Annotated in this window: 112 protein-coding genes, 2 pseudogenes, 3 riboswitches and 1 other annotated feature (1 of these 118 cut by a window edge); of the genes and pseudogenes, 82 read left to right on the top strand and 32 right to left on the bottom strand. The window is 52.1% G+C overall.

Translation table 11 applies throughout. The features are described 5' to 3' along the window. Positions 1-459: 459 nt before the first annotated feature. From KNP77_RS02485 to KNP77_RS02500, 4 genes are all read left to right on the top strand, one after another. Positions 460-3210 carry a bifunctional 2',3'-cyclic-nucleotide 2'-phosphodiesterase/3'-nucleotidase gene (locus KNP77_RS02485; RefSeq protein ID WP_214888203.1) on the top strand — a complete coding sequence of 917 codons (2751 nt, stop codon included), beginning with the start codon at positions 460-462 and terminating at the stop codon, positions 3208-3210. 200 nt (positions 3211-3410) lie between these two features. After that, positions 3411-4853 carry a carbon starvation CstA family protein gene (locus KNP77_RS02490; protein WP_214888206.1) on the top strand — a complete coding sequence of 481 codons (1443 nt, stop codon included), beginning with the start codon at positions 3411-3413 and terminating at the stop codon, positions 4851-4853. Positions 4854-4947: 94 nt separating this feature from the next. Further along, complete coding sequence (gene trhA / locus KNP77_RS02495) at positions 4948-5619, top strand: PAQR family membrane homeostasis protein TrhA (RefSeq protein WP_070328723.1); 672 nt, start codon at positions 4948-4950, stop codon at positions 5617-5619. Between the two features lie 157 nt (positions 5620-5776). Next, positions 5777-6694: a proline dehydrogenase family protein gene (locus KNP77_RS02500; RefSeq protein WP_131463959.1), complete on the top strand. Its 918-nt coding sequence runs from the start codon at positions 5777-5779 to the stop codon at positions 6692-6694. A gap of 59 nt (positions 6695-6753) precedes the next feature. Here KNP77_RS02500 and KNP77_RS02505 read toward each other — a convergent pair whose 3' ends face one another. The 5 genes from KNP77_RS02505 to KNP77_RS02525 form a co-directional block, all read right to left on the bottom strand. Next, complete coding sequence (locus KNP77_RS02505; protein ID WP_214888208.1) at positions 6754-7179, bottom strand: hypothetical protein; 426 nt, start codon at positions 7177-7179, stop codon at positions 6754-6756. 54 nt (positions 7180-7233) lie between these two features. Then, positions 7234-7503 carry a hypothetical protein gene (locus KNP77_RS02510; RefSeq protein WP_214888211.1) on the bottom strand — a complete coding sequence of 90 codons (270 nt, stop codon included), beginning with the start codon at positions 7501-7503 and terminating at the stop codon, positions 7234-7236. Positions 7504-7536: 33 nt separating this feature from the next. After that, a complete protein-coding gene (locus tag KNP77_RS02515; RefSeq protein WP_214888214.1) occupies positions 7537-8100 on the bottom strand; it encodes a YcxB family protein in 564 nt (187 codons plus the stop codon). Positions 8101-8196: 96 nt separating this feature from the next. Beyond that, positions 8197-8754, bottom strand: coding sequence for a YcxB family protein (locus tag KNP77_RS02520; RefSeq protein WP_214888216.1), 558 nt, complete (start codon positions 8752-8754; stop codon positions 8197-8199). Between the two features lie 131 nt (positions 8755-8885). Then, positions 8886-9788 carry an SDR family oxidoreductase gene (locus KNP77_RS02525; RefSeq protein WP_214888219.1) on the bottom strand — a complete coding sequence of 301 codons (903 nt, stop codon included), beginning with the start codon at positions 9786-9788 and terminating at the stop codon, positions 8886-8888. A gap of 213 nt (positions 9789-10001) precedes the next feature. Between KNP77_RS02525 and KNP77_RS02530 the strand changes: the two genes are divergently transcribed. Genes KNP77_RS02530 through KNP77_RS02540 form a run of 3 tightly spaced genes read left to right on the top strand, consistent with a single transcriptional unit; the run spans position 10002 to position 15403 of the window. Continuing rightward, on the top strand, positions 10002-12413 hold the full coding sequence (locus KNP77_RS02530) for a 3-hydroxyacyl-CoA dehydrogenase/enoyl-CoA hydratase family protein (RefSeq protein ID WP_214888221.1): 2412 nt from the start codon (positions 10002-10004) through the stop codon (positions 12411-12413). 19 nt (positions 12414-12432) lie between these two features. Beyond that, on the top strand, positions 12433-13605 hold the full coding sequence (locus KNP77_RS02535; protein ID WP_214888224.1) for an acetyl-CoA C-acetyltransferase: 1173 nt from the start codon (positions 12433-12435) through the stop codon (positions 13603-13605). Positions 13606-13618: 13 nt separating this feature from the next. After that, on the top strand, positions 13619-15403 hold the full coding sequence (locus tag KNP77_RS02540; RefSeq protein WP_214888228.1) for an acyl-CoA dehydrogenase family protein: 1785 nt from the start codon (positions 13619-13621) through the stop codon (positions 15401-15403). A gap of 146 nt (positions 15404-15549) precedes the next feature. Here KNP77_RS02540 and KNP77_RS02545 read toward each other — a convergent pair whose 3' ends face one another. Together KNP77_RS02545 and tnpA are read right to left on the bottom strand one after the other, a co-directional pair. Further along, on the bottom strand, positions 15550-16659 hold the full coding sequence (locus KNP77_RS02545; protein WP_214888231.1) for an RNA-guided endonuclease InsQ/TnpB family protein: 1110 nt from the start codon (positions 16657-16659) through the stop codon (positions 15550-15552). After that, on the bottom strand, positions 16631-17029 hold the full coding sequence (gene tnpA / locus KNP77_RS02550) for an IS200/IS605 family transposase (protein ID WP_083274102.1): 399 nt from the start codon (positions 17027-17029) through the stop codon (positions 16631-16633). Before tnpA ends, KNP77_RS02545 begins: the two co-directional genes overlap by 29 nt. 253 nt (positions 17030-17282) lie before the next feature. Between tnpA and KNP77_RS02555 the strand changes: the two genes are divergently transcribed. Genes KNP77_RS02555 through gcvH form a run of 3 tightly spaced genes read left to right on the top strand, consistent with a single transcriptional unit; the run spans position 17283 to position 18844 of the window. Further along, on the top strand, positions 17283-18011 hold the full coding sequence (locus tag KNP77_RS02555; RefSeq protein WP_251138892.1) for a hypothetical protein: 729 nt from the start codon (positions 17283-17285) through the stop codon (positions 18009-18011). Positions 18012-18058: 47 nt separating this feature from the next. After that, positions 18059-18412: an arsenate reductase family protein gene (locus KNP77_RS02560; RefSeq protein WP_214888237.1), complete on the top strand. Its 354-nt coding sequence runs from the start codon at positions 18059-18061 to the stop codon at positions 18410-18412. A 48-nt stretch (positions 18413-18460) separates the two neighbouring features. After that, a complete protein-coding gene (gene gcvH, locus KNP77_RS02565) occupies positions 18461-18844 on the top strand; it encodes a glycine cleavage system protein GcvH (protein ID WP_070328736.1) in 384 nt (127 codons plus the stop codon). A 44-nt stretch (positions 18845-18888) separates the two neighbouring features. Here the strand turns inward: gcvH and KNP77_RS02570 are convergent, their stop codons facing one another. Next, positions 18889-19944, bottom strand: a complete 1056-nt coding sequence (locus tag KNP77_RS02570) for a PTS sugar transporter subunit IIC (protein ID WP_214888240.1) — start codon at positions 19942-19944, stop codon at positions 18889-18891. 190 nt (positions 19945-20134) lie between these two features. Between KNP77_RS02570 and KNP77_RS02575 the strand changes: the two genes are divergently transcribed. The 11 genes from KNP77_RS02575 to KNP77_RS02625 all read left to right on the top strand — a co-directional run bounded on the left by KNP77_RS02575 (position 20135) and on the right by KNP77_RS02625 (position 31240). After that, a complete protein-coding gene (locus tag KNP77_RS02575; protein WP_131441425.1) occupies positions 20135-20392 on the top strand; it encodes a thioredoxin family protein in 258 nt (85 codons plus the stop codon). A gap of 452 nt (positions 20393-20844) precedes the next feature. Beyond that, a riboswitch (SAM riboswitch) is annotated at positions 20845-20950 on the top strand. Between the two features lie 78 nt (positions 20951-21028). Further along, complete coding sequence (locus tag KNP77_RS02580; RefSeq protein WP_070328738.1) at positions 21029-22057, top strand: methionine ABC transporter ATP-binding protein; 1029 nt, start codon at positions 21029-21031, stop codon at positions 22055-22057. Beyond that, complete coding sequence (locus KNP77_RS02585; protein WP_214888243.1) at positions 22047-22709, top strand: methionine ABC transporter permease; 663 nt, start codon at positions 22047-22049, stop codon at positions 22707-22709. The genes KNP77_RS02580 and KNP77_RS02585 overlap by 11 nt, the downstream gene beginning before the upstream one ends. A gap of 29 nt (positions 22710-22738) precedes the next feature. Then, positions 22739-23569, top strand: coding sequence for a MetQ/NlpA family ABC transporter substrate-binding protein (locus KNP77_RS02590; RefSeq protein ID WP_214888259.1), 831 nt, complete (start codon positions 22739-22741; stop codon positions 23567-23569). Between the two features lie 104 nt (positions 23570-23673). Continuing rightward, entirely contained in the window at positions 23674-24888 is a 1215-nt protein-coding gene (locus KNP77_RS02595) for an MDR family MFS transporter (RefSeq protein ID WP_214888274.1), read from the top strand. 172 nt (positions 24889-25060) lie between these two features. Further along, entirely contained in the window at positions 25061-25822 is a 762-nt protein-coding gene (sufC, locus tag KNP77_RS02600) for a Fe-S cluster assembly ATPase SufC (protein ID WP_131443294.1), read from the top strand. Positions 25823-25834: 12 nt separating this feature from the next. Further along, positions 25835-27103 (top strand): Fe-S cluster assembly protein SufD, encoded by a 1269-nt coding sequence (sufD, locus tag KNP77_RS02605; protein ID WP_070328743.1) that lies wholly within the window; start codon positions 25835-25837, stop codon positions 27101-27103. A gap of 1 nt (position 27104) precedes the next feature. Then, positions 27105-28325: a cysteine desulfurase gene (locus KNP77_RS02610; RefSeq protein ID WP_070328744.1), complete on the top strand. Its 1221-nt coding sequence runs from the start codon at positions 27105-27107 to the stop codon at positions 28323-28325. Continuing rightward, complete coding sequence (sufU, locus tag KNP77_RS02615; protein ID WP_070328745.1) at positions 28315-28749, top strand: Fe-S cluster assembly sulfur transfer protein SufU; 435 nt, start codon at positions 28315-28317, stop codon at positions 28747-28749. Before KNP77_RS02610 ends, sufU begins: the two co-directional genes overlap by 11 nt. A gap of 19 nt (positions 28750-28768) precedes the next feature. Continuing rightward, a complete protein-coding gene (gene sufB / locus KNP77_RS02620) occupies positions 28769-30166 on the top strand; it encodes a Fe-S cluster assembly protein SufB (RefSeq protein WP_070328746.1) in 1398 nt (465 codons plus the stop codon). Positions 30167-30274: 108 nt separating this feature from the next. Continuing rightward, positions 30275-31240 (top strand): L-lactate dehydrogenase, encoded by a 966-nt coding sequence (locus tag KNP77_RS02625; protein ID WP_214888277.1) that lies wholly within the window; start codon positions 30275-30277, stop codon positions 31238-31240. 35 nt (positions 31241-31275) lie between these two features. On the opposite strand, the gene KNP77_RS02630 is transcribed toward KNP77_RS02625, so the two are convergent. After that, positions 31276-32658 carry an alanine/glycine:cation symporter family protein gene (locus KNP77_RS02630; protein ID WP_131504667.1) on the bottom strand — a complete coding sequence of 461 codons (1383 nt, stop codon included), beginning with the start codon at positions 32656-32658 and terminating at the stop codon, positions 31276-31278. A 92-nt stretch (positions 32659-32750) separates the two neighbouring features. On the opposite strand from KNP77_RS02630, the gene KNP77_RS02635 reads away from it, so the two are divergent. From KNP77_RS02635 to KNP77_RS02670, 8 genes are all read left to right on the top strand, one after another. Continuing rightward, the gene (locus tag KNP77_RS02635) at positions 32751-33023 is read left to right on the top strand and encodes an acylphosphatase (RefSeq protein WP_131490438.1); all 273 of its coding nucleotides are present in this window, start codon (positions 32751-32753) and stop codon (positions 33021-33023) included. A 246-nt stretch (positions 33024-33269) separates the two neighbouring features. After that, complete coding sequence (brnQ, locus tag KNP77_RS02640; protein WP_214888291.1) at positions 33270-34589, top strand: branched-chain amino acid transport system II carrier protein; 1320 nt, start codon at positions 33270-33272, stop codon at positions 34587-34589. A 110-nt stretch (positions 34590-34699) separates the two neighbouring features. Next, a complete protein-coding gene (locus KNP77_RS02645; protein ID WP_070328751.1) occupies positions 34700-35881 on the top strand; it encodes an MFS transporter in 1182 nt (393 codons plus the stop codon). A 17-nt stretch (positions 35882-35898) separates the two neighbouring features. Further along, positions 35899-36744, top strand: a complete 846-nt coding sequence (locus KNP77_RS02650) for a DUF72 domain-containing protein (RefSeq protein ID WP_131455923.1) — start codon at positions 35899-35901, stop codon at positions 36742-36744. Between the two features lie 9 nt (positions 36745-36753). Beyond that, positions 36754-38100, top strand: coding sequence for a bifunctional metallophosphatase/5'-nucleotidase (locus tag KNP77_RS02655; protein ID WP_214888293.1), 1347 nt, complete (start codon positions 36754-36756; stop codon positions 38098-38100). A 47-nt stretch (positions 38101-38147) separates the two neighbouring features. Continuing rightward, positions 38148-38528, top strand: coding sequence for a YutD family protein (locus tag KNP77_RS02660; RefSeq protein ID WP_035386184.1), 381 nt, complete (start codon positions 38148-38150; stop codon positions 38526-38528). A gap of 155 nt (positions 38529-38683) precedes the next feature. Further along, complete coding sequence (locus KNP77_RS02665) at positions 38684-38989, top strand: hypothetical protein (protein WP_214888296.1); 306 nt, start codon at positions 38684-38686, stop codon at positions 38987-38989. A gap of 101 nt (positions 38990-39090) precedes the next feature. Further along, entirely contained in the window at positions 39091-39777 is a 687-nt protein-coding gene (locus KNP77_RS02670) for a DUF975 family protein (RefSeq protein WP_214888299.1), read from the top strand. Between the two features lie 37 nt (positions 39778-39814). Here the strand turns inward: KNP77_RS02670 and glpX are convergent, their stop codons facing one another. After that, positions 39815-40795: a class II fructose-bisphosphatase gene (gene glpX, locus KNP77_RS02675; protein WP_070328755.1), complete on the bottom strand. Its 981-nt coding sequence runs from the start codon at positions 40793-40795 to the stop codon at positions 39815-39817. A gap of 158 nt (positions 40796-40953) precedes the next feature. Between glpX and KNP77_RS02680 the strand changes: the two genes are divergently transcribed. Together KNP77_RS02680 and KNP77_RS02685 are read left to right on the top strand one after the other, a co-directional pair. Further along, positions 40954-41397 carry a DUF86 domain-containing protein gene (locus KNP77_RS02680; RefSeq protein ID WP_214888302.1) on the top strand — a complete coding sequence of 148 codons (444 nt, stop codon included), beginning with the start codon at positions 40954-40956 and terminating at the stop codon, positions 41395-41397. A gap of 4 nt (positions 41398-41401) precedes the next feature. Continuing rightward, a complete protein-coding gene (locus KNP77_RS02685; RefSeq protein WP_070328756.1) occupies positions 41402-42172 on the top strand; it encodes a TIGR01457 family HAD-type hydrolase in 771 nt (256 codons plus the stop codon). Between the two features lie 32 nt (positions 42173-42204). On the opposite strand, the gene KNP77_RS02690 is transcribed toward KNP77_RS02685, so the two are convergent. Next, positions 42205-42432, bottom strand: a complete 228-nt coding sequence (locus KNP77_RS02690) for a NifU family protein (protein ID WP_016509169.1) — start codon at positions 42430-42432, stop codon at positions 42205-42207. 126 nt (positions 42433-42558) lie between these two features. Here KNP77_RS02690 and KNP77_RS02695 point away from each other — a divergent pair, with 126 nt between their 5' ends. Then, a complete protein-coding gene (locus tag KNP77_RS02695) occupies positions 42559-42846 on the top strand; it encodes a DUF1462 family protein (RefSeq protein ID WP_071397900.1) in 288 nt (95 codons plus the stop codon). A 56-nt stretch (positions 42847-42902) separates the two neighbouring features. On the opposite strand, the gene KNP77_RS02700 is transcribed toward KNP77_RS02695, so the two are convergent. Continuing rightward, positions 42903-44333, bottom strand: coding sequence for a S8 family peptidase (locus KNP77_RS02700; protein ID WP_214888305.1), 1431 nt, complete (start codon positions 44331-44333; stop codon positions 42903-42905). A 249-nt stretch (positions 44334-44582) separates the two neighbouring features. After that, complete coding sequence (locus tag KNP77_RS02705) at positions 44583-45638, bottom strand: NAD(P)/FAD-dependent oxidoreductase (protein ID WP_214888320.1); 1056 nt, start codon at positions 45636-45638, stop codon at positions 44583-44585. 96 nt (positions 45639-45734) lie between these two features. Here KNP77_RS02705 and KNP77_RS02710 point away from each other — a divergent pair, with 96 nt between their 5' ends. Further along, positions 45735-45971 carry a YuzB family protein gene (locus KNP77_RS02710; RefSeq protein ID WP_035386187.1) on the top strand — a complete coding sequence of 79 codons (237 nt, stop codon included), beginning with the start codon at positions 45735-45737 and terminating at the stop codon, positions 45969-45971. A 199-nt stretch (positions 45972-46170) separates the two neighbouring features. After that, the gene (locus KNP77_RS02715; RefSeq protein WP_214888323.1) at positions 46171-47382 is read left to right on the top strand and encodes a NupC/NupG family nucleoside CNT transporter; all 1212 of its coding nucleotides are present in this window, start codon (positions 46171-46173) and stop codon (positions 47380-47382) included. A gap of 111 nt (positions 47383-47493) precedes the next feature. Here KNP77_RS02715 and KNP77_RS02720 read toward each other — a convergent pair whose 3' ends face one another. Next, positions 47494-48081, bottom strand: coding sequence for an ECF transporter S component (locus KNP77_RS02720; protein WP_131463908.1), 588 nt, complete (start codon positions 48079-48081; stop codon positions 47494-47496). A gap of 158 nt (positions 48082-48239) precedes the next feature. Next, a riboswitch (FMN riboswitch) is annotated at positions 48240-48381 on the bottom strand. A gap of 97 nt (positions 48382-48478) precedes the next feature. Here KNP77_RS02720 and KNP77_RS02725 point away from each other — a divergent pair. Then, positions 48479-48835: a HesB/IscA family protein gene (locus KNP77_RS02725; protein WP_131441440.1), complete on the top strand. Its 357-nt coding sequence runs from the start codon at positions 48479-48481 to the stop codon at positions 48833-48835. A 109-nt stretch (positions 48836-48944) separates the two neighbouring features. After that, complete coding sequence (locus KNP77_RS02730) at positions 48945-49799, top strand: Rossmann-fold NAD(P)-binding domain-containing protein (protein ID WP_070328762.1); 855 nt, start codon at positions 48945-48947, stop codon at positions 49797-49799. A 40-nt stretch (positions 49800-49839) separates the two neighbouring features. Here KNP77_RS02730 and KNP77_RS02735 read toward each other — a convergent pair whose 3' ends face one another. Further along, positions 49840-50817, bottom strand: a complete 978-nt coding sequence (locus tag KNP77_RS02735; RefSeq protein ID WP_131463906.1) for an NAD(P)/FAD-dependent oxidoreductase — start codon at positions 50815-50817, stop codon at positions 49840-49842. Between the two features lie 268 nt (positions 50818-51085). Between KNP77_RS02735 and KNP77_RS02740 the strand changes: the two genes are divergently transcribed. The 5 genes and pseudogenes from KNP77_RS02740 to ptsG (KNP77_RS02760) form a co-directional block, all read left to right on the top strand. Then, positions 51086-52297 (top strand): NAD(P)/FAD-dependent oxidoreductase, encoded by a 1212-nt coding sequence (locus KNP77_RS02740; RefSeq protein WP_214888326.1) that lies wholly within the window; start codon positions 51086-51088, stop codon positions 52295-52297. A 129-nt stretch (positions 52298-52426) separates the two neighbouring features. Then, entirely contained in the window at positions 52427-52744 is a 318-nt protein-coding gene (locus tag KNP77_RS02745) for a YuiB family protein (RefSeq protein WP_070328765.1), read from the top strand. A 118-nt stretch (positions 52745-52862) separates the two neighbouring features. After that, positions 52863-53699 (top strand): glucose PTS transporter transcription antiterminator GlcT, encoded by an 837-nt coding sequence (gene glcT, locus KNP77_RS02750; RefSeq protein WP_236637645.1) that lies wholly within the window; start codon positions 52863-52865, stop codon positions 53697-53699. A gap of 216 nt (positions 53700-53915) precedes the next feature. After that, positions 53916-55415: pseudogene (gene ptsG / locus KNP77_RS02755) on the top strand (glucose-specific PTS transporter subunit IIBC); the annotation flags it as partial. 133 nt (positions 55416-55548) lie between these two features. Further along, positions 55549-57486 (top strand): annotated as a pseudogene (gene ptsG / locus KNP77_RS02760) (glucose-specific PTS transporter subunit IIBC); the annotation flags it as partial. Between the two features lie 138 nt (positions 57487-57624). On the opposite strand, the gene ptsP reads toward ptsG (KNP77_RS02760), so the two are convergent. After that, on the bottom strand, positions 57625-59343 hold the full coding sequence (ptsP, locus tag KNP77_RS02765) for a phosphoenolpyruvate--protein phosphotransferase (protein ID WP_214888332.1): 1719 nt from the start codon (positions 59341-59343) through the stop codon (positions 57625-57627). A gap of 333 nt (positions 59344-59676) precedes the next feature. On the opposite strand from ptsP, the gene KNP77_RS02770 reads away from it, so the two are divergent. Genes KNP77_RS02770 through KNP77_RS02780 form a run of 3 tightly spaced genes read left to right on the top strand, consistent with a single transcriptional unit; the run spans position 59677 to position 61914 of the window. Beyond that, positions 59677-61119 carry a leucyl aminopeptidase gene (locus tag KNP77_RS02770; protein WP_214888335.1) on the top strand — a complete coding sequence of 481 codons (1443 nt, stop codon included), beginning with the start codon at positions 59677-59679 and terminating at the stop codon, positions 61117-61119. Next, positions 61116-61274 (top strand): hypothetical protein, encoded by a 159-nt coding sequence (locus KNP77_RS02775; protein ID WP_161567373.1) that lies wholly within the window; start codon positions 61116-61118, stop codon positions 61272-61274. Before KNP77_RS02770 ends, KNP77_RS02775 begins: the two co-directional genes overlap by 4 nt. Beyond that, the gene (locus KNP77_RS02780; protein ID WP_131441446.1) at positions 61255-61914 is read left to right on the top strand and encodes a DUF429 domain-containing protein; all 660 of its coding nucleotides are present in this window, start codon (positions 61255-61257) and stop codon (positions 61912-61914) included. Before KNP77_RS02775 ends, KNP77_RS02780 begins: the two co-directional genes overlap by 20 nt. Positions 61915-61919: 5 nt before the next feature. Here KNP77_RS02780 and ytvI read toward each other — a convergent pair whose 3' ends face one another. Further along, positions 61920-63050 carry a sporulation integral membrane protein YtvI gene (gene ytvI / locus KNP77_RS02785; protein WP_131490431.1) on the bottom strand — a complete coding sequence of 377 codons (1131 nt, stop codon included), beginning with the start codon at positions 63048-63050 and terminating at the stop codon, positions 61920-61922. Between the two features lie 85 nt (positions 63051-63135). Here ytvI and KNP77_RS02790 point away from each other — a divergent pair, with 85 nt between their 5' ends. Both KNP77_RS02790 and KNP77_RS02795 read left to right on the top strand, forming a co-directional pair. Further along, the gene (locus KNP77_RS02790; protein ID WP_131463896.1) at positions 63136-63924 is read left to right on the top strand and encodes a MazG nucleotide pyrophosphohydrolase domain-containing protein; all 789 of its coding nucleotides are present in this window, start codon (positions 63136-63138) and stop codon (positions 63922-63924) included. Positions 63925-64052: 128 nt separating this feature from the next. Next, complete coding sequence (locus KNP77_RS02795) at positions 64053-65966, top strand: N-acetylmuramoyl-L-alanine amidase family protein (protein WP_214888338.1); 1914 nt, start codon at positions 64053-64055, stop codon at positions 65964-65966. A gap of 108 nt (positions 65967-66074) precedes the next feature. Here KNP77_RS02795 and KNP77_RS02800 read toward each other — a convergent pair whose 3' ends face one another. From KNP77_RS02800 to KNP77_RS02810, 3 genes are read right to left on the bottom strand one after another with little or no spacing between them, the layout of a single operon-like run. Continuing rightward, positions 66075-67115: a ribonucleotide-diphosphate reductase subunit beta gene (locus tag KNP77_RS02800; protein ID WP_070328775.1), complete on the bottom strand. Its 1041-nt coding sequence runs from the start codon at positions 67113-67115 to the stop codon at positions 66075-66077. Beyond that, the gene (locus KNP77_RS02805; protein ID WP_214888341.1) at positions 67072-67578 is read right to left on the bottom strand and encodes a flavodoxin domain-containing protein; all 507 of its coding nucleotides are present in this window, start codon (positions 67576-67578) and stop codon (positions 67072-67074) included. The genes KNP77_RS02800 and KNP77_RS02805 overlap by 44 nt, the downstream gene beginning before the upstream one ends. Before the next feature lie 30 nt (positions 67579-67608). Continuing rightward, positions 67609-69876, bottom strand: a complete 2268-nt coding sequence (locus KNP77_RS02810; protein ID WP_285800998.1) for a ribonucleoside-diphosphate reductase subunit alpha — start codon at positions 69874-69876, stop codon at positions 67609-67611. Between the two features lie 510 nt (positions 69877-70386). On the opposite strand from KNP77_RS02810, the gene KNP77_RS02815 reads away from it, so the two are divergent. The 12 genes from KNP77_RS02815 to KNP77_RS02865 all read left to right on the top strand — a co-directional run bounded on the left by KNP77_RS02815 (position 70387) and on the right by KNP77_RS02865 (position 79373). After that, positions 70387-70620: a DUF1871 family protein gene (locus KNP77_RS02815; RefSeq protein WP_214888377.1), complete on the top strand. Its 234-nt coding sequence runs from the start codon at positions 70387-70389 to the stop codon at positions 70618-70620. Positions 70621-70632: 12 nt separating this feature from the next. Then, on the top strand, positions 70633-70881 hold the full coding sequence (locus KNP77_RS02820; RefSeq protein WP_070328777.1) for a NifU N-terminal domain-containing protein: 249 nt from the start codon (positions 70633-70635) through the stop codon (positions 70879-70881). Then, positions 70878-71681 (top strand): glycosyltransferase family 2 protein, encoded by an 804-nt coding sequence (locus tag KNP77_RS02825; RefSeq protein ID WP_131463887.1) that lies wholly within the window; start codon positions 70878-70880, stop codon positions 71679-71681. The genes KNP77_RS02820 and KNP77_RS02825 overlap by 4 nt, the downstream gene beginning before the upstream one ends. Position 71682: 1 nt before the next feature. Then, the gene (locus tag KNP77_RS02830) at positions 71683-72177 is read left to right on the top strand and encodes an Lrp/AsnC family transcriptional regulator (protein WP_070328779.1); all 495 of its coding nucleotides are present in this window, start codon (positions 71683-71685) and stop codon (positions 72175-72177) included. Beyond that, positions 72174-73361 (top strand): aminotransferase, encoded by a 1188-nt coding sequence (locus KNP77_RS02835; protein WP_070328780.1) that lies wholly within the window; start codon positions 72174-72176, stop codon positions 73359-73361. The genes KNP77_RS02830 and KNP77_RS02835 overlap by 4 nt, the downstream gene beginning before the upstream one ends. A gap of 179 nt (positions 73362-73540) precedes the next feature. Further along, a complete protein-coding gene (locus KNP77_RS16050) occupies positions 73541-73663 on the top strand; it encodes a hypothetical protein (protein ID WP_268887649.1) in 123 nt (40 codons plus the stop codon). A gap of 219 nt (positions 73664-73882) precedes the next feature. Further along, complete coding sequence (yugI, locus tag KNP77_RS02840; RefSeq protein WP_016509788.1) at positions 73883-74275, top strand: S1 domain-containing post-transcriptional regulator GSP13; 393 nt, start codon at positions 73883-73885, stop codon at positions 74273-74275. A 97-nt stretch (positions 74276-74372) separates the two neighbouring features. Then, the gene (locus KNP77_RS02845) at positions 74373-75371 is read left to right on the top strand and encodes a Gfo/Idh/MocA family protein (protein ID WP_214888380.1); all 999 of its coding nucleotides are present in this window, start codon (positions 74373-74375) and stop codon (positions 75369-75371) included. Positions 75372-75439: 68 nt separating this feature from the next. After that, on the top strand, positions 75440-76603 hold the full coding sequence (locus tag KNP77_RS02850) for an iron-containing alcohol dehydrogenase (protein WP_131463884.1): 1164 nt from the start codon (positions 75440-75442) through the stop codon (positions 76601-76603). 106 nt (positions 76604-76709) lie between these two features. Next, positions 76710-78062, top strand: a complete 1353-nt coding sequence (locus tag KNP77_RS02855; protein ID WP_131463882.1) for a glucose-6-phosphate isomerase — start codon at positions 76710-76712, stop codon at positions 78060-78062. 98 nt (positions 78063-78160) lie between these two features. After that, positions 78161-78634 carry an RNA deprotection pyrophosphohydrolase gene (gene ytkD / locus KNP77_RS02860; protein WP_214888384.1) on the top strand — a complete coding sequence of 158 codons (474 nt, stop codon included), beginning with the start codon at positions 78161-78163 and terminating at the stop codon, positions 78632-78634. After that, positions 78615-79373 carry an alpha/beta hydrolase family protein gene (locus KNP77_RS02865; protein WP_214888386.1) on the top strand — a complete coding sequence of 253 codons (759 nt, stop codon included), beginning with the start codon at positions 78615-78617 and terminating at the stop codon, positions 79371-79373. Before ytkD ends, KNP77_RS02865 begins: the two co-directional genes overlap by 20 nt. Before the next feature lie 33 nt (positions 79374-79406). On the opposite strand, the gene pckA is transcribed toward KNP77_RS02865, so the two are convergent. Beyond that, complete coding sequence (pckA, locus tag KNP77_RS02870) at positions 79407-80978, bottom strand: phosphoenolpyruvate carboxykinase (ATP) (RefSeq protein WP_214888389.1); 1572 nt, start codon at positions 80976-80978, stop codon at positions 79407-79409. 318 nt (positions 80979-81296) lie between these two features. Further along, a riboswitch (SAM riboswitch) is annotated at positions 81297-81416 on the top strand. 131 nt (positions 81417-81547) lie between these two features. Here pckA and metK point away from each other — a divergent pair. Then, on the top strand, positions 81548-82756 hold the full coding sequence (gene metK, locus KNP77_RS02875; RefSeq protein WP_070329402.1) for a methionine adenosyltransferase: 1209 nt from the start codon (positions 81548-81550) through the stop codon (positions 82754-82756). A gap of 38 nt (positions 82757-82794) precedes the next feature. On the opposite strand, the gene KNP77_RS02880 is transcribed toward metK, so the two are convergent. Next, positions 82795-83292 carry a YtxH domain-containing protein gene (locus KNP77_RS02880; RefSeq protein ID WP_131507264.1) on the bottom strand — a complete coding sequence of 166 codons (498 nt, stop codon included), beginning with the start codon at positions 83290-83292 and terminating at the stop codon, positions 82795-82797. 164 nt (positions 83293-83456) lie between these two features. Between KNP77_RS02880 and KNP77_RS02885 the strand changes: the two genes are divergently transcribed. Both KNP77_RS02885 and KNP77_RS02890 read left to right on the top strand, forming a co-directional pair. Further along, the gene (locus KNP77_RS02885) at positions 83457-83927 is read left to right on the top strand and encodes a GNAT family N-acetyltransferase (RefSeq protein WP_071397869.1); all 471 of its coding nucleotides are present in this window, start codon (positions 83457-83459) and stop codon (positions 83925-83927) included. 89 nt (positions 83928-84016) lie between these two features. Further along, a complete protein-coding gene (locus tag KNP77_RS02890; RefSeq protein ID WP_070329405.1) occupies positions 84017-84733 on the top strand; it encodes an alpha/beta fold hydrolase in 717 nt (238 codons plus the stop codon). A gap of 31 nt (positions 84734-84764) precedes the next feature. Here KNP77_RS02890 and mnmM read toward each other — a convergent pair whose 3' ends face one another. Both mnmM and mnmL read right to left on the bottom strand, forming a co-directional pair. After that, on the bottom strand, positions 84765-85334 hold the full coding sequence (mnmM, locus tag KNP77_RS02895; protein ID WP_214888392.1) for a tRNA 5-(aminomethyl)-2-thiouridylate-methyltransferase MnmM: 570 nt from the start codon (positions 85332-85334) through the stop codon (positions 84765-84767). Then, positions 85288-86265, bottom strand: coding sequence for a tRNA modification radical SAM protein MnmL/YtqA (gene mnmL, locus KNP77_RS02900; RefSeq protein ID WP_214888395.1), 978 nt, complete (start codon positions 86263-86265; stop codon positions 85288-85290). The genes mnmM and mnmL overlap by 47 nt, the downstream gene beginning before the upstream one ends. A gap of 176 nt (positions 86266-86441) precedes the next feature. On the opposite strand from mnmL, the gene KNP77_RS02905 reads away from it, so the two are divergent. From KNP77_RS02905 to KNP77_RS02925, 5 genes are all read left to right on the top strand, one after another. After that, positions 86442-87623 carry an MDR family MFS transporter gene (locus tag KNP77_RS02905; protein ID WP_214888398.1) on the top strand — a complete coding sequence of 394 codons (1182 nt, stop codon included), beginning with the start codon at positions 86442-86444 and terminating at the stop codon, positions 87621-87623. A 131-nt stretch (positions 87624-87754) separates the two neighbouring features. Then, positions 87755-88501, top strand: a complete 747-nt coding sequence (locus KNP77_RS02910) for a bacteriorhodopsin-like (RefSeq protein ID WP_131441465.1) — start codon at positions 87755-87757, stop codon at positions 88499-88501. A gap of 57 nt (positions 88502-88558) precedes the next feature. Next, positions 88559-88776: a binding site (T-box leader), on the top strand. Between the two features lie 42 nt (positions 88777-88818). Beyond that, positions 88819-91221: a leucine--tRNA ligase gene (leuS, locus tag KNP77_RS02915; RefSeq protein ID WP_131490421.1), complete on the top strand. Its 2403-nt coding sequence runs from the start codon at positions 88819-88821 to the stop codon at positions 91219-91221. Between the two features lie 117 nt (positions 91222-91338). Beyond that, positions 91339-92430 carry a hypothetical protein gene (locus tag KNP77_RS02920; RefSeq protein WP_214888401.1) on the top strand — a complete coding sequence of 364 codons (1092 nt, stop codon included), beginning with the start codon at positions 91339-91341 and terminating at the stop codon, positions 92428-92430. Between the two features lie 14 nt (positions 92431-92444). Then, positions 92445-92954, top strand: a complete 510-nt coding sequence (locus tag KNP77_RS02925; protein WP_131441468.1) for a pyrophosphohydrolase domain-containing protein — start codon at positions 92445-92447, stop codon at positions 92952-92954. A gap of 310 nt (positions 92955-93264) precedes the next feature. Here KNP77_RS02925 and KNP77_RS02930 read toward each other — a convergent pair whose 3' ends face one another. Beyond that, complete coding sequence (locus KNP77_RS02930; RefSeq protein WP_214888404.1) at positions 93265-94542, bottom strand: BaiN/RdsA family NAD(P)/FAD-dependent oxidoreductase; 1278 nt, start codon at positions 94540-94542, stop codon at positions 93265-93267. A gap of 140 nt (positions 94543-94682) precedes the next feature. Here KNP77_RS02930 and KNP77_RS02935 point away from each other — a divergent pair, with 140 nt between their 5' ends. Continuing rightward, positions 94683-96389, top strand: a complete 1707-nt coding sequence (locus KNP77_RS02935; RefSeq protein ID WP_131504684.1) for a putative polysaccharide biosynthesis protein — start codon at positions 94683-94685, stop codon at positions 96387-96389. Continuing rightward, a complete protein-coding gene (locus KNP77_RS02940; protein WP_131463864.1) occupies positions 96379-97089 on the top strand; it encodes a pseudouridine synthase in 711 nt (236 codons plus the stop codon). Before KNP77_RS02935 ends, KNP77_RS02940 begins: the two co-directional genes overlap by 11 nt. 99 nt (positions 97090-97188) lie before the next feature. On the opposite strand, the gene KNP77_RS02945 is transcribed toward KNP77_RS02940, so the two are convergent. After that, on the bottom strand, positions 97189-97410 hold the full coding sequence (locus KNP77_RS02945; RefSeq protein ID WP_083274163.1) for a DeoR family transcriptional regulator: 222 nt from the start codon (positions 97408-97410) through the stop codon (positions 97189-97191). Positions 97411-97716: 306 nt separating this feature from the next. On the opposite strand from KNP77_RS02945, the gene pepV reads away from it, so the two are divergent. The 6 genes from pepV to KNP77_RS02975 are packed head-to-tail and all read left to right on the top strand — an operon-like array spanning position 97717 to position 104732. Further along, complete coding sequence (pepV, locus tag KNP77_RS02950; RefSeq protein WP_131463862.1) at positions 97717-99102, top strand: dipeptidase PepV; 1386 nt, start codon at positions 97717-97719, stop codon at positions 99100-99102. Positions 99103-99161: 59 nt separating this feature from the next. Further along, complete coding sequence (locus tag KNP77_RS02955; RefSeq protein WP_236633356.1) at positions 99162-100313, top strand: MFS transporter; 1152 nt, start codon at positions 99162-99164, stop codon at positions 100311-100313. A 6-nt stretch (positions 100314-100319) separates the two neighbouring features. Next, positions 100320-100895 (top strand): RNA 2',3'-cyclic phosphodiesterase, encoded by a 576-nt coding sequence (gene thpR, locus KNP77_RS02960; protein ID WP_131490414.1) that lies wholly within the window; start codon positions 100320-100322, stop codon positions 100893-100895. Then, positions 100865-101704, top strand: coding sequence for an NERD domain-containing protein (locus KNP77_RS02965; RefSeq protein ID WP_071397856.1), 840 nt, complete (start codon positions 100865-100867; stop codon positions 101702-101704). The genes thpR and KNP77_RS02965 overlap by 31 nt, the downstream gene beginning before the upstream one ends. A gap of 17 nt (positions 101705-101721) precedes the next feature. Further along, positions 101722-103887, top strand: coding sequence for a type I pullulanase (gene pulA / locus KNP77_RS02970; protein WP_070329419.1), 2166 nt, complete (start codon positions 101722-101724; stop codon positions 103885-103887). Between the two features lie 50 nt (positions 103888-103937). After that, the gene (locus KNP77_RS02975) at positions 103938-104732 is read left to right on the top strand and encodes a phosphotransferase family protein (RefSeq protein ID WP_070329440.1); all 795 of its coding nucleotides are present in this window, start codon (positions 103938-103940) and stop codon (positions 104730-104732) included. A 45-nt stretch (positions 104733-104777) separates the two neighbouring features. On the opposite strand, the gene cydS is transcribed toward KNP77_RS02975, so the two are convergent. Further along, positions 104778-104888, bottom strand: a complete 111-nt coding sequence (cydS, locus tag KNP77_RS16195) for a cytochrome bd oxidase small subunit CydS family protein (protein WP_438802343.1) — start codon at positions 104886-104888, stop codon at positions 104778-104780. A gap of 136 nt (positions 104889-105024) precedes the next feature. On the opposite strand from cydS, the gene trmB reads away from it, so the two are divergent. The 3 genes from trmB (at position 105025) to KNP77_RS02990 (ending at position 106671) form a co-directional block, all read left to right on the top strand. Continuing rightward, positions 105025-105672 carry a tRNA (guanosine(46)-N7)-methyltransferase TrmB gene (gene trmB, locus KNP77_RS02980; RefSeq protein ID WP_214888406.1) on the top strand — a complete coding sequence of 216 codons (648 nt, stop codon included), beginning with the start codon at positions 105025-105027 and terminating at the stop codon, positions 105670-105672. 105 nt (positions 105673-105777) lie between these two features. Beyond that, positions 105778-106287, top strand: a complete 510-nt coding sequence (locus tag KNP77_RS02985; protein ID WP_233589570.1) for a hypothetical protein — start codon at positions 105778-105780, stop codon at positions 106285-106287. A 135-nt stretch (positions 106288-106422) separates the two neighbouring features. Then, positions 106423-106671, top strand: a complete 249-nt coding sequence (locus tag KNP77_RS02990) for a hypothetical protein (protein ID WP_158625486.1) — start codon at positions 106423-106425, stop codon at positions 106669-106671. Between the two features lie 143 nt (positions 106672-106814). Here KNP77_RS02990 and dhaM read toward each other — a convergent pair whose 3' ends face one another. The 4 genes from dhaM to KNP77_RS03010 form a co-directional block, all read right to left on the bottom strand. After that, positions 106815-107180, bottom strand: a complete 366-nt coding sequence (gene dhaM, locus KNP77_RS02995) for a dihydroxyacetone kinase phosphoryl donor subunit DhaM (RefSeq protein ID WP_330857356.1) — start codon at positions 107178-107180, stop codon at positions 106815-106817. Continuing rightward, positions 107176-107766, bottom strand: coding sequence for a dihydroxyacetone kinase subunit DhaL (dhaL, locus tag KNP77_RS03000; protein WP_071397851.1), 591 nt, complete (start codon positions 107764-107766; stop codon positions 107176-107178). The genes dhaM and dhaL overlap by 5 nt, the downstream gene beginning before the upstream one ends. Positions 107767-107785: 19 nt before the next feature. After that, positions 107786-108763 carry a dihydroxyacetone kinase subunit DhaK gene (gene dhaK, locus KNP77_RS03005; RefSeq protein WP_071397850.1) on the bottom strand — a complete coding sequence of 326 codons (978 nt, stop codon included), beginning with the start codon at positions 108761-108763 and terminating at the stop codon, positions 107786-107788. A gap of 103 nt (positions 108764-108866) precedes the next feature. Next, a complete protein-coding gene (locus tag KNP77_RS03010) occupies positions 108867-109169 on the bottom strand; it encodes a PepSY domain-containing protein (RefSeq protein WP_016508468.1) in 303 nt (100 codons plus the stop codon). A gap of 136 nt (positions 109170-109305) precedes the next feature. On the opposite strand from KNP77_RS03010, the gene KNP77_RS03015 reads away from it, so the two are divergent. Beyond that, positions 109306-110379: a M42 family metallopeptidase gene (locus KNP77_RS03015; protein ID WP_214888409.1), complete on the top strand. Its 1074-nt coding sequence runs from the start codon at positions 109306-109308 to the stop codon at positions 110377-110379. Between the two features lie 128 nt (positions 110380-110507). After that, on the top strand, positions 110508-111524 hold the full coding sequence (locus tag KNP77_RS03020; protein ID WP_070329427.1) for a PTS sugar transporter subunit IIC: 1017 nt from the start codon (positions 110508-110510) through the stop codon (positions 111522-111524). A 65-nt stretch (positions 111525-111589) separates the two neighbouring features. Here the strand turns inward: KNP77_RS03020 and KNP77_RS03025 are convergent, their stop codons facing one another. Beyond that, complete coding sequence (locus KNP77_RS03025; RefSeq protein WP_214888411.1) at positions 111590-111922, bottom strand: MLKL N-termimal domain-containing protein; 333 nt, start codon at positions 111920-111922, stop codon at positions 111590-111592. A 114-nt stretch (positions 111923-112036) separates the two neighbouring features. Between KNP77_RS03025 and KNP77_RS03030 the strand changes: the two genes are divergently transcribed. The 3 genes in view from KNP77_RS03030 to ytpR are tightly spaced (at most 48 nt apart) and all read left to right on the top strand, a layout consistent with a single transcriptional unit that may run on beyond the window. Next, positions 112037-112348: a thioredoxin family protein gene (locus tag KNP77_RS03030; protein WP_214888415.1), complete on the top strand. Its 312-nt coding sequence runs from the start codon at positions 112037-112039 to the stop codon at positions 112346-112348. Positions 112349-112353: 5 nt separating this feature from the next. Beyond that, positions 112354-113148, top strand: coding sequence for a DUF1444 family protein (locus tag KNP77_RS03035; RefSeq protein WP_214888418.1), 795 nt, complete (start codon positions 112354-112356; stop codon positions 113146-113148). A gap of 48 nt (positions 113149-113196) precedes the next feature. Beyond that, positions 113197-113485, top strand: partial view of a YtpR family tRNA-binding protein gene (ytpR, locus tag KNP77_RS03040; RefSeq protein WP_070329430.1) — the start only. Its footprint extends 332 nt past the window's final position; the window shows 289 of its 621 coding nt (coding positions 1-289); its start codon is at positions 113197-113199; the stop codon falls past the right edge of the window.

The raw sequence follows: 113485 nt of genomic DNA on the forward strand, positions 1-113485 counted from the left end.
TGACCCCGGAACAATATCGGGGCCATCTGATCGCCGCATAGAACACGTGGGCTTTTTATTAAACTGTCCATTTTACGGGGCTCAGTTCAAACACGGAGATTCTGGGCTTTTGTCATGGACATCAAGATCCGGTCGGCCTATTCACCATAGACTAGTAAAAAGATTACAACATCCATCTCAGCCCACCACTTCCTCCGCAAAAGACTCGTTTCCGAAATTGCGCCAAATCTCCTGCGAGACGGTCGAAGGCGTTCACCCGATTCGGCTCGCAATGGACAGGATGGCCATCCTGAATTCAAGATTTTAGGTGTTCTGATATGATAAAACAAGCTTTCATGTTCACTTTCGTGTGCTGTATTTAATTTTATAAGTTATCTTACAAAAAAATATGGTAGCGCTTACAAACGGGTGGTATATTGAAAATGGTGAGACCAATTTGATTCAAAAGGGGAAACAAACATGAAAACTGCTCTGAAATGGACAATCGCGACCGCACTCGTATTGCCTTCGACGTTACCGCTCCAAGCACCGAACGTCTTGGCGTCGGACGAAGACCTCGTCAAACTTCGATTTTTAGAGACGACCGACTTACATACGAACATTACCAACTATGACTACTTCCAAGACAAGGTCGATGAGACGATCGGGCTCACGAAGACAGCGACGCTGATCAAATCGCACCGGATACAGGCGGGGGCGGCGAACACGTTCTTGTTCGATAACGGGGATACGATTCAAGGGACACCGTTCGGAGACTACATCCGCGAATTGTATCAACAAAATCCGGGCACGTTCGAGCACCCGATGTACAAGGCGATGGCTTCGCTCGACTATGACGCGGTCACGCTCGGCAACCACGAGTTCAACTTCGGGCTCGAGTTCTTGTATGACGCGATGGAAGGGTCAAAAGGCAAGCTTCGTTTCGTCAACTCGAACGTCAAGGATTTAGAGGGGAATCCAATCGTATCGAAGTTCAACGTTGACGGACAAGAGGTCCAAATCATCGAGCGGACGGTCACGGACACGGACGGGGAGACGCATACGATCAAAGTCGGCGTGTTCGGTGTCGTCCCGCCGAAGATCATGTCGTGGGACTCGGGGAACCTCCAAGGCCGCGTGACGGTGGATGATATCATCCCGTCGGCGCGTGAAGCGGTCAGCAAGTTGAAAGACCAAGGGGCGGACGTCGTCGTCGCGCTCGCGCACTCAGGTATCGGGGAGAGTGCGGCGCTCGCCGACGCCCAACTCGATAGCGAAGAGAACGTCGGCTACGCGCTCACGAAAATCGACGGGCTCGACATGGTCATGACGGGGCATCAACACGGTCGCTTCCCGGATGCGAAAGGCATGTTCGCCTCGTTCCCGAACGTGGACAATGAAAAAGGGCTTATCAACGGCAAACCGGTCGTCATGGCGAACAACCAAGGGAAAGACCTCGGCGTCATCGACTTCGAGCTCGAGAAAGTCGACGGCAAGTGGCAAATTCTCGACGCGTCGGCAAAACTCGACACGGTCACGGCTAGCACGCCGGTCGATGCCGAAACACATGCACTGATCGACACGGAGCACCGGGCGACGATCGACTACATCAATCGTTCCGTCGGTGAGGTTCAAGACGACATTCAAAGCTACTTCGCGCTCGTCCGCGACGACTCGTCGGTCCAGTTCGTGACGAACGCACAACAATGGTACGTCGAGAAAGAGCTCGAGACGAATCCAGACCTCGCCCCGTACAAAGGGCTACCACTCCTGTCAGCAGGCGCCCCGTTCAAAGCAGGTGGCCGTGAATTGACAGATGCCGGATACTACACGAACATCCCGAAAGGCCAAATCGCCTTGAAGAACGTGGCCGACTTGTACGTTTATCCGAACACGCTCGAAGTCGTCAAAGTGACAGGAGCGGACGTGATGGACTGGCTCGAGATGTCGGCTGGGGTGTATAACGAGATCGATGCGGATGGGGACGAACTATTGAACCTTCAATTCCGCAGCTACAACTTTGATATTTTGGACGGCTTGACGTATGAGATCGACGTGACGGGACCGGCGAAGTATGACGGCAGCGGGAAACTGCTCGACGCGTCAGCGAACCGGGTCAAAAACGTCGAGTATGACGGAAAAGCGATTACGATGGACCAAGAGTTCTTGGTCGCGACGAACAACTACCGGGCCGGGTCGAGCTCGTTCCCAGGCCTTGGCGGCGGAAAGAATATCGTCTACCGCTCGGCATATGAGACACGTAACGTCATCTCGGACTATATTATCGCGAGTAAAGGTGCCGTCGACTATAAAGCTGACGACAACTGGAAGATCGTCGCGGACGCGAAGCGGACCGTGAAGTTTGAGACGGCAGACGCCGGCAAGCAGTACGTCGACTTGTATGAAGGGATTGAAGCGACAGACGCGACACGTGCCGATGCGGCAAACCGCCTCTTCCGGACGTATACGGCCGAACTTGAAGTAGCGGCCGTCGATGTGACGCTCACAATCGATGTCATCAAGCCGGGAGCGAAGCAAGTCACAGGTGTGACGGCACCAGGGGCGAAAGTGACATTAAAAGACGGGAACAAAGTGTTGGCGACGACGACAGCCCAGGCAGACGGAACGTACAAACTTGCTGTCAAACCGCTCAAACTTCGTCAGTCATTGACGGTCGTCAGCGAGTTGAACGGACAAACGATGACTGAAACGAAAGTCGTCGGTGCCGGGTTCGTCCGTACGCCTGCCCTATCATCGAAGTATACGTATACAAACACGAACACGTTTTACGGGAAGTCTTCACCGGGGGCGAGTGTCACTCTCAAGCAGAACGGCAAAACAATCGGGACCGTGACAGCAGATGACTCAGGCTCATTCAAGTTCACGAGCCGTTCAGGTTTCACAGCCGGTAAATATGAAGTGACGAGTAAAGAGATCTCTGGGAAAGTGATGAAGCAGACAGCGTTCACCCTCAAAAAACTAGTCGTTGAGACACCGAATGTATTACGTGGGGCGAAAGCGAACACGAAAGCGCTTGGTGGACGTACGACGAGTGGCGCGACGGTCGTCTTGAAAGACGCGAAAGGCAAGAAAATCGCCCAAACGAAAGCGAACTGGGCCGGTTGGTATACGTTCACATCGAAAAAAGGATTGGCGAAAGGGAACTATACCGTCATCGCGAGTGACTATAATGGATCAGGTGCGAAACAAGCGAAAATCGTACTTAAATAATGGAGCGGAGACGGCGTGTACAGCGCCGTCTTTTCTCGTGTTAAAGAAGTGTCGAAAAAGTGAACAAAACCCCTTACGAAACGTTGGGAATTGCTGTATAATCAATCACGAAAGCGTTTACATTATATACGTAAAACATCAGGATTCATTTTTCGGGGCCGATGGGGATCGGCTACACAGTTTAAAAGGGGACAGCACACATGATTACATTCTTTATCGCCCTCGCAATCTTGCTCGTCGGGTATTTGGTGTACGGCCGTTACGTCGAGAAGACGTTCGGCATCAAGGAAGAGCGGACGACGCCCGCCTATGCGTCGCAGGATGGCATCGACTACGTGCCGATGGGGAAAAAGCGGAACTCGATGATCCAACTGTTGAACATCGCCGGCGTCGGTCCGATCTTCGGGCCGATCATGGGGGCGCTCTACGGTCCGGTCGCATTCCTGTGGATCGTCTTCGGATCAATTTTCGCGGGAGCGGTGCACGACTACTTGACGGGGATGATCTCGCTCCGTAACAACGGGGCGCACTTGCCGCAGCTCGCCGAGAAGTTCCTCGGCCGCTCGCTCCGCCATATCGTCAACGGGTTCGCCCTGTTACTGCTACTCCTTGTCGGGACGGTGTTCGTCACATCACCGAGTAACATGATCAACAACTTGTTCGACGGCAATGCGTCGACGCTCGTGTTCGTCATCTTTGCGATTTTCGCTTATTACATCTTGGCGACGCTCCTCCCGGTCGACAAGATCATCGGCCGCATCTATCCGTTCTTCGGGGCGCTCCTCATGATCAGCGCCATCGGTATCGGGGTCAGCCTGTTCGTCCAAGGCTATCAAATCCCAGAGATGACATTGACGAACATGCACCCGGACGGCTTGCCGATCTGGCCGCTCTTGTTCTTCACAATCTCGTGCGGCGCGCTCTCAGGCTTCCACGCGACGCAGTCGCCGATCATCTCGCGGACGACGATGAAAGAAAGTAATGGCCGCAGCATCTTCTACGGCATGATGATCGTCGAGGCCGTCATCGCCATGATTTGGGCCGGAGCGGCCATGGCCATCTTTGAGCCAGGCGAGTTGCTCGGCATGATTCAAGCGGGGACACCGGCGCTCGTCGTCCAAGAAGTGGCGACGCTCATGCTCGGCAGCATCGGCGGCACGCTCGCCATCCTCGGCGTCATCGTCTTGCCGATCACGTCAGGCGATACGGCGTTCCGGAGTGCCCGGATGATCATTGCCGACTACTTGAAAGTCGCGCAGAAGAACTTCTCGTCACGCCTTTGGATCGCACTCCCGTTGTTCGCGATCTCGTACGTGCTCACAAACATGGACTTCCAAATGCTTTGGCAGTACTTCAACTGGGCCAACCAGACGACAGCGGTCATCGCGTTGTTCGTCGGTGCAATGTACTTGTACATCAAAGGACGCAACCACTGGATCGCACTCGTCCCGGGGACGTTCATGCTGTATGCGGTTTGGTTCTACATCCTCACAGCACCGATCGGCTTCAAGATGGATGGGGTCATTCCCTACGTCATCGCGACGATCGGTACGGTGACGCTACTCGTCTTGTTCCACATACGCGCACGGGCGATGCGGGCACAAAATATGGAATGTGACGTTCCGGTGAAGGAAGTCGCATAATCAAGGACACGGGTTTTTACAGACCCGTGTTTTTATTTGCAACAAAATTGGGGAATATCCATAATAGAGGCAAGGAAAGAAAGGTGGGACCCGAATGGATCAAGAGAAACTAAAAGACATGCTCCATGCCGATACGCTCGGCGAAGAAATCGCGAGCGCCGTCACGCACGGACTAGGGGTCATCTTCAGCATCGTCGCTCTCGTCCTGCTCGTCACGACCGCGACTGAGACCGGGAGCACAGGCAACGTCATCGCGGTGAGCGTGTTCGGGGTATCGATGATCTTGTTGTACTTGTTCTCGACGCTCATGCATGCGATCCCGCATCCACGGGCGAAGCGGGTGCTACAAGTGTTCGACCACGCTGGGATTTACTTATTGATTGCCGGGAGCTACACGCCGTTCGCACTCGTGTCGCTTCAGGGAACGCTCGGATGGGTGTTATTCGGCATCGTTTGGGGCGTCGCCATCTTAGGCATCGTCTGGAAAATGTATTCGACCGGGAAGTACATGTGGGTATCGAACGTGACGTACCTTGGGCTCGGGTGGATTTGTATCATCGTGATTCGTCCGCTCTACGAGTCGCTCGGCCATCAAGGGTTCATGTTGCTGCTTGCTGGTGGGCTCGCTTATTCGGTCGGGATCGTGTTTTACGTCTGGCAGAAACTGCCGTTCAATCATGCGATTTGGCACTTGTTCGTGCTCGCCGGGAGCGTGTTCGTCTTCCTCAGTATTTTGCTCTACGTCGCACCGAATACAGGCCTGTGAACCAGACGTCCGTGAGGGCGTCTGCTTTTTTATAAACTTAGCCAATGAAGTGTTGGAAACGGTTACAAAACTAAAGACGAATTGACGTTTGTATGTCATAATAATTTCAGACATCGTCATAGAGATAGATGAGTGTAAACGCAAGGGGGAAAATCTGATGGAAAAAGTGTTACGTGATGGCTTTATTTACATGTCTCAAAACAAAGCACTCAACAGTTTGGCTAAAAAGTACGGGCTTCGGTTCGGGGCTTCACGATTTGTGGCGGGAGAAGATTTCAAGACGTCGGTGCCGACGATTCGCGAACTGAACGCGAAAGGGCTATCGGTCACGGTCGACCATCTAGGGGAATTCATTAACACGGTCGAAGAAGCGAACCAAAACCGTGACGAGATCATCCGTGCCATCGAAATCATGGCCGAAGAGAAACTCGACGCCTATATGTCGCTCAAGCTCACGTCACTCGGATTCGATATTTCGGACAAGTTGATCGAGGATAATATGCGCCAGATCTTGACGACGGCTAAGTCGGTCGGCGTCTTCGTCGCCATCGATATGGAAGACGAGTCGCGCTGCGAGAAGACACTCGACTTGTTCAAGAAGTTGAAAGCGGACTTTGACGGACTCGGGACGGTCATCCAATCGTACTTGTATCGTTCGGAAGATGACATCAATCATCTCGCGCTGATCAAGCCGAACCTCCGTATCGTCAAAGGGGCTTACAAAGAGCCGGCGACGGTCGCTTTCCCGGAGAAAGAAGACGTCGACCACAACTACTTGAAGCTCGTCAAACTCCATCTTGCGAACGGGAATTACGCCTCTATCGCGACCCATGACGACCACATGATCGATGCCATCATCGAGCATGTGAAATTGAACAACATCCCACTCGACCAGTTCGAGTTCCAAATGCTGTACGGTATCCGGGTCGAGCGTCAACTCGAGCTCGTCCGCCAAGGCTATAAAGTCCGTGTCTACGTGCCATACGGCCGTGACTGGTACGGTTACTTCATGCGCCGCCTCGCCGAACGTCCGGCCAACGTCGCGTTCGTGTTAAAAGGAATGGTCAAAAAATGAGGAAAGCACACAAGTTCATATCGAACTTGTGTGCTTTTTTATGGAGTTCTTATGAGGCGTTATTCCTGCTCGTCATCTTCTCGATTTTCGACCCAGAAATCTGGACCGATTTGATCAGATAGCCAGAAGAAAAGCTCTTTTTCATGTCCTGGATGTGAATCATGCAAGGCACCCGGGTCAAATACATACTGTTTATTTTGAATGAACTTGTCTCGGATGTAATCGGTCATATGATACGGGCCATACCCATAGGAAGTATTTATATCAGGCGAAGGATTTTCTTCCATGCGAATGGACATATGTGTTTCGGCTAAAAACGTAAACATTCTCGCGAGGGCGAGATAGCCTTCTGCGTTGCCGACGAAATTGACCCCAGCTGCATTCAGACTGACTTCCATTTTAGCCTCATGAGAAAAGTAAGGATCGAACTCTAACCTGTCTTCATCGTACGCTTCATACTCATCATCGCTGTGCTGGTTTGTCATCGATTGGCCTCCAGTTTTACCTATTAGTCATTAGTATACTCGTCAGATGACATATTACTTTCCACGTTCGGCCTTGTCTTGTAAGAGTCGTTCAATAACTAGAACATACACTAGAGCAACAAGAATGCCTACTGTACCTGGTAGCACAGCAACTAGGGGGTCAGCGAGAGCTGCTTTTGGGAGTAGATAAGTCAACAATGATTTCACTCCGAAGAGTATCGCAACGGACGAAAGCAAGACGAACGTGATTGTTTTCTTGTGTATGTTTCCAAAGAACTGCCGTCCCGTTTCTTTTTCTTTCGTTATGCCCAACCAAGATAGCATGTTCAGCACCTCCTAAAGTAATATACCACTCTATTAAATCGATTTTTTAGTCAAAAGATGTTTTCCTAACAAGCGGTCGATTTCACTTTGTTCGACTTCCGTAATTCCATCTCTTGCCTTAGGAATGATCAAGGCTTCATCTTCTTCGAAATACAGGAAACGATGTGTCTCATCTTCGTTCACTTTGATAATGGACGTCCAAGGGACTTGCGTCGTTCGATAGACTTTGCCACGAACGACATGTACCTCGATGTGAGTATCATTAAGGTGGAGCGTGACGTCTTTTGGCCAAACGTCATGTTTTTTTAATTGTTGCCGAGCTAACCAGATGGAGAGCGGGGCGTGCAAATCCTTTAGGAGCGGTCTCAGCAAAAGCGCGAACAACATCCCCACACCTATCGCGATTGATAAAAACAAACCAGTCGACTCGGGTCGAGGTGCAAAAAAGATTACTGATACAAATCCGAGAGCAAATGCAATGACTTGCATCCAAATTACCCATAGTTTGCGGCTCCTATTATGTTGATTTGTACGGAGAAGCAAGTCATTTTGGAAGGATAAAAAATCTTCAAGCATCATTTTATATGTGGTGACCATTTAAGCCACTCCTTTCTGAATTAAGTCATAGACGTGTTCGTCCATCGCCTTTCATACAGACGTGAGATCATACCTACCTCTTGATGCGGTAGACGATTAGAGTGAGAGGTTTAAGCGTTTTTGTAACAGGTCGTTAATCTTATTTTGTTCAGCCTCATTTAGCATTTGGTGTTGCTTCGGTACAATAATTGCTTCCCTTACTTCGAAGTATAAATAATAGAATGTCTTGTCTTCACTCACTCGTTCAATCGCTTCCCATGCGACTTGAATCCGTTTATTGACGTCGTTATGAAGGGAGTTGATTTCAATTCCGTTCTCATTGAAATACAGTGTGACGTCACGTGGCCATTTCTTGTCTTGTTTCAGCATGTAGCGAAATTGCCAAAGCGTAATGTTTTGGTACATTTTTTTAGAGAGGCGAAGTTGTAGAAGCACTGACAATATAGCAGCACTGACGGCGATTGCAAGAATGAGCGGGGCAGAAGAAATCGTTCGAGGCAACAAAATGATTACGAGTGCAAACCCGAGATAGGCTGCAAGGATTGAAAGTACGACCGAGTAGAACCTAGAGAATTTTTTATGGTAAGCCGAGGTTCTGATGAAGTTCTTTTGAAAAGCGAAATAATCATCTTGCGTCAATTGATAATGAATCATTAAACGTAGGCTCCTGTCTGTCGTATATTGGTCTAAGCGACCGGGCTAATTCCTGAAGACAACGCTAGCATAGGATGGGTTAATTTTCCATAAAAAAGACCCAGTGACTGAACACTGAGCCTGTTCCAACATTATCCGTTTACGACAGTTCCACCGTTGACGTGGATGACTTGACCGCTGACGTACGTCGAATCGTCGCTTGCGAGATAGACGTAAGCCGGAGCGAGCTCTGCCGGTTGACCTGGACGTTTCATCTCGGCCGAGTCACCGAATGTGGCGACTTTGTCCGCTGGGAACGTTGACGGGATGAGAGGTGTCCAAATCGGGCCTGGAGCGACGCCGTTGACGCGAATTTTTTTCTCGGCGAGGTTGCTCGCGAGGGCACGTGTGAACGATGTGATCGCACCTTTCGTCGATGAATAGTCGATCAATTGGTCATTCCCTTGATACGCTGTGATCGACGTCGTGTTGATGATGCTCGCGCCTTCATTCAAGTACGGGAGCGCCGCTTTCGTCAAATAGAACATACTGAAGATGTTCGTCCGGAACGTCTGCTCGAGCTGATCGTCCGAGATATCGAGGAGCGACTCTTGCGGATGTTGCTCAGCGGCATTGTTGACGAGTACATCGAGGTGTCCGAACGTCTCGAGTGTCTGCTTGACGACGTCTTGGCAGAATGCTGAATCGCCGATGTCGCCTTGTAACAATAGACACGCTTGGCCGAGTTCTTCGATGCGTTCTTTCGTCGCTTCGGCGTCCTCGAGCTCATTTTGGTCTTTATAGACGATGACTGTGTTCGCGCCTTCATGGGCGAAGAAGATTGCGACCGATTTCCCGATGCCTGAGTCACCGCCTGTGATGATCGCGACTTTGTCTTTTAATTTGTCGCTTCCTTTATAATCTTTACGTTCGTAAATTGGGAACGGCTCCATCTTCGAGTCGATGCCCGGTTGATGGGTTTGCTCTTGTCCGTCTTTTTTAAACGATTCAAAATCCTGTCGGTTCCCCACTGTGTTTAAACGATTATCACTCATGAATACATTCCCCTTTCTAAAATTGACTCTTTGTGTCTATACCACACACATCAAAAAATAATCATAAATCAGAAAAATGGAATGAATTTGAAAAATGAACGCTTGCGAATGAATTGTCATTCATTTATGATAGAAGAGTAAACACGATGGTGATTGCGATTTTTTTTACGCATGAAATGAATCACTATTCATTCTCATTGAGGGGGGAACAATATGACGAGTCACATCGAACAATCAGCCGACCTCCGTTTGACGAGCAACATCCGTTTTGCGGTCGTCATCGGCTCAGGAGTAATGGGAGCGGGGATTGCGGCCCATTTGGCGAACGCGGGGGTTCGTTCACTCATGCTCGACATCGTACCACGTGAATTGACGGCACAAGAAGAAGCGAAAGGGCTCACGCTCGAATCACCGGAAGTACGAAATCGCATCGCTTCAGAGAACCGTCAAAAATTGTTGAAACAAAATCCGGCACCGCTCGCAACGGCGGAGCACTTGAACTTCATCGAGGTCGGGAACTTAGAGGATGACCTCGAACGATTGAAAGAAGCCGACTGGGTCATCGAAGTCATCGTCGAACGGCTCGATGTGAAACAACAACTGTTCGATAAAATCGCACCGTTCATCCGTGAAGACGCGATTCTCAGTTCGAACACGTCTGGGATCTCAATCGAAGCGATGGCGAGCGCCTTGCCGGAAGGATTGAAGTCACGTTTCCTCGGGACACACTTCTTCAACCCACCGCGCTACTTGAAGTTACTCGAACTCATCCCGACCGAGAAGACGGCACGCCCGGTCATCGACTTCATGACGCGGTTCGCTGAAGACCGACTCGGTAAAGGTGTCGTCGAGGCGAAAGACACGCCGAACTTCATCGGCAATCGTATCGGGACGTATGGCCTGCTCGTCACATTCGAGGAGATGTTGAAACAGAACGCCACGATTGGCGAGATGGACTCGATCACAGGACCGCTCATCGGCCGTCCGAAATCAGCGACGTTCCGTACGCTCGACGTCGTCGGTATCGACACGTTCGTCCACGTCGCCGGCAACGTCTATGAGGCGCTCGAAGCAGGCGAGGAGAAAGATACGTTCGATGTCCCTGCTGAGATGAAGACGCTCGTCGAAAAAGGCTGGATCGGACAAAAGGCCGGTCAAGGTTTCTATAAGAAAGACGGGAAAGTCATCCAAGAACTCAACTTGAACACGTTTGAATACGAACAATTGAAAGCGATTACAGGTCCTGAACTCGACCAAATCAAGTCGCTTCCAGGTTCGAAAGCGAAACTGAAAGGCGCGATCTTGAACAAGGGACGCATCGGACAGTTGCTCTGGCCGGTCACGGCGAAGACGCTCGTCTACTCAGCGCGCTTGACGGGGGAAATCAGTGACTCGATCGTCGCCATCGATGACGCGATGAAGTGGGGGTTCGGTTGGAAGTTCGGACCGTTTGAGACATGGGATGCGCTCGGTGTCGAGAAGTCGGTCGCACGTATGAAAACGGAAGGATATGCCGTCCCGGCGTGGATCGATGAGATGCTCGCTGCCGGAAACACTTCCTTCTATAATGGGGACCAGTATTACGACCAAGCGTCGCAGACGTACGTTGAGAAGACCGTCAACCCGAAAGAATTGAAACTTGCACCGCTCGCCAAGTCGAACGGAATCATTCTCGAGAACGGTGGGGCCCGCCTGATTGACATCGGTGACGACGTCGTCGCCCTCGAATTCACATCACCGAACAACGCGATCGGGGTCGACATCATGCAGATGATCGAGCAATCGATCGACCTTGTCGAACGCGACTTCAAAGGACTCGTCCTCGCCAACGACGGCAAAAACTTCTGTGTCGGCGCCAACCTGGCGATGATGCTCATGGAAGCGGAAGATGAGAACTGGTATGAGCTCGACTGGATCATCAACAAGTTCCAACAAGTCGTTCAAAAGATTCGTTACGCGGGTCGCCCGGTCGTCGTCGCGCCTTACGGCATGACGCTCGGTGGCGGCACAGAGATCAGCTTGCCGGCAGCACGCATGCAAGCTTCGCTCGAGACGTACATGGGACTCGTCGAAGTCGGTGTCGGACTCATCCCGGGTGGCGGCGGTAACGTCAACACGTATCGTCGACTCCTCGAGCAGACGCCGAAATCGATGCAAAACATCGAGAAGGCGGCGCAGCAGACGTTCGAGAACATCGCCATGGCGAAAGTATCGAAATCGGCTTATGACGCGAAAGCGCTCGGCTACCATCGTCCGGTCGACGGCATCTCGATGAACCGCGACCACTTGACGTTCGACGCGAAACAAACCGTGCTCGGGCTTGCGGACGGATACGTCGCGCCGATGCGCGAGAAGTTGCCGGTCGTCGGTCGAACTGGGAAAGCGACGCTTGAACTCGCGGCGTACGAGATGTTTTACGGTGGTTATATTTCAGAGCACGATTTGATGATCGCCAAAAAACTTGCCCACGTCATCAGCGGCGGTGATTTGGCATACGGCACGATGGTCGACGAGCAATACTTCCTCGATATCGAGCGCGAGGCGTTCTTGAGCCTCATCGGAGAACCAAAATCGCAGCAACGGATGCAACATATGCTCGTCAAAGGCAAACCACTTCGGAACTGACAAAAGGGGGACTTAACAGATGAGAGAAGCAGTCATCGTGGCCGGTGCACGAACACCGGTCGGAAAAGCAAAACGTGGGTCGTTCCGAAACGTTCGTTCGGACGAGCTCGCAGGTCACGCCATCAAGGCGACGCTCGAGCGGTCAGGTTACACGGGACCGATCGACGACGTCATCATGGGATGCGCCATGCCGGAAGCGGAGCAAGGGATGAACATCGCCCGCTATGCGGCGGTGCGCGGTGGATTATCTCACGAAGTACCAGCCATCACGATCAACCGTTACTGCTCGTCAGGCCTTCAGGCGATCGCGGACGCGGCGGCGAAAATCATGATCGGTCAAGCGACGGCGGTCATCGCCGGCGGAATGGAATCGATGAGTCTTGTCCCGATGGGCGGACACGTCATCCGTCCGAACCCGAACATCATGGAGACGGCACCGGAGTATTACATGAGCATGGGACACACGGCTGAGCGCGTAGCGGCCGAGTACAACATCTCGCGCGTTGACCAGGACTTGTTCGCAATCGACAGCCATCAAAAAGCGGCGGCTGCGATCGCGGGCGGCAAGTTCGAAGAAGAGATTGTGCCGGTGACGGTCATCGAGCACGTCCTCGGTGAAGACGGGAAAGTCGCGGAGCGTGAATTCGTCGTCAAGCACGACGAAGGCGTCCGGGCTAACTCGACGGTCGAAGCACTCGGCAAATTGCGTCCAGCTTTCAAAATCAAAGGATCGGTCACAGCCGGTAACGCGTCACAAGTATCAGACGGAGCTGCAGCCGTGCTCGTCATGGAGCGGGAAGAGGCGGAACGCCAAGGCTTGAAGCCAATGGCGAAGTTCCTCTCGTTCGCAGTCGGCGGGGTCCGCCCGGAAGTGATGGGGATCGGACCGGTCGTCGCCATCCCGAAAGCGTTAGAGATGGCTGGCGTGAAGCTTGAAGAAGTCGGATTGTTCGAGTTGAACGAGGCGTTCGCGAGCCAATCACTCGGCGTCATCCGTGAACTCGGCATCGACCCGTCCAAAGTGAACGTCAACGGCGGCGCGATCGCCCTCGGCCATCCACTCGGTTGTACGGGCGCGAAACTAGCGGTATCGATTCTGCATGAAATGAAACGACGCAATGAGAAATATGGGGTTGTCACGATGTGCATCGGTGGCGGAATGGGCGCTGCTGGCGTCTTCGAATTACTATAAGGGGGAAATGACTATGGAACGTACAGAACACGAATTGATTAAAGGCGGTAGCTTTGTCATTGACGCACTCGACGCGGATCGTCTCTTCACACCGGAAGACTTTTCAGACGAGCATAAGATGATCGGGGACACGACGGCGAGTTTCGTTGACGACCGTGTCATGCCGGTACTTGGACGTATCGAGAAACATGAGTTTGATCTCTCAGTCCAGCTGTTGAAAGAAGCAGGTGAGCTTGGTTTGCTCGGTGCTGATGTACCTGAAGAGTACGGCGGCTATCAGCTCGACAAGATCTCGTCATCGATCATCACGGAACGGTTCGCCAAAGCCCGGTCATTTGCTCTCAGCTACGGCGCCCACGTCGGGATCGGGACACTCCCAATCGTCTTCTTCGGAACAGAAGAGCAAAAGCATAAGTACTTGCCGAAGCTCGCGACTGGTGAATGGATCGCTGCGTACGCGCTCACTGAGCCAGGCTCAGGGTCGGACGCGCTCGGTGCGAAATCGACGGCCGTCTTGAATGAGGCGGGGACACACTACGTCTTGAACGGCGAGAAACAATGGATCACGAACGCTGGTTTCGCGAACGTGTTCGTCGTCTACGCGAAAATCGATGGCGACAAGTTCAGTGCCTTCATCGTCGAACGCGACTATAACGGTGTCTCGACAGGTGCCGAAGAACAGAAGATGGGGATCAAAGGCTCATCGACACGGACACTCATTTTAGAAGACGTTGAAGTCCCAGTCGATAACTTGTTAGGGGAAGTCGGCAAAGGGCACGTTATCGCCTTCAACATCTTGAACGTCGGCCGTTACAAACTCGCCGTCGGTGCGGTCGGTTCGTCGAAACGTGCTTTCGATCTCTCGGTCCAGTACGCGAACGAGCGCAAACAATTCAAGACGCCGATCAGTCAGTTCCCGCTCATCCAAGAAAAATTGGCGACGATGGCGGCGAACATTTACGCGATGGAGAGTTCGGTCTACCGGACAGGCGGCTTGTTCCAAGACAGCCTCGACGCGCTTGGTGATGAGAACATGCGTGACGGCTCGAAGGTCGCCCAATCGATTGCAGAGTATGCGATCGAATGCTCACTGAACAAAGTGTTCGCATCGGAGACGTTCGACTACGTCGTCGATGAAGCCGTTCAAATTCACGGTGGCTACGGTTTCATGACCGAGTATGAAGTCGAGAACTTGTACCGTGACTCACGCATCAACCGGATCTTCGAAGGTACGAACGAGATCAACCGCTTGATCGTCCCGAGCACGCTCCTCAAGAAAGCGATGAAAGGTGACTTGCCGCTCCTCGCCGAAGCCCAGAAGCTACAAAAAGAGCTCATGAGCTATATGCCGCAAGAGCTCGACGGTTCACCGCTCGCGCGCGAGAAGATGCTTCTATCGAACATGAAGAAGATCAACTTGATGATCGCGGGGACGGCCGTCCAGAAATATCAGCAAGACCTCCAAAACGAGCAAGAGATCCTCGCCAAAATCGCCGACATCATCAGCGCCATCTATGCGCTTGAAGCGGCGATCGCGCGGACGGATAAAGCGATTGCCCGGACTGGTCTCGATAAGAACCAACAAAAAGTCCGTTACACGGAAGTCTTCGCCGAGCAAGTGTTCAAGCAAGTCGAGCTCATGGCGAAAGAAGTGTTGTATGCGGCAACGTCTGGCGACGAGCAGCGGATGCTACTCTCGGCAATGAAGAAGTTCAGCCGCTATCAGCCGATCAACGTCATCGGCACGAAGCGCGAAGTCGCAGCGAGTCTCATCAAAGCGAACAAGTTCATCGTTTGACACTCCCACGGCTAAAGCCGCAAGCTCACCCCTTCGGTATGAGTGGGATTCTGAAGTGCTTGTGCGAACGCAGTCCATTTCTGTTTTGTTCAAGCCTTCAGATGAGGGTGTGCCATCACCCCTCCTGAGACAGACCGTATAGGTTCTCAGGCTGGTCGACTGTTACCATCGACCACAGGTGCGTATCGGATATTCATCGCACCGACTAGATCTCTGTGTTTTTTGAATCCGCACGGACAGGAATATGTTCGGTCTTTCGCTTTATTTTTTGCTCCACAAGAAGGGCATGTCTGGGAGGTGTAGGCCGGATTGACAGATTCGACCTTGATGCCTTCGAGCTTTGCCTTGTACGTGATGAATAGTGCCAAGCGATAGAACGACCAGGTGTGCAGGTTTTTGTTGTGTTTACGGCTTGTTCTTGCCGTCTGTCGGATGTTCGCCAATCTTTCGAGGCGGATGACAGAAATCTTGTTCTCTTTCGCGAAGTCGACGATCTCACGGCTCACCTTGTGATCTTTGTCTTTCATCCAGCGCTGTTCTTTGTTGTTCAGCTTCTTGATCGCATCCAGTTTCTTCTGTTGACCGAGCTCTTTCCGTTTCGCACGAAACTTGCGCTTCATATACTTGTTCTCACGCCCGTTCCCGAAGAACCGCGCCTTGCCACGATCTGTCGATGCGACGGCGGGGACTTTCAGGCCGAGGTCGACCCCGAGCACGTTGGTGCCCCCCTTCTCCGTCGTGGGGATCGTGACGGCGATCTGGGCGATCCACTTGTTCGACTTCTTGATGATGCGGAGCGTCCCGAGCTTGTTGGCGAGGAGCGTGGCGTTCCGGTTGTCCGGGTCGACCATCTCGGCGCGGATCGCCGTCTTCTTGACCTTTCCGTCGATCATGACCGGGAAGGAGATCGACTCGAAGTCGAACGAGTAGTTTTGGTTGTTCCAGGTGCAGTACGGCTTCTTGAGGACAGGGACGACCTGGAAGCCCTTCTTCTTCGCCTTTTTGAACATGCTCTTCGCATCCTGGATGGCCTGATTCTTGACGGCGCTCGGCAGATCGGAACTCACGTTTTTGCTCGTCAGCTTTAAGTTTTCTCGAGCCTGCACCATGTCCGAGACGAGCTGGTTCGTCGTGCCGATGTAGGTGCGCATCATCCGCTCTAAGATCGATTGTTGCTCTTTTGTCGGATGAAGTTTGATGTTCACCGTCAATGTCTGCGACTCGGTGTCACCTCCTTGTTTTTTGTTCCTCGACATAACGCTTGATGGTCTCGCTGGAAACATTTCCGGCCGTCGAGACGAAGAAGGATCTCGTCCAAAGGCTTGTGAGATGTGTGAGATGGGGAAATTCCTCTCGTAGTCGCTTCGACGAGACGCCTTTGATGCGCGCCATGATGTCAGACGGGCTGAGGGATGGCAACGCCGACAAGAATAGATGTGTGTGGTCCCGATCACACGCGATGGCGATGAGTCGAATGTCGAGCTCTTCGCAGACGTCACGGACGATCTCTTTGAATCGTTGCTCGAACGTATCGTCATCAAATAGTTTTCGGCGATACCTCGGGCAGAACACGAAATGATAATGGATCATCGATACGGTGGTTTTGGTTCTTCTGTAGTTGTTCATACGTCCATTGTATCATTAGATTTATTAGAGTGATACATTTTATCGGGATAAGATTCTGCTTGTTGATTTCTGAAATTCCGACTAACGGGACTCCGAAATCAAGCTCACGTTCATCCCACCACTAAAGGAGTGGGCTTTCTCGTTCGCAAATTCTGTAATAAAAATTTCTCGAACAGGGAGGGGTGGCCGGACGCGGTCAGCCCTTTCTTTTTCGTTTGATCAGAACGTACAATGAGGAAAAGGAGGAATGTTTATGAGACGAGATCAACTGTTGGAACGAATGGAACGAATCGGGCGTTTGGTCGCGAAACAAGAAGGGGCGCTGATGCTGCTCGCCCTCGGTTCGATTGGCCTCGAGACCGAGCGGCTCGACGACTACTCCGACCTCGATTTCTTTTTGATCGTCGAGGACGGACGGAAAAACCGCTTCATCGACAACTTGGACTGGCTCGAGGTTAAACCGATCGCTTACCAATTCCAAAACACGAAAGATGGGCACAAGATCATGTACGCGGACGGCATTTACGGGGAGTTCGCTGTGTTCGAACTGTTCGAGATGCCACACATCGCCTATACCCCGGGACGGATCGTCTGGAAGCGGGATGAGGCGCTCGAATCGTTTGCGACGCCTAAGCTCGTCTCACAAGCCGCTGACGCTACGCACTGCTACGAAGAGGCGCTGACGAACCTTTACGTCGGTCTGCTCCGCGAGCGTCGTGGCGAGAAGCTCGCCGGCTTCGAGCTCATCCAAGTCGCGGCCGTCAACAACATATTGAAAGCACATGGAGAGACGGGCGACCCGTTCAATCCGACGCGCCGGGTCGAGACACGGCATCCAGAGCTCGTCGCCGGACTCAACGAATGGCTACCAGGGTACGGCAAGTCAGCCGAAGCAGCCGCGGCGATGCTGCGCTATATCGAAGCGCGTCATTCAGTCAACGCGACGCTAAAACAAGAGATCAAGCGCTTGCTCGAGGCGTGAATTGAGTGAGGCGATTATGCTAAAGTGAAAAATAAGAGGTGATAAATATGGTGACACTATACGGCTATCCACCGTGCAGTACGTGTAAGAAAGCAGAAAAATGGTTGAAAGAGAATGGCGTCGACTATACATACGTCCATATCGTCGAAGCGACGCCATCAAAAGATGAACTCGCGTCGATTTGGCAACAGTCGGGACTACCACTCAAAAAGTTTTTCAATACGAGCGGGCAAGTGTATCGGAACGAAGGTGTTAAAGACAAGCTTCCGAATTTATCAGAAGACGAACAAATCGAACTTTTAGTCGGTAATGGTATGCTTTTAAAGCGTCCTATCGTCACAGATGGGCAAAAAGCGACGGTCGGTTTTTCAGAAAAGTCATTTACAGAAGTTTGGGGCTAAGTGCTATAATACACGTGTGAGTCTAATTCATTTGAGGGGGAAGTTAGGATGAGCAAAGTACCTGCAAATCTACGTTATTCAAAAGAACACGAATGGGTTGAAGTGAACGGAAGCGTTGCCCGCATCGGGATCACGGATTTCGCACAAAGCGAACTGGGGGACATCGTGTTTGTGGAACTTCCTGAAGTCGGCGGCACGATTTTGCTCGACGAGCCGTTCGGTTCGGTCGAATCGGTCAAGACGGTATCTGAGCTTTACGCACCGATCTCTGGGAAGATTACAGCGGTGAACGAATCACTCGCAGACTCCCCAGAACTCGTCAACGAAGCGCCGTTCGAAGGAGCATGGATGATCGAAGTCGAGTTGAACGATTCAACAGACGTCGACAAACTCATGTCTGCCGAAGAATACGAAGCGATGATTCAAGGCTAACAAACATCCCGGTTTCTCGTTACGAGAAGCCGGGATGTTTTGATTCATTCGAAGTCGAGGCGGTAATGTTCAGGTTGAATGAGTGACGTCCGGTTGAACAAACGATAGAACAGGATTCCGAGCGAGACCGGAATAAACCCGAACAAGACGATGACGAGCAGGACGTTCCAAAGTGCGAACCCGCCCGGCATCAAATGTAGGGCGTTGACCGGCCCAATCAGTCCAGAGACGCCGAATCCGGCGCTGATTGGTGTTCCTTCGATGCGAAGGATGCCGGCGAGCGCCCCGAGGATGGCCGCGTTCGCGAGCACAGGGAGCATCATGATCGGACGCCTGACGAAGTTCGCCATTTGAATTTTCGGTGAGCCGAGGAAGTGAGCGATCGACGTCCCGGTCGCATTCATCTGCCATCCCGCGATAGCGAGACCGAAGCCGGCCGCGACGACGCCGAGATTGGCGGCACCGGCTGCAACACCCGAGAGGCTGATCGCCGTCGCAATCCCGACCGTCGAGATTGGGGAGACGATGATGAGCGAGAACGCCATCGCGATCAACATGCCCATCATGATCGGCTGGAGTTCCGTCATCGTCATGATGATGGTGCCGATGTACGTCGTGATCTGTGAGATATAAGTGAGGAGGAATGTACCAATCCCTCCGGCGACGACGATGACCGTCATCGGTAAGACGAGGACGGTGTACGTCTTTAAGCGTGGCGACAGCTGTATGACCATATATGTCGCAAGGGCGGCGGTCACACCGGCCGTGATGACGTCACCGATTCCAGCCATGAGGAACGCGCCTTCCTCGATGCGAATGGCGCCGCTCCCGACCTGGGTCGCGATGCCGATCGTGCCGGCCTCGAGTGCTGAGCGTCCGAACTGCATGGCGACGGTGACACCGATGATGACCGGAAGCAGGCGCATCGCGATCGTCGTCGCATCTAAGATGAACTGTAGCGACGGAAAATAAGGAAGGATTGCTTTCGTGAGCTCGCCGAGGAGCGCGCTCGGGATGAGAGAGATTAAAATAGCGAGACTGAGTCCGTTCAATACGTTCATCAAAAATTGTTTGCCTGTCAGTTTCGTTTGTTCCGTCATAAGTCGATTCACCTGTCCTTTTCTACGTATACGCTGTTATGTACGAAAGCGTTAAAGTTAATGACCATACTATGCCTCTTTTCGTGAAGCGTCAACAGGAAATGTTGAACGATTCAGAAAATTCGTGGGGTGAGCACAACTTTTGAACAGATCGGCTCACATTCATATACTTATAAAAGAGGTGAGAACAATGATTACAGACGGATTGTTATATATATACGCCCCGATGTGTGGAACATGCGCTGTGGCCGAGCGGATGCTCGCCGTCGTCGAAGCGGTCGACCCGACACTCGCGATTGACAAGCAGGACGCCAACTTTATCCCGCAAGAGTTAGAAGCGTATCAAGTGATGAGCGTACCGGCGCTGTTAAAGCTTAAAGACGGCCAAGTCGAAGACCGATTATATGCGTTTCAAAACGTGCAGCACGTCCTATCTTTCGTTAAATGAGATAGGATGATTAGAATAATCAGAAAATTTTAAATAATCAGTTGACACAGAAAGTTCACGAATGGTATATTCATTACAACATCTTACTTGAACACAATATAGGACGAGATTCTCCAGCCATCAAGACGTTTTAGAACAGCCGGTGCATCACTTTACGCGACTTTTAGGTGGACCTTCCCTTCGATTGTCCCCCAAAAAAATCAAGCGCAGGGACACCTACCGCGTAACCGCATGGTACGTTCTAAGGCCGAGTGATGGATGGCTTGAATCCCCCATATAAGGATGAACACTCTGATCGGGCAAAAGAGTTTCATCTATGGGTTGTCCTTCCGTGACTCAAGGTGCTACGTTCTGTGTCATCCTCGGATGGCACCTTTTTTTGATTTTTCGCACAAAATAGTTTGACATGAAAATAATGTGTCGCTATTATAAAGCTAATCGAATAAACAACACTCTTATCAAGAGAGGCTGAGGGACTGGCCCTATGACGCCCAGCAACCGCGGAGCAATCCGAAATGGTGCTAATTCCAGCAAGGTGAGAACCTTGGAAGATGAGAGCAATCGTTGTCCGTACCGATAAAGTACGCACGTTTGCTCAAACGTGTGTACTTTTTTTGTTGTCAGGAGGGAAAGGTATTGATTCAATTACGTAATGTGGCCAAATGGTTCGACACGAAGAACGGTCGAGTCCAGGCGGTCGATGATGTGTCGCTCACAATCGAGAGCGGCGAAATTTTTGGAATAATCGGATATTCAGGGGCGGGGAAGTCGACGCTCATCCGTCTGCTCAACCGACTCGAGTCACCGTCAAGCGGTGAGATCGTCGTCGCAGGGAGTGAGCTGACGAAGCTCACTCCGAAAGAACTGCGCGGGGTGCGCAAAAACGTCTCGATGGTATTCCAACACTTCAACTTATTATGGTCGCGCACTGTCGCTGAGAACATCAGCTTCCCGCTCGAACTGATCGGAGTACCGGCCAGTGAACGTAAACGCCGCGTCCAAGAGCTCGTCGATCTCGTCGGTCTCGCCGGACGTGAAGACAGCTATCCGTCGCAACTATCGGGCGGTCAAAAGCAGCGAGTCGGGATTGCCCGCGCGCTCGCTACAAATCCAGACGTGCTCCTCTGCGATGAAGCGACGAGCGCACTCGACCCGAAGACGACCGATTCGATTCTCGAACTGCTCGTCAGCATCAATAAGAAACTCGGACTGACGATCGTCCTCATCACCCATGAGATGCACGTCATCCAAAAAATCTGTCATCGCGTCGCCGTCATGGAGGCAGGGAAAGTCGTCGAGACCGGCCAAGTCGCGGACGTGTTCCAACATCCGGAACAGCCGATCACGAAAGAGTTCGTCAAACAGATCGGTGCCGTCGACGACATGTCGCTCACATTCGAGCATTTGAAAGCACGTTATCCGAGTGGCCAAATCGTCAAACTCAAGTTCTTGAACGAGACGGCCGAACAGCCGATTTTATCGGAAGTGTTGAAACAGCACGACATCGGCTTCAACATCATCGGCGGTAACGTGACGCAGTCGCAAGTCGGCGCGCTCGGAACGCTATTCATCCAATTGATCGGAGAGCCGGCTGAAGTCGAGCGGGCCATCGCCTCAATCCGATCGCAGGCAGTGGAAGTGGAGGTGGAAAACGATGTTTCCTAATGTAGATTGGCAAGTCATGCTCGAACAGACGTGGGAAACGCTCTATATGACGCTCGTCGCAGGAGCCGCGACATTCGTCATCGGTCTCGCCCTCGGCATGCTCTTATATGTCACGAACGAACCACTCATGACGAAGAATCGTCCGATTTACACGATCATCAGTGCGTTCGTCAACGTGTTCCGCTCGATCCCGTTCATCATTTTGATCATCTTGCTCATCCCGTTCACGCTCCTTCTCGTCGGAACGATGCTCGGCTCGACGGCGGCGCTCCCGGCGCTCATCATCGGGGCGGCCCCGTTTTATGCACGTATGGTCGAGCTCGCGCTTCGTGAAGTCGACCGCGGCGTCATCGAGGCGGCCGAGTCGATGGGCGCGACGAAATGGCAGATCGTCTATAAAGTGTTGTTCCCAGAAGCACTCCCGGCCATCGTGTCAGGCATCACGGTGACGATCGTCGCCATCGTCGGTTACACGGCCATGGCCGGAGTCGTCGGGGGCGGTGGCCTCGGGAACTTGGCGTTCCTCGAAGGGTTCCAGCGTTCACAAAGCGACGTCACGTTCGTCGCGACCGTATTGATCTTAGTCATCGTCTTCGTCGTTCAGTTCATCGGCGATCGACTCGTCTCAAAAATCGATAAGCGATCAGCTTAATCAAATACAATCATATGGAGGGTTTTATAATGAAATCATGGAAAACAGTACTCGGATTGACAGCAGCATCAGCACTCACAATTCTCGCGGCATGTGGCGGCGGGGATTCAGAATCAGGCTCGGGCGACAACAAGACGCTCATCGTCGGCGCGTCGAACGTACCACACGCTGAGATTTTAGAGCACGTCCAAGACGAATATGAAGAAAAAGGCTACACGCTTGAAATCAAGAAGTTCCAAGACTACGTGCTCCCGAACAAGACGCTCGCAGCTGGTGAACTCGACGCGAACTACTTCCAACACGAGCCGTACCTCGAGTCACAAATGGCTGAGAACAAAGACTATAAATTCGCTTCAGCCGGCGGCGTCCACATCGAGCCGATCGGTGTCTACTCACAAGACTACAAATCACTCGATGAGCTTCCGGACGGCGCTGAAATCATCATGAGCTCGTCGGTCGCTGACCACGGACGAATCTTGACGATGCTTCAAACAGAAGGCTTGCTCACGCTCGCTGACGGCAAGACGACAGACGCGACAGTCGCTGACATCGTCGACAACCCGAAAAACTTGGAGTTCAAGACGGACGTCGAAGCGGCACTTCTCCCGCAAGCGTTCAACAACGGTGAAGGCGATGCCGTCCTCATCAACACGAACTACGCGATCGATGCCGGACTCAACCCGCTCGAAGACGCAATCGCTCTTGAAGGCGAAGATTCACCGTACGTCAACTTGATCGTCACGCGTGAAGGCGACGAAGACGATGAGCGCGTCAAGGCACTCCTTGAAGTATTGACATCAGAAGAGACACAACAGTGGATCTTGGATGAGTACAAAGGTGCGGTCGTACCGGTTAAATAATGATTGATTTTAGGCTCGGGACATCCCGGGCCTTTTTTGTTTGCAGTGGTTTTGCTTCAATAATAGAAGTAAACTATTTATATATAGAAAAAGGGGGGATCCGGGTGAGCATACGACAGATTCATCCGCTGACGCTTGGCGTCTTGTTCGGTACATTTTTTGCACGGCTGTCGACGTTTTTTGTCATGCCGTTTTTTGCGATTTATCTCGCGACGCTCGGTTTCTCGGCGAGCGTGATCGGGACAGTGTTCGCGACGTCTGCATTATCCGGTCTATTTATGAGCTTTTTTGGGGGGACGCTGTCTGACCGCTACGGGCGCAAACAGCTGATGTTGATAGGTATCGGTTTGAACGCCTTGACGTTCACCGGTTTCGCACTCGCAACGGAGCTCGTTTGGTTTTACATATTTTCGGTATTGATGGGCGTTTCACGTTCATTCCTTGAACCGGCGTCTCGGGCCTTGATCAGCGACACGACGCAACCCGACCAGCGTGTCATCGTCTATAACGTGCGCTACTTCATGATCAACATCGCTGCGGCGATCGGACCGCTGCTTGCGGTCGTCTTGTCACTTACGGGAGCGAAGAGCGCGTTCTTCGTCGTGACCGCCGTCTATGTCCTTTACGGCCTCGTCATCTCGACGTTGTTCCGGAAGTATCCGTTTGAAGAAGGGGACGGCGTCAAAGTGCGGCCGCGCCTGACGGAGACGTTCCGTGTGTTAAAAGAAGACAAGACGTTCCGCTTCGTCATCATCGGCATGATCTTTGCCATCATCGGCTACAGTCAATTCAATTCGACGTTGCCGCAGTTCATCGCGTTTCACGACGGATTCAGTGACGGGTCGCGCCTATTCGCTTATCTGTTGACGGTCAACGCGATCACCGTGCTCATCGTCCAGTATCCGATCATGCGGTTCGGTATTCGCGTCTCGCCGATCAAGTCGCTGTTCTTTGGGATCGCGACGCTCTCGATTGGGCTGTTATTAATCGGCTTCGCTGCCGAGGTGTGGGTATTGTTCGTCGCGATGGTCATCTTCACGGTCGGGGAAGTGCTCATGTTCACGATGACGGACGTGTTGACGGACGATTTGGCACCGGAACATTTGCGCGGCACGTATTTCGGGGCGATGGGGTTGACGGCACTCGGTCAATCGATCGGGCCGGTCATCGGGGGACTGCTACTCGACGGCTTCGACAACGCGTCGCTCCCTGTATTTGGGAGCCTAGCCGTTCTGACCGCGTGTGGCGCCTTTTTCTTCACCGGCGCGCTACGGGAAAAACAAGCGAATTCGGCTCAAGTCGAGGAAAATGTTGGATAATATCTTGATTTCCCGATGTTCTCATTCTCAACATTTATGTTCTATTGAGAATGAAATATAAGGTGAGTCGCTTGAAATAAAAAATTGCCTAGATTAAGATTAGAATATATCTAATCTACGCCACAAATGGCGAGAAAACGGAAGGGGTATCCGAATGTCTAACGTACCACACATGAAAATTGATGACCTCCGCGTCTCAATCGAAGGAAAAGAGATCGTCAAAGGTCTTAATCTTGAAATTAAAGGTGGCGAAATTCACGCCATCATGGGTCCTAACGGGACTGGTAAATCAACACTCGCATCTGCCCTCATGGGTCATCCATTGTACGAAGTGACAGGAGGAAGCGTCGACTTGAACGGAGAAGACGTCCTCGAGATGGAAGTGAACGAACGCGCGCAAGCAGGCATGTTCCTCGCGATGCAGTATCCAGCTGAAATCAGCGGAGTCACAAACGCCGACTTCTTGCGTTCAGCGATCAACTCGCGCCGTGAAGAAGGCGAAGAAATCTCACTTATGAAATTCATCCGCGAACTTGATTCGAAGATGGGCGTTCTTGAAATCCCTTCAGAAATGGCACACCGCTATTTGAACGAAGGCTTCTCGGGCGGAGAGAAAAAACGTAACGAGATCCTTCAAATGATGATGATCAAACCGAACATCGCGATTCTTGATGAGATCGATTCAGGTCTTGATATCGATGCGCTCAAAGTCGTCGCTAAAGGCGTCAACGAAATGCGCACTGAAGAGTTCGGCTGCTTGATCATCACGCACTATCAGCGTCTCCTCAACTACATCGAGCCAGACTTCGTCCACATCATGATCGACGGGAAAATCGTCATGTCGGGCGGCAAAGAGCTCGCACAACGACTCGAAGCAGAAGGTTACGACTGGGTGAAGCAAGATCTTGGGATGACAGTAGACACAGAAGCGTAAGGGGGCTGTACGATGACCGTACAATTTGAATTAGATGCACAAGCAGTAGCGGCACGTGCAGAGGCGCTCGGTGGACCAGCATGGATGGTCAACCGACGTAAAGAAGCAGCAGAACTTGCGCCGACTCTCGCCTTGCCTAAAGTTGAAAAGATCAAGATTGATAAATGGGATTTCACAAGCGGAGACGTCGAACTCGCGAAGCTTGACGGGTTGACGCCTGAAATCGAAGTATTGCTCGGAGACCACCGGACAAACGTGCTCGTTGAACGCAACGGTCATGTCGTCTATAACGAACTTACGATGCCAGAAGGCGTCTTGTTCATGGGAATCCAACAAGCGATGGAACAACATCCGGACCTCGTCGAGAAATACTTCATGACAGAAGGCGTTCGTGTTGACGAAGATCGCTTGTCTGCCTTGAACGCAGCGCTCACGAACGGTGGGGCTTTCTTGTACGTCCCGAAAAACATGCAATTGAAAGACCCGCTTCAAGCCATCTTCACGATGGAACAAGCGAACGGTTCGTTGTACCACCATACGATCGTCGTCGCCGATGAAGGCAGTGAAGTGACGTATGTCGAAAGTTTCTTGTCGAACACGAATGAGCCGCACACGGTCAACGCCGTGACGGAAGTGTTCGTCGGAGCGAACGCGAAAGTCGTATTCGGTGGGGTCGACCAGCTCGCTGAGTCAGCACTCACGTTCATGAACCGCCGCGGTGTCGTCTACGAGAACGCTCATCTTGATTGGGCACTCGGACATATGAACGACGGTAACTCGCTCGTCGAGACGAAGACGCATCTCGTCGGAGACAACACGTACTCGAACACGAAAGCGGTCACGATCGGTCGTGGCGCACAGAAACAAAACTTCAACATCCGGACCGACCACTTCGGGAAGTCTTCGGAAGGGTTCATCTTGATTCACGGTGTTCAAAAAGACTCGGCAACGGCGATCTTCAGCGGGACATCGATGATTCATCACGGTGCCTCGAAGTCGAACGGTGTCCAAACGGAACGCATTCTCATGTTGTCTGAAAAAGCACGGGGTGACGCCAACCCGATCCTCCTCATCGATGAGGATGACGTTATGGCCGGCCACGCCGCTTCAGTCGGACGCGTCGACGACATTCAGTTGTACTACTTGATGAGCCGCGGTCTGTCACGTAAAGAAGCAGAACGTTTAATCATTCACGGATTCTTGAACCCGGTCGTCGAGCAACTCGCGATCGAGTCGGTCAAAGACCGTCTCCGTGAAGTCATCGAAGGGAAAGTGCGTTAAGATGATTGATGCCTCGATTCGTAAACAGTTCCCGATTTTAGATCAGGAAATCAACGGCCATCCGCTCGTCTATCTCGACAGTGCGGCGAGCTCCCAAAAACCGCTTGCTGTCATCGAGGCGATCGAGGATTACTATCGCCGCATCCACTCGAACGTGCACCGTGGCGTCCATACGCTCGGCACGCACGCGACGGATGCGTATGAAGGGGCACGGGAGCGTGTCCGTTCATTCATCAACGCCTCAGTACCGGAAGAGATCATCTTCACGCGTGGGACGACGACGGCGATCAACCTTGTCGCTTCAAGTTACGGGGACGCCAACGTCAGCGCGGGAGATGAGATCGTTCTCACACCGATGGAGCACCACGCGAACTTGATTCCGTGGCAACAGCTCGCCAAGCGCACAGGTGCGAAACTCCGTTACGTCGAAATGACGCCAGACGGCCGGATCACGCTCGACGCGGTGCGGGAAGTGTTGTCGGACCGGACGAAGATCGTCGCCATGAGCCACGTCTCGAACGTGCTCGGCACGATCAACCCGATCGCGGAAGTGGCGAAACTAGCCCACGAAAAAGGCGCGGTCATGGTCGTCGATGCGGCGCAAAGCGTACCGCATCGGAAGCTTGACGTCCAAGCGCTCGATTGTGACTTCCTTGCCTTCTCTGGCCATAAGATGCTCGGTCCGACCGGGATCGGTGTCTTGTACGGGAAGAAACAGTTGCTTAAAAACATGGAGCCGGTCGAGTTCGGCGGCGAGATGATCGATTACGTCGACTTGTATGAGTCGACGTGGAAAGACATCCCGTACCGCTTTGAAGCGGGAACGCCGATCATCGCCGGTGCCGTCGGTTTGGCTGCCGCCATCGACTTTTTAGAAGACCTTGGTCTCGAGAATGTCGAGGCGCACGAACGGGCGCTCGTGACGTACGCGATCGAACAGATGCGTACGATCGAAGGGATCGAGATCTTCGGTCCTGAGGAGCGTGTCGGGCTCGTCACGTTCAACTTGAACGACGTCCACGCCCACGACCTTGCGACCGTCTTGGATATGCAAGGGGTCGCGGTACGGGCCGGTCATCACTGTGCCCAACCGCTCATGCGCCTCCTGAAGCAATCATCGACTGCCCGAGCGAGCTTCTACTTGTATAACACACGAGATGAAGTCGATCGCTTCATCGAAGGGTTACGTCAAACGAAGGAGTATTTCAATTATGAGTTTTAACAATCTCGACATGTTGTACCGACAAGTCATCATGGATCATTATAAAAACCCAAGAAACCGTGGCGTCATCGAAGATGGCGTGACGATCGACTTGAACAACCCGACGTGCGGGGATTCACTCCGACTCCAACTTCAAGTCGAAGACGGAATCGTGAAAGATGCCAAGTTCGAAGGGGAAGGCTGTTCGATCAGTCTCGCCTCGGCATCGATGATGACCCAAATCGTAAAAGGCAAGTCTGTAGACGAAGCGCTCCAATTAGCGAACATCTTTTCACAGATGGTCCAAGGGAAAGACTACGATACAGACACGTTCGACCTAGGCGACATCGAAGCGTTGTCTGGTGTCTCAAAGTTTCCGGCTCGCATCAAGTGCGCCACGCTCGCGTGGAAAGCGCTTGAAAAGGGAGTCGACGAGGAAGCGTAAGTAGAAGGAGGAGACCGATATGGCGAAAAACATGCCAGACGTTGGCGATTATAAATATGGCTTCCATGATCGAGACATCTCGATTTTCCGTTCAGGCCGCGGCTTGACGAAAGAAATCGTTGAAACGATCTCGAACATGAAAGAAGAACCGGCATGGATGCTCGAGTTCCGTTTAAAATCACTCGAACAGTTCCGGAAGATGCCGATGCCGACATGGGGCGGCGATCTCACGTCACTTGATTTTGATGAGATCACGTACTACGTCAAACCGTCTGAGAAGACGGAACATTCGTGGGACGAGGTACCTGAAGAAATCAAACGGACGTTTGATAAGCTCGGAATCCCGGAAGCGGAACAAAAATACTTGGCAGGTGTCTCGGCTCAGTACGAGTCAGAGGTCGTCTACCATAGTATGCAAGAAGACTTCGAAGAAAGAGGTGTCATCTTCAAAGATACGGACACTGCTTTGAAAGAAAACGAAGACTTGTTCCGTGAGTATTTCGGGAAATTGATCCCGCCGACGGACAACAAGTTCTCGGCACTCAACTCGGCCGTCTGGTCAGGTGGCTCGTTCATCTATGTACCAAAAGGTGTGAAACTCGAGCAACCGCTCCAAGCCTACTTCCGCATCAACTCGGAAAACATGGGTCAATTCGAGCGGACGCTCATCATCGTCGACGAGGGCGCTTCGGTCCATTACGTCGAAGGATGTACGGCGCCGGTCTACACGACGAACTCGCTTCACTCTGCTGTCGTCGAGATCTTCGTCAACAAAGACGCATACTGCCGCTATACGACGATCCAAAACTGGGCGAACAACGTCTATAACTTGGTCACGAAGCGTGCCGTCTGTGAAGCCGGCGCGTCGATGGAGTGGATCGATGGCAACATCGGATCGAAACTCACGATGAAGTACCCGGCCGTCATCTTAAAAGGTGAAGGCTCACGTGGGATGACGCTCTCGATCGCACTCGGCGGTAAAGGGCAGCACCAAGACGCTGGGGCGAAGATGATTCACCTCGCACCGAACACGTCGTCGTCGATCGTCTCGAAGTCGATCTCGAAACAAGGCGGAAAAGTCTCGTATCGCGGAATCGTCCACTTCGGCCGTAAGGCGAAAGGTGCCCGTTCGAACATCGAATGTGACACGCTCATCATGGACAACGAGTCGACGTCGGACACGATCCCGTACAACGAGATCTTGAACGACCAAGTCTCGCTTGAGCACGAAGCGAAAGTCTCGAAAGTGTCAGAAGAGCAGCTCTTCTACCTCATGAGCCGTGGGATCTCGGAAGAAGAAGCGACCGAGATGATCGTCATGGGCTTCATCGAGCCGTTCACGAAAGAATTGCCAATGGAATATGCGGTCGAAATGAACCGTCTCATCAAGTTTGAGATGGAAGGATCGATCGGATAATTCTTAATATGTCGAGCTCCTAAATCAGGGGCTCGACTTTTTTTGTCGTGAAACAGCTGAGAGTCGGGTATGCTAAAAGAGAGACTGTTTTTAGGGAGGAATGATTGAATGGAAACAATTGATCCAAAAGACATTACCCGCATCGCCGTCGTTGGCGCCGGCTGGGTCGGCATCAGTTTTGCTTACCAATTATCGATGGCGGCACTTTGTGAAGAGCTTGTCTTGATCGACTCGAACCACGCGAAAGCGGAAGGGGAGGCGATGGACTTGAACCACGGCATCTCGTTCGCACCGAGCCCGGTCCGGATTTGGGCAGGGGATTACACGGATTGTCGTGACGCCGACATCGTCATCATCACAGCAGGCGCCGCTCAAAAGCTTGGGCAGACACAGATGGACCTGGCGGGGCAAAACGCTATCGTCGTCCGTGACGTGACAGAACGAATCATGGCGAGCGGCTTTGACGGGATCATCGTCGTCGCGACGAACCCGGTCAATGTGATGGCCCACGTCGCCTGGAAAGCGTCGGGCTTGCCGAAACATCGCGTCATCGGCTCAGGGACGGTGCTCGATACGGCGCGTCTGCGTTATAAGCTCGGCGAATACTTCGACTTGTCGTCGCGCAACTGTCACGTCTATTATATGGGCGAACATGGTGCCGGTGGTTTCGTCGCCTGGGACAACGCCCGGATTTATGGCAAGTCGATGAAGCAACTGCTCGCAGACAATGAATCGTATCACCAAGAGGATTTAGATGCGATCTATCAAGAAGTACGCGATGCCGCGAACCAAATCATCGGCTATAAGAGTGCGGCCTATTACGCGATCGGCCTCGGCTTGCTGCGCATCGTCCGCGCCATCGTCCGGAACGAAAATACGGTCGTGACGATCGGTGCCCATCTCGACGGTGAATACGGCGCCTCCGACCTCCATATCGGGGTACCTGCCTTGATCGATCGGAGCGGTATCAGTCAAATCATCGAGATCGACTTGACGGCTGAGGAGCAACAACAGTTCGACGCCTCGGTCGGACGGATTCGCCAGGCGATTGACAAAATCGAGACAAGTTCATAACAAAAACCCGGCTGCCAATGCAGCCGGGTTCGTTGTTACGACGCCTTTTTCTCGGCGACGTCTTTCTTGTAATACTTTTCAGACGAGAAGAATTCGGTCGTCAGTCGCTTCACTTCACCGCTTAGCATCAAGACGGCGATCATGTTCGGGATGAGGATCATCGCGAGCATGAAGTCAAGGAAGTTCCAAATCATCTGGGCGCCACCGATCGAACCGATGACGATCGAGGCGATATAGACGACTTTCATCACTTTACCGGCCGTCAAACCGAACAAGTACTCGGCTTGGCGTGAACCATAAAAGATGATGACGATGATCGTCGACAAGACGAAGAAGATGAGTGAGATCGTCACGAGCAGGCTGCCCGTATACCCGAAGTATTCACGGAAAGCGATCGTCGTGAGGGCGGCCGGGTCGCTCATCGCGCCTTCACGCGTCCAAACCCCAGACGATAAGACGACGAACGCGGTCGTGCTACAGATGATGAGCGTGTCGATGACGATCCCGATGACGGCCCAGAAACCTTGGCGGACCGGATGATCGGTCTGGGCGGCCGCGTGCGCGATCGGTGCCGTCCCAAGACCGGCCTCGTTCGAATAGAGTCCGCGGGCGAAGCCCCAACGGATCGTCTCGGCGATGGCGGCCCCGGCAAATCCGCCGAGCGCGGCCATCGGTTGGAACGCGTACGAGAAGATGAGACCGAGAACGTCAGGGATTTGCGAGAAGTTCATCAAGACGATGATGAAACCGGCCCCGACGTACACGAGTGCCATCGCTGGAACAATGATTTCTGTTACTTTAGCGATCCGTTTCATGCCACCGAAGACGACGAGTGCGACGAGTCCGGCGACGATAATCCCGGTAATGAGCGTGTCGCCGTTGAACGTCTCACGGACGGCCGAGCTGACGGCGTTGCCTTGGACCATGATGCTCGGGATGAGCTCGATCATGAGGGCGAACGCGAACCATGAGGCGAGCCATTTCCACTTCAGTCCTTTGGCCATGTAGTAGACCGGACCGCCGACAAATTCCCCAGCTTCATTTTTCTCGCGGTAACGGACGGCGAGGACACTTTCTGAGAATTTGATGGCCATCCCGACGACGGCGATGACCCACATCCAGAAGATGGCGCCCGGTCCCCCGAACATGATCGCGGCCGGGACACCGATGATGTTGGCGGCACCAATCGTCGACGATAACGCCGACGTCAACGCCTGGCGAGGACTGATGTCGCCTTCGCCTTTCGGTTTTTTAAAGACGCTGCCTAACGTTTGTTGAACTATGTAGAGCGGGTATCGGAATTGGAAGAATCCTAATTTGATGGTCAAGTATACACCTGATAACACGAGCAGGGAGATGATTGGGACTCCCCATAGCCAATTCGAAAACGACGTCACGATATTCACAATCTGTTCCACATCACCACTCCTAATCAGTATTTTATTTATATAGTGTTACCTAAGCAGCGTCTCGCTAAACCTGTTATTTCATATGAAGGAGGAGAATACGCATGAAACTGGCTAAACAATTGATCGTCTCAGGACGCGTCCAAGGGGTCGGCTTTCGCTATTTTTGTCAAGCGACCGCAATCGAATCGAATTTAAAGGGATGGGTCCGGAATTTGAGCGATGGCACGGTCGAAATCCACGTCGAAGGGGACGAGGCCGACTATGCATCGTTCAAACGAGCGCTCTATGACGGCAATCGGTTCGTCGGCGTCGAACAGATCGAAGAAACGGATATCGCGGAAGCATCGTACCGTAAATTCGATATCCGCTATTGACTATTTTTTTGAAAAGATGACATGAATTCGGTTGACAAGTAGGCTCCTGTTGTAAAAAGAGGGAGCTTTTTTTATATGGAAATCTACTTCTCAGAAAAATAAACATCTTTTTTAAAGATAGGGTGGTCAAAAAAAGGATAGTGTGTATAATGGAATAGACCAAGCGCTTTATTGTCAGAAAATTTAGTCATTTAGTCGGAATTTGTTCAACACGGAAGGTACTACAATGTATGTGGAGGTAGTTGTATGAAAAAATCAACATTATTCCCGTTAGCGTTTACGATTTTCGCATTATTCTTCGGAGCCGGGAACTTGCTGTTCCCACCGATGCTAGGAGCGTTGGCAGGTGAGAACCTGTTCCCAGCCCTAGTCGGATTCGTCATTACCGGCGTCGGACTTCCTTTACTCGCCTTGTTCGCGGTCGCGCGGGTCGGTGGAGGGTCTGATCAAATCGCCCAGTATATTCCGAAGCGTCTTGCACTCCTTTTGACGGGATTAATGTACGTGGCCATCGGACCGTTCTTCGGGATTCCTCGGACGGCAGCGGTCACGTATGAGATGGGAGTCGTGCCGTTCCTCGGTGCGCCGTCAACGTTCACACTCGCCATCAGTTCAACTGTCTTTTTCGGCTTGACGTTCCTTTTGACGCTCCGCGCTCAAAAATTGATCGAGATCATCGGACGGATCATTACGCCGATCCTCCTCGTCTTGCTCGCTGGCATCGGGATCACAAACCTTGTGGCTCCGCTCGGCTCACCGGTCGCGCCGGCAGCAGGGTATGAGACGTGGCTCGGGGCACTCGGTGAAGGCTTTAAACAAGGTTACTTGACGATGGACGTATTCGGGGCACTCGTCTTTGGTGCAATCGTTCTCGTCACGCTTAAAGCGAACGGGATGTCGGATCAAAAAGAAGCGTCATCGCTTCTCCGGACATCGGGATTGCTTGCCGTCACGTGTTTGATGCTCGTCTACATCTCGCTCGCATCGATCGGAGCGAACATGACGGGTGTCACGGGAACGACTGACGGAGCAAGCCTCCTTCAAACGTTTGCCGGTACATCGTTCGGTCAAGTCGGCATGCTCGCACTCGGGGCAGCGGTCTTCCTTGCTTGTTTGACGACAGCCGTCGGACTCATCAGTGAGTTCTCACGGTTCATGAGTAACACGTTCGAGTCGCTCAAGTACTACCAAGTCGTCATCGGGACAACGTTATTCGGTTACTTGATTTCACTCGTCGGTCTCGGTACGTTGATTGAAATTGCGATACCGTTACTCACGCTCTTGTATCCGGTCATGATCGCACTCGTGCTCGTTTCGGTCACGGAACGGATTCAACGCAACCCGCACGTCGCGATGAAGGCGACCGTTTACACGGCGCTCGTGTTCTCGTTGTTCGAGACGGCACAAGGCTTGGCTCCAACAGCCGTGACTGCATGGATCACGAACTTGCCGATGGCTGAAATCGGGCTCGCCTGGGCAGTTCCGACGTTGATCGTTTATGTCGTCACACTGTTCTTACCGAAACAGCGGTCGAGCGGATCACTCGCCGAGTCACGCATCTCATAATCACAACGACACCCATCCTCTGGTCCAGGATGGGTGTTTTGCTGTCTTATCGTTTGCTCATTCCATTCATCAACAAGTAAAATGAATAGATGAAAAGGAAGTGACGTGCGTTGACGACAAAACAAAAGAAACAATTGGCGATTCTCATGCTGAACATGTTCATCGCTGTAGCAGGATTCGGGATTATCATTCCAATCATTCCCGACTATTTAAAAATGATTGGCGAAGGCGGTACCGCCGCCGGACTGATGATTTCGGTCTTTGCCGGGGCGCAGTTGCTCATGTCACCGATCGCGGGGAAATGGGCGGACGTCTACGGTCGCCGACTGATGATCATTTCAGGGCTCATCGGGTTCACCATCTCGATGGCAGTCTTTTACTTATCGGACAATTTGACGGTCTTACTGATCTCGCGCGCCATCGGCGGAGTCGGGGCCGCATTGCTCATTCCAGCCATCTTTGCTTACGTGGCCGACATTACGACGCTCAAACAACGGGCGAAAGGAAATAGCTATATTTCCGCGGCAATGTCGCTCGGGATCGTCATCGGACCAGGGATCGGGGGCTTCGTCGCCGAGTTCGGGCTGAAGGCACCGCTGCTTTTGTCGGCGATCGTCTCATTCGTCGCCGTCATCTCATCGATCATTCTATTGAAAGAACCGGACCGGGAAGCTTACGTCCGGACGAACGAGACCGAATCGCTACCACGGCAACTCTTGTCGTCGACTCGAAAGCCGTACTTCTTCGTGCTCGTCATCAACTTGGTCATGGCGTTTGGGCTCATGGCATACGAGTCGGTGCTCGGATTGTTCGTCAGTGAGACGTTCAGTGCGACGCCGCAAGAAATTGCCGTCATGATCACAGGTACGGGGATCGTCAGTGTCATCGTTCAGCTGTTTGCCGTCGACCGACTCGTCTCGCTCTTCGGTGAGATCAAAGTCGTGCTCATCTTCATTATGCTCGCGGCACTCGGCTTCTTGTTCTCGCTGTTCGCGGGATCGTATGCGATCTTCTTCGCGATCACGCTCATCATCTTCTTGTCGACCTCGATTCTTCGTCCGGTGTTGAATACGCTCGTGTCGAAGATGGCGGATAAGGAACAAGGCTTCGCGATGGGGATGAACAACGCCTATATGAGTATCGGCAATATCGTCGGACCGACGCTTGCCGGGATCGCTTTCGATATCGACATGCGCTATCCGTTCATCATGGGACTTGTCTTGTTGCTCGTGACGTTCAGCGGGACACTCAATTGGTCAAAGCGAAACGCGGAGACATCGTTCGAACAATAATGTGAGGAGGAAACACGATGATTTATGTCGGTGTGACCGGTTGGGGAGACCACGACCTGCTCTATACGACCCCGGAAGAGCGGAAGCACAAATTGTCGACATACGCCGGCCACTTTCCGACGGTGGAGGTCGACTCGTCGTTCTATGCGATCCAACCTGTGAAAAACTATGAGAAATGGAATCGTGAGACGCCGGACGGCTTTCAGTTCGTCGTCAAAGTTTCCAGGGAAATGAGCGGTCACGACCGTGAACCGAAGCTGCCGCTCGCCGAACTGTTCGAGCGCTACCGGACATCGGTCGAGCCGCTCAAACAGGCGGGAAAACTGCGAGCCGTCCTCGTCCAACTCCCGCCGTGGTTCGACGTCTCGAAGCCGCATCTCGACTATTTGCGGACGATTCGAGCGGAGCTGATCGACTATGACATCGCCGTCGAGTTTCGGAACCCGACGTGGTTCTCGGAAGCATTTCGCGACCGGACGCTCGCGTTCTTGACCGAGCAACGCTTCATCAACACGGTGTGCGACGAACCTCAGACGAAAGAGAGCAGCATCCCGTTCGTCCCGGTCGTCACGAACCCGGAAGTCGCAGTCGTCCGTCTGCACGGCCGCAATACGGCCGGGTGGCTCCGCAAACCCGGGATGACGAGCCAAGAGTGGCGTCACGTCCGCTGCTTGTATCGATACAGTGAGGATGAACTGCAAGAACTTGCGACGGCGTGCCGGGCACTCGAACGAGATGCCAAGTCGGTCTACGTCTATTTCAACAACAACTCGGCCGGGGATGCGGCACCGAACGCGAAACGTTTGATTGAGATTCTCGGTGCCGAGTATGAGCTCGCCCCGAGCCAAATCAGCCTGTTTTAGGAAGAGGGGATGGCCGTGCGTACGATTAAAATCTTTCATTACAATGACTTGCATTCAAAATTTCATAATTGGCCCCAACTTGTCTCCTTTTTGAACGAACGCCGACACGAGGACACGCTCGTCTTCGACCTCGGCGATCATGCCGATCGAACACACCCGGCGACGGAAGTGACGAAAGGGCAAGTGAACGTCCGCTTGCTCAATCGGCTCAATCCGACGGCCGTGACGATCGGCAACAACGAAGGCATCACGTTTCCGCACGACTGGCTCGATTCGCTCTATGAGGATGCGACGTTCCCCGTCTTGCTCGCGAACGTCTATCAAGCGGACGGGACGCGACCGGACTGGGCGACGGAGACGCTCGTCCTCGAGCGATCCGGTGTGCGTGTCGGTCTGTTCGGCGTGACCGCACCGTATGAAGAGCTGTATCCTGAACTCGGTTGGCAAATTGAGTCACCGCTGACGGCGACTGCTCGGGCAATCGAGGAACTCAAAGGATGTGACGTCATCATCGCGCTCAGTCACCTCGGTTTCTACGCCGACGAGCGACTCGCCGAAGCGTTCCCGGCCATCGATGTCATCCTCGGGGCGCATACGCACCACGTGTTAGACGACGGCGTCATGAAAAACGGGGTATTGATCGCCCAGGCCGGGAAGTACGGGCAATACGTCGGAGAAGTCGATTTGACGCTTCGGGACGGCCAAATCGTAGAGAAGAAGGCGTGTCTCCATGACTTGACAGATCACGTTCAGGACGACGACACGCTACGGGTGTTGCGGTTCGAGTATGAACAAGCCGAGAGTATGCTTGACGTGACGATTGCCGCCACGCCAGGCTATGTGAGCGATTGGTTCGGACCATCTCCGATTGCGGAATTGTTAGCGGACGGATTAATGGACTGGTGTGATGCCGAAGTAAGCATCCTTCCATCGGGCATCCTGCTTGAAGGGTTGGCACCCGGACAAGTCACGCTCAATATGCTCCATCGCATCTGTCCGCACCCGATCAACCCATGCCTGTTGACACTCGACGGCGCAACGTTGCTTCGTTTCTTGAGCGATGTTCATGAGGAGCCGTTCACGACGATGCACGTGCGTGGGCTCGGCTTTCGCGGGACGGTGCTCGGACAACCGATCGTCCACGGTCTTGAATTGAAACAAGGCCGCTACTTGCTTCGTGGCAACGAGATTGGTCTTGAACAGACATATCGTGTCGCCACGGTCGACATGTTCACGTTCGGTCCGCTCCTGCCGTATTTGGCGGACCAGCCGAAGCGTTACTACATGCCGGAACTTCTGCGTGACGTGCTGCGTGAAACGATCATGGCGCGTCATGATGTGATCCGAAAACGATAGGGGAACTGTCGACGGGCGTGATATGATAGGAAAGTGGAGGTGTGAAAATGATTAGAGTGAATCACCATGGATATACCGTCATCGAAGAGAAACGCGACGGGTTTGACGAAGAGGCATTCATCGCTCGTTATAGTGATGTGCTCGATAAATATGATTACATCGTCGGAGATTGGGGACATGGTCAACTTCGTCTCAAAGGATTTTATGAAGTGAAGTCGAAGTTTGCCACGTACGATAATCGAATCGATCATGTGATGGACTATGTGTATGAGTATTGTAACTTTGGTTGTCCGTTCTTCGTCCTGAAGAAAGAGACAGAGATTGATGAAAGTGAAGACGGTCCTGTGTTCGGCGGAACGAAACAACCGCTCAAACTAAAACGAAAATTCAATAAAGCGGAAGAAGCTGAAACTTCGACCGGTTCATGACGCGCTGATGACATCAGCGTTTTTTTATTACATATATTTCCTAGATGTTTCGTTTAGGTGAAAAGATGGTGTGACAGGTTTAGGGATAAGAAAATTGTGATAATTTATATATAAGATAACTTTTTCTGTTCGGGTTTTGGAAGTGAGGTGGAAGGATGCAACACGTACAAACGACGACCGTCGGTGATCGCGATGATGTTCATAACCGAATCCATAACTTAGGGTTAGGTTTATTGGCGATGCTGTTCTTCGGGTTAGGTAGTATCATGACATTCTATTTCACAGCCGCGGTCCTTTTGTTTGAGTTGGTCCATGTCTTGCTCGTTCGCCGGTTCGAGTATCGGAATACATTTCTAAAAAGCCGGTTGTTTAAAGCGATCTCATTGACTGTGGTCTCTACAGGTGTGCTCTTATTTATTCTATCGATGTCGCAGTTTTTTATGGGCAATATCTTATATTAACGGGGAAAAGAAGAAACCTTTCCCTGTTTTCGTGTTTTTTGAAACCTTCTGTCGGTCAATGACGTACACTAAGGAAAGAATACGAAAAAGGGATGGATACTATGACAGCACAATGGAAACAACACGCACAAAAAATGTTGACAGGTAATCGCTGGCTGCTCGCCGGGATTTTGATTTTGTTCGTTGTCTTGAACGGGATTCCCCAATCGTTCGCACCGACGATTGACGCAGAGTCAATGGAGCCATTGACGTCTATCGAGATGACGTTATCGTTCTTATCGTTCCTTCTGACGTTGTTGATCGCACCGCTCACGGTCGGATGGTCATGGCTCGTCCTCTCCGTGTCACGCGGCGACAAGCCGGCCGTCTCGAAATTATTTGAACCGTTCCAAACCGGCTATGTGAAGCACGTGCTCGCTCCGTTCTTCGTAGGGTTGTTCATCTTCTTATGGGCATTGTTACTCGTGATCCCAGGAATCGTCAAAGCGTTCTCGTACTCGCTCACGAACTATATTTTACGTGATCAGCCAGAACTGTCGGCTCTCGAGGCGATCACCGAGTCACGCCGGATGATGGATGGTCACAAGATGGACGCGTTCAAGCTCGTCCTCTCGTTCATCGGTTGGTTCTTCGTCGGCGTGTTCACGCTCGGAATCGGTTTCTTGTACGTGTATCCGTATTTCACGACGACGTACGCCGCGTTTTATGACTCGCTTCAAAAAGACAAGCGTCCAGAACCACAGTATATGACGGACCATACTTCAGGTGACGTGCCGACAGGATTTTAATAAAAAACCTCCGCTCAAATTTTGAGCGGAGGTTTTGTCATGCTTCAACTTGTTGTTTGTTCAGGTACGGCTTCAACGACAACGTGTGTTCAGCGACGACTTTGCGAATCGTCTTCGTCTTCGAACGCATGACGAGCGACGTCGTCTCGACGATATCGTCCGTCAAGAACTTGACGCCGTCGAGCAGTTCACCCGTCGTGACACCGGTCGCGGCAAAGATGCAATCGTCACTCTTGACGAGATCGTCGATCGTGAGGAGTTGGAGCGGGTCCTCGATACCCATCGAGATGACGCGGGCCGTCTCTTCTTCGTTCATCGGGTGAAGGCGGGCTTGCATATCGCCGCCGAGCGCCTTGACGGCTGCTGCCGTGATGACGCCTTCTGGTGCGCCGCCTGTCGAGATGAAGATGTCGATCGGGTTCGATTTGATGGCTGCGGCGATCCCGGCCGAGACATCGCCGTCATCGAACAGTTTGACGCGTGCGCCCATACGCATCGCCGCTTGACGGAGATGTTCGTGGCGATCGCGGTCTTGCATGATGACGGTCACTTCTTCGATCCGTTTGCCGTTATAGAGCGCGGCTTTCTCGATGATCGACTCGAGCGGTTCGTCGAGCGAGACTTTCCCTTTCAGGTTCGGTCCGACAACAAGTTTATCCATATACATATCAGGTGCGTGGAGGAGAGCGCCTTTATCGGCGACTGCGATGACGACCATGGCGTCGCCGAGTCCTTTGGCGACGATCGATGTCCCTTCGAGCGGATCGACCGCGATATCGACTTCCGGCCCGAACGTCGTACCGAGGCGTTCGCCGATGTAAAGCATCGGCGCCTCATCTAATTCGCCTTCACCAATCACGACAGTCGCATCCATATTGACCGTACCGAGCACTTCGCGCATCGCTGACGTCGCCGCGTCATCGGCCTCGTTCTTTTGGCCGCGACCAATCCATTTTGATGATGCCAGTGCCGCTGCCTCGGTTGCTCGTACGATCTCTAACGCTAATTCTCGTTCCATAGTGTTGAACCCTCCACGTGATTTCTATTTAATGTGACATACTAATTAAAGTGTTAATCCGTGGATTAGTGTATCACAATCGGATAAATGATGTAAATAGGGGAGATTCTTTTCTCGAGTCGGAAAAAAGATTATGATAAGGGGCAGGGGGGATGACGATGTATTTTGTGAATAGAGAAAAAATCAATGAGACGCTGGCCCACATGGAAACGATGTTGCATCGGATCGATCAGCTCGAAGGGGACGCGTTCACACTTGAACTTGCGAAAGAGCGTTTGGCCGTGCATTTGATGGAAGGCGTCATCGATGTCGGCAACTCGATGATCGACGGCTTCATTATGCGCGATCCGGGGAGTTATGAAGATATCGTCGACATTTTATTGGACGAGCGCGTGCTCGACACCGAGACGGCTCAAGCGGCGAAAGAGCTCGTCATGATGCGTGCCTATTACGTCCGGGAGTTCGTCACGTCGGATTCGGCTCGCTTTGACGCCTGGACGGAACGTCAAAAAGAGACGTTCGCAGCATTTCCCGAGCAAGTCCGCCGCTATTTAGAAGTGGAACTTGGACCAGTATCAGCATTTCTACCGGAAAGTGAGTGATTAGATGAATTTAATTAAAGGATACTTATTTGATTTAGATGGAACGATCTATGCGGGCACCGAGCCGATCAAAGCAGCAGTCGACTTCGTGAATCGGCTCGAGGCGACGGGATTCCCGTACTTGTTCGTCACGAACAACGCCTCGATGACGCCGAAACAAGTCGCGGATAAGCTCGTGTCGATGGGTGTCCACGTGACGCCCGAGCACGTCTTGACGAGTGCGATGGCGACGGCCCGTTATATCGAGAAGATGACACCAGGGGCGACCGTTTATATGATCGGGGAAGACGGTCTCCGGATCGCGCTTGAAGAGCGTGGCTTCCATGTGACGGACGAACCGAAAGCCGACTACGTCGTCATCGGGCTCGACCGCCACATCACGTACGAGAAATTGGCAAAAGGTGCGCTCGCGATTCGGTCCGGCGCTCGCTTCATCTCGACGAACGGAGATATCGCCATCCCGACCGAGCGCGGCTTTTTACCGGGCAACGGGGCGCTCACGTCCGTGCTCACGGTGACAACGGAGAAAGACCCGTTCTTCATCGGCAAGCCGGAGCCAGTCATGATCGACATCGCCCTCGAGATGATCGGTCTGACGAAAGACGAGGTCGTCATGGTCGGGGACAACTACCATACGGACATCTTGTTTGGGATCAACGGAGGGCTACGGACGCTGCACGTCAATTCAGGCGTTCACGGGCCGGCGTTCATCCAAGAACAAGAAAAGCTCCCGACCTATATGGTCGAGAGCTTGGACGAATGGACACATGCATGAAAAAAAGGGATGACTCACGTCTCCCTTTTTGTTTAGAATACTTGTTCGACTTCGACGATGCCAGGTACTTCTTCAATGAGCGCGCGCTCAATTCCGGCTTTCAAAGTGATTGTTGAAGACGGGCAGCTGCCGCATGCACCCATCAAACGAAGTTTGACGATGCCTTCATCTACATCAACGAGTTCGACGTCACCGCCGTCGCGAAGCAAGAACGGGCGTAATTTATCGAGTACTTCTTGGACTTGATCAAACATTTCCATGGTATCTACCCCTTTCTGGTTCTATTCCATTCTAGCAAGTTTGAGATTGTTTCTCAATCTTTAACGCTGAGCGTTTTGTGACAAGGGCGCTGCGTGATTTTTGTATAATAGAAATAAATAGGGGGAATGACGATGAAAATCACGGTATACGGGGCAGAAGTACAGTGTGCGAGCTGTGTCGGGGCACCGAGCTCGGTCGAGACATATGAATGGTTACAAAGTGCGCTCGCCCGGAAATATCCGGAGCGCAAGTTCGAGTTCGAATACATCGACTTCGAGCAAGCGGACGATGAGATCGCTGAGGCGATCAAGCAAGACGAATGGTTTTACCCGCTCGTCCTCTTGAACGGGGAAGTCGTCGACGAAGGAGTCGTCCAGTTGCGTAAAGTGTATACGGCGATTGACGAGAATTAAACGACATCATAAAACAAGGTTGAGCGAATACACATTCGTTCAACCTTGTTTTCGATTTAGCGAAGTTGGAACGACGACGTCGCTGAACTTGCCGTGTATCCTGAGAGCGTCGCATCCGCTTTCACTTGGTACGTCCCTCGTTGTGAAGAAGAACCAGTCGAGAGCGTGAACGTGATCGCTCCGCTTGAGTTCGTTTTACCTGTCCCTGTGAGCGTCGAGCCGTAAGGTTGCGTCACCGTCACACGAACGTCCGCGTTCGCGACCGCTTGACCGTTCGCGTCACGAACTGTTGACGTGATCGATACTTGTTCGCCCGCGTAGTACGTCGCTTTTGACGTCGTGACCGTAGCCGCTAGTGCTTGAACCGGTTGTGACGTGCCGCCTGACGTTGGCGCTTGAACGAGTCCGTTGCCGAATAGTGTATCGCGACCTGCTGTGCCGAGGTCGATTGTATCTTGTGACAGACGCGTCCGGAGCTGTGAAGATGAGAGCGTCGGGTACGCTTGTTTCATGAGTGCCAAGTTCCCGGCGACGTATGGTGTTGCCATCGACGTCCCGCTCAATTGACCGTAGCCGCCGCTTGAGAGTGTCGAGTTGATGTTCACGCCAGGAGCCGCGACTTCAACTGTATTGCCCGTAGCGGAGAACGAAGCGCGATTGTTGTTGATGTCCGTCGCCGCGACCGCGATGGCCGAGCTGTAGCGCGCCGGATAGTTGACGAGGTCGCCGCTGCCGTCGGCTCGGCCGTTGTTACCAGCCGCTGCGACGACGAGAATGCCTGAATTGTTCGCCCGGTCGACGACTTGTTGGAGCGTCGTCGAAGGACTCGTCGTTCCGAGGCTCAAGTTGATGATATCCATTTGATTCGAAATCGACCAGTCGATACCGGCGATGATGCTCGACAGGCTACCGCTGCCGTTCGCCTCGAGCGCTTTGACGGCGTAAATACTTGCCTCGTGGGCGATCCCGATCGTTCCGATGCCGTTGTCACGTGCCGCGATGATCCCGGCGACGTGCGTGCCGTGTCCGTTGTCATCGGCATATGAACTCGTCACACTGCTAAATGACGCTCCACCTGCAATCGTCAAGTCAGGATGCGCTGAGATTCCGGTATCGACGACGGAGACTTTAATACCTTTGCCAGTGAAGCCGTTCTGCCAAGCCGAGGGTGCTTTCAGTTTTGGAATTCCCCAGTCTTGGGTTTGATTCTCAATTTGTACCGTCTGATCGACTTCGATGTGGGCGACGTTCGGATTGTTTTTCAATCCGTTCAGCGCTGCTTTCGGCACTTCGATGGCAGCAGCCGGGATGTTGGCGTATTGCTGATTGACTTCCATACCTTCAATCGAGAGCGGGATTTTCTTCGCCGACTGTTTGAACACGACGATGACACGTTCTTTTTCCTTGTCAGGACTGGCGTCTACTGCTTGTGGGACGGTTGACAAGACGAGAAGCGAGGCGAGGACGGTGCTGCAGATCTTCTTCAATGGATTTCCCCCTTTAGATTATGTAGGCGAGATGACATGATGTCGAACTGCCGTGCTCATAGAGTAACAAGTTTTTCCATCGGATAGAATATGTCAATCGAATCAATAATCTGAAAATTTAGACAAGTATATCAGGGACAGAGATACAAGACTTTTGGCGCAAGGCAAAGAAGGATGAACGGGTAAGCGGCTGTCATCACATAAAAAAATCGCGAGATGGCAAGGTAGCCATTTCGCGATTCGGTCGTATTATTTGATGACTTTATGTTTCCACAGGATACCGGACTTGAGAAGTCGGGCCACTTTCCCGGTCAGCGACTGTTTCCCCATGAAGACGCCGAATCCGGCCTTCTTCCCGAGCGACCCGAGCGTGCCTCGGAGTTTAATATCCGGTAACTCAGGATAAGCGACGCCTTTCCACTTGCAGAGCAGCACTTGGACGATTTGTTCCGCTTGTGCCTCGGCGAGTTGACCTGAAGGTGCGTACGGGAGGCTGGCGTTGTCACCGACGACGAAGACGTCAGGCAAATCAGGGACGTAGTGATGCGGTGTCAGTTTCACGCGGCCACCCCCATCGAGCTCCCAGCCTTGGTTTCGGACGACGGCGACCGGTTGGACTCCGGCCGTCCAGACAGTCAAGTCGGCGACAAAGTTCTGTTCGTGGTTCCACAGACCGTCTGGGTCGACCCGGACGATGTTGGCATTGTTGATGACTTCGACACCGTGCTCTTCAAACCACGATTGAACGTACATCGAGACACGATTCGATAAAAAGGACAGGACGGAAGGGCCACGATCGAACAGTTGGACTGTCAGATCGGGACGGCTCTCCCGGAGTTCGCTCGCGAGCTCGACACCGGATAGCCCGGCCCCGACGATCGAGACGATCGAACCGGGCGACAAGCCGTTGATCGCTTGTTGCGTCTTGCGCGATTCTTCTAACGTTTGGATACTGTACGTGAACTCGGCGGCGCCGGGCACGTTATGGTATTTGTCCTCGCAGCCTAAGCCGATGACGAGGTCGTCGTACGGCACTTTTTCCCCGCTTGCGAGCAACACCATCTTGTCGGTCGTATCGATGTCCGTGACTTGCCCGTATATGTAGTCGACTTCTTCCGGGAAATCGACACGGATGTCACGATCGGATACCGTTCCTGCGGCTAGTGCATAATACTCTGTTTTTAATCCGTGATAAGGTAGACGGTCGATTAATGTGATCGATACGTCCTTCAGCTGATGGCCGAGGACGCGTTCGATTACACGCATACCCCCGTAACCGCCTCCTAAGACGACTAATTTGCGCATAAAAATCCCCCTTTGTTACTCTCTAACTGTACCATGATATAATACCTCGTAGAAGAACCATTTTCCCGCAATAGGGGAAGAAAGACGGTGAAAAAAATGATGAATCCGATCATCGAGTTTTGTGCCTCGAACTTAGCGATGGGTTCACAGATCGCCCGGGCCAAACTAGAGTCCGATCCTGACCTAGACGTCGTCGAATATGGCTGTACCGGCTACTGTGGGGTCTGCTCGCTCGACTTGTTCTGTCTCGTCGACGGAGAAGTCGTGATTGGGGAGACACCGGAGCAACTCGTCACGAACGTGTATGAAAAAATCGAAGAGATGGCCTGGTAAAAAAGTTTGAGATTTCTCAAACTTTTTTCTTTTTGACCCGTTGCTTTTTTTAAAACGGTTTGGTATATTCTAAGAGGTTCGAATGTAGGTTGTCTGACGTTTAACAACATAAAAAGAAAGCGTTTCAAACGGTAGGGCACATCTTGATTCGGGTATAACACAATCATCGGGTTTTCAATATGAAAGGAGCACAACACCAATGAATATCATGAGCGTGGTTGGTATTTTGGCACTAATTGGAATCGCTTACATCTTCTCGACCAACCGTAAAGCCATCAAATGGCGTACCGTTCTTGCCGCCTTCGCGATCCAGTTTACGTTCGCGTTCCTCGTCCTCTTCACATCGGTAGGGCGTTCGGCGTTAGAATTTATCTCAAGAGGCGTCCAAAACGTCTTGAACACGGCGAACGCCGGAATCGGCTTCGTCTTCGGTACGGCAGTCGGGGGAGACAACTTCGTCTTCGCGTTCCAAGTCTTACCGATCATCATCTTTATGTCTTCGTTAATTGCATTTCTTTACTACATCGGTGTCATGCAATGGGTCATCCGGATCCTCGGTACGGCACTTGCAAAAGCACTCGGTACGTCACGTAAAGAATCGCTCTCAGCGACGGCGAACATCTTCGTCGGTCAGACGGAAGCACCGCTCGTCATCAAGCCTTACCTTCCAACAATGACACAATCTGAATTGTTTGCTGTCATGGTCGGTGGTCTCGCATCTGTTGCCGGTTCGGTACTTGCTGGATACGCCGCGCTCGGAGTTCCGCTCGAGTACTTGCTCGCAGCGAGCTTCATGGCAGCGCCTGCTGGTTTGATGTTTGCAAAAATCATCGTCCCGGAAACAGAAACTCCGGATGATGATATCGAAATTGCTGAAGATGAAGAGAACAAAGCAGCAAACTTCGTCGATGCGGCCGCTCGCGGTGCGTCAGACGGGTTGTTCCTCGCGTTGAACGTCGGTGCGATGCTTCTTGCCTTCGTTTCATTGATCGCACTCGTCAACTTGCTTCTCGGTGGAATCGGTGGCTGGTTCGGTCTAGAAGGTCTCTCACTTCAGTTGATCCTTGGTTACGTGTTTGCACCGCTCGCGTTCGTCATCGGTGTACCATGGGCAGATGCCGTACAATTCGGTAGCTTCCTTGGACAAAAACTCGTCTTGAACGAATTCGTTGCCTTCTCTGAGTTCGCACCAATCATCGGTTCAGGTGAGTTGTCAGCTCGTACAGAAGCGATGATCGCGTTCGCACTCTGTGGATTCGCCAACATCTCATCACTCGCCATCCTTCTCGGTGGTCTTGGTGGTATGGCTCCGAACCGTCGTAACGACATCGCACGTATGGGTGTCCTCGCGATTCTCGCAGGTACGCTTGCGAACTTGATGTCAGCGACTCTCGCTGGTCTTCTTCTCTAATCGTTATTCACAAACAAGAGCGCTCACTCCGGTGGGCGCTCTTGTTCGTTCATGTAACTATCCGCATCGAAAAAAGCACCCAAGGGAGAAGTTCCTTTGGGTGCTTGTGTATTAAGCTTGCAGTTGCATTTGTTGACGTTCGATCCACGGCTTCAACTTCAGGAAGAGCGGGACGAACAAGGCGGTGATCAATAATGCCTTAATCAAGTTGAACGGTAAGATACCGTACAGGACGAGGTTCGTCTTGACTGCTGGATCGGCCATCTCGGCCATTCCGAAGAAGAACGCGTAAGCTGGTAAGATGAGTAGATAGTTCAAAATCGCCAAGCTGATCGCCATCGTGATCGTACCTGCCACGAGGCCTGAAGCGAGCGCTTTATTCGTTTTACGTTTATGGTAGAACCAAGCGACCGGATACATGAATGCGACACCTGCAAAGAAGTTCGCGACTTCACCGACCGGGACGCCGCCACCGTTAAAGACATAGTAGAGGACGTTTTTTAGAGCGACGACCACGACACCTGCGAGTGGCGAGAAGACGATACCGGCGACGAGCGCTGGGATGTCACTGAAATCCACTTTTAGGAAGGGTGGCAGGAAGGGCAGCGGGAAGTTAAAGAGCATGAGGACGAATGAAATCGCCCCGAGCATCGATAGCGTCACCAGTGTTGTCAATCGTTTGTTGCGCGTTGTTTTCATCAAAATCTCTCCTTTTGTCGCTCCTTGATGAATGGCACCCGTCGCATAGAAAAACCCGATTGTGTGAACAATCGGGAGAGTTTACGCGCATACGAAATAGATGTTCTCATGAACGTTTAAACCACGCCAAAGAAAACATCCGGATATCGGTCGGATGCCGCCATCTTCTCCCATCCAGACTTTACTGTCGGCTTTCGAATCTCACGAAATCAGCAAGCAACGCCTTGCTCGCTCACGGGCTGAGAAGAACTTGTCTTCAATACCGCCGGTCGGGAATTTCACCCTGCCCCGAAGATGGAACGATTTAATTTTTTTTGTTACAGTTTAGTTATACAAGATATTTCACAAAATCACAAGTCAGTTGACTTGAAGTGAAGATAAATGAGGAGGAGTTCAGATGATTCATTTAACAGAGCCAGCCGCACTACAAGTCATCGATATGATGAAACAGACCGAACGCCCTGAAGCCCAATTCTTACGCATTAAAGTCCAAGGCGGTGGGTGTACCGGCCTATCCTACGGGATGGGGTTCGATGAAGACAAGACGGACAAGGATGTCCAGTTCGACCATCATGGCGTCCGCGTCATCGTCGCCGAAGCTGACCACGGTGTCGTCGACGGGCTCGAAATCGACTATAAGCAGTCGATGCTCGGCGGTGGCTTCACGATCAAAAATCCGAACGCGATCGCGACGTGCGGTTGCGGCTCGAGTTTCCGGACGGCGGCGAACGCCGGCACGCCCGGGGATTGCTAAACGATAGACGGGTTGCCGACATGTTCGGCAACCTTTTTTGGTGAGTATGTTAATGAGAGGAAATGAACGGGAATATTGGTGGAAGAAGGATGAGAAGGGGGTAGGAGTGATGAGAAAAGTGTTGATTTTTGGTGGCTCACGTTACTTCGGGAAACGGCTCGCACTGCGGCTCGCTGAAGCCGGGGACGACGTGACGATTGTCACACGCGGACAGCTGCAAGTGCCGGAAGCGGAAGGGATCCGCTCCATTAAAGGCGACCGTCAGTCGGTCGCGACGATGAAAGACCTCGCACGCAACGAGTATGACCTCGTCTACGACAATATTTGTTTCAATCCGTATCAGGCGAAGATCGCGACAGACGCCTTCATGGACCGGGTCGGGAAATATGTGCTCACGTCGACGATGTCCGTCTATGCGCCAGAGGCAGCTTTAAAAGAGAGCGACTTCAATCCGCTCCATCACGAATATCACCTCGACGCGGAACATGATTATGGACAAGGGAAACGAGAGGCCGAATCGTACTTCTTCCATCGGGCCTCATTCCCGGTCACGACGGTGCGGTTGCCGATCGTCCTAGGGCCGGATGATTACACCGACCGGTTAAAATTTTATGTCGACGCGGTTCGGAACGAAGAACCGATCGTATTACATCACCCGGAGGCGTTGATGGGATTCATCTCAAGTTTCGAGGCGGCAGCTTTCTTGGAATGGGTCGGCCGTGCCGACGTGAGGGGGCCGTTCAACGCCGCGAGCGACGGCCTCATCTCGCTAGGTGCGCTCATGGAACGAATTGGACAGCATATCGGTAAACCGGTCCAAATCATTAAGGATGGGGAGTCGTCCCCGTACGATACGGACGTCGACTACTACATGTCGAATGCCGAGGCGAAAAAAGCTGGCTTCGTGTTCACGCAACTCGATGATTGGATTGACCGTGTCATCATTCAAACGATCCGCAAATGAAAAAACGGCCTCTCATCGTTCGCAGATGAGAGGCCAGTCTTTATTTCCCGGCAAATACCGAGGTTGAATGTTGTGGGTGACGCGCTGTCGGGTCGACGAGCTGTTTCACTTGGTTGACGGCGATCGGTGCTTCACCGAAGCCGGTCGCGATCAATTTCACTTTGCCTTCGTACGTGGCGATGTCACCGCAAGCGAAGATGCCTGCGACTGTTGTCTCCATTCGTGAGTCGACACGGATCGTGTTTTTCTCAAACTCCATGCCCCAGTTTTTGATCGGGCCGAGCGATGAGACGAACCCATAGTTACAAATCAAGTCGTCGATGTCGACGAACTTCGATTCGCCATCTTTGTCCGTCAGTTCGACAGACTCGATATGCGTCGCACCTGAGAGCGATTCGATATTATAAGGCGTCCAGACGTTGATCGTCGAGGCCTTCATTTGTTCGACCGTATGCTCGTGAGCCCGGAAGCGGTCACGACGGTGGACGATATGGACTTCTTTGGCGATACCTTCGAGCATGAGTGCCCAGTCAACGGCCGAGTCGCCGCCGCCGGCGATCATGACGCGACGGTCGCGGAATTTCTCCATGCTGTCGACGAAGTAATGAAGGTTCGCATAATCTTCGCAACCGTCCAGTCCGAGCGGACGTGCGGCGAACGCGCCGTTGCCGGCTGTGATGATGATCGCTTTCGTATGGTACTCGTCCTTGTTCGTCGAGATGTGGAACGTACCGTCTTCGAGTCGCTCGACCGTTTCGACCGTCTCGCCAAGGCGATAATCTTGTTCGAACTGATCGGCTTGCGCTTTCAGTTGGTCGACTAGATCTTGGGCCTTCACTTTCGGGAAGCCGGCGATGTCATAAATATATTTCTCTGGATAGAGCGTCGATAATTGCCCGCCTAGTTGCGGCAAGCTTTCGATCAACGTCGCATCGAGTTGGCGCATACCTGCATAAAATGCGGTGAACAGTCCGATTGGACCACCACCGATAATGACTACATCTTTCGTCGATTTCATCGAATTCCTCCTCATGAAGCGTGTACTTCTATTATATGGTCTAACGTGAACTAAATCCATTCAGTACAAAGATGCAATACTTTCGAAAAAAATTCAAGAAGATAAGCTTTTTCATTGAGAAAACGGATTAAACGTCGTACAATGAACGGGAAGCAATTGTGAACATTGGTTGAACAAGAATTAGGCTTTATTGTGAACGTCTATGTGAAAAAACACACAACATAGTTGTTCAGGAAAACAAAACTTTTAAAATAAGGTGGAAATGAACATGAAACGACCTAACATTGTTATCCTCGGCGCAGGTTTCGGTGGACTCATCACGGCAGTAAACCTGCAAAAGACGCTCTCAGCTGGAGATGCAAACATCACGTTGATCAACAAACACGATTACCATTACCAAACGACTTGGCTTCATGAGCCGGCGGCCGGAACGATGAAGCCTGAGCAAGCTCGTGTCTACATTAACGACGTCGTCAATGCGTCACGCGTTAAATTTGTCAAAGGGATCGTCGATCGCGTCGATACTACAGCCAAACAAGTGATGCTCGAAGACGGATCGACTGTCGAGTACGATTACGTCGTCTTCGCCCTCGGTGGCGTACCGGAAACATTCGGTATCCCGGGCCTTAAAGAGAACGCGATGACGATCAACTCGCTCAACAGCGTTCGTAAAATTAAAGAACATATCGAGTACTCGTTCGCACAATACAAGACAAGCGGATCATCTGACCGTTCATTCGTCACGATCGTCGTCGGTGGTGCCGGATTCACAGGTATCGAGTTCCTCGGTGAGCTCGTCAACCGTGTCCCTGAACTTTGCAAACAGTACGATGTTCCCCGTGAAGCGGTCCGCATCGTTAACATCGAGGCAGCGCCAACGGTTCTTCCAGGGTTCGACCCGGAACTCACGACGTATGCGCAAAAATGGCTCGAGCGTAACGGCGTCGAGATGAAACTCGGCAACGGCATCAAAGCTGTAGAGCCAGGTGTCGTCACGTTCGGTCCACTCCAAGGTGAGACGACGGAGACGATCGCAGCGAACACGATCCTTTGGACAGGCGGCGTCAGCGGTAGCCCGATCGTTGAGAAGTCTGGCTTCGAAGCGGTCCGTAACCGTGTTATGGTCGAGGCGGACAACCGTGCCCCTGGCCACGATAACGTCTTCATCATCGGTGACTGCTCAGCGGTCATGGATCCTGTCTCGAACCGTCCGTACCCGCCGACGGCGCAAATTGCGACGCAACAAGCGCACAACGTGGCGAAAAACATCGCTGCGCTCATCAACGGCAAGTCGACTTCGAAGTTCACGTATGAGAGCAAAGGGACGGTCGCGTCACTTGGTCATAACGATGGAATCGGAATCGTCATGGGCAAAAAGATCTTCGGTCGCAACGCTTCATTCATGAAGAAAGTCATCGACAACAAACACTTTATCGAGCTCAAAAAATACGGTCTCGTCCTTAAAAAAGGTAAATTCTGATTCGTTTGAGCCAACGAGCAGCCTGTTCATTTGAACGGGCTGCTTTTTCATGTCAACGATTCAGTGAACTTCTTTGACCAAGCGGATTTCTTTTCGGTATAATAGACAACGGGAAAAGGGGGCAATCACATGCACATCATCCAAGCCGTCATTGGCGCGATTTTATATTTAGTCATCTTCTTCAGCATCGGGTTCATCTTGAATATGCTGCTCAAAAAGACGTGGACGCTCGTGTTCATCTATCCGATTTTCGTCATCATGATGATCGACAACGTCAAGCTGTCAAGCTACGTCACGGAAACATCGACCGCGCTCGCGAACGTCTATGAGCGTCTGCTTGGTCTGCAGTTTCTCGACATTTTTATGCTCGGATTCGGATTGCTCGGTGCCATCTTGGCAGGAGTCACCATCCGGTACTTGCGTAAGAGCGGTTACTCGATGTTTTAAAGACGACAGAAATGTTCGTCTTTTTTTGGTTTCTGCCTACTTTTTTAGAAGCTGAACCGATATACTAGATAAGATAACGATTTAATTAGTAAGGGATGCGATACGTTTGACATTACCGATGTATACGATCAAAAAAGTGTTGAATAATAGCGTTGTCATTTGTCAACATGATACGGATCCGGAAGTCATTCTGCTTGGGAAGGGGATTGGCTTCGGCAAGAAAGCGGGCGATCTCGTCGACCCGGCCAGCGTCCCGGAGAAAGTGTATCAATTGACGGATAAGGAAGAGCAATCTCAATACCGTGAGCTCGTAAAGCACGTCGATGAAGATTTCATCGCCTTCATGCAAGACATCGTCGGCTTCATCGAGAGCAACACGGGAAAAAAAGTCGATCAACATATCCATATCGGCCTGACCGATCACTTGTTCTTTACGATGAAACGGATCGAGCAAGGGATGGAAGTGACGAATCCGTTCTTACTCGAGACTGAATCGCTCTATCCGAACGAGTACGCGCTCGCTGAACGGATCGTCGACATGATCCACGAGCGCCTCGATGTGTTGCTTCCTGATGCCGAGGTCGGATTTATCGCCCTTCATATCCATTCGGCGACGACGTTTAAAAACGTCCTCGAAGTCAATCGTCACAATCAAATCATCGGCCAGATCGTTCAGACGATTGAGAGTCGTTTGAACGTCAAAATGGACCGGACTTCGCTCGATTATAAGCGCTTACTTCGGCACTTAAGGTACGCCGTTGAGCGGGTTGCGACAGGTGAGACGGTCGAGGCCCCACAAAAAATAGAAAAGGTGTTGCGTGAAGAATATCCGCTATGCTATAGTACTGCTTGGGAGCTGATGGGCATCATGGAACGCGAATTAAAGCGTCCTGTCCCACGAGGTGAAGCGACATATTTGACGATGCATCTCCAGCGACTGACTACAAGTAGATAACTGATACCACGTATCTTACGTGTTACTGATTCGATCAGGCATGAGTAAGGAGTGGAACGGCTACGATTTCTCTATTGAGGAGAAGTCTACGTTCTATACCTTATTCATGCCTGTTTCTGTTTTTATAAACGTTCATTATGAAAACGTTTAGATACGTCGGTTGTCTGACATCTACGTTCGGTTTCAGAATAAACAATTACAAAAGGAGGATTTATCATGTTTAAGCAGATTTTTGGTGTTCTTCAAAAAGTCGGTAAAGCGCTTATGCTTCCTGTTGCGATCTTGCCGGCAGCCGGTCTTCTTCTCGCATTCGGTAACGCGATGCAAAACCCGGCCCTTACGTCACGCGCTGGTTGGTTGACGAACGCAGGCGTTGTCAAGTTTGCTCAGCTCATGGAGCAAGCAGGCGGAATTATCTTCTCGAACTTAGCACTCTTATTCGCAGTCGGTGTCGCGATCGGTTTAGCAGGGGACGGCGTTGCCGGACTCGCAGCCATCGTCGGGTTCCTCATCATGAACAAAGTCATGGGTGTTTGGCTCGAACTCACACCTGAGATCATCGCACAAGGTGACCCGGCTTACGCGTCAGTCCTTGGTATCCCAACACTTCAAACAGGTGTCTTCGGTGGTATCATCGTCGGTCTGATAGCGGCCTGGGCATACAATAAGTACTTCAACATCGAATTGCCGCAATTCCTTGGATTCTTCGCTGGTAAGCGTTTCGTCCCAATCGTCACAGCTGTATTGGCTGTCGTCGCTGGTTTCGTCATGCTTCTCATCTGGCCACCGGTTCAGCACGGATTGAACACGTTCTCGAACTTCATGCTGACTGAAAACCGCACGTTAGCGGCATTCGTCTTCGGTTTGATCGAACGTTCGTTGATCCCGTTCGGTTTGCACCATATCTTCTACTCACCGTTCTGGTTCGAATTCGGATCATACACGGATGCAGCTGGTACGATCGTCCGCGGTGACCAAGCGATCTTCTTCGCTCAAATCCGTGACGGTGCCGAGCTTACAGCCGGTACGTTCATGACTGGTAAATACCCGTTCATGATGTTCGGTCTTCCTGCAGCAGCACTTGCGATGTACCATGAAGCACGTCCTGAGCGTAAAGCGGTCGTCGGCGGTCTCTTAGCTTCGGCAGCACTCACATCGTTCTTGACAGGTATCACAGAGCCGATCGAGTTCTCATTCTTGTTCGTAGCTCCACTCTTGTTCGCAGTACACGCAGTCTTCGCTGGTCTTTCATTCATGGTCATGCACATCTTGAACGTCAAAATCGGGATGACGTTCTCGGGCGGTTTGATCGACTACCTTCTCTTCGGTGTACTTCCTAACCGTACAGACTGGTGGCTCGTTATTCCAGTCGGACTCGCGTTCGCAGTCGTCTACTACTTCGGATTCCGTTTCGTTATCCGTAAGTTCAACCTTAAAACACCGGGCCGTGAAGATGAAGTCGTTGAGCAATCAACAGCTACTGGTTCGGAACTTGCACAAGATATCCTCGTTGGTTTCGGTGGTTCACAAAACATCAAACACCTTGACGCATGTATCACACGTCTTCGCGTCGAAGTTAAAGATAAGAGCCAAGTGAACAAAGAAGAGTTGAAACGTCTCGGGGCAGCTGGTGTCCTTGAAGTCGGTAACAACATTCAAGCGATCTTTGGACCGCGTTCGGATGCATTGAAATCAGAGATGCAAGCGGTCATCGCTTCAGGTAACGAAAAGAAAGCAAACTAAGTATTAAGCCAATCCGTTAAGGGTTGGCTTTTTTTGTATGGGGAAACGGTTTCAGCCTGGTATCAGATGGGGAAAAGTAAGTATTCTGACAAAAGGAGGAACCATGATGTGGAAGAAAGTGTTTGGCGTATTGCAGCGGATCGGGAAGGCGCTCATGCTTCCGGTTGCGATTTTGCCGGCAGCCGGTCTATTACTTGCATTTGGTACTGCGTTCCAAAATCCTGATCTCGTTTCGCTGTTACCTTTCTTGGCAAACGATGCACTCGTCCTCATTTGGCAAGTCATGACCGATGCCGGGGATATCGTGTTTGCCAATTTAGGTCTGTTGTTCGCCGTCGGGGTCGCCATTGGACTGGCCAACGGAGACGGTGTTGCCGGGTTAGCAGCTATCGTTGGTTATTTGATCATGAACAAAGTTATCAGCACGTGGAACGGGATTACTGCAGAAATTGTCCAGGGGGATCCTGCCTATGCATCGGTACTTGGCATCCCGACGCTCCAAATGGGGGTATTCGGTGGTATCATCGCCGGTTTGATTGCCGCGTTCGCGTATAACAAGTACTTTAACATCAAGTTGCCGGACTTCTTAGGATTCTTTGCCGGGAAACGTTTCGTTCCGATTGCGACCGCCGCGTTCAGTTTAGTGATCGGGATCGCGCTCGCCTACATTTGGCCGCCGATCGGTACTGCCATCAATACGTTCTCGAGCACGATCATTGAGGCGAACGTGGCGGTTTCCGCCTTCGTCTTCGGATTGGTCGAACGCTCGTTGATTCCGTTCGGTCTGCACCACATTTGGTACTCGCCGTTTTGGTTCCAGTTCGGGGAATATACGAACCAAGCCGGGGATCTCGTTCAGGGGGACCAACGGATCTTCTTCGCCCAACTTCGTGACGGCGTCGAGTTCACCGCCGGGACGTACATGACCGGGAAGTTCCCGTTCATGATGTTCGGATTGCCTGCCGCCTGTCTCGCCATGTTCCACACCGTTCCGAAAGAGCGTCGTAAAGACGTGGAAGGACTTTACTTCTCAGCCGCCCTCACTTCATTCTTGACTGGTATCACTGAACCGGTCGAATTCTCGTTCGTCTTCGTCGCACCACTTCTCTTCGGTATTCACGCCGTGTTCGCTGGACTCTCGTTTATGACGATGCATTTGCTCAACGTTAAAATTGGGATGACGTTCTCGGGCGGACTCATCGACTACCTGTTGTTCGGGGTATTACCGAACCGGACCGCTTGGTGGCTCGTCGTTCCAGTCGGTCTCGTCTTCGCGGTCGTCTATTACTTTGGATTCCGTTTCGCGATCACGAAGTTCGATTTGAAAGTTCCAGGTCGTGACGTCGTCGCCGAAGGGCGTGGCGCCCGAACGGTTGTCGACGATGACCTTCCGTACGAAGTGCTCGTTGGCCTCGGTGGCCCTGAGAATATCAAGCATCTTGATGCTTGTATCACACGACTCCGTGTCACCGTGAACGATGTCAAACAAGTCGATAAAGACTTGCTGAAAGATCTTGGTGCCGCCGGTGTGCTTGAAGTCGGGGATAACATTCAAGCCATCTTCGGACCGAAGTCCGATACACTCAAATCGCAAATCGCCGCCATCATCGAAGGTGGCGAGTACAAACCGAAAGAAAAAGCGGTCATCACGCCGGAAGCGGCCGAGCATGCCGACCATCGCTTCCTCGCACCGATGTCGGGTGTCATCTTGTCGCTTGACGATGTACCGGACCAAGTCTTCTCGGGCCGGATGATGGGTGAAGGGTTCGCGATCGAGCCGAGTTCCGGCCAAGTCGTGGCACCGGTCACCGGTCAGATCACGACGTTCTTCCCGACGAAACACGCGATCGGCTTGCTCGCGGACGACGGACGCGAGATTCTCATCCACGTCGGTCTTGATACGGTCAATCTGAAAGGGGAAGGGTTCGTCGCCAAAGTGAAAGAAGGCGACCGCGTCGAAGCGGGAGATATTCTGCTCGATGTCGACCTCAACTTGATCCGTGACAAAGTCCCGTCGCTCATCACGCCGATCATTTGGACGAACGGGGACGGCAAAGTCGTCGTCGTACCGTTCGGAGAGACGGTCGTCGCCGGGGAAGCGCTCGATTTTAGAACGGATGACAAAGGCGCGGAATAAGCGCAAAAAAAAGTGGCTCTCGCAAATTGCGAGAGCCACTTTTGATTATGCTTTAATATCGAATTTTTGGCTGATGAAGTTGACGACTTCTTCGGCTGTATCCATGTTGAGGACGTCGTTGACGATCGCTTCTGTTTCAGCTTTCGTCAAACGTTTCACGAGGCTACGTGCGCGAAGGACGCTTGAAGCCGACATCGAGAACTCGTCGAGGCCAAGTCCTAGCAGGATTGGAATCGCAAGCTCTTCTCCAGCCATCTCGCCACACATGCCGACCCATTTGCCTGCTTTGTGTGCTTCTGTGATGACGTTGTGGAGAAGGTTCAAGATGGCCGGGTTGAACGGCTGGTACAAGTACGAGACTTTCTCGTTCATGCGGTCAGCTGCCATCGTGTATTGAATCAAGTCGTTCGTGCCGACAGAGAAGAAGTCGACTTCTTTCGCGAATTGTTTCGCCATGACGGCTGTCGAAGGAATTTCGACCATCATCCCTGTCTCGTAGTTACCGACAGCGACGCCTTCTGCTTTCAACTTCGCTTCTTCTTCGAGAAGAAGGGCTTTCGCTGCGCGGAACTCTTCAAGTGTCGCAATCATTGGGAACATGATAGCGAGGTCACCGTGAGCCGAGGCGCGGAGAAGGGCGCGAAGCTGTGTGCGGAACAAGTCCGTTTCTTCAAGGCAAAGGCGGATGGCGCGATAGCCGAGGAACGGGTTCATCTCTTTCGGGAGGTCGAGGTAAGATAATTCTTTATCTCCACCGATGTCGAGCGTACGGATGACGACTTGTTTGCCTTCCATACCTTCGATTACTGTTTTGTATGCTGTGTACTGCTCTTCTTCGGTCGGGAACGTTTCTGAATCCATGTAAAGGAACTCTGTCCGGTAAAGACCGATCGCATCAGAACCGTTTTTAAGAACGCCTTCAAGGTCATTCGGTGTCCCGATGTTCGCCGCGAGTTTCACTTTATGACCGTCTGCCGTGACAGACTCTTCGTTGACGAGTTGCTTCAACTCTTCTTTGTACGCTTCGAATGACGCACGTTTTGCGACGTATTCATTGACGAGTTCTTCAGACGGATTGACGAAAACGTCTCCTTCTGTCCCGTCGATGACGACGAGGTCGCCGTTTTTGATTTCTTCGAGTGCGACTTTTGTTCCGACGACTGCCGGGATTTCAAGTGAGCGCGACATGATGGCCGAGTGTGACGTACGACCGCCGATGTTTGTCGCGAACCCTTTGACGTATTTGCGGTTGAGCTGAGCCGTGTCAGACGGTGTCAAATCTTCAGCGATGATGATGACTTCCTCTGAAATTGAAGCAGGTGTCATGAACGTGACGCCGAGGATGTGGGCCATGACGCGTTTTGTGACGTCGCGGACATCAGCCGCGCGCTCGCGCATGTACTCGTTGTCCATCGATTCAAAGATCATGATCATCGTTTGAGCGACTTCATCGAGCGCTTTCGCAGCGTTCATGTGTTCGCTTTCAATTTTTTCGTTCACTTGCGAGACGATCTCTGGGTCTTCCACGATGAGCAAGTGAGCCGAGAAGATCTCAGCCTTGTCTTCTCCGAGTTCACGCAGTGTGATCTGGCGGATTTCTTCGAGTTCTGTTTTCGACTGACTGATGGCTGCTTGGAAGCGCGCCTTCTCAGCGGCTACGTCCTCGATTTTGTTCGTCGGGATGTCAAATGAAGGTGTCTCCATGACGAATGCTTTCGCAACTGCGATTCCTGCAGATGCGCCAATACCTTTAATGTGTGACATAAGCGTAATCCCTCTCTTCAAAGAAATAGTGTTTTTTCCGACGGTTACCTCGTTAGTTCTTACCCGAAATGAAAAAGGAACTAACGAAAAACCCGGAAGATTAAAGTAGCAACGGTCTACTACTAGGGGAAGCCTCGACCGAACAAAGTGGCCTCGCCTCGAGCACGAGGGATGCCTGATTGCGTACTTTCCTATCCTATCATAAAATAAATCATCGTCACAACGAGGAGATGGCCTTTGAATTTGAAGAATTAGCGACGATTGCGCATACTATTTCATTATTTTGATGAAGTTCGTTATGCTTACCTTATATAAAGAAGGGAAGTGGCAAATATGTATCAATTCGCTGAATTAGACTGGACCGGTTCACACGACACGGTCGTTGTCGGAATCGGGGCGGCCGACGCCGTCGAAACAGGGCTCGACACGTTGTTCAACGGGCGCGTCAAATCGCTCATCCAGTCAGCTGACATCTCGACGAAGACAGGGGAAGTCTCGATCGTGCCGACGTTTGAGGGGAACATCAAACGCGTTTTGTTCGTAGGTTTAGGACAACGGAACGATTCGTCCGTCGAAAACTTGCGGAACTGGTTCGGGAAAGTCGCGAAAGAAATCAAAGGCCGCGGTTTTACGGACGTTGCGGTCGCTCTCGATACGTTTGAACCAGGCGTGGCGAGCTTGTTCGCCGAAGCGTATGAGATGGCGACGTATGAGCATCCTACATATAAGTCGGCGCCGAAGTCGGCGACACCGGACGTGACGATCACACTTTTAGGAGACGTGAACGAAGCGGACGTCGAAGCGGGTGCCGCTTACGGGCGTGGGGTCAACGTAGCTCGGACGTTGACGATGATGCCGGCTAACATTTTGGACGCAGTGGCACTAGCCGACTACGCCGTCGACCTGGCCGAGCGTCGTGGTTTCAGCCATCGAATCATTGAAAAAGAAGAGATGGAGGCGCTCGGTATGGGGGCGCTGCTCGCTGTCAATCAAGGTTCGACAATTCCGCCGAAGTTGATCGTGCTCGAGTACAACGGTGCCGGGGACGATGCGCCGATTGCCGTCGTCGGAAAAGGTGTCACGTTCGACACGGGCGGTTACTCGATCAAGCCGAAAGACGGGATCGTCGGGATGAAAGGCGATATGGGTGGTGCCGCCACCGTGCTCGGTCTGTTTGAGACGCTCGCGACGACGAAACCGGCTGTCAACGTGCTCGGCGTCATTCCGGCAACGGACAACATGATTTCAGGAGACGCGTTCAAACCGGACGACGTCATTACGGCGATGAACGGGAAAACGATCGAAGTGCTCAATACCGATGCGGAAGGACGACTCGTTCTTGCCGATGCGGTGACGTTCGCGAAGACGTATGAGCCGAAAGCCATCATCGACGTAGCGACGCTGACAGGCGGTGTACTCGTCGCGCTCGGTACTGAGGTAACTGGTTGCCTGACGAACGACGACTCGCTCTATGAAGCACTAGAGACGGCGAGCCGAGCAACGAATGAGCTCGTTTGGCAAATGCCTTACTTTGATGTGTTCATCAAGCAAGTTCGGAAATCTGAAGTCGCCGACTTGAACAACTCACCGGGCCGTTACGGTCATATGATTTTCGGTGGCGCGTTCGTCGGCGAGTTCGTCGGTGACACGCCGTGGCTCCACCTCGATATCGCTGGAACGAGCGAGCGTTCTGCGGCGAACTATCTCGGTCCGAAAGGCCCGACCGGTGTTATGGTACGTACACTTGCGTCAATGCTCGAAGGATGGAAGCGTTGAAATTCGGATTAATGTTGATCGGTTTGGCCATCGTCGCAGGTCTCGGCTATGCGGCTTGGCCGAGCCAGTTGTTGTTAGGGGTATCCGTCTTTAGTGCGGTGCTCGGAGTTTTGTTTTTGATTCAGGAGGGACGCCGTGGTCGGAGTAGGAATTGATGGGGCACGCGGAGGCTGGGTGCGAATCACGTACGATAGCATCTCGCTGTGCTTGACCATCTCAGAACAGTTGGAAGATTTATTGATTGACGGGGCAATGCACTTCGTCGACATGCCGAACGATCTCGGGACGATCTCAAACCCGGACCGGACGTGCGATGCGTGGATGCGGGCCCAGTTGAAGCAACGGAAGTCGTCGATCTTCACGCCGCCGATTCAAGACGTCGTGATGGAACAGACGTATGAAGCCGCCAATGTGAGAAGTCGCGAACTGATTGGAAAAGGAATCAGCAAGCAAGCATGGAACCTCGTGCCGCGTATTCGTGAGTTTCAAACGATCACGGCTGAAGACGTGTATGAGTCGCATCCGGAGGTCTGTTTCGCCGTCATGACCGGACACGAGGCCGATTTCAGCAAAAAGACTGAGGCCGGCGAAGCCGAACGGATCGAGCTGTTGCGGCGCTATTCGAAAAGTTCGCCGTGGAAGTGGAAGATGTCGAACGTCAAAGTCGACGATATCATCGACGCATGTATCCTTGCCGTCGCCGCCTATGAGGCCGGGACGACAGGATTAGAGACGCATCCGCATCAAACAGAGGGATTACCGTTCGTAGCGGTACCGAAGACAAAAGAGCGATGACGCGGTCATCGCTCTTTTGGTGTCTGGATCGGTCCGAGGACGAACTTCCATATGTAATGAAATACTTGGGCGTTGTAGAGTGCTTTCAGCAATACCGCGAGGACTGGTCCTAAAATGAAACCGAGGACACCGAACAGTTGCAGACCGACAAAGATCGAGATCAAAGCCGCGAGCGGATCGAGGCCGATATGAGAGCCGACGATCTTCGGCTCGGCCAAGTTGCGTTGGACGATGACGAGGATGTAGAGCACGAGAAGCCCGATCGCGCTGAACCAGTCGCCTGAGATGGCCGCGTAGGCTGCCCATGGCACTAAGAGTGTTCCGACACCCAGGTAAGGCAACAGATCAAAGAACGCGGCTAACAAGGCGAATGAGAACGGATTGTCTACACGTAGAATGAACATCCCGACCAAGACGATTCCGAACGTGATGGAAATGAGGGTCAATTGGGCCCGGACATAGCCGAACAAAGCCGAGCGTAAATTGAGCATGACGAGTTCGAACTCTTTAAAGCCTTTTCGTTTGTTCAACCGCTCGATCGAACGCATGTAAGACGGCCAGTCTTTCGTGATGAAGAACCAGGCTAGGACGATGACGACGAACAAGAGCAGGACGAGCGGGAGTGCGCTCAGGATGTCTTGCAGGAGCCCGGCGACACCTCGAGACAGGACGCCGATCGCGGCACCGAGTTGGACGCCGATTTCAGTGATGCCACCTTCGAGCGATGTCGTTTGACCAGGGTTTAACCGTTGGATGCTGTCGTAGGCGTCGTTGACGAACGGGGCGATTTTTTGATTGAACATACGCTGCACGTAGGCAGTGAACGTCTCGATCTGGTCTGGAAGTTTTTCGGCCGCAATCGTCAAGTAACGAATCAATTGGGTGACGACGATGGCGATGACGCCGCTGACAAGACTCATGACGATTAGCAGTGAAACGAGGGTGCCAAGGGCACGCGGCATCTTCGTCTGACGCTCGAACAAGTTGACGAGGGGGACTGTCAACAAGGATAACAAGAAAGCGAACACGAAAGGATACGTGTACGTAAAGAGGACGCTCAGTCCCCAAATAACGAGCACGAGTCCGATGCCGACAAGGAGAAATCGAAGTAATTGCCAAAGTCTTACAGGAGACATGAGGGGTTGCCCCTTTCCTAACAATTGGATTGAGCATAGTATACCACGCAACTGGTAAATGAAGAGGATGGATAGGTGATTAAATATGAAGGAGATTCAACAGAAAATCGATCGGATGATTATCCACTTAGGAGGGTATTGGCGGCCGCTATCAGGCTTGGCCAGATTATTAGAAGAAGTGGGAGAAGTGGGTGGTGCCTTGCATGACCAGGACGAGGCAGCGCTCGTGGAAGAGCTGTTAGATGTATTCGTCATTTCAACTTGTCTCGCCAATCAGTATGCGATCGAACTTGACGATCAATCGAACGGACGAGGCGAGCGCCTCGTTCATCGCGCTTACTATTCGCTCGTTCGTGAAGCGGGGGAGGTTGCCCGGACCTTGAACGCCTACGAAGGGGATAAAAAATTGAAAGCATCATCGACGCCGGGTTCGTTACAGTATCGAATCGAGAGCGTCCAAGCAGCGGTGTTCGATATCGCACGCGAGATTGAGCTTGATTTGTATGCTGAAATCGGTTCGCTGATCGATGAGAAATCCGCGCGCGATTTCGGGCGGTTCGACCATACGCCTGACCCGATCACCGAATCGGCGGTGCGATTGTACACGCGTTTTAAATCTGGTCGATATTGGGGAGGAATTGAGGCTAAACCTTCGGAGGAAGCGAGCCGATATAGAGAACGAGAATATAACATGGAACGATTCTTTAAGATTGCCCATGTCGAAGGGCTGGATGGGTTCGTCATTCTTCAACCAGACGATCCGTTCATCATGACGTCCTCTCTCGAGCAAGACTGGAAGGTGCCGGAATCGTTCATAATCGACGAAGAATGGCATGGGATAGACAAATTTATTATTATTCGTAAAAACTGGTAGAAAAGTATTCCCCTTTTTATCAAAAATATTCATCTTTTTTTCAAATACTTACTTTTTTTTAAAAAGCGTTATGCTACTATGAAGGTGTTGTTAGTATAAATTAGCGCGAGAAGAAAGGAATATTTTGGATGAAAATGAAGCTATTGAAAGTTGCTCTCATCTTATCGCTGTTGTTGTTCGGTGCTCAAATCCCTGCGGTTGAGGCATCGACATTAGATGGCGAAACGACTGTCAATTTAAACGTTCGATCGACACCAAGCACGACGGGAGCGGTCATCACGACGTTACCGAAAGGCACAAAAGTAAAGTATGGGACTTATAACCAGTCATGGCATAAAGTGTATCTAAATAGTCGCACTTACTATGCTTCGGCCCCGTACATTAAACGGATCGCCTCGTCACCGACGGCGATCACGACGCAAGCAGCATCATCGACAGGCGTCACGACAGAAAACTTGAACGTTCGAGTGACGTCACACCGTGATGCAAAAATCGTTACGACGCTTAGAAAAGGCACTGAAGTGAACTATGCCGTCCATAACTCATCATGGGCCAAAGTGTTCTTGAATGGAAAGACGTACTATGCGGCGAAAGCTTACCTTGCGCCAAAGTTAGTCGCTTCAGCGCCTAAAAAGCAATCAGGCTACACGAATCGTGACATTCAGCTGTTCAATCGCACGCTACAAACATCACCGGTCGCGAAAACGATCCCGGCCAAGCGCGCTGTCACGTTCAGCATCCACAACTCGAGCTGGTCGGTTATTTATGAAGGCACGAAGACCTACTACACACCGACTCGAGGAATTACAGCCGGAACACTGAAGCCGGCGACGACGACAGAGACTGGCTACGCGAATCGGGAATTAAAATTGTTCGATACGCGCAACCAAGCATCGAAAGTCGTTAAAGTACTCCCGTTGAACACGGTAGTCGCATCGAGTAAGTACAACTCGAGCTGGTCGACCGTCTATATCGGCAGCGACACGTACTATACACCGACGGCATGGATCACACCAGGCGTTGCCCCGGTTCAACCGCCGACAACGACAAAGCCAGTCGAGACGAAAGTTCAAGGATACGCCAACCGCAACATCAACTTGTTCGGTAAAACGCACCAGAGTTCGTCGGTATTGCTCGTCTTGCCGCAGTACACGGCCGTCACGTACAGCACATACAACTCAAGCTGGTCAAACGTTTTCGTCGGGACGAAGACCTACTTCACACCGACTTCATGGTTGACTGCTGGTAAGGCACCATCAGCACCTGCTGCATCGCCACAAGGGAAAGTGTATATCAACACGCCGGGTGATGTCTTGAACGTCAGAGCGACGGCTTCGGCCAGCTCGACGATACTCGGGAAACTTGCACACGGCACGCAAGTCGACCACTACGGTTCATCGAACGGCTTCTACAAGATTAAATACAACAACCGTGATGGTTACATCTCAACGGCGTATGCTTCGGCTTCGAAACCTAGCGTATCAAGTGGTGCGGTCATCGTTCTTGATGCCGGACACGGTGGAACCGATCCGGGTGCAGTGAGAAGTTCGCTTTATGAGAAAACGGTCGTACTCGACGTGACGAAACGTACGGAAGCGTATCTTCGTTCGAAGTATGGTTACGAAGTCCGGTTGACACGTTCGACAGACGTTTACTTGACGCTCAATCAACGTGTCCAAGCGGCCAGAAACTTACGTGGCGATCTCTTCGTCAGCCTGCATACGAACGCGGCGACGACATCCGCGGCGAACGGAGTCGAAACGTTCTACTCGACCTCGTCGGCCCATAGTGCCAAGAGTCGGGTGCTCGCAACGAACATCCAATCGAATTTGATGGGTGAAATGTCAGGGATGAGAAACCGCGGTGTCAAGACGGCGAACTACTACGTCATCACGTATAACACGATGCCGTCAGCACTCGTCGAACTCGGGTTCATCTCGTCTCCGCAAGATATTGTCCACCTTCGCAGTGAAGCATCGCGCCAGCGCATGGCAATCGGTGTTGCTGAAGGTATTGCCCAATACGTGAGAGCGTACCATTAATTCCAACCTGCTCGCGCAGGAGTATACAGAAGGCCCCAGCTCAACACGAGCCGGGGCCTTCCTTTTATGTAGTAAACAAGCCCTCGTCCGAATGGGCGAGGGCTTGGCTTATAAGTCGTCGAAACCGTTGGCGTCAGTCACTTTCGCGTATGAGCGTGATTTTTGTTCGAAGAAATCGGATTTCGTCGCGTTGAGCGAGTCGTCCGAATAGGCACGGATCCACGGCATGACGTCCTCGTTGAAGCCTTCATACAAATCGTTCAACCCGATAACGCGCAGGCGTTTGTTGGCAAGGTATTTGATGTAATCACGCATCTCGCTGACATCGAGGCCATCGAGGTCACGGAGTACGTATTCGCACCACTCGATCTCGAGGTCGACCGCTTGTCCCATCGTGTCGTAGACGAACTGGCTGAAGCTTCCGTCGGCGTCAATTTCCGGGTTCTCGGTCAAGACGGCGCGAAGCAGCTGGCTGACGAAATGCGAATGTTGCATCTCGTCCCGTTGGATATAGCTGATCATCGTCGACGTCCCGACCATCTTCTGATGACGGGCGAGGTTATAGAAGTAGGCGAATCCGGAATAGAAGTTGATGCCTTCAAGGATGACCGAGGCGACGAGAGACTTCGCGAAGTTCTCCGCGTTCGGCACGGCCCGGAAGTCTTCATACAAGTCCAAGATGAACTGATTACGTTTCATGACCATCTCGTCATCTTTGGCGATATCGAAGATGCGGTTCTGCTCGCTGAGCGGAACGAGACTCGACAACACGTAGCTGTACGATTGATTATGGACGACTTCTTGCTGGGCGATGATGGCGAGCACCGAGTGGACCGACGAGTCGGAAGAGAACATCGCCGACTCGAGAATGTAGCGCGTCTGCACCGAGTCGAGAATCGACAACAAGCCGATGATGCGCTTGAACGCGTCTTGTTCACGCTCGGTCAGTTGCGGCCATTGTTGCATGTCTTTTGACATCGAGATCTCATCTGGGATCCAAAAGTTAGACAGCAACTGTTTATAAATTGTATAAAATTGTGGATAGGCGATATCGTTCCAGTTGACGATCGAACTCGTCTCGCCACCGATAATGGCTGTCGCCCGGTTAGGATGTTTGGGCGACAGTAGTTTGATCTTTTGAATAGTCATAGACGTGTACTCCTTCTTCGGCGTTTCGTGCCAACCGTTCGGTCCAAGCACGGACGTTGTACGGTTGGTTGCGCGGCGACTGTTCGATTTTCAACAGTTCACCGGCAAGGGGGATTCCGAACTTCGAAAGGTGGTATGCCATCTCGTCGACAGCGCGGCAGAAATGAACGAACATCTTGTCACCCGTCCCGAAGACGGCGGCTTGACGAATCGGTACCGACTGCTCTTTCAAGAGAAGCCGGAACGTATCTTTCATCTCGTCTGGCAAGACGCCATCGGCCCACGTGTACGACCCGAAATAGACGAGGTCGTACGTGGCGAGCGCCCCGGCCTCGCGATGGCCGATGCGGTCCGCTTCGTACAAGACGGCACGGTCGCCCCGATTGATGTGGGTCGCCTGAATCAACTCGGCGACCTCTTCTGTATTCCCGCTCATTGAACTATAGACGATTGCGACGTTCATGGTTAGGTCCCACCTTTCGTTAAACAGATGTTACGACGAACACGATTCGCATTCATCGACTTCGACGGTCGTTGAACGCGTGTAATAGATCGATTTCATACCGAGCGACCATGCCTCGAGGTGCATCGCCAGCATTTCAGTCGCCTTCACGTCGTTCTTGACGTATAAGTTGAAACTGATCGCTTGGTCGATGTGGCGTTGGCGGGCCGCGTTTTGACGGATGCTCCAAAGTTGGTCGACTTCAAACGCTGATTTGTAGAACCAGTTCGTCTCCGGGTTGAGGTCAGGGACGGTCACTGGGATCTTATAATTTTTCTTCTCTTCCGAATATACTTTCTTATAAATCGGGTCGATCGAAGCGGTGCTACCGGCGATGATCGCTGTCGACGAGTTCGGTGCGACGGCCATCATGTAGGCGTTGCGGACACCGTTTTGGTGAACCTCGGCCGCGAGTCCGTCCCAGTCGAGCTCGTCATGCGACCGGTAGTTGCGGCGACTGAAGTATTCGCCCGTGTGCCATTCCGAACCTTCGAACACGCTGAACGCGCCTTTTTCTTTCGCGAGTTCCATCGAAGCGTGAATCGTGAGATAGGCGATTTTTTCGTAAAGTTTTTCAGCGTACTGGACGGCGTCGACCGATTCCCAGCGTATGCCTTCGAGGGCGAGCAAATGGTGCCACCCGAACGTGCCGAGACCGACAGAACGATATTTCTGGTTCGTGATCATCGCTTGAGGCACTTCGATCGTGTTGAGGTCGATGACGTTATCGAGCATTCGCATTTGAATCGGGATGAGGCGCTCGAGCACGTCGGATTTGACGGCACGTGCGAGCGCGATTGAGCTCAAGTTACAGACGACAAAGTCGCCTGGCGTCTTCGTGATAACGATCTTCCCGTCTGCTGTGTACTCTTCATCGATTGTCGTCGCCGACATGTTCTGAGCGATTTCTGAACAGAGGTTCGAGCTGTAAATCATACCCGCATGTTTGTTCGGGTTGGCGCGGTTGACCGCATCCCGGAAGAACATGTAAGGCGTACCCGTTTCGAGCTGTGAGCGCATATAACGTTTGACGAGGTCGATGGCCGGCACCGTTACACGTGTGAGCTCTGGATTATTGACACAAGCCATATATTTCTCGGTGAACGAACCGCCGTTATCCGTCTCGTCGTAGAAATCTTCAAGACTGAAGCCCATGACTGTGCGGATCTCATGCGGGTCGAACAAATGCCAATCGCCCCGCGCTTCGACAGTACGCATGAACAAGTCCGGTAAACAGACGCCGGTGAACAAGTCATGAGTGCGGAGGCGCTCATCGCCGTTGTTCAACTTGGCATCGAGGAATTCAAAGATATCCTTGTGCCAGATGTCCAAGTAGACGGCGATCGAGCCTTGACGCATGCCGAGTTGATCGACCGAGACGGCCGTGTTGTTCAACTGCTTCATCCAAGGCAACGCACCGCTCGAGACACCTTTGAATCCTTTAATGTCACTTCCGCGTGAACGAATTTTGCCGAGGTAGACCCCGATGCCGCCGCCGCCTTTTGAAAGTGTGGCCACGTCCGTGTTCGAGTCGTAAATACCGCGGAGTGAATCATCGACCGTATCGATGAAGCAAGAGCTAAGCTGCCCGTACGATTTACCGGCATTCGAGAGCGTCGGCGTCGCGACGGTCATGTATAAGTTCGATAGCGCCCAGTAGGCTTCTTCGGCAAGTTGGACCCGTTTAGACGCGGCCTCGTTTTGCATGAGCGTCATGGCGATGACCATAAACCGCTCTTGTGGGAGCTCATATAAGTTTTTAACGTGATCGCGTCCGAGGTAACGGTCCGATAACGTCCGTAGGCCGATGTAAGTGAAGAGGCGATCGCGTGACGGGTCGATCAACGTCTCTAAATAAGCGATATCTTCTTTAGAGTATGTGTCAATTAACGCCGACGTGAAGATGCCTTTGTTCGTCAGCGTCTCGATCATCGAATAGAGTGAGCCGTAACGCATCGAAGCGTCATACCCGCGGTTGCGTGCTGCTTCAAGGTAGAGACGGTTTAAGTACATCTCGGTCGCGACGAATGTCCAGTCCGGCTCTTCAGCCTTCAACATATCGAGGGCGTGCATCGTCATCAAGTCATATACTACATCTTGTGTCAGTGATTTTGAATCGAGTGCTCGAATCAAACGTTCCTCGTAGCGTGCGACGCTGAGCTGCGGGTAACGTTGTGTTAAGGATTGGATCAATGTCGCTACGTCGGCAAGGGTCGGTGTTGCCGGCAACATCGTCTCGTGGTGGATAGGGGATGTCAAAACGATCACTCCTTCTTCAGGTGTAGAAATTATAAAGGTATAGCGGAACTAGTCCGATACAACGTCATTGGGTAGAGAACGTGATAAATATCCGTTAACTATATATTGACGTTTTATTCTCTTTTTAATCATAAATCACCCATATTTAGTTTTGCAATCTTTGAAATTCATAAAACTGTGATACTATGAATTACTTTTACTCTAAAACGGCGCTCTCAACCGTTTTGAGACGTGATATGAGACGAAAAAAAAGATTTACTGACGCCCGAGGTCAAAGCTGTCCGTTTTTTTTGTAAGCGTTCAATCCGATTTGTCAATACGGAAATCAAGAAGAATGTCACTGATTCCATAAATTATTAAAAAGGTTATGACCAGGACCCAATACTAGATATAGTGTTGGCTCGATTTGAAAAAGCGGGAAATCCGAGGTAAGGCTAGCGCCATCGTCAAAAGTACGGTAGATTGAGGAAGTACGATATAATATCAAAGCTAAAAAGAAGGGTTTTAAAAATGCGTTCAGAAGATTTATTATTAGCATGGGACCCGCTCGGTTACGGGCTTGGGTCTTACGGGCCAGAGTTCGATGACATCACAGTGGCGCTCGTGCAGATCGACTCGGAAGCGGAGTTGAATGAAACGATTCGTCGTATTCTGACGGATTCGTTTGGAGAGTGCCCGTCTGAGGGCGATACGCGCGCCATTGCCAGACAATTACTTACATCTTCAGAAGCTTGTCAATTATAAGGGGGAACCAACATGTTACGAATCGATCCAACACCTAATCCAAATGCAATGAAAATCACACTTCCTGAAAACGTCTTCGGAGCTAAGAGCCAAAGCGTGAAAGCCGGCGAATCAACAGAGCAACCGCTTCTCGCGAAACTCGTCACGATCGAAGGTGTCGAGAGCGTCTTCGCTTACGGCGATTTTGTCACAGTATCAAAAGAGAACGGCGTCAGCTGGGAAGCAATCTTACCGCACGTCGAAACTGCTTACCGCGGATGAACCCGCTCGTTTCGATCGTCATTCCGGCCTACGCGCGCGAGGCGGAACTGACGGAACTGCTCGAAAGTTTGACGGTACAGACGTTTCAACAGTTCGAAGTGCTTGTAGTAAATAATGATGGGCCGCCAAAACAACATCTTTTGGCGCCTTTTTTGAATCGATTGTCGGTTCGGTTGATCGAGCTTGAAGAAAATCATCACGTCAAAGCGCGAAACCGAGGCGTGATGGAGGCAAGAGGCGAGTATATTCTCTTATTAGATGACGATGATTTACTCATGCCGACCCATATCGAACGAGCGCTCGATGATTTGACGACGGCAGACCTCGTCTTCACCGATGCGGAACTGTTTCGGTTCACATGGCAAGACGGGCGGAGGGTCGTCACGGAGTGGGAGGCGTTCGCCTACGAGCTCGACTTGGACCGGATTCGGCAAGACTCGACGTTCATTCCGTCCGGCACGCTTTACCGCAAGCGGCTTCACGACGTCATTGGCATGTTCGATGAGACGGTTTATAACTATTGGGACTGGGACTTTATCTTACGTGTGATCGAGCACGGGACGGTCGTTCATCCAGCCCGGGCGACGGTGCTCTACGCTTTTAATGGAACCGACAACTTATCGGCGAAACAAGATGAGGCGCGTCGACGCTACTTTGAGCGGTTTTGTCAAAAACACGGCTTGGTGAATATGGAGATGAAGAATTTTCATATCGTCCAGTCCGAACGGCGGGACTACGTGAGACAGACAGAAAGGTCGTTCGCAGGGACGTTTCCCGGTAGAACGGAAGGAGACAACTAATATGTACACAACAAAAGAGTTAGAACTTTTGGAATTGCTTGAAGAAAAAGGATACCTCGAGACGAAGTTGCTCGCGGACTTGCTCGCGACCGATGAGGCGACCGTCGAAGCGATGCTCGAGAAGTTCAAAGCGGACGGCATCTTGCTCGGTTTCCGGGCGATGATCAACTGGCAGAAGATTAACCGTCACGATGTCACGGCGTTCATCGACGTCAAAGTCACACCGAAGCGAGGTCGCGGGTTTGACGAGGTCGCGGAGCGGATTTACCGCTTCCCGGAAGTGACGGCTCTCTATTTGATGTCGGGCGCGTACGACCTGCAAGTCGTCATCCGGGCGAGTTCGCTCCAAGACGTGGCGTCGTTCGTCTCGGACAAACTGTCACCGCTTGACTCGGTCGTGTCGACGACGACCCACTTCAAGTTGAAGACGTACAAGCATGACGGTATTTTGTTCACCCCACAAGTCGAAGACAAACGGTTGAACATCACGCCATGAAGTCGCTATCGAATCAAGTCGTCTCGATGAAGCCGTCTGGCATTCGCCGTTTCTTCGATTTGGCACAGACGATGGAAAATGTCGTCTCTCTTGGGGTGGGAGAGCCGGACTTCATCACGCCATGGAACGTCCGCGAAGCGAGCTACGCGGCACTCGAGCAAGGCTATACGGCTTATAGTGCCAACGCGGGTCTGCTCGAGCTGCGTGAAGCGATTGCTCGTTACATGACCGACCGTTTTGACGTCACGTATGACCCGGCGACCGAATTGATCGTCACGACAGGGGCGTCTCAGGCGCTCGATATCGCCTTCCGTGCTTTATTGAACCCAGGTGACGAGGTTCTCGTCGTCGAGCCAGCTTTCGTCTCCTACGGGCCGCTCATTGAATTAGCCGGTGGGACCGTCGTCCCGGTCGCTTGTCGTCCAGAGTCTGGGTTTCGCTTGAATCGGGAAGACGTCGCAGCAGCGATCACGGAACGGACGAAAGCGATTTTGCTCTGCTTCCCGTCGAACCCGACCGGTGCGACGATGACGGGCGACGAACTCGCCGAAATCGCGGAACTCGCTACGAAACATGATTTGTGGGTTGTGAGCGATGAGATTTACGCGGAGCTGTCTTACGATGCCCCGTTCACGAGCTTTGCGACGCTCCACGATATGCGCGAGCGGACGATCGTCGTCAACGGTTTTTCAAAAGCGTTCGCGATGACCGGATGGCGCCTCGGCTTCACGTGCGCCCCGGAAGTCGTGACCCGGGAAATGCTTAAAGTGCATCAGTACGGCATGATGTGTGCGCCGACGCTCGTCCAATTTGGAGGGCTTGAGGCGTTGCGCAGCCGCGACCAACACGTCCCGAAGATGGTGAAGAGTTATCGCCAGCGTCGTAACTATTTTATCCAGGCGTTAAACGACGCAGGTCTCCCGACCCACGTCCCGGGTGGTGCGTTCTATGCATTCCCGTCCATCCGCCATACTGGGCTTTCGAGCGAGGAGTTCGCCGAACGGTTGCTGCTTGAAGAGCGAGTGGCGGTCGTTCCGGGCAATGCGTTCGGAGCGAGCGGGGAAGGCTTTGTCCGTGCGAGTTATGCGACGTCGATCGAGCAGCTTCAAGAAGCGATCCGCCGTATCGATCGATTCATGAAACAGTTTGAACTGGCAACGTCAACGACAGACTCTCAGCGATGAGGGTCTGTTGACGTTTTAGCGATAAGGTGAATGGTGATTGCGCCTCGCCCACGACCGAATATCGACCGATTATTCTAAAATGGGTTGAACGATGTAACATAAAATGGGAAGATATACGAAAGTGGCGTGTGAATATAGATTATGGGGTCGAGATTGAGGGCGGATTAGAAGGTAAATGAGTGAAGCACCCGAACCTTGAATATTCGTACGATCCGACCGCGATGAACTTGGGGATATCGGTCGGTCGATTCGCGATGAGTTTGGACGAGATGGCTAGTGGGGATGTCTATGAAATCAGCTAGCAGCGGACGGTTGCGACATCTTAAAACAAAAAAAGGGCTAGGCGTTAGCCTAGCGGAATCAGGGGGGAATACTTGAAGTCTTGCTTGATTTGTATTTACCCTGAGGTGCGACTTTGAAACGTCAAAATAATCCTAAATAATCTTTTTTACTATTTTCTACACTTTATCGAAAAAAGTATGTTATAGTAAGTTGATGAATTTAGCATAGGAGTGTTTGTAATGGCAAAATACGAAAAAGATCAAGTTTTAAAAGGTAAAGTAACAGGAATTCAACCTTTCGGTGCGTTCGTCGCACTCGACGACGAGACACAAGGTCTTGTCCACATCTCTGAAATCTCACACGACTACGTGAAAGACGTGAACGAGTACGTTCAAGTCGGCCAAGAAGTTGAAGTGAAAATTCTTGATGTTGATGAAGCATCTAAGAAAATCAAGCTTTCAATGAAAGCGACACAAGAAGCACCAAAACGCGAGAAGTCGGCTAAGCCAGCTCGTCGTGGCGCACCACGCCGCAACGAAGCTTCAAACTTCAAGCAAGAAGAAGCGCCAGGCTTCACAGTCCTTAAGGACAAGCTCGAAGACTGGATCAAAAACACGAACTTCAAAAAGTAAGTGATGAAAGGCGGCCTATTCCAAATAGGTCGCCTTTTTTTTGTACAGGAAATTGAACAGATGTTCCCGAAAGAGATAGAGAAAGGAGTAGATTTACATGAAAATTGGAATCATCGGGACGGGCGGTATCGCCACAAACGCACACATCCCGCATTACATCGCGGCCGGGGCGGATGTCGTCGCGGTCATGAACCGGACACGCGAGCGCGGGGAGGCGGTTGCCCGTCAGTTCGGGATCGAACGGGTTTATGACACGGTAGCGGACATGCTCGCAAACGAGCAGCTTGATGCGGTCAGCGTCTGCACACCGAACGCCCTGCATAAAGACCATGTCATCCAGGCGCTCGATGCCGGTTGTCACGTCCTTTGCGAGAAACCGCCGGCCATTTCGGAGCGTGAGGCGGACGAGATGCTACAAGCGGCCAAGCGGGCCGGCCGGACGCTCAATTACGGCTTCCATTTCCGGCATCGGACGGACACGCAACTGCTGAAACGTTTGATTGACTCAAATGAACTCGGTCACATCTATGCGGCGACCGCGCTCGCCCTAAGGCGCCGTGGCATCCCGGGTTGGGGCGTGTTCACGGACAAAGAACTTCAAGGAGGCGGGGCGCTGCTTGATATCGGCGTCCATATGCTCGACCTCGCCCTCTATTTGATGGATTATCCGAAACCGGTCGACGTGGTCGGTCACGTCGGACAGTATCTTGGGACGCGTCCTGGTGTCGGTCTGATGGGCGACTGGGACGCCGACAACTTCTCGGTTGAAGACACGGCCCGGGCGATGGTCACGTTCGAGAACGGGGCCTCACTCTTTTTAGACGCGAGCTTCATGGCGAACATCGGGCCGAAGGATACGATGAACGTGGAACTGAGAGGGACAGCCGGCGGGGCGTCGTTGTTCCCGCTCACGATCCATACGGAAGAACATGGCGCTCTGTTTGACAAGACGCCGGCTCATTTGACGTTACAAGACCCGTACGCGACACAGATTCGCTCCTTCCTTGAGGCGTGTCGGCATGAGCCGTCATACGAGCAGGCCGAACAGGCGGTCCTGCTTCATCAAATCATCGACCGCATATACAGTCAGGGCTAATCACTTTTCAATCCAGAAAAACAGGGTATATAGTGTAGGTGTTACATATTTTTGGAGGAGGATGACTTATGCACAACTTTGAATACAAAAACCCAACGAAATTAATCTTCGGGACGCATCAGATCGAGAAGCTCACAGGCGAGCTCAAAGCGCTTGACGCGAAGAAAGTGATGCTCGTCTATGGAGGCGGGAGCATCAAGAAGAACGGGACGTATGAGGAAGTCGTTGCTGAATTAAATAAAGCGGACATCGAGTTCGTCGACTTCTCAGGTGTCGAACCGAACCCGCGGATTGAAACGGTGAGACGTGCGGTCACGAAAGCACGCGAAGAAGGCATCGACGCCTTGCTCGCGGTCGGCGGCGGTTCAGTCATCGATTGCACGAAATTGATCTCGGCAGCGATTCCGTATGACGGCGACGCATGGGACATCGTCCTCCGTGACCATATCCCGACTGAAGCGGTACCGTTCGGGACGGTGCTCACACTCGCGGCGACAGGTTCTGAGATGAACTCCGGTTCGGTCATCACGAACTGGGAGACGCAAGAGAAATATGGTTGGGGCCACCCGCTCGTCTATCCGACGTTCTCGATCCTCGACCCGCGCTATACCGTGTCGGTGCCGAAAGACCAAACGATCTATGGCATCGTCGACATGATGAGCCATTGTTTCGAGCAGTACTTCCACCCGAACCACGCTCCGGTCCAAGAGCGGATGACTGAAGGCGTCTTGAAAGCGGTCGTCGAGTCGGCACCGAAGCTCGTCGACGACTTAGAGAACGTCGACTTGCGTGCCATCATCTTGTTCGCAGGCACGATCGCCTTGAACGGGGTCTTGCAGATGGGCGCTTCTGGCGACTGGGCGTCGCACAACATCGAGCACGCCGTTTCGGCTGTCCATGACATCCCGCACGCCGGCGGCCTCGCCATCCTCTTCCCACGCTGGATGGAGCACGTCCTTGAAGAAGACAACGCGGCACGGTTCGCACGACTCGGGACAGAAGTGTTCAACGTCGAACCGGGTGCGACCGACCTCGAGACGGCGAAACGCACGATCACAGCGGTTCGTACTTTCTTCGACCAACTTGGTGCGCCAAGTTCGCTCCGCGACTATGAGATCGACGAGTCGACGTTTGAGGCGATCCTTGATTCAGCGATGAAACGTGGAGCGTTCGGACGTTTCCGTACACTCGAACGCGAAGACGTGGCTGCGATTCTTGAATTGAGCAAATAAGGCGATTTGATGCCTATTTTGCAATAATGATTGAACGAATCCGTCGTTTCCGTTTATGATGGGTCATGTATGGCTCTTAGATGAGCGATTTAAAGGAGGAAATGCCATGTCAACAGTACGTTTCGATTATTCTAACGCCCTGTCTTTCGTCGGGGAACACGAAGTCGATCAAATGCAAGAAACGGTGAAAGCACTCCATTCGGTCATCCACGACCGGAGCGGTGCCGGCAGCGATTTTCTAGGCTGGGTCGACCTTCCAACGAATTTTGATACGGATGAGTTCGCACGCATCAAAGCGGCCGCTGAACGAATCCGCGACAACTCGGACGTCCTCGTCGTCGTCGGAATCGGTGGGTCGTATCTCGGCGCTCGTGCAGCCATCGAGATGCTGCAACATTCATTCTTCAACGTGTTGTCAAAAGAGGAGCGTAACGCCCCACAAGTCTTCTTCGCGGGCCACAACATCTCGTCAACGTACATGACGGAGTTGCTTCAAGTACTCGAAGGCAAAGAAGTCTCAGTCAACGTCATCTCAAAATCGGGAACGACGACAGAGCCGGCAATTGCTTTCCGTGTCCTCAAGCAGTTCATGGAAGAGAAGTACGGCCAAGACGGCGCACGCGAGCGCATTTATGCGACGACAGACCGTGCCCGTGGCGCTTTGAAGACGCTCGCTGATGCAGAAGGTTACGAGACGTTCGTCATTCCGGACGATGTCGGTGGACGGTTCTCTGTCCTCACACCAGTCGGTTTGCTTCCAATCGCGGCGGCAGGCATCGATATCGATGCCCTCATGGAAGGTGCGCGTGACGCGGAAAATGCCTACAGTTCACCTGAACTTTCAGAGAACGAGGCGTACCAGTACGCGGTCGTCCGTAACGCCATGTATGCGAAAGGTAAATCGATCGAACTTCTCGTCAACTACGAGCCGGCACTCCACTATGTATCAGAGTGGTGGAAACAGCTTTACGGCGAGTCAGAAGGCAAAGACAACAAAGGGATCTTCCCGGCGGCAGTTGACTTCTCGACTGACCTCCACTCGATGGGACAATACATCCAAGAAGGTCGCCGCGACTTGTTCGAGACGGTCATCCGTGTCACGAACGTCCGTCACGCGTTGAACGTCCCTGAAGACGCACAAGACCTCGACGGCTTGAACTTCCTTGCCGGTGAGACGATCCAATTCGTCAACGACAAGGCGACGGAAGGAACGCTCCTCGCCCACACGGACGGAAACGTGCCGAACCTCGTCGTCGAATTGCCAGAGATGACGCCATATCATCTCGGCTACTTGTTCTACTTCTTCGAGAAGGCGTGCGCGATGAGCGGCTACATTCTCGGAGTCAACCCGTTCAACCAGCCAGGTGTTGAAGCATATAAAGCGAACATGTTCGCGTTGCTTGGAAAACCAGGTTACGAAGAACAAAAAGCTGAGCTTGAAAAGCGCTTAAACCAATGATTTGTTGTAGGTCCGCCTCGGCGGGCCTATTTTTTTGTTTGAAACTAGGGTGAGACAAGGTAAAGTGAGAGTAGACACGGGAAAGAAAGGGATGGACTATGTTGACATTCACGGACTACTATCACAATAAAGTCGAGTTGAGCTTCGAGCACTATCCATTTTCGGATGCGCCGCTTCACGTCTGGGTCGTCGCCCGCTATGCGGACAAATGGGTGCTCACGAAGCATAAGCAGCGCGGACTCGAATTTCCGGGAGGGAAAGTCGAACCCGGAGAACACGAGGACGACGCGGCGATTCGGGAAGTGTACGAGGAGACGGGAGGCGTCGTCAAGACGCTCCATTATTTAGGGCAGTACCGGGTGCTCGGGCGTGGCGACACCGTCATCAAAAATATTTATTTTGCGGAGATCGAGCGGTTCGAGGATCATCCGGCCGTCGATGAGACCGATGGGGCCGTCTTGTTGGACATGTTACCGACGAACCTGCTCCGTAACGGCCGCTACAGTTTCATGATGAAAGATAAAGTGTTGCCCGAGACGATGAAAGTACTCCATGACAAAAAGTTGGTTTGATCGAGTCGACGTCCTGCCTCCTTATGCGGGATATCCCGTTCATCGAGGTTGGTACGAGACGAGTGACGGGGAAGAAGTCGTCGCCTACACGATCACTCCAAAACGCCCGAACGGCCAGGTGCTGTTTTATTTACGAGGCGGCACCGGGAGGATCGGTGACGTCCGGTTGCCTCGGCTGATGCAGTTCGCGGCGAAAGGGTTCCATGTCGTGGCGCCGGTCTATCGCGGGAACCACGGGGGGACCGGGAAAGAGGATTTCGGAGGCGCCGACTTAGAGGACGTCGTGTCTCTGTATGACCGCGTTAGCCGGACGCACCAGACGATCCACGCCCTCGGCTTTTCCCGGGGCGGCATGATGGCGTTGTCGCTCGCATCAAAACGTCCCGTCACGTCGGTCACGTCGTGGGCGGGTGTGACGAATTTGGAGTGGACGTATGAAGAACAGCGCTCGATGCGGAAGATGTTGCGCCGAATGACCGGGGGAGACCCGGAGGCGGTCCATGAGGCGTATGTCGAACGGTCTCCGCTCTTCAAAGACTGGCAGGCGCCGACGCTACTCATTCATGGGACGGACGACGAGCAAGTCCGGCTTCGTCATGCGACCGCCCTCGCCGACAAGATCGGTTTGCAAGCAGAGCTCTGGATCTTGCCGTTCGCCCATCAGCTCCCGTTCTGGGAAAAATGGAAGACGACGGACCGGGCGATGGATTGGATGTTAGCGATCGCGATAAAAAAATGACTAGTACCCGATCGGGGTACTAGTCATTTTGAGTTAAAAGACGATTGGACCGGCCGCGATGACTTTCTCACTCGCTTTCGTGAATCGTTTAAAGTTTTGTTGGAACTTCAAGGCGAGCGCTCGCGCTTCGACATCATAATGAGCCGTATCTTTCCAAGTGTCGCGCGGGTTGAGCACGTCTTGTGGGACGCCGTTGATATGGACCGGGATGTCGACGTTAAAGATGTCGTGCTTCACGGTATCGACATCACGCAACTGACCGTTGATCGCGGCGTTCACCATGGTCCGTGTGTAGCTGAGCTTCATACGCGACCCTTCGCCGTAAGCCCCGCCGGTCCAACCCGTGTTGACGAGGTAGACGTCGACGTTATGCTGTTCGATCAACTTGCCGAGCAAGTCGGCGTATCGTTCCGGCGCGAGCGGCAAGAACGGTGAGCCGAAGCAAGTCGAGAACGTTGCTTGTGGCTCGGTCACGCCGCGCTCCGTCCCGGCTAGTTTTGACGTGTAACCGGACAAGAAGTGATACATCGCCTGCTCTTTCGTCAACTTGCTGATCGGCGGGAGCACCCCGTAAGCATCGGCCGTCAAGAAGACGATCGTGTTCGGGTGACCGGCCCGTGAAGGGAGCATCGCGTTATCGATGTATTGAATCGGATAAGCTGCTCGCGTATTCTCGGTGAGCGAGATGTTTTTGTAGTCGGGTGAGCGGTCTTCGTTCAAGATGACGTTTTCGATCAACGATCCGAAACGGATAGCGTCATAAATTTGCGGCTCGTTCTCACGCGACAAGTTGATCGTCTTGGCATAGCAACCGCCTTCGATGTTGAAGATGCCGTCTGGTGACCAACCGTGTTCATCGTCACCGATAAGATGACGTTCCATATCGGCTGATAGCGTCGTCTTCCCCGTGCCCGATAGTCCGAAGAAGAGCGCCGTCTCTCCGGCGTCCGAGACGTTGGCCGAGCAATGCATCGACAAGACGTGCTGTTCAGGTAATAGGAAGTTCATGACCGAGAAAATCGATTTTTTAATTTCGCCGCCGTATTCTGTTCCCCCGATCAGAATGGTACGCTTGGCGAACGAGACGAGGATAAACGTTTCTGAGTTCGTCCCGTCAACTGCTGGGTCGGCCTTGTAGCTCGGTGCATAAATGACCGTGAACGGGTCAAATGCAGCTCTCGCCGGCCACTCACGCAAGAACAACTGCTTCGCGAACAAGCTGTGCCACGCGTACTCGGTGATGGCGCGTACAGGTAGCGTGTAGTGCTCGTCAGCTCCAGCCGAAGCTTCGAGATAATACAGCTTCTGTTTCGTCTCGAGATGAGTGAGGACTTTGTCGAGAAGAGCGGTGAACTTGTCTTCTGCGATCGGCTGATTGACCGGCCCCCAGTCCACTAACGAGTTGCTGACTTCATCTTGGACGACGAATTTGTCTTTCGGTGACCGCCCTGTGAATTTCCCTGTACTGACCGATAAAGCCCCGTCTTTCGTCAGTACGCCTTCACCGTTACGAATGGCTTCTTCCACCAGTTCTGGAACGGTTAAGTTCCGTAATACATCGGCACCCTTAATTAATTCTTCGATTTTCAGGAGCGTAGTCGCCATCCTGAGTCCCACCTTTCCCCTAAATAGATGTGGATGAAATCCGCATACTTCCGCGATTAATTAGTATGACACTTTTTATTATATGTGACACACTAATCAAAAACAAGCATTTCTTTACCCTTTAAAGTAAGCGCTTTCTTACAAAGACATTCTAACATATTCTGTATAAGCGGGGAGTGAAAAAACGGAAACCGTCAAAAAAATGTTTGATATTTCACAAACATAAATGATTTCCGTGATTACGAAGAAATTTACAAATTAAGCAGATACGCTTGACAGAACGGTATGGCATTTATATGATGGTGTTCGTAACGGATACTCTTATTCTGAGCGGTGGAGGGAACAAGGCCCTACGAAGCCCAGCAACCGTCCGATCCTGTAGTCTTTTTCGGAAAAGGTGCTATCCTGAAGCGAAGCGACAGCTTCGAACGATAAGAGGGTAAGGAAGAACGATTCAACCTTTCCCATTGAACGTGGCGAAAGGTTTTTTTCATTACCGTCCCAAAGCAACGCGTAAGGGGAACGAGTACCGTCCACACATCACCCTTATTAATAGGAGGTTTTTCGAAATGTCAAACTTGAACCGTCGACTTTTCACTTCGGAGTCCGTCACTGAAGGACATCCGGATAAAATTTGTGACCAAATCTCAGATGCGATTTTGGATGCAATTTTGGCTGAAGATCCAAACGCCCGCGTTGCGGCTGAGACGTCTGTCACGACAGGTCTCGTGCTCGTAGCTGGTGAAATCACGACATCGACTTACGTGGATATCCCGAAAGTTGTACGTGAAACTGTTCGTGAGATCGGCTACACGCGCGCCAAATATGGTTTTGACGCTGAGACTTGTGCTGTACTCACAGCAATCGACGAGCAGTCGGCAGACATCGCACTCGGTGTCGACCAAGCGCTCGAAGCTCGTGAAGGTCAAATGACTGACGAAGAAATCGATGCGATCGGTGCCGGTGACCAAGGCCTCATGTTCGGTTATGCAACGAACGAGACACCTGAACTCATGCCGCTCCCGATTTCACTCGCTCATAAATTGTCACGTCGCTTGGCAGAAGTCCGCAAAAACGGAACGCTCACTTACCTTCGTCCAGACGGTAAGACGCAAGTAACTGTCGAATACGACCAAGACAACAACCCGGTCCGTATCGATACGATCGTCATCTCGACGCAACACGCAGAAGACATCACGCTCGAGCAGATCCAAGCGGACCTTAAAGAACACGTGATCGAAGCAGTCATCCCGGCTGAACTCATCGACGCCGAGACAAAATACTTCATCAACCCGACTGGCCGTTTCGTCATCGGTGGACCACAAGGTGATGCAGGTCTCACAGGACGTAAAATCATCGTCGACACATACGGTGGATACGCTCGCCACGGCGGTGGTGCGTTCTCAGGTAAAGATCCTACCAAAGTTGACCGTTCGGCAGCATACGCGGCCCGCTACGTGGCGAAAAACCTCGTGGCAGCTGGACTTGCTGACAAAGCGGAAGTTCAACTTGCATACGCGATCGGTGTCGCACACCCGGTTTCAATCGCGGTGGACACGTTCGGCACTGGTAAATTGAGCGAGACTGAACTCGTTGAACTCATTCGTGAGAACTTCGACCTTCGTCCGGCCGGCATCATCAAGATGCTCGACCTTCGTCGCCCGATCTACAGACAGACAGCAGCTTACGGACACTTTGGTCGCACAGACGTTGAACTCCCATGGGAGCAGACGGACAAAGCGGCAGTGCTTGAAGAAGGCGCAAAACGTTTCGCATAAGCATAAAAAAACGACCTTTCGCGAGAAAGGTCGTTTTTTTATGCTTGTGGTTTATTTTCGTTTGTTGCGTTCTCGTTGCCGAGTGCCGTATCTTTCGCCTCGACGACTTTCTCACCAATATCTTGTAAATCTGATTTTGTTTCCTGGGCCGTCTCGACGACTTTGTTCACGTCTTCTTTGACCGTGTCGACTTCACCGACAACTTTTTCATAGACGTTTTGCACATCGGTCGACACTTCTTGAATCATACCTGACGCCGATTTCACTTGCTCGATGACTTGAGACGCTTTACCGGACGGATCTTCTTTGATCGTGTCGACGAGACCGCCGACAGACGACTTCGCATTCGTAAGTGACTGTTTCGTCGTCTCACGGTTCGACGAGCTAAGTAGGGCGATCAGACCGCCGACGAGCGCACCGAGAAGCATCCCGGTCACGACGTTGATTCTAGGACCACCCGAGTTGGTTTGGTCGAATTGGCGATTCGGGTTGTTAGCGTTAGCTGCGTGCGGATCGTTTTGTAATGTTGGTTCCATGTCTAAACACTCCTTTGTAAGTTGGCATTGGTACTCATATACCCTAGTTAAAATAGAAAATAACGTTCTGCTTGATTTCGACACGAAAAAGTAATAGAAGGGCAGGATATTTTTTACGTGATGGGGAATGATAGTACTAGATTGGCCAAAAGGGGGAAGCTGTTATGAAGATGCGGGAAGCCGTACCAGAAGATGCCGCCACGATTCGAGATATCGCACTTGCGACCATCAGTGTGACAGATGACGTTCGGTCTAAGGTGATGGAGCGCGCCTATCAACAAGAAGAGATCGTCCGGGCCATCGGTTCGAGTGAAGAAGCGAAAGAACAGTTGTTCATCGTCGGTGAGGCCGAAGGAGACGTTATCGGGTTTTACCATGCGATCGACCGCGGTGATACGTGGGAAGTGCTTCGTCTCTATCTTCATCCGGCTCACCATCGCCAAGGACTTGGGGCGGAACTGCTGACACATCTCCAAGAGCGGAAAGCGCAGCCGATCGAGCTGTACGTCGAGAGTTCGAACGAGCAGGCAATCGCGTTCTTAAGCCACCAAGCGTTCACCGAACTGAACCGAATTCAAGAAGAAGTGTACGATCAACCGATGGAGCTCATCCATTTGCGTTACGACCCACGCTAAGACTCCAGGCGGATTTTCTTTCAAACATCAGTCAGCGGCTGATGTTTTTTGTTAGAATTGATGAGACATACTAATAATGAGGTGACAGCATGACATATGAAGAAGAATCACGAAAAGGGGTCATCGTGATCGTTTACCCGTTGCAGTTCACGTCCCGACTCAGCGAAGCATTTTTGCAGCGACTCAGTGTCGACTATGAGGTGCTCGTCGTGACCGGACAGACGGTCGGACTAACGGCAGAAGACCATAAACAGCTGATCAAGAACACGCTACGGGAAGCGAGTCAGTCCAAACTACCGATTCACGTCATCGCCTTCAGTCTCGGGGCGCTCTTGACGAACCGCCTCCTGCAAGAGTACGACGTGCCGCTCGGGAGTTTGACATACATCTCCCCGCTCTTTGATTGGCATTCGTCCCGCCAAATCGGCGGGCTCAAGCAAGTCGTCGCCAGTGCGGTCGACCGGTTCCGCCCCGATTTGCCGCTCAGTATGATGACGTTCACCGGCGGCGGGGAAGAGTCATCTCGTTTCGGCGAGATCACATACGCGCAGTACCGCGAAATCGAAGAAGAGATCGTTGAGCATCAAGAGGAGAAGAAACATTTACCTCGCTTACCGCTCGCTTGCTTCTACGCGCCGGACGATCGTTTCGCCGACGTGAAGCTGACGTTGAACGTCTGCCGCAAAATCGGCGGCGACCAAGTCTACATCCGTCGACTCGAAGGGTTCCCGCACTTTGGCTATGAACGATTGAACACAAAGTTCGCGGAGACGCTGTTAACGTTTTATGAATTGATTCGGGAATAAATAACAGGCGACTCGCGTGAGTCGCCTGTTTTCATGCCCGTTTTTCGATCGCCACGATGAATGGCGGATGATTGATTTGGTTGACGAAACCGTAACGGAGGACGCCGGCTCGTTTTTGGTCGAGTGACTCGACGTACGTGAGCACCTCGTCCCGCTCGACTTTCCCGCTCTCATGGCCGTGGTAGATGACGACGACGATGATACCGCCGACGGCCATCACGTCGAGCAATTGCTCGAGGGCGTCGATCGTCGTGTTGCCGGTCGTTGTGATCGACTTGTCGCTCCCGGGCAAGTAGCCAAGATTGAAGACGGCCGCCGTGATCGGACGGGTTTCATCCGCGACGACCGCCTTGACCGTGTCGTGGCTGTCGTGGACGACCGAGACACGATCAAGCAGATCGGCGGCGGTGATGCGGTCTGTCGTCGCCTTGACTGCCGCCTCTTGGACGTCAAACGCGTAGACGTGGCCGCTGCCGACTCGTTCTGCTAGAAACAATGTATCGTGTCCGTTGCCGGCCGTCATATCGATGGCGACGGCACCGTCTGTAACGTGTTCACTTAATAGATGCTTCGCGAACGGTAAAACTCTCATTAATCCCATAGATCTCATCCTTCTTTTTTCCTTGGAAGGAATCACGACGTTCCAACTCGGCGTTGATGGCGTTCAAGACGGCCATTTTGTGCCGGCTCCACGTCGGTCCGATCAATAAGTCGGGTGGACCGTCGCCCGTCAATCGATGAATCACGATTTCAGGCGGTAAGTACTCGAGCTGATCGCAGACGAGCGAAACGTATGTCGTCTCGTCCATGAGTTCGAGCAGCCCTAACTCGTATTGTCTGGCGAGCGGCGTCTGTTTTAAGACGTGGAGCAAATGGATCTTGATTCCTTGTATATCCATTTTAGCAACTTCTCGGGCCGTGTCGAGCATCATGTCTGGCGTTTCACCGGGAAGCCCGTTGATGATATGGACACAGACGGAAATGTTCCGGCTCCGCAGTTTCGCGAGACCATCGAGGAACGTCTTATAGTCGTGGCCCCGGTTAATCTTTTTCGCGGTTGAATCATGGATCGTCTGCAGGCCGAGTTCGACCGTGAGTGACGTCCGCTCGTTCAACTCAGCGAGATAGTCGACGACGTCGTCTGGCAGACAGTCGGGTCGTGTCGCGATCGCGAGTCCGACGGCGCCTTCTTCTGCGAGTGCCGGTTCGAACAGCTCGCGCAAGCGCTCTACGGGTGCGTACGTGTTGCTGAACGCTTGGAAGTAGGCGATATACAACGCCTGCTTCCATTTCCGATGCAGACGGGCCGTGCCCTCGGCGAACTGGACCGGGATCGGATCACAGGCGTTGCCGGCAAAATCGCCGCTGCCGTCATCCGAACAGAACGTGCAGCCGCCTTTTGAGACGAGGCCGTCGCGGTTCGGACACGTGAAGCCGCCATCGAGCGGGACTTTGAACACTTTCTCGCCGAATTCGCGACGATACGCTTCATTTAATTTGTGGAATCTAGCTTGGCCAAACGGATTATTCAATGCTATCCTCTCCTTCCTTGCTCATGCTATCACAAGGTGGAGCTTGCTTTACTTCATAATAAGTAATTTTTCTTGACAGTTATGTAGCGTTCCGTTAGCTTGGAGAAGGACTCATCACAGATTCGGCCGTCGTGCCGGATTTTTTATCGTTTAAAGGAATGAAAGGAGTAACGGGTATGAACAATAAAATGCCGATTTCGGTATGGATTCTAGTCATTGCGATGGCGCTCAACACAACGGCGGCGTCTTTTTTATGGCCATTTAACACACTCTATATTAATGGATATTTAGGCGAGTCGATGACGCTCGCAGGTATTGCGCTACTCGTCAACTCAGCGCTCGCCATCGCTGGTAACTATATCGGCGGGACGTTGTTCGACCGCATCGGCGGGAAGCGGACGCTCGTCATCTCGGTCGGGCTGTTGCTCGCGAGCTCGCTCGGCTTCTTATTGTTTCATTCCACGTTCTTCGGGTATTTGGCTTGGCTCGGTTTGATCGGGTTCTCGGGTGGGCTCGTCTTTCCGACCGTGTACGCGTTTGCCGGTTTGATCTGGCCTGAAGGCGGCCGGCGCTCGTTCAACGCGATCTACGTCGCCCAAAACGTCGGTGTCGCCCTCGGGACGGCGATGAGCGGTCAGATCGCGCGTATCAACATCGAGTGGATCTTCTATGCGAACTTCTTCTTGTCGGTCCTTTTCGTCGTTGTGCTGTTGTTCGGCCTGCGTTACTTGAAAAACCCGGGTCGTCCAATCGTCCAGTCTCAGATCGAGGCCGCGGCGACGACGCTCTCTGGCGCGACGATGAAATCGATGTGGTTTGTCGCCATCGGTTATGCCGCACTCTGGTTCGTCTACGTCCAGTGGCAAGGAACGATCGCCGTCCATTCGAAAGACCTCGGTGTGACGATCAGCCAATATTCACTGCTGTGGACGGTCAACGGAGCGTTGATCGTGTTCGCTCAACCGCTCCTCAACCGGGCGCTGCGCTACTTTGAAGACGATTTGAAGCGCCAACTCGTCGTCGGTGCCATCATCTTCCTCGCTGCTTTCATCATCGTCCCGTTCGCGGGAGGATTTACGATGTTCATGGTCGCGATGATCGTCATGACGATCGGTGAGATGTTCATCTGGCCGGCCGTTCCGACGATCGCCGCAAAACTTGCACCTCCAGGTAAAGCCGGACAGTTCCAAGGACTCGTCAACATCGCCGCGTCGGTCGGACGGATGATTGGACCGACGCTCTCAGGACTCACGTTCGATTTGCTCGGGATGAACGCTGTGTTTGGATTGCTGCTTCTACTCATTATCACAGCGCTGTTCTTCTTTATGAAAATCAGTTCGTTGAATCGTCAAACTTGATTCGAATTGCACATCGACCGCGTATTCAATTCGCATGCGATGTTGCAATCTCATTTAAAATCTAGGTAAAGGATCCTTTCACATAATCGTTCCGTCGTTTCCTGTTTCTAGCCGATGAGGGGATGTACACCATGAACGAAGAAGTCAATTTACTCGTGCTCGCGACCCAATACATGTTTTGGGTCGGATTTGTCGGAATGGCCGCCGCGACGCTCTATTTTCTAGTGGAACGAAACAGCCTCGATCCGGAATATCGTTCCGTCGCCACGGTCGCTGCCTTGGTCACGTTTGTCGCTGCCATCCATTACTATTTCATGAAGGACGCCGTTGGTGATTCGGGACTGTTGTCTGAGATCACAGGTTTCCCAACCGAGATTCGTTATATCGATTGGCTCGTGACAACACCGCTCTTGCTCGTGAAGTTCCCGTTGCTCCTCAGTTTGAAAGGGAAGATGAAGTCGGGACTGCTGACGAAATTGATCGTCGCCGACATTATTATGATCGTTTCGGGATATCTCGGTGAATCATCGATCAACTTGAACGGCGGCTTTACGCAACTTGGATTATGGGGCTATCTAGTCGGTTGTTTGGCCTGGATCTATATTATCTACTTGCTGTTCACGAACGTCACGAAAGCGGCGGAATCGTCGCCGGCCCCGATTCGGAAAGCGCTGCTCAACATGCGCCTGTTCATCTTGATCGGTTGGGCGATTTACCCGATCGGTTACGCGGTCACGCTGTTCGCGACCGGGGTAGAGGTTCAGTTAGTGCGTGAGCTCATCTACAACGTCGCCGACTTGGTCAACAAGGTCGGATTCGGATTGATCGCTTTCTTCGCAGTGAAAACGATCTCGACGCTCAAACAAATTAAAACGTGATTGTAAGTTCACATTGACGTGGATTTTTATCTTGCGCTAGAATGAAGAGGTGAGATAAAAATTGCGTTGATAAGGAATAGTATCGTAAGGTCGATATTGTAGAGAGCCGGTGGTTGGTGTAAACCGGTATATGGACCGCGAGAACTCGCCTTGGAGCTGTTCGCCTGAACTAAAAGTAGGGTGAACCGAAGTTACGCCTCGTTACCGGCGTCTCAAGTGGCAGACATGCAACATGGGTGGTACCGCGGAGAGCTTTCAAGCCTTTCGTCCCATTTACCGGGGCGGAGGGCTTTTTATTATGCAGAGGAGGAAGAAATTTGAGCTATTTTAAACATCAAGACATCGAGCCGAAATGGCAAAAACGTTGGGAAGAGAAAGATTCATTCCGGACGACGGAAGACCCGGACAAGGAATGTTTCTACGTCCTCGACATGTTCCCTTACCCGTCAGGAGCCGGACTTCACGTCGGTCACCCGGAAGGTTATACGGCGACAGATATCATCGCCCGTATGAAACGGATGCAAGGCTATAACGTCCTTCACCCGATCGGTTGGGACGCGTTCGGTCTTCCGGCCGAACAGTACGCCCTCGACACAGGGAACGACCCGCGCGAGTTCACGGAGCGTAACATCGGGACGTTCCGCCGTCAGTTGAAAGACCTCGGTTTCTCGTACGACTGGGACCGTGAGATCAGCACGACCGACCCGAAATACTACAAGTGGACGCAATGGATCTTCACGCAGCTCTATGAGCGTGGCCTCGCCTACGTCGACGAAGTGGCGGTCAACTGGTGTCCGGCCCTCGGTACGGTACTCGCTAACGAGGAAGTCATCGACGGATTGTCTGAGCGTGGGAACCACCCGGTCTACCGCGTCCCGATGAAACAGTGGGTGCTCCGCATCACGCATTACGCCGAGCGGTTGCTTGATGATTTAGAAACACTCGACTGGCCAGAGAGCGTCAAAGAGATGCAACGCAACTGGATCGGAAAATCGGTCGGCGCCGAAGTCGACTTTAAAGTCGACGGGCACGATAAAGTCGTTACCGTGTTCACGACGCGGCCTGATACTCTTTACGGAGCGACGTACGTCACACTCGCGCCGGAGCACCCGTTCGTCAAAGCGATTGCGACGCCGGAACAACTCGTCGCGGTCGAAGCGTACGCGGAAGAAGTCTCGAAGAAGACCGACCTCGAACGGACCGATCTCGCCAAAGAGAAGACGGGTGTCTTCACGGGCGCTTACGCGGTCAACCCGGTCAACGGGGAAAAACTTCCGATCTGGATCGCTGACTATGTCTTGTCGACGTACGGCACGGGTGCGGTCATGGCCGTACCGGGCCACGATGAGCGAGACTATGAGTTCGCGAAGACGTTTGACCTCCCGATCCGTGAAGTCGTCAAAGGTGGTAACTTGGATGAAGCGGCTTACACGGAAGACGGCGAACATGTGAACTCAGGAGCGCTCGACGGTCTCAATAAAGTCGATGCCATCGCCAAAATCATCGAAGAACTTGAACTTGCCGGCACGGGCCGGGCGAAGACGACGTATCGTCTCCGTGACTGGTTGTTCAGCCGTCAACGCTATTGGGGCGAGCCGATCCCGATCGTTCATATGGAAGACGGGACGCTCAAGACGGTATCGATCGAAGAGCTTCCGCTCGAACTTCCGATCATCGATGAGATCAAGCCGTCAGGCACAGGCGAGTCACCACTCGCGAACGCAGACGAGTGGTTGACGTACACAGACCCGGTGACGGGTGAGAAGGGTCGTCGTGAGACGAACACGATGCCGCAATGGGCCGGCAGTTGCTGGTACTACATCCGCTACATCGATCCGCATAACGAAGACATGATCGCCGATCCTGAGAAGTTGAAGCGCTGGCTCCCGGTCGACTTGTACGTCGGTGGGACGGAACACGCGGTCCTACACTTGCTCTACGCGCGTTTCTGGCACAAAGTGCTCTATGACATCGGGATCGTCCCGACGAACGAACCATTCCAAAAGCTCTACAACCAAGGCATGATTCTCGGTGAGAACAACGAGAAGATGTCGAAATCAAAAGGCAACGTCGTCAACCCGGACGATATCGTCAAATCACACGGTGCCGACACGCTTCGTCTCTATGAGATGTTCATGGGACCGCTTGATGCGGCCATCGCGTGGTCGACAAACGGCCTTGACGGGGCACGTCGTTTCCTCGACCGTGTCTGGCGTTTGTTTGAACAAGCGAAACTCGAAGACGTCGCTGCGACGGCCGACTTTGAGCGCACGTACCATCAGACTGTGAAAAAAGTGACGGAAGATTATGAGGCACTTCGCTTCAATACAGCGATCTCGCAACTCATGGTCTTCATCAACGAAGCGTACAAGCAAGACACGTTACCGAAGCAAGAGATGGTCAACTTCATCAAGATGCTCGCTCCGGTCGCACCACACTTGGCTGAAGAGTTGTGGGAGCGTCTCGGGATGGCAGAAGAGTTGACGTATGCGGCGTGGCCGACGTTCGACGAGTCGAAACTCGTCAGCGATACGATCGAGGTCGTCATCCAAGTGAACGGTAAGCTTCGGGCGAAGATGCACGTGACGCGCGACGCTTCAAAAGAAGCACTTGAGGCGGAGGCACTCGCGAACGAGCGTGTACAAGAGTTCACTGAAGGAAAAACGGTCCGTAAAGTGATCGTCGTCCCAGGTAAACTCGTTAACATCGTCGTAGGATAAGTTAAGGAATGTGTGACATTGTCACACGTTCCTTTCTTTTTGGGGATGCCGTTTTCTTTTTGAGGCGGTTTTGTTACACTAAAGGGCGACACTGAATATAAAGGGGACTAAGCGTCCATGAAACGATCTTACGTACTGTACACGACGTTGTTTGCGGTCGTAGTCGGCGTGATTCTTTGTTACGTGTTCGTTTTTTCAGACGAAGACATTCAAAGCCAAATCGCTGCGACATTTGAAAAGATTGAGATTCAAACGAGTCATCAAGCGACGTCGATGCCTCCGGTCGAGGCCTCGCCAGACGAAGAAGACATCGATACGACCGATGCGCTCGAACAAATACAGAATATTGACGAGGTTTACTATAGCGACACGATCGGGGCTTATTTGGTCTTGACGAAAGACAACGACTTCTTTGAAGTGAGCGGAAACGCGAATCGAGTGAACGCTTCGCTCAAGCTCGAGACCGAGAATCAATCGTTCCCGCTCGGTGACTTTATCGGGATGCGTATGATTGCAGAAGATAAAATTTATGCCGTCACATCGACCGGTGTCATCGTGACGATCGAGCGAGAAGAAGGACGTTGGATGGAGCGCGAACGAAAAGCAATCGGCGGGCTTGTTTCGACCGATCGGCTGTTCGGGCTCGGGTACGACCAAGAGACGGAACGGCTCATCATCATGAACCGCACGGCAGCGGCGCCGGATATCGAACTCATCTACGTTCAAGAACGGATTATGAAGGCGGAAACGCCGGATGAAGCCGAAGCGACACCGGATGAGGAAGCCGACCCAGCAACGGATGAACCGACCCAATCGGCTGAAGAAACGATCGAGACGGATGCTGTCTCTCCGGAAGATGAGGCACTTCAATCAGAAGGAACGGAAGAAACAGAAGACGTCGAACCGTTGACGGAGTGGACGATTGAATCACGCAAGTCGCTCACGACGGAAGGGATGAGCGCCTCGATTCAACAGAAGTTTGAGAAGTTCCGTGGGGTCGGTCTTGTCGAACGGCAAGGACGGATTTACGTCCTCGATTCGGAAGAACTCGTGTTATACACGATCAACCCAGGCGAAGGGACGATGAACGGTCAAATGGTGACGCCCCGCGTCTACGGTTCGACCGGCATGTTCCTGCAAGACAATGAAATTTTTGCAATCGTACGACCAGATGTGTTCGACCTTGACGCGTTCGTCTCGGTCGACTGATAGGAGCGGATCAAATGAGTAAACGTTATTTTTATGAAGAAGTACGTCAGTTTCACGAAACGTTCGGTCACCCGGAAGCAAGCGTGCCGAGCCCGCTCGAACTTGACCGGGCCGTGAAACGGTCGGTCTGGACGGCAGAAGAAGCGGTCGTCGAATTTTTGCACCAGTCGGCCCGGACGGAAGACGAGTTTTTGCAAGCCGTCGCGACGTTCCAACAAGGGTTTGAGAAAGCCGTGCACAAGTCGCTCCAAGAAGCGCCGCCGACGAACGACGTCGACCGGCTCGTCGGACAAGGTGATGCGCTCACGGACGCACTCTATTTCGTGATGGGGAGTTTCGTCGAGCTCGGGCTCGACCCGGTGCCGCTGTTTGAAATCGTCCAGCGTGCCAACATGGCGAAACTCGGCCCGGACGGATTGCCAATCCTGCGCGCGTCAGACAATAAAGTCATGAAGCCTGAAGGGTGGATGCCACCTGAGCCGGAACTCGAGGCTGAGGTCCGTCGCCAAATGGCAGAAAAATAAGAGAGCGTGGTCACTAGGACCACGCTCTCAGGTTGTTGATGAACCAAATCGTAAAAAGCGATCTGGTTCATCTTTTTTTATGTTCGATGGCCTTAAGGCGCTCTGCCTAACATAAAATTGAAGTCGAGTCCGCAGTAGACCGATGTCGACCGTTTACGTTGCTCGTCAGACGGCGCCCCGACTCCTGCAGGAAAGCAATCCGCCGGAGACCCAGCAGCGACGTTTGTCGCGATGCGGCTCCGGGATTGCCTGCGGAAAGCGTGGGCGCCGATAGGACGAGCGATATCACTCCTGTTAGTCCACGCTCTCTTTACGTTGCAGGCTCGAGTGTGGAGAATTCCGCCGCATGTGACCCGGCGCAGTGGCCGGTCGTGAAAGCGGCCGTAATGTTATAGCCGCCCGTGTATCCGTGAATGTCGAGCACCTCGCCGGCGAAGAACAAACCGTCTGCCTTCTTTGACATCATCGTCTGTGGGGCGATCTCTTTGACCGAGACACCGCCGCCCGTGACGAACGCCTTGTCGAAGTCGAGCGTACCTGTCGTGTGCAGTTCGAACGTCTTGAGACGCGTCGCGAAATCGATGACCGATTGTCGTTTCAACTGGCTCGCGTCCTCTTCGCCGAAAGCGAGTTCAGCCAAGAGAAGGTCGAGCATCCGTTCCGGGATGAACCCTTTCCAGACGTTTTTGACGGCACGTTTCGGTTGGGCTTGGACTTGATTCCATAACGATTGAACGAGCTCATCGCGCGCCATGTCCGGGAACGAGTCGAGTGACAATGCGACGACCCGTTCTTTACTGCGTTTGCGTTCTTTGATCGTATATTGACTGCATCTGAGTGCGATCGGACCCGAGATACCGAAGTGGGTGAAGATCATGTCGCCGCGGTGCGTTTTGATCGGCTTGCCTTTTTTACCGTGCACGGTGAGTGCGACGTCACGAAGCGATAGCCCTTGCAACTGTTTCGTCCCGATGAACGAATCGTTCAAGAGGATCGGCACTTCGGTCGGGAACAGCTCGGTGATCGTGTGCCCCGCTTTCTCGGCCCACGGGTAACCGTCGCCTGTCGAGCCGGTGTGGGGGACGGATTGACCGCCGACGGCGATGACGCAAGCCTTGGCCTCGATTCGTTCCCCGTCCTCTAGCTCGACCGCCTCGAACTCATTTGCTTCATTAAAATGGAGCGTTTTCACTTTCGCGTTCTTCCGAATCTCGACACCGAGCGAATCAATTGCCCGGAGGAGCGTGTTGACGACGTCCTGGGCCTTGTCCGTCACCGGGAACATCCGGCCGTTGTCTTCTTCTTTCAACGGGATGCCGAAGCCCGTGAACAAATCGATGATGGACTGGTTATCGAACTGGGCGAGGGCGCTATATAAAAAGCGGCCGTTACCAGGGATGAACTGAATCAACTCGTCGACCGGTTTCCGGTTCGTGACGTTGCAACGTCCTCCTCCTGAAATGGCGAGTTTGCGTCCGAGCTTAGAACCTTTATCAATCAGGAGCGTGTTCGCTCCGGCTTTTGCGGCTGCATAGGTCGCCATCAGGCCGCTTGGGCCTCCTCCGATGACGATGACATCTTTCATCATAGTATCCCTCGTTTCTGTTTCAAATCGACACGTAAAATTATCGTAACTTTATTATCCGCAACAGTAAGAGTATAATGAGAAACGGTCGTTTTGTAAAACTAGGACATTTCAAACGTTGTATGAATAGATGGAGGTATCTCATGTCATCAAGCGTCAAACAAGATTCAGGACGAGAATCCTTCGTCAAAGGAACGCTGCTCTTATCAGCCGGGAACTTGATTTCCCGTGCGCTCGGACTGCTGTACACGTTCCCGTTCCAAGCGATGGTCGGGATTGCCGGTGTTACGTTATACCAAGCGGCATATACGTATTATGCGCTCATGATCGCCATCTCGACGGCAGGGATCCCGGTTGCCGTCTCAAAATTCATCGCCAAGTATAACGCGCTCGGCGAGTATGGGACGAGTCAACGGCTGTTCCGGCAAGGGATGAAGCTGATGCTCGCGACCGGTGTCGTCGCCTTTTTCTTACTCTTCTTTGCCGCTCCGTGGTTGTCGGAGCTCATGGTCCGCAATTCGGAAAATAATCAACAGTATATCGACTCGCTCACGCTCGTCACAAGAAGCGTCAGTTTTGCGCTCTTGCTCATCCCGGCGATGAGTATGGTCCGTGGTTATTTCCAGGGACATCAAGATATGGCCCCGACGGCCATCTCACAAGTCATCGAACAGATCGTACGCATCATGTTCTTGCTCAGCGGAACGATGCTCGTCTTGTTCGTCTTCTCAGACTCGGAGTTCGTTCGTCCGCTCGCTGACACGCTCGGCGGGACGGCGGCGGTCGAGACGACGGAACTGAACGGATTGAAAGTGCTCGCCGTGACGATCGCGACGTTCAGCGCGTTCATCGGTGCGATCGGGAGTATCGTCGTCCTCGCGATGTACTGGCGCAAGCGAAAAGACATTCATCGACAGACCGACAACCCTGAAGGAACGCCGGTCCGTTCGATGAAATCGCTCTTGCTCGAATTGCTCAGCTACTCGATTCCGATCGTCATGGTCGGCTTGTCGACACCACTCTACCAGTTCGTCGATCAGTTGACGATGGTCAACACGCTGCTTAACGCTGGGAAATCGGTGGCTGAGGCGACGTCGGCGTTCGGTTTTTTGACCGGTAACGCCCACAAGATCGTTTTGATCCCGGTATCGATCGCGGCCAGTGTGTCGATGGCGACGATTCCACTCGTCACCCGATCGTTCACACACGGGGACATGGATAAAGTCCGCAATCAAGTCAATCATATTTTCCAAGTATCGTTCTTCGTGACGATTCCAGCCGTCATCGGACTCGTCGCGCTCTCAGAGCCGTTGTTTGGGACGCTCTTCCCGGGTGACCGGGAAGGGTGGGTCTACTTGCTCCATTACGCACCGAGTGCATTCTTCCTCGCCTATTACTCGGTCGCTGCGGCAATTTTACAAGGAATCAATAAACAATACTTCACGATTTTCGCGACAGCGATGGGGCTCTTGACGAAAGTCGTCTTGAACGTCCCGTTCGTATACGCGCTCGGCGGCATCGGTGCCGGTTATGCGACGATTGCCGGATACATCGTGGCGATCATCCTCATGGTGTGGAAGATTCAACGGGCACTTCAGTTCCCATACAAACAACTGTTACGTCGCACGATCCTCATGTTTGCGATGGGTGCGGCGATGTTCGTTGCGGTGTATGGGTCGTTGTTCATCACGCTGAATGACCAACCGAGTTGGAGCAATGACATCGTTGCGACCGTCGTCGGCTTCGGGATCGGGCTCGTCGTGTATGGCTATCTCGGATGGAGAAGCCACTTGGCCGGGAAACTGTTAGGAAAACGATTCCAATATCGGAGGAAAAATAATGCGAATTGATAAGTTGTTAGCCAATATGGGCTATGGTTCACGTAAAGACGTGAAACTGTTATTAAAACAGGGAGCGGTTCGAATCGACGACCAACCTGTGAAAGATGCGAAACGTCACGTCGACACGGACAGTGAGACGGTCACCGTGCTCGGTGAGCCGGTCGAGTACCGTCCGTTCGTCTACTTGATGATGAATAAGCCGGCTGGTGTCATCAGTGCGACCGAGGACAAAGTTGAGTCGACGGTCATCGAATTGATCGACCCGGCTTACGCCCATTACGAGCTGTTTCCTGTCGGTCGTCTCGACAAAGATACGACGGGCCTGCTGCTCATCACGAACGATGGGGCGTTCAACCACGCTCTCATGTCACCGCGTAAACACGTCGACAAGGTGTATATCGCCGAAGTCGACGGTGAGATTGCGGTCGAGGACATCCGCACGTTCGCGGAAGGAGTCGCTCTCGAGGACGGATACACGACGAAACCGGCGCGTCTTGAAGTGCTCAGTCAGACGGGCCAAAAATCGGTCGTTCGCCTGACGTTGTCGGAAGGGAAGTATCATCAGGTCAAGCGGATGATCGCTGCGGTCGGTAAGCACGTCGAACAGCTCGAACGTGTCCAAATTGGACCGCTCGAACTCGATGAATCGTTACAGCCTGGTGAATACCGTGAACTGACTGAAGCAGAAGTCGAACAGTTTTTGTCATGAATCAGGAGTGAAAAGTGAGACCGGATGTCGGAAAGGCATCCGGTCTCATTTTTTATGTAAAAAAAGAGGCCCCGCTCGCGGAACCCCTTGTAATTATATTCAATTTGCCGTCTTCAGTGAACGTTTCGATGACGTCCACGTGCCGCGACTCGGACTTTCTACAAGATTGTTGTATTCAAGTACGTTCAAATCACGCTGGACAGTGCGTGATGTGATGCCGAACTCTTCTACTAGTTCTGAAGTGGTAACGCAATCCCTTTCGTTGATAAATAAATAAATCGACTTAATACGGGTTAGCATACGATCTGTTGAACCTTTCATTGGATGACCTCCCAATGCGTAGAATGGTGAAAGACGAAACCGACGGACGACGAATGAAATATGAAATTGTTATTTTCTAAAATTACATCTTAAGTATAACGCTCCTAAACAGAAAAGCAAGAGAAAAGAACGAACGATTTCAATGTAAAGAACATGTTATGAACGTAAATATCGAATGAACGAACTGTAAATCATCGGTTATAGAGCTTAAAGACGAACGAAAAATTATTTTCGAAATAAATGTTCGTCTTTCTGACATTTGGATATACTAATAAGGGAGAGAACATTCGCAAAGGGGAGATTGACATGAACTGGAGACAAGAAGTCGACTTACGAAAAGATGCGTTTTTAAACGATCTTAAAGGATTACTTACAATTCCGAGCGTGTTAAACGAATCGAAAACAGGACCGAACGAGCCGTTCGGCCCAGAAGTCCGTCAAGCGCTCGACTATATGCTCGAGCTAGGTCAACGTGATGGCTTTATCACAAAGGATGTCGACGGATATGCGGGACATTTAGAATACGGCGAAGGTGAAGAACTCGTCGGCATCTTGTGCCATCTCGATGTCGTACCGGCCGGGGACGGGTGGACATATGGGGCGTTCAACCCGACAATCACCGACGGCAAAATTTTTGCACGCGGCAGCAATGACGATAAAGGACCGACGATGGCTGCCTATTACGGACTGCGGATCGTCAAAGAGCTCGGTTTGCCACTATCGAAACGGGTCCGGCTCATTGCGGGCTGTGACGAAGAGAGCGAGTGGCGTTGCGTCCGTGAGTACTTCAAACAAGAAGAGATGCCGACGTATGGGTTTGCGCCTGACGCCGATTTCCCGATCATCAACGCCGAGAAAGGTCTATACGATGGCGTGCTCAAGCAACTTCCGATTCAGCACGGCACGGGAACGAAACATCACCTCGTCTCGTTCATCAGCGGGGAACGCCCGAACATGGTGCCAGACGTTGCGACAGCGGTGTTGAAAACGAATGAAGTGCTCGAAGACCAATTCGAGGCGTATCTCGAGAAGTATGAAGCGGACGGGACGTGTGTTTTTGAAGAAGGGATGTACACGTTCACAATAAAAGGCGTCGCGGCCCACGCGATGGAACCAGACAACGGGGTGAACGCGGCCTACGTGCTCGCAGGCTTCCTGCTCACGCTCGCGCTCGATATTCAAGGTGAGCGCTACATCGAGTTCGTCCGTCACGTCTTTGCGGACTCACGCGGCATCTCGCTCGGTATTGAAGCGAGCGACGAGACCGGGGATTTGACGATCAACGGTGGCGTCTTCCGCTACAACGACACGGAGCGGATGGCGACGGTCAACATCCGTTACCCGTATACGGCAAAGTTCACGGAACGTCTGCAAAACTTGAAAGAAATCGCGTTGTCATTCGGTTTCGAATTGACGACAAAACACCATATGCCGCCACACCACGTTTCGGAAGACCATCCGCTCGTGACAACATTAGCAGGCGTCTATGAGCGCCAAACTGGTGAATCAGCGCACCTGATGGCAATCGGAGGCGGTACGTATGCCCGCTCGCTCGAAGCCGGCGTCGCGTTCGGCGCGTTGTTCCCGGGAGCGAAAGATGTCGCCCATCAGGTCGACGAGTATATGGAAGTTGAAGATTTATTACGTGCGGCCGCAATCTATGCGGAAGCAATTTATGAGCTCGCTAAATAATAACCTTTGAGAGCTGACTGCATCGGTTGGCTCTCTGTCTGTTAGGAAGGAAGTTGAACGTGAACCAGCAAAAAAAATCGTTTCAATCGATTTATGTCGCCATCTTTTTCGCACAAGGCGCCCTCATCCCTTACATGGCCTTGTTCTTCTCACAAGCACGTTTTGATTTGTCACCAAGTGAGGTCGGGACGATCGTCGCTATCTTGCCCATTTTATCGATTGGTGTACAACCACTCTGGGGCATGCTGGCCGACCGCACGGGCCGAACCCGCGCCTGGTTAATGTTAGCAATGATTGCGGCTGCGGCAATCTCGATCACATTTTTATTTGCGACATCGTACGTCTGGATCATTCTGTTGATGATAGTCTGGTCGATATTTCAATGTGCCCACATTCCGCTCGTCGATATGATGACGCTCGATTACACGTCCCGCGCTAAAATCGATTACGGAGCCATCCGTTTGTTCGGCTCGGCCGGGTTTGCTATCGCGGTCTTCATGATCGGCCGGATTGCGGATACGTCATGGGGGTTATCGAGTACGTTTCTGCTTAGTGCGATCGTGCTCGTCGTCGGAACCGTCGCCTTGAAGCAAATTACGGATACGGGTGTAACCCATACGACGACAGCAGCCCCGTTCGCTTGGTCAGCCATTTGGAATGCACCGTTCGTGGCGTTTTTAGTCGGCGGCATGCTCGTCTTTGGTCCGATTTACGCAAACAACTACTACTTTGGCATTTATGTGACGAGCATCGGCGGCTCGACGACGCTCGTCGGGACGTTGTTTTTAGTGGCGGTGCTCTGTGAGATCCCGTTTATGAAAGTGGCGCATCAAATTGTCGCACGTCTCGGCACTGTCAACGTACTCGCTGGGGCAGCTTTGATTTCAGCGCTTCGGAACGGTTGGCTCGCACTCGAACCGTCGTTGTGGGTCGTTTGGTTGCTCGCCATCGTTCAAGGACTCGTCGTCGGGTTGCTCATTCCGGTTGCACTTCAGTTTGTCCGAAGTCTCGTCAGCTTAAACGTCACCTCGACAGCGATTGGCGTCTATATGGCTGTCACATCGGGCTTGGCGACAGCCGCATTCAATCAGTTGAGCGGGATTATCATTGAAGTAGACAGCATTATCGGTGTATTTTGGATGTACACAGCAGTCAGTGTCATCGGCGCGATTTTATTCTTGGGACTGAGACGGTTCCGTGAGAAAGGATGACGAGCGATGTCGACACATTATTTTATAGCGCTCCCGATTGAAGCGCGACAGTTTGAACAAATCCAACGGGACATCTTACCGTTCTATTCCTATCGCCGGGTTTATCGACCAGAGGAATTTCATTTGACGCTTCAATTTTTAGGGGCATTAGACGATGACCAAGTAGAGGCAGTCAAAGAGATCACTCGAGACGTGGCGCACGAAACGGCGCCGTTCACGTTATATTTTCAGCAGATTGATCATTTTGGGAGACCCGATCGTCCGCGCGTGCTGACAATCATCCCGAATCCGTCTGTAGCGCTTTCGACATTCGTCAGTACACTTCGGCGCAAATTGGCAGAAGAGATTTCAGCAATCGATCGGAAACCGTTCGCAGCACACGTCACCCTTGCAAAGAAATGGGATACCGGCGAGCGGATCCCTTATATCGCACCTGCGTTTGACGTGGAAGAAGCAATCACAGAAGTAGTGCTCTATCGAATCAATCCGACAAAGACTCCTGCCTATGAAGCAGTTGAAGTATTTCCGCTAGCGCATTCAGAGGAGGACACATGGCGATCCCGATTAAAATTTTTGACGTAATTTCTAAATATGAACGGAACATGCTCGATCAATTCAATCGTTTTCAAGAGTATATCGAATCCGATACGGCGCGAATGCGCAGACTCTACGACTCAAATCGGCTAACTCCGCCGGAAATCATGGAGTTTGAAAACCCGTGGTGGAAATTTTGGCGTCGTACGGAGCGCATCGAGCTCGAAGCGAACCCGTTGACGGAAAAACAATTTCAAACGCTGCTCACAAACCGGCGCCGCATCCAAAAGCTTCAATTTGCGTGCGAAGGGGCAACAGAAGCGGACATGCCACTATTAGCTTTTTTGCGGGACTATAGTTATCGGCATATGCTCACAGAATGGAACGAGCATCACTTTTTCATGTATCGTCCTGTCGTCGAGTGGAACGGGGCCATGGTTGAACTAAGCCATATCATCGTTGGGCCGTCGCATATTTATCTCGTTGAATGGCTTGAAGGTGACCGCAGCATCTATCACGTGTCGAAACAGAAGACTTGGATTCATCAACCGCTCAAAGGGGAAAATAAACGTGTAGTCAATCCGCTCATCGCATTGACACGCACCGAAGAAATCGTAAGGCAGTTTCTTCCGTCCTATGATGGGGTCATCCAAAAAGTGGCGTTGGCTCCGAACGGCTATTTCGATCATGTGCCGGAGACACGCGCGACCCAGTTTGTTTCACGGTCGGATTACGACCAATGGATGAAACAAGTCAATGCGAGGGCATCCATCGTGAAAGCCCAACAAATTCGAGATGTGGCGAAACTTCTAGATACGACAGCACAGATGCCGTTTCGACAATTTTTGGATCAGTAGGAGAGGATGGAACGAGTATGTATCACACACCTGATCAACAGGCGACAACGCATGTGACAATCGAGCGGGCAACGCTCCTCTCATTTGAGACGGTTCGACTCGAAGTCATCGCCGAATATGAGTCCATTCCAGTACAAATCGAACAAAATGGGCGCCCTGTTACTTACGTGGTGCTCGAAGAACGATCAACTGAGGCCGGGACGATTGAACGGGACATCCGTCTCGCGCGCCCGGTAACGCTGGAATCGGTTTATACCGTATTTCATCCTGGACATAAAACAATCGTGGTCGTCCCGAGAGAAATTGTCCAGACGAATGAGTTTGAACGCAGATACGCCTACGATGGACCGCTCGGACTCCTCTTTGGCATAAATGTGATTGACGTATTCGTCTGGTCACCTGTCGCTTTCTCGATTTGGGTGACGGTGCATGATGAAGACACGCATCGGGAAATCGAGCGATTTCGGATGATGCGCGGTAGCCGCGGCGTCTGGCATGCCGAGGTGCCAAAAGGTTACGAAGGTTTACTGTACCGTCTTCACGTCAAAACACCGGTCGAAACGAACGATATCGTCGACCCTTACGCGAAAGCCGTCAGCCTGAATGGCGAATTTGGCGTATTGGTCGATGTCGAAGCCGAGATTGCGAAACACGTTGAACCGGTGTTACGGCCGCCGCTCCGAAAAGCGACTGACGCCGTCATCTACGAACTTCATATCCGCGACTTCACGAGCCACCCCGCTTCGACGAGCCGTCTAAACGGATTGTACGGCAGCATCGTCGAAACCGGGATTCGGACGACCGGTGACAAGAGTGCCGGTCTCGATTACTTGAAAGAGTTAGGCGTCACACATTTACAATTGCTCCCGGTGCATGACTTCGGCAGCGTCGACGAGTTGACACGCATGCCTTATAACTGGGGGTACGACCCGATTCATTGGTTCGCTTTAGAAGGGAGCTACGCCTCAGACCCAAGCGCCCCGACAACAAGAGTGCTCGAATATGCCCGAATGGTGAATGAGTTACACAAAACCGGGATGCGCGTCGTCGTCGATGTCGTCATGAACCATGTGTTCATTCGTGAACAGTCGTCGCTTGAAGCGCTCGTGCCGTATTATTATTTCCGGTATGAGCACGACGGGACGGTCGCAAACGGTACCGGTGTCGGGAATGACACAGCGTCTGAACGGTATATGATGCGTCGCATGATTGTCGATTGCATCACTTATTTTGCGACGACGTATCAAGTTGACGGTTTTCGATTCGATTTGATGGGGATCCATGATGTGGAAACGATGAACCAAGTTCGGACGTCGCTTGATAAAGTCGACAGGTCTATCTTGATCTATGGAGAAGGTTGGGATTTGGCGACACCGCTCGGCCCGTCCTTGAAGGCGTCTTCCCACAATGCGGCGCATATGCCACGAATTGGTCATTTTAACGATATGATGCGAGATGCGCTGAAAGGTTCCTCGTTCAACGAGCGCGAGCGCGGCTTCGTATCCGGGAACGAATGGCGGGAGTGGGAACTTCGTGAATGCATCACCGGTGCCGTTCAGATTCCGAACGTCACCGTCGGTCGGTTCCCGAGTCCGCAATATACGATCAATTATGTGGAAGCGCACGATAACTATACGACGTTTGATAAATTGCTGCTCGCTTGTGAGGATACGGATGAGACGACGAGGTTACGGATGCAACGGCTGGCCACGGCGATCGTCATTACGTCACAAGGCGTTCCGTTCCTTCACGCCGGACAAGAGTTCGGTCGGACGAAACAAGGCGTAGAGAACAGCTACAACGCCCCTGATCGGATCAATCATTTTGATTGGGACCTTCGTGACAGTCGGGCGACAGAAGTGGAGTATGTGAAAACGCTGCTCAAGTTACGCCGGCGCCACACGTGTTTCCGATATGATACCCGGCAAAAAGTAGTCGAGCAGTTCAAGTTTCTCCCGTCGCCGCCTGGTGTGATCGCTTACGAACTGACAGCAAGCCATTCTTACGATGCTTGGCAGCGAGTGCGTGTGTATTTGAACGGGACGTTCGAGCAAGTGACGTTCCAAGCCGAAGGCGACTGGAACGTATACGTGCAAGGGGATAAGGCGAGTTTGACGCCGATTGTTCGAAACCCGAGTCAGATTCAAGTCGAGTCGTTGTCAATGACGATTATCGCGTGTTAATATTGTGATTGTATCTTTTTAACTTCCAATGAGATTTGAGCGTGATGAACATGTATTCAGATATAATCGGTGCCCTCGGTGAAGAGTGGACAGTGGCTTCCGCAGGCGGGATTACGGGTGAAGCGTACGTAGCGACGACGCACCAACAAAAAATCTTTGTTAAACGGAATTCGTCTCCATTTTTAGCGATTCTATCCGCCGAAGGCATCGTCCCGAAACTATTGTGGACGAAGCGGATGTTCAACGGAGACGTTCTCAGTGCCCAACAGTTCATCGAAGGTCGCGAGTTATCGCCTGCCGACATGGAGCGTTCCGAAGTGGCGGCGCAACTCGGAAAGATCCATCATTCGAAAGAGCTATTATTCATGTTACAGCAGTTAAACCATACACCGGTCACTTCAGAACTGTTGTACCGGCAATGTGCCGCCTATGAGCAAGATGAGGCAGATGAGACGATCGATGAGGCGGTCCGTTGGTTATCAGACCATCGGCTGCCCGATGACGAGCGCGAACTAGTCGTTTGTCACTCTGACCTCAATCACAATAATTGGATTGAGGATGAGTCGGGACTTCTTTATTTGACCGATTGGGACGACGCCATTATCGCGGATCGCGCGTTTGATTTGGCGATGGTCGTCTATAGCTATGTCGATGAAGTCGATTGGGAAGAGTGGTTCAGCCATTACGGGATCACGCTGACCGCCGATCTGCATTACCGAATGCACTGGTACGCGATTGCCCAGACGGTGTTGACCATCTATGGTGAACAGAGCGCCATGGCAAGAGCTGAAGGTTTGACCGTGCTTCGTGAGCTTCTCGACGAAGCGGATGAACGGACGCAATGAAAAAAGGGATGGCTCACGAATGTGAGTCATCCCTTTCGATATACATCAGACATCTTCAGGTTTCATAAAGTACGCCCAGACGAACGTAGCGATGACGGCGCCGAAAAACGTGAGCGGGGCCGCATAAAAGATTAAGAATTGATCTAACGTGCTCATTGATTTAACCTCCTTGTGAGGGATGATTCATGTTCATTAAACAATGATTTCGTGTATAATCGCAAGGGGACTGCTCGCGTGAAGCGGCTCAGTCAGCAGAAACTTGAACATTTCATGAACGAAAGGTAGGATTTCAATGCGCTTACGCCATAAACCTTGGGCTAAAGACTATATGCAAGCCCAAGAACATGTATTTATCACGAATCCCAAACAGTTGAAAGGGAGTTGGAAAACCGAATTCGGTAACGACAATCCACTCTTTATCGAGGTCGGTTCTGGGAAAGGGCAATTCGTTCTCGGGATGGCCCAACAGTTCCCGGACGCCAACTTTATCGCCATCGAGCTATTCGAGAGCGTTGCCGTCTCGATCGTCCAAAAACTCGTCGAAACGCCGATGCCAAACGTACGCGTCTTGACCGTCGATGCGAAGCAACTCGTCGATTACTTCGAAGCAGGGGAAGTCGACCGCGTTTACTTGAACTTCTCGGACCCTTGGCCGAAGACGAGACATGCGAAGCGTCGCTTGACGTATAAGACGTTTTTAGCCACATACGAAGCGATTCTGCCTCGCGGGGGCGAAATCCACTTTAAGACGGACAACCGAAGTCTGTTCGAATATTCGCTCGAGAGCATGAGCCAATACGGCATGTACTTCACGGATATTTCACTCGATTTGCACGCAAACGAACCGGGTGACAACGTTCGTACCGAGTACGAAGAGCGCTTCAGCGCCATGGGTCAGCCGATCTACCGGATGGAAGCAGCGTTCCGACCGAAAATTTGACACGCTTTTTTCTTATTTTGATAGCATTTTCTTCACACTTTTTTCTTTCTTCTTGGTACAATAGGAATGACGCTAAATTGGAATTAGAGAAGGGGGAATATGGGGATGTTGAAAAAAGCATGGGCAAGCCTGCTTGCAGTAATCTTCATTCTAACAATCGCACCACTCAATACCTCGGCAAACGAGGCGTTCTTAGACGCACTCGAAGAGGATTTGAAAGCGACGCATTACGACTATAAAGAAGGAACGGCTAAAATCGTCAAAGAAGAGACGCTCACGCACTCGAACGGCAACGAAGTCATCGCAGCGGTCGTCGAACTCGATACGGTACGTGACGGCATCTTCATCACACGTAAGACGGAGTTCCATTATTACGATGCGACGGACAACAAGATTCTTGCAACGGCTGACCTTGTCGAAGTCGAAGGTGCGACCGAGTTTTCGGACGCGAACATCGACATGCTCGGTCAACAGATCATCTACTGGCTGCCGGTCTTGATCATGTTGCTCTTAATCGCGGTTCCGGCGCTCATTCTTTTCTTCGTCGTACCACGCTTCTACTCGACGACAGATTACATGAATCCGATTTATGAGAAAAACGATAATCCACGTTAAAAAAGAGCCGAGAGGCTCTTCAGCTTGTTGACTAACATCAATAGAATCGCTCGTCCTTCCGGCGCCCACGCTTTCCTGCAGGAGTCGGGGCGCAGGAAGGACGAGCAACGCAAACGGTCGCCATTTGGCGGCCGTTTGTCTTTTTCTGAGGCCTCGATGGCCGACGAGAAAAGCCCTGGATATGTTCTTAGAACCGATGAAAACGGAAAACGGTATGTATGGACCGTCACCGCCTCCGAACAGGAAGGGAATCATCATGAACCGATCCGCACCGACGCCTCGTTAGACCAGTTGGTCCCGAAAAACCACCTCGTCCGTAAGATTGACCGCCATGTCGACTTCTCCATCGTCCATCGCGCCAACCTTATGGCAGCCACCGCATAAAACATGAAGAAGTTGGCCAGTTCACTGGCCTGGAGAGACTGTATACATACCATTTTTTCAATCTTGTGCCGGGCAGAGCGCCTCAAGGTCATCGAACATAAAAAAAGATGAACCAATTCGCTTTTCGCGAATTGGCTCTTTTTTTACGTCATTTTCAACTGTTCCATAATTTGATCAAGACCCATGCCGTTTCCTGAAGAGACGGCTGCGACGAACGCGCTCTCGACAATCGGGCCGTCATAGAACTTGATTTTCTTATCGCCTTCATACATATCGATGGCAAGCTCAGCGTTCATCGTCGCCGATCCGATATCGGACAGGATGAGTGCCTCTTTGCCGACGGTTTCGATGGCCTCGAGGATACGGGTCACATCGGTTCCGATACTGCCGTCTTCTAGTCCGCTCGCAAGATGAATCGGAACGGCTGGAGCCATCTCTTTCATCAAATCTTGAATCCCTTCACCAATTTTAGCGCTATGCGAAACGATGATGAGCTCTACGATGTCAATCGACCTCCTTCATGATCGCTTTCAAGACGATTGAACTGGACAACGCGCCAGGGTCGATTGTACCGCGAGAGTTCTCTCCGAAGTATGAGGCGCGGCCTTTCGTCGCCAGCATCCCCTCCGTCTCATTGACGAGATGATCCAACTTTGAGGTGAAATCATCTGATTCACTCAAACCGTCTAAAAATGGCTCCCAGACGTCGACCATTGTCTTTTGCCCGGCGGTGGACTTGCCACGAGCTTTGATCGCAGCCGTCCCTTCCTCTAGCGCTTCTTTCACGAGCGCGAAGTCGGCCTCGGTCGCGTCACCAAATTTCGGTGCTGCTTTGACGAATGCCGAACCGTAGAGTGGACCGGCCGCACCACCGACTTTTGACATGAGCGTCATCCCGACTTTCTTACTCAACTCACCGAGAGAAGCGTACTCATCGTCGAGGATTGCAACGACTGCATCAAAGCCGCGTGACATATTGATGCCGTGGTCACCGTCCCCGATCGCCCGGTCTAGGTCTGTCAGTGTATCTTTATTCGCTTCAATCTCAGATTGGGCATGGCGTAGCGCTTGTTTGAACCCTTCAATCGTCAACATCGATTAAACACCTCGTTTGTTAGATTTTGAAACCGAGCGCCGCTGATGGCGCGTCAAGATAACTTGTCAATTCATCGTCGAGCGGTAACAGGGTGATGGAGAAACCATGCATCTCGAGAGATGTCATATAGTTACCGACGTATTTACGTTTTAACGTGTAACCAGCTGCTTCTAATTTTTTGGCAACGAAGTGGTACGTCACGTAAAGCTCAGACAGCGGTGTCCCACCCATACCGTTGACCATGACGGCGACTTCTCCAGGCTCGACTTCTTTTGTCAAATGTTCGAGTAGGTCGTCGACAATCGAATCGACGTCGGTCGTCGGTTTCCGTTCGACACCGCGCTCGCCGTGAATCCCGATTCCGATTTCCATCTCTTCCTCGTTCAGGTCAAAGCCGGGTTTACCGCTCACGGGCATGTAGCACGGCTCGACCGCCATTCCCATCGAGCGGACGTGAGATGCGACTTTCTCGGCAAGCGCTTTCACTTCTTCCAATGACTTCCCGCTCGCTGCTGCGGCTCCGGCAATCTTATGCACGAACACCGTGCCCGCTACGCCACGGCGGTCTTCTTTATTCGCAATCGCGACGTCATCAGCGACGACGACGTGATCGACTTTGATCCCTTCGGCGTCGGCGAGTTCGCCGGCTAGTTCAAAGTTCATGACATCACCAGCATAGTTTTTGACAACGAGTAACACACCATTGCCGCCGTCTGCCGCTTTGATGCCTTCGAGTACCATGTCTGGGGTCGGGGACGTGAACACTTCACCACAGACAGCGGCGTCGAGCATCCCATCGCCAACGTAACCGGCGTGTGCAGGTTCATGCCCGCTTCCGCCACCTGAGACGAGTCCGACTTTTCCGGACTTGGCGCCGTCCGCTCTGCAGATGACGTTCACCCCTTCGACGCGACCGTACAGTTCAGGATGGGCGTGGACCATCCCTTCGACCATTTGCGACACAAGTTCACTTGCTTCACCAATCAGTTTTTTCACGTGGGATCACTCCTTTTTAAGTTTGAAAACTACCATTCTCAATTTTCCACTCTTTCGAACGGACTAAACAAAAAAGTCGGCGAATTGTTTCGCCGACTTTGTTTCATGCATATTCAAGTAAAGCGCCAGTCTCTGAATCGACCGTGAATTGGTACGTTTTTTCTTCGTCGCTCTCGAGGACCGAAATCCCGCCTTTGTAAACATCATACTCACGACCGTCATAAGTATAAATCTCTGGTGATGCCGAGATCCATGCGCCTTGGACGTGACCTTTCGCTGAGAACGCCCGTTTCGTGTACTCGAGCGCATCTTCAGCCGATAAGCTTCGTTCATCTAACACTTTTTTCGTCATAAGTGCGGCAACGACGGCAACCCCGATTCCAACTAACCAATACCTTTTCTTCATATGACTACCTCCCCTTGAACTATGGCTATCACATACATCGTACCAAAACCTGTACCCCATTGGAATGAAAAGCATTCGCTTCCATCGAAATATTCTGTATATAATGAGACCAGAACGAGTGAAAGGATGAAATAAAATGGAACAAAAAACGAGAGAATTATTTAAGACGTTGACAGAATTGCCAGGAGCGCCTGGTTTCGAATCAGAAGTTCGGCAATTTGTCCGCGATCGGATAACCCCGCACGTCGATGAAGTGATGACGGACGGAATCGGTTCAATCTTCGGGAAACGAGTCGGGGACGAGTCGGGACCACGCATCATGGTCGCCGCTCATATGGATGAAGTCGCGTTCATGGTCACACGGATTACAGAGAACGGCATGCTGTACATACAACCGCTCGGCGGCTGGTGGAGCCAAGTGCTGATGGCACAACGGTTCGACATCATAACATCGAACGGGAAAATCCCGGGTGTCGTCGCCTCGACGCCTCCGCATTTACTCGGGCCTGAGGCACAGAACAAACCGATGGAAATCAAGCAGATGTTCATCGATATTGGTGCCGACTCAAAAGAAGAGGCGGAGTCATGGGGCGTCCGGCCAGGAGTTCCTGCCGTGCCGACGAGTGAATTCACTCCGCTCCACCATCCGAAAAAAATTATGGCCAAAGCATGGGACAACCGCTACGGCGTCGGTCTCGCCGTCGAGTTGCTCGAAGAAACGACCAAAGCAGATCACCCGAACATTTTGTTCTCGGGTGCGACTGTCCAAGAAGAAGTCGGCCTGCGCGGGGCCCAGACGGCTGCCGAGATGATTCAGCCGGACGTCGCGCTCGTGCTCGATGCGTCGCCAGCCAATGATGCTTCCGGCAATAAGACGGAATTCGGTCAGCTCGGCGAAGGTGCGCTCATCCGGATTCTTGACCGCGTCATGGTCATGTCTCCTGAGATGCGTGACTTCTTGCTCGATACAGCGTCAGATGAAAACATTAAGACACAATACTTCGTGTCACCAGGTGGGACGGACGCAGGTCGTATCCATATGAGTGGGCAAGGTGTGCCGACCGCCGTCATCGGCGTCGCAGCCCGTTACATTCATACGCACGCCTCGATTTTGCACACGGATGACTACGATGCGGCCAAAGCGCTTCTAAAAGCGCTCGTCAAACGGTTAGACCGTTCGACGATGGAAACGCTTCGCGCATCCCGTTAATGAACGACGCCACTTTAACCGAGTGGCGTTTTTTTCTGTTGATATTTACCGGGAAAAGATTATACTGATAAAAGTGTGAAGACAGAAACTTTACGACTGACAAGACAATGGAAAGAGAGGTGAATCCCATGCTCAAGAAGAAAGGGATCACGCTCAGCCCGTCACTCTACTTTGTGACGGCGCTCAGCTATATGGCACTCGGATTATTCAGTACACTCATTATCGGTTTGATCATGAAGACGATTGGCGGACAACTGCTCGATACGAGCGTCGCCGCCCTCGGTGATACACTCCAACAAATCGGAGACGTCGCCATCAGTTTGACGGGACCAGCCATCGGGATTGCGATCGCCTATGCGCTCCAGGCTCCGCCACTCATCTTGTTTTCAGCGCTCGTCGTCGGGACGTTCGGCTATGAGTTCGGGCCGGCGGGTAGTTACGTCGCGACGCTTCTTTCGGTCGAACTGGCCAAACTCGTTTCGAAGTCGACGAAGCTTGATATTTTAGTGACGCCATTCACGACTATCGCGATCGGCTACTTGAGTGCGACGTATATCGGGAAATATGTCGGTCTGTTCATGACCCAACTCGGCACGTGGATCGAGTGGGGGACTGAACAACAACCGCTCGTTATGGGCGTCATCGTCGCGACGCTCATGGGTCTCGCGTTGACGGCCCCGATTTCAAGCGCGGCCATCGCGCTCATGCTCGGGCTTAGCGGGATCGCCGCCGGTGCGGCGACGGTCGGTTGTGCGGCCCAAATGGTCGGGTTCGCGATCACGAGTTACCGTGACAACGGCATCGGCGGATCGGTTGCTCAAGGGATCGGCACGTCGATGCTTCAAGTCGGGAATATCGTCAAAAATCCATGGATCCTACTGCCCCCGACGGTTGCCGGTGCGGTGCTAGCCCCGATCGCCATCTTGTTGTTTGAATTAGAGAGTGTCGCGGCCGGAGCCGGGATGGGGACGAGCGGCCTCGTCGGTCCGATCGTCATGCTCGAAACGATGGGCTTCAGTTGGCATACGTTGATCGTCGTCTTCGGTTTCTTGATCGTCGGTCCGGCCATACTCAGCTATGCGGTATATCAAGTATTGACCCGGATGAACCGGATTCAGCCGAATGATATGAAAATCGAATATTGAACCGACACACAAAAATAAGCGTCTCGCCAAGTTGCGAGACGCTTATTCATATGACGCCGAGCAGATCACCAGCCGAAGAAGTTACGGACGGTCTCGACGGTTTCGCGCGGGATTCTAAAGCTGACGAAGAACAGCGTGAGTATCAATGCGTAGATGGGAAGTAAAAAACGTTTCCTGACAATCGGCAAGTAGCGAACGAGGCGTTTCAATCCACGTTCTACGATGTAAATGATGGCGAATCCAACGATGAGCCAAATGAGAATTTGACTTCGTGTCTTATCTGTATCGATGAACAAGTACCCGTAGCGGAGAATGGAGAGCATTCCGACGGCGCCGACGAGCTGTTCGAGTGGGTGTTTCATATCCGGATTTAATTGTTCACGCGTCCATTTTGTCATATCGTCACCTTTTTCAAATAGTCTTCGCCCTTGATTATAGCAAAACACGAGAGCGGATTGTGAGAACGGACTTATGCTATCATTAACGTGGAAAATAGAACAGGAGTGATGAAGATGAAACGACTGACAACGATGACTGAATATACGGAAGCGAAGCAAGGGAAAAGTGTGTTCATGTTCTCAGCGACATGGTGTGGCGATTGCCGCTTCCTCGATCCGTTCATGCCCGAACTGGAGTCAAAGTTCAACGAGTGGACGTTCTACTACGTCGACCGTGACGAATGGATGGAACTCGCACAAGAACTCGATATTTTCGGGATTCCGAGTTTTGTCGCCTTTAACGGTGGGCAAGAAGTGGACCGCTACGTCGGACGCGAACGTAAAACGCCGGAGCAAGTCGAAGCATTTCTTAGCGAGTTAGGGTGATCTAGATGGAACGGAATGAACTGCGGCGAGCGATCGAACGTCAATTCACTGACGGGTATCGGACGTCTTATGACAGAGAAAATGAAGTGTTGCGAATCGAACGGGCAGCTGACCGGTTCGGCGTCAACATTCGACTGGCCCCACTTGTTGCCAAAGCAAAAGTGCGCGGCAATATTGCGGTTGAAGAAATCGTCGACTATATAAAGACGGCCCTTACAGCAGACCAAGAGATTGAATTAGTCGGCAACGAAGCCCAAATTTTCCCGGTCATTCGGGCCGGTTCGTTCTCGACAGAAACAAAAACCGGACAAGCGCTCGTCATGACACCTCATACGGCGGAGACGGCAGTCTACTATGCCCTCGACCTTGGCAACGGGTATCGTTTGATTGAAGAGCGGCATTTGAATATGACGATGACGAAAGAGCGAGTCGATCAAGTGGCGCGGGATAACGTGAAAAAGTTACCGACCGACTTAAAAGAAGACGATGTCGCCGGCAACAAATTCTATTTCCTGTCTGCCCGTGACGGCTACGAGGCGTCTCGTATCCTCAATGACGAATTTTTACGGGTCATGGATCGACGAATCGAAGGAGACATGTTAGTCGGGGTGCCGCATCAAGATGTGATGATCATCGCCGATATCCGGAACGATCAAGGATACGACGCGATGCAACAGCTCATGTTCGACTTTTTTACGAACGGACGCGTCCCGGTGACAGCTCTCGCGTTTCATTATGAGGACGGCGTTCTCGAACCAATTTTTATTGTTGGAAAAAAGAACCCACCAACGGACGCATAATCTGCTAAACTATTTGTGTCTAGTTTGAAAGAAGGGGCGTATTTACGTATGCAAATTAATGCTTTTTATAACCGTGAAGGAATTGGCGATGTTCTCATGGTGTTGTTAAAAGAAGGTGATCGCCATCATCAAGTCGTCGAACGAAAAGACGATGTCGCCATCGTTAAAGCGGCGGACGGATCAGTGAACGGCTACAACGTGTTCAATGCGAGTAATTATTTCAATGTCAGTGACTGGCATGGGTCGGTCGACTTGACGGCAGAATTGATTGAGACGCTCGGTGTCATTTTACGCAAGCAAAATATCGAAGCGGATTTATCGGGCGTCGACTTCACAC

The sequence above is a fragment of the Exiguobacterium sp. s142 genome, from assembly GCF_018618455.1.
In the GTDB taxonomy this organism is placed as follows: Bacteria; Bacillota; Bacilli; order Exiguobacteriales; family Exiguobacteriaceae; genus Exiguobacterium; species Exiguobacterium aurantiacum_A.

What these genes read in the sequence shown, in the direction of transcription:
- KNP77_RS02485 (WP_214888203.1), top strand. Translation starts at nt 460, where the DNA reads ATGAAAACTGCTCTGAAATGGACAATCGCGACCGCACTCGTATTGCCT.
- KNP77_RS02490 (WP_214888206.1), top strand. Translation starts at nt 3,411, where the DNA reads ATGATTACATTCTTTATCGCCCTCGCAATCTTGCTCGTCGGGTATTTG.
- trhA (WP_070328723.1), top strand. Translation starts at nt 4,948, where the DNA reads ATGGATCAAGAGAAACTAAAAGACATGCTCCATGCCGATACGCTCGGC.
- KNP77_RS02500 (WP_131463959.1), top strand. Translation starts at nt 5,777, where the DNA reads ATGGAAAAAGTGTTACGTGATGGCTTTATTTACATGTCTCAAAACAAA.
- KNP77_RS02505 (WP_214888208.1), bottom strand. Translation starts at nt 7,179, where the DNA reads ATGACAAACCAGCACAGCGATGATGAGTATGAAGCGTACGATGAAGAC.
- KNP77_RS02510 (WP_214888211.1), bottom strand. Translation starts at nt 7,503, where the DNA reads ATGCTATCTTGGTTGGGCATAACGAAAGAAAAAGAAACGGGACGGCAG.
- KNP77_RS02515 (WP_214888214.1), bottom strand. Translation starts at nt 8,100, where the DNA reads ATGGTCACCACATATAAAATGATGCTTGAAGATTTTTTATCCTTCCAA.
- KNP77_RS02520 (WP_214888216.1), bottom strand. Translation starts at nt 8,754, where the DNA reads ATGATTCATTATCAATTGACGCAAGATGATTATTTCGCTTTTCAAAAG.
- KNP77_RS02525 (WP_214888219.1), bottom strand. Translation starts at nt 9,788, where the DNA reads ATGAGTGATAATCGTTTAAACACAGTGGGGAACCGACAGGATTTTGAA.
- KNP77_RS02530 (WP_214888221.1), top strand. Translation starts at nt 10,002, where the DNA reads ATGACGAGTCACATCGAACAATCAGCCGACCTCCGTTTGACGAGCAAC.
- KNP77_RS02535 (WP_214888224.1), top strand. Translation starts at nt 12,433, where the DNA reads ATGAGAGAAGCAGTCATCGTGGCCGGTGCACGAACACCGGTCGGAAAA.
- KNP77_RS02540 (WP_214888228.1), top strand. Translation starts at nt 13,619, where the DNA reads ATGGAACGTACAGAACACGAATTGATTAAAGGCGGTAGCTTTGTCATT.
- KNP77_RS02545 (WP_214888231.1), bottom strand. Translation starts at nt 16,659, where the DNA reads ATGTCGAGGAACAAAAAACAAGGAGGTGACACCGAGTCGCAGACATTG.
- tnpA (WP_083274102.1), bottom strand. Translation starts at nt 17,029, where the DNA reads ATGAACAACTACAGAAGAACCAAAACCACCGTATCGATGATCCATTAT.
- KNP77_RS02555 (WP_251138892.1), top strand. Translation starts at nt 17,283, where the DNA reads ATGAGACGAGATCAACTGTTGGAACGAATGGAACGAATCGGGCGTTTG.
- KNP77_RS02560 (WP_214888237.1), top strand. Translation starts at nt 18,059, where the DNA reads ATGGTGACACTATACGGCTATCCACCGTGCAGTACGTGTAAGAAAGCA.
- gcvH (WP_070328736.1), top strand. Translation starts at nt 18,461, where the DNA reads ATGAGCAAAGTACCTGCAAATCTACGTTATTCAAAAGAACACGAATGG.
- KNP77_RS02570 (WP_214888240.1), bottom strand. Translation starts at nt 19,944, where the DNA reads ATGACGGAACAAACGAAACTGACAGGCAAACAATTTTTGATGAACGTA.
- KNP77_RS02575 (WP_131441425.1), top strand. Translation starts at nt 20,135, where the DNA reads ATGATTACAGACGGATTGTTATATATATACGCCCCGATGTGTGGAACA.
- KNP77_RS02585 (WP_214888243.1), top strand. Translation starts at nt 22,047, where the DNA reads ATGTTTCCTAATGTAGATTGGCAAGTCATGCTCGAACAGACGTGGGAA.
- KNP77_RS02590 (WP_214888259.1), top strand. Translation starts at nt 22,739, where the DNA reads ATGAAATCATGGAAAACAGTACTCGGATTGACAGCAGCATCAGCACTC.
- sufC (WP_131443294.1), top strand. Translation starts at nt 25,061, where the DNA reads ATGAAAATTGATGACCTCCGCGTCTCAATCGAAGGAAAAGAGATCGTC.
- sufD (WP_070328743.1), top strand. Translation starts at nt 25,835, where the DNA reads ATGACCGTACAATTTGAATTAGATGCACAAGCAGTAGCGGCACGTGCA.
- KNP77_RS02610 (WP_070328744.1), top strand. Translation starts at nt 27,105, where the DNA reads ATGATTGATGCCTCGATTCGTAAACAGTTCCCGATTTTAGATCAGGAA.
- sufU (WP_070328745.1), top strand. Translation starts at nt 28,315, where the DNA reads ATGAGTTTTAACAATCTCGACATGTTGTACCGACAAGTCATCATGGAT.
- sufB (WP_070328746.1), top strand. Translation starts at nt 28,769, where the DNA reads ATGGCGAAAAACATGCCAGACGTTGGCGATTATAAATATGGCTTCCAT.
- KNP77_RS02625 (WP_214888277.1), top strand. Translation starts at nt 30,275, where the DNA reads ATGGAAACAATTGATCCAAAAGACATTACCCGCATCGCCGTCGTTGGC.
- KNP77_RS02635 (WP_131490438.1), top strand. Translation starts at nt 32,751, where the DNA reads ATGAAACTGGCTAAACAATTGATCGTCTCAGGACGCGTCCAAGGGGTC.
- brnQ (WP_214888291.1), top strand. Translation starts at nt 33,270, where the DNA reads ATGAAAAAATCAACATTATTCCCGTTAGCGTTTACGATTTTCGCATTA.
- KNP77_RS02650 (WP_131455923.1), top strand. Translation starts at nt 35,899, where the DNA reads ATGATTTATGTCGGTGTGACCGGTTGGGGAGACCACGACCTGCTCTAT.
- KNP77_RS02655 (WP_214888293.1), top strand. Translation starts at nt 36,754, where the DNA reads ATGGCCGTGCGTACGATTAAAATCTTTCATTACAATGACTTGCATTCA.
- KNP77_RS02660 (WP_035386184.1), top strand. Translation starts at nt 38,148, where the DNA reads ATGATTAGAGTGAATCACCATGGATATACCGTCATCGAAGAGAAACGC.
- KNP77_RS02665 (WP_214888296.1), top strand. Translation starts at nt 38,684, where the DNA reads ATGCAACACGTACAAACGACGACCGTCGGTGATCGCGATGATGTTCAT.
- KNP77_RS02670 (WP_214888299.1), top strand. Translation starts at nt 39,091, where the DNA reads ATGACAGCACAATGGAAACAACACGCACAAAAAATGTTGACAGGTAAT.
- glpX (WP_070328755.1), bottom strand. Translation starts at nt 40,795, where the DNA reads ATGGAACGAGAATTAGCGTTAGAGATCGTACGAGCAACCGAGGCAGCG.
- KNP77_RS02680 (WP_214888302.1), top strand. Translation starts at nt 40,954, where the DNA reads ATGTATTTTGTGAATAGAGAAAAAATCAATGAGACGCTGGCCCACATG.
- KNP77_RS02685 (WP_070328756.1), top strand. Translation starts at nt 41,402, where the DNA reads ATGAATTTAATTAAAGGATACTTATTTGATTTAGATGGAACGATCTAT.
- KNP77_RS02690 (WP_016509169.1), bottom strand. Translation starts at nt 42,432, where the DNA reads ATGGAAATGTTTGATCAAGTCCAAGAAGTACTCGATAAATTACGCCCG.
- KNP77_RS02695 (WP_071397900.1), top strand. Translation starts at nt 42,559, where the DNA reads ATGACGATGAAAATCACGGTATACGGGGCAGAAGTACAGTGTGCGAGC.
- KNP77_RS02705 (WP_214888320.1), bottom strand. Translation starts at nt 45,638, where the DNA reads ATGCGCAAATTAGTCGTCTTAGGAGGCGGTTACGGGGGTATGCGTGTA.
- KNP77_RS02710 (WP_035386187.1), top strand. Translation starts at nt 45,735, where the DNA reads ATGATGAATCCGATCATCGAGTTTTGTGCCTCGAACTTAGCGATGGGT.
- KNP77_RS02715 (WP_214888323.1), top strand. Translation starts at nt 46,171, where the DNA reads ATGAATATCATGAGCGTGGTTGGTATTTTGGCACTAATTGGAATCGCT.
- KNP77_RS02720 (WP_131463908.1), bottom strand. Translation starts at nt 48,081, where the DNA reads ATGAAAACAACGCGCAACAAACGATTGACAACACTGGTGACGCTATCG.
- KNP77_RS02725 (WP_131441440.1), top strand. Translation starts at nt 48,479, where the DNA reads ATGATTCATTTAACAGAGCCAGCCGCACTACAAGTCATCGATATGATG.
- KNP77_RS02730 (WP_070328762.1), top strand. Translation starts at nt 48,945, where the DNA reads ATGAGAAAAGTGTTGATTTTTGGTGGCTCACGTTACTTCGGGAAACGG.
- KNP77_RS02735 (WP_131463906.1), bottom strand. Translation starts at nt 50,817, where the DNA reads ATGAAATCGACGAAAGATGTAGTCATTATCGGTGGTGGTCCAATCGGA.
- KNP77_RS02740 (WP_214888326.1), top strand. Translation starts at nt 51,086, where the DNA reads ATGAAACGACCTAACATTGTTATCCTCGGCGCAGGTTTCGGTGGACTC.
- KNP77_RS02745 (WP_070328765.1), top strand. Translation starts at nt 52,427, where the DNA reads ATGCACATCATCCAAGCCGTCATTGGCGCGATTTTATATTTAGTCATC.
- glcT (WP_236637645.1), top strand. Translation starts at nt 52,863, where the DNA reads ATGTATACGATCAAAAAAGTGTTGAATAATAGCGTTGTCATTTGTCAA.
- ptsP (WP_214888332.1), bottom strand. Translation starts at nt 59,343, where the DNA reads ATGTCACACATTAAAGGTATTGGCGCATCTGCAGGAATCGCAGTTGCG.
- KNP77_RS02770 (WP_214888335.1), top strand. Translation starts at nt 59,677, where the DNA reads ATGTATCAATTCGCTGAATTAGACTGGACCGGTTCACACGACACGGTC.
- ytvI (WP_131490431.1), bottom strand. Translation starts at nt 63,050, where the DNA reads ATGTCTCCTGTAAGACTTTGGCAATTACTTCGATTTCTCCTTGTCGGC.
- KNP77_RS02790 (WP_131463896.1), top strand. Translation starts at nt 63,136, where the DNA reads ATGAAGGAGATTCAACAGAAAATCGATCGGATGATTATCCACTTAGGA.
- KNP77_RS02795 (WP_214888338.1), top strand. Translation starts at nt 64,053, where the DNA reads ATGAAAATGAAGCTATTGAAAGTTGCTCTCATCTTATCGCTGTTGTTG.
- KNP77_RS02800 (WP_070328775.1), bottom strand. Translation starts at nt 67,115, where the DNA reads ATGACTATTCAAAAGATCAAACTACTGTCGCCCAAACATCCTAACCGG.
- KNP77_RS02805 (WP_214888341.1), bottom strand. Translation starts at nt 67,578, where the DNA reads ATGAACGTCGCAATCGTCTATAGTTCAATGAGCGGGAATACAGAAGAG.
- KNP77_RS02815 (WP_214888377.1), top strand. Translation starts at nt 70,387, where the DNA reads ATGCGTTCAGAAGATTTATTATTAGCATGGGACCCGCTCGGTTACGGG.
- KNP77_RS02820 (WP_070328777.1), top strand. Translation starts at nt 70,633, where the DNA reads ATGTTACGAATCGATCCAACACCTAATCCAAATGCAATGAAAATCACA.
- KNP77_RS02825 (WP_131463887.1), top strand. Translation starts at nt 70,878, where the DNA reads ATGAACCCGCTCGTTTCGATCGTCATTCCGGCCTACGCGCGCGAGGCG.
- KNP77_RS02830 (WP_070328779.1), top strand. Translation starts at nt 71,683, where the DNA reads ATGTACACAACAAAAGAGTTAGAACTTTTGGAATTGCTTGAAGAAAAA.
- KNP77_RS02835 (WP_070328780.1), top strand. Translation starts at nt 72,174, where the DNA reads ATGAAGTCGCTATCGAATCAAGTCGTCTCGATGAAGCCGTCTGGCATT.
- yugI (WP_016509788.1), top strand. Translation starts at nt 73,883, where the DNA reads ATGGCAAAATACGAAAAAGATCAAGTTTTAAAAGGTAAAGTAACAGGA.
- KNP77_RS02845 (WP_214888380.1), top strand. Translation starts at nt 74,373, where the DNA reads ATGAAAATTGGAATCATCGGGACGGGCGGTATCGCCACAAACGCACAC.
- KNP77_RS02850 (WP_131463884.1), top strand. Translation starts at nt 75,440, where the DNA reads ATGCACAACTTTGAATACAAAAACCCAACGAAATTAATCTTCGGGACG.
- KNP77_RS02855 (WP_131463882.1), top strand. Translation starts at nt 76,710, where the DNA reads ATGTCAACAGTACGTTTCGATTATTCTAACGCCCTGTCTTTCGTCGGG.
- ytkD (WP_214888384.1), top strand. Translation starts at nt 78,161, where the DNA reads ATGTTGACATTCACGGACTACTATCACAATAAAGTCGAGTTGAGCTTC.
- KNP77_RS02865 (WP_214888386.1), top strand. Translation starts at nt 78,615, where the DNA reads ATGACAAAAAGTTGGTTTGATCGAGTCGACGTCCTGCCTCCTTATGCG.
- pckA (WP_214888389.1), bottom strand. Translation starts at nt 80,978, where the DNA reads ATGGCGACTACGCTCCTGAAAATCGAAGAATTAATTAAGGGTGCCGAT.
- metK (WP_070329402.1), top strand. Translation starts at nt 81,548, where the DNA reads ATGTCAAACTTGAACCGTCGACTTTTCACTTCGGAGTCCGTCACTGAA.
- KNP77_RS02880 (WP_131507264.1), bottom strand. Translation starts at nt 83,292, where the DNA reads ATGGAACCAACATTACAAAACGATCCGCACGCAGCTAACGCTAACAAC.
- KNP77_RS02885 (WP_071397869.1), top strand. Translation starts at nt 83,457, where the DNA reads ATGAAGATGCGGGAAGCCGTACCAGAAGATGCCGCCACGATTCGAGAT.
- KNP77_RS02890 (WP_070329405.1), top strand. Translation starts at nt 84,017, where the DNA reads ATGACATATGAAGAAGAATCACGAAAAGGGGTCATCGTGATCGTTTAC.
- mnmM (WP_214888392.1), bottom strand. Translation starts at nt 85,334, where the DNA reads ATGGGATTAATGAGAGTTTTACCGTTCGCGAAGCATCTATTAAGTGAA.
- KNP77_RS02905 (WP_214888398.1), top strand. Translation starts at nt 86,442, where the DNA reads ATGAACAATAAAATGCCGATTTCGGTATGGATTCTAGTCATTGCGATG.
- KNP77_RS02910 (WP_131441465.1), top strand. Translation starts at nt 87,755, where the DNA reads ATGAACGAAGAAGTCAATTTACTCGTGCTCGCGACCCAATACATGTTT.
- KNP77_RS02920 (WP_214888401.1), top strand. Translation starts at nt 91,339, where the DNA reads ATGAAACGATCTTACGTACTGTACACGACGTTGTTTGCGGTCGTAGTC.
- KNP77_RS02925 (WP_131441468.1), top strand. Translation starts at nt 92,445, where the DNA reads ATGAGTAAACGTTATTTTTATGAAGAAGTACGTCAGTTTCACGAAACG.
- KNP77_RS02930 (WP_214888404.1), bottom strand. Translation starts at nt 94,542, where the DNA reads ATGATGAAAGATGTCATCGTCATCGGAGGAGGCCCAAGCGGCCTGATG.
- KNP77_RS02935 (WP_131504684.1), top strand. Translation starts at nt 94,683, where the DNA reads ATGTCATCAAGCGTCAAACAAGATTCAGGACGAGAATCCTTCGTCAAA.
- KNP77_RS02940 (WP_131463864.1), top strand. Translation starts at nt 96,379, where the DNA reads ATGCGAATTGATAAGTTGTTAGCCAATATGGGCTATGGTTCACGTAAA.
- KNP77_RS02945 (WP_083274163.1), bottom strand. Translation starts at nt 97,410, where the DNA reads ATGAAAGGTTCAACAGATCGTATGCTAACCCGTATTAAGTCGATTTAT.
- pepV (WP_131463862.1), top strand. Translation starts at nt 97,717, where the DNA reads ATGAACTGGAGACAAGAAGTCGACTTACGAAAAGATGCGTTTTTAAAC.
- thpR (WP_131490414.1), top strand. Translation starts at nt 100,320, where the DNA reads ATGTCGACACATTATTTTATAGCGCTCCCGATTGAAGCGCGACAGTTT.
- KNP77_RS02965 (WP_071397856.1), top strand. Translation starts at nt 100,865, where the DNA reads ATGGCGATCCCGATTAAAATTTTTGACGTAATTTCTAAATATGAACGG.
- pulA (WP_070329419.1), top strand. Translation starts at nt 101,722, where the DNA reads ATGTATCACACACCTGATCAACAGGCGACAACGCATGTGACAATCGAG.
- KNP77_RS02975 (WP_070329440.1), top strand. Translation starts at nt 103,938, where the DNA reads ATGTATTCAGATATAATCGGTGCCCTCGGTGAAGAGTGGACAGTGGCT.
- cydS (WP_438802343.1), bottom strand. Translation starts at nt 104,888, where the DNA reads ATGAGCACGTTAGATCAATTCTTAATCTTTTATGCGGCCCCGCTCACG.
- trmB (WP_214888406.1), top strand. Translation starts at nt 105,025, where the DNA reads ATGCGCTTACGCCATAAACCTTGGGCTAAAGACTATATGCAAGCCCAA.
- KNP77_RS02985 (WP_233589570.1), top strand. Translation starts at nt 105,778, where the DNA reads ATGTTGAAAAAAGCATGGGCAAGCCTGCTTGCAGTAATCTTCATTCTA.
- dhaL (WP_071397851.1), bottom strand. Translation starts at nt 107,766, where the DNA reads ATGTTGACGATTGAAGGGTTCAAACAAGCGCTACGCCATGCCCAATCT.
- KNP77_RS03010 (WP_016508468.1), bottom strand. Translation starts at nt 109,169, where the DNA reads ATGAAGAAAAGGTATTGGTTAGTTGGAATCGGGGTTGCCGTCGTTGCC.
- KNP77_RS03015 (WP_214888409.1), top strand. Translation starts at nt 109,306, where the DNA reads ATGGAACAAAAAACGAGAGAATTATTTAAGACGTTGACAGAATTGCCA.
- KNP77_RS03020 (WP_070329427.1), top strand. Translation starts at nt 110,508, where the DNA reads ATGCTCAAGAAGAAAGGGATCACGCTCAGCCCGTCACTCTACTTTGTG.
- KNP77_RS03025 (WP_214888411.1), bottom strand. Translation starts at nt 111,922, where the DNA reads ATGACAAAATGGACGCGTGAACAATTAAATCCGGATATGAAACACCCA.
- KNP77_RS03030 (WP_214888415.1), top strand. Translation starts at nt 112,037, where the DNA reads ATGAAACGACTGACAACGATGACTGAATATACGGAAGCGAAGCAAGGG.
- KNP77_RS03035 (WP_214888418.1), top strand. Translation starts at nt 112,354, where the DNA reads ATGGAACGGAATGAACTGCGGCGAGCGATCGAACGTCAATTCACTGAC.